General features: G+C 71.1%; 101 protein-coding genes, 5 tRNA genes, 1 pseudogene and 1 riboswitch (1 of these 108 running past the window's edge). Of the genes and pseudogenes, 82 read left to right on the plus strand and 25 right to left on the minus strand.

The genetic code is table 11. The annotated features are described in order from the left end of the window. Positions 1-176 precede the first annotated feature (176 nt). The 8 genes from ASC99_RS31270 (at position 177) to ASC99_RS31305 (ending at position 7,837) form a co-directional block, all read left to right on the plus strand. A complete protein-coding gene (locus tag ASC99_RS31270; protein WP_063857248.1) occupies positions 177-896 on the plus strand; it encodes a SigE family RNA polymerase sigma factor in 720 nt (239 codons plus the stop codon). After that, on the plus strand, positions 889-1,824 hold the full coding sequence (locus ASC99_RS31275) for a hypothetical protein (RefSeq protein ID WP_057238414.1): 936 nt from the start codon (positions 889-891) through the stop codon (positions 1,822-1,824). Before ASC99_RS31270 ends, ASC99_RS31275 begins: the two co-directional genes overlap by 8 nt. 497 nt (positions 1,825-2,321) lie before the next feature. Then, positions 2,322-3,338 (plus strand): ABC transporter substrate-binding protein, encoded by a 1,017-nt coding sequence (locus tag ASC99_RS31280; protein WP_057238416.1) that lies wholly within the window; start codon positions 2,322-2,324, stop codon positions 3,336-3,338. A gap of 4 nt (positions 3,339-3,342) precedes the next feature. Then, positions 3,343-4,149, plus strand: a complete 807-nt coding sequence (locus ASC99_RS31285) for an ABC transporter ATP-binding protein (RefSeq protein WP_057238419.1) — start codon at positions 3,343-3,345, stop codon at positions 4,147-4,149. Then, positions 4,146-5,018: an ABC transporter permease gene (locus ASC99_RS31290; RefSeq protein WP_057238421.1), complete on the plus strand. Its 873-nt coding sequence runs from the start codon at positions 4,146-4,148 to the stop codon at positions 5,016-5,018. Before ASC99_RS31285 ends, ASC99_RS31290 begins: the two co-directional genes overlap by 4 nt. Before the next feature lie 10 nt (positions 5,019-5,028). Then, a complete protein-coding gene (locus tag ASC99_RS31295; RefSeq protein ID WP_057238423.1) occupies positions 5,029-6,594 on the plus strand; it encodes an FAD-dependent oxidoreductase in 1,566 nt (521 codons plus the stop codon). Next, positions 6,591-6,926 carry a ferredoxin family protein gene (locus tag ASC99_RS31300; RefSeq protein ID WP_057238426.1) on the plus strand — a complete coding sequence of 112 codons (336 nt, stop codon included), beginning with the start codon at positions 6,591-6,593 and terminating at the stop codon, positions 6,924-6,926. The genes ASC99_RS31295 and ASC99_RS31300 overlap by 4 nt, the downstream gene beginning before the upstream one ends. 26 nt (positions 6,927-6,952) lie before the next feature. Then, positions 6,953-7,837, plus strand: a complete 885-nt coding sequence (locus tag ASC99_RS31305) for a TauD/TfdA family dioxygenase (protein ID WP_057238427.1) — start codon at positions 6,953-6,955, stop codon at positions 7,835-7,837. Between the two features lie 58 nt (positions 7,838-7,895). On the opposite strand, the gene ASC99_RS31310 is transcribed toward ASC99_RS31305, so the two are convergent. Together ASC99_RS31310 and ASC99_RS31315 are read right to left on the minus strand one after the other, a co-directional pair. After that, positions 7,896-9,218 (minus strand): LLM class flavin-dependent oxidoreductase, encoded by a 1,323-nt coding sequence (locus ASC99_RS31310; protein ID WP_057238428.1) that lies wholly within the window; start codon positions 9,216-9,218, stop codon positions 7,896-7,898. Positions 9,219-9,323: 105 nt separating this feature from the next. After that, entirely contained in the window at positions 9,324-10,526 is a 1,203-nt protein-coding gene (locus ASC99_RS31315) for an ROK family transcriptional regulator (RefSeq protein WP_057238431.1), read from the minus strand. Positions 10,527-10,721: 195 nt separating this feature from the next. Between ASC99_RS31315 and ASC99_RS31320 the strand changes: the two genes are divergently transcribed. From ASC99_RS31320 to ASC99_RS31335, 4 genes are read left to right on the plus strand one after another with little or no spacing between them, the layout of a single operon-like run. Then, on the plus strand, positions 10,722-13,295 hold the full coding sequence (locus ASC99_RS31320) for a sensor histidine kinase KdpD (RefSeq protein WP_057238433.1): 2,574 nt from the start codon (positions 10,722-10,724) through the stop codon (positions 13,293-13,295). Then, entirely contained in the window at positions 13,292-13,972 is a 681-nt protein-coding gene (locus ASC99_RS31325; protein ID WP_057238434.1) for a response regulator, read from the plus strand. Before ASC99_RS31320 ends, ASC99_RS31325 begins: the two co-directional genes overlap by 4 nt. Positions 13,973-14,023: 51 nt before the next feature. Next, positions 14,024-14,428 (plus strand): OB-fold nucleic acid binding domain-containing protein, encoded by a 405-nt coding sequence (locus ASC99_RS31330; RefSeq protein ID WP_057238435.1) that lies wholly within the window; start codon positions 14,024-14,026, stop codon positions 14,426-14,428. 2 nt (positions 14,429-14,430) lie between these two features. After that, positions 14,431-15,186: a DUF3159 domain-containing protein gene (locus tag ASC99_RS31335; protein WP_235502860.1), complete on the plus strand. Its 756-nt coding sequence runs from the start codon at positions 14,431-14,433 to the stop codon at positions 15,184-15,186. Positions 15,187-15,235: 49 nt separating this feature from the next. Here ASC99_RS31335 and ASC99_RS31340 read toward each other — a convergent pair whose 3' ends face one another. Further along, positions 15,236-15,907, minus strand: a complete 672-nt coding sequence (locus tag ASC99_RS31340; RefSeq protein ID WP_057238437.1) for a TrkA family potassium uptake protein — start codon at positions 15,905-15,907, stop codon at positions 15,236-15,238. After that, positions 15,907-16,575 (minus strand): TrkA family potassium uptake protein, encoded by a 669-nt coding sequence (locus tag ASC99_RS31345; protein WP_057238439.1) that lies wholly within the window; start codon positions 16,573-16,575, stop codon positions 15,907-15,909. Before ASC99_RS31345 ends, ASC99_RS31340 begins: the two co-directional genes overlap by 1 nt. A 244-nt stretch (positions 16,576-16,819) precedes the next feature. Here ASC99_RS31345 and ASC99_RS31350 point away from each other — a divergent pair, with 244 nt between their 5' ends. The 10 genes from ASC99_RS31350 to ASC99_RS31395 all read left to right on the plus strand — a co-directional run bounded on the left by ASC99_RS31350 (position 16,820) and on the right by ASC99_RS31395 (position 26,034). Beyond that, entirely contained in the window at positions 16,820-18,877 is a 2,058-nt protein-coding gene (locus tag ASC99_RS31350; protein ID WP_057238443.1) for an APC family permease, read from the plus strand. A 299-nt stretch (positions 18,878-19,176) separates the two neighbouring features. Next, positions 19,177-20,538, plus strand: coding sequence for a class I SAM-dependent RNA methyltransferase (locus ASC99_RS31355; RefSeq protein ID WP_057239131.1), 1,362 nt, complete (start codon positions 19,177-19,179; stop codon positions 20,536-20,538). 167 nt (positions 20,539-20,705) lie between these two features. Continuing rightward, positions 20,706-20,957, plus strand: a complete 252-nt coding sequence (locus tag ASC99_RS31360; RefSeq protein ID WP_057238445.1) for a hypothetical protein — start codon at positions 20,706-20,708, stop codon at positions 20,955-20,957. Between the two features lie 27 nt (positions 20,958-20,984). Next, positions 20,985-21,491 carry a hypothetical protein gene (locus ASC99_RS31365; RefSeq protein ID WP_057238446.1) on the plus strand — a complete coding sequence of 169 codons (507 nt, stop codon included), beginning with the start codon at positions 20,985-20,987 and terminating at the stop codon, positions 21,489-21,491. Between the two features lie 140 nt (positions 21,492-21,631). Beyond that, positions 21,632-21,868, plus strand: a complete 237-nt coding sequence (locus tag ASC99_RS31370; RefSeq protein ID WP_057238448.1) for a toxin-antitoxin system HicB family antitoxin — start codon at positions 21,632-21,634, stop codon at positions 21,866-21,868. Next, entirely contained in the window at positions 21,865-22,296 is a 432-nt protein-coding gene (locus tag ASC99_RS31375) for a hypothetical protein (protein ID WP_057238449.1), read from the plus strand. Before ASC99_RS31370 ends, ASC99_RS31375 begins: the two co-directional genes overlap by 4 nt. A 43-nt stretch (positions 22,297-22,339) precedes the next feature. Further along, complete coding sequence (locus tag ASC99_RS31380) at positions 22,340-23,188, plus strand: putative RNA methyltransferase (RefSeq protein ID WP_057238452.1); 849 nt, start codon at positions 22,340-22,342, stop codon at positions 23,186-23,188. 132 nt (positions 23,189-23,320) lie between these two features. Beyond that, entirely contained in the window at positions 23,321-24,601 is a 1,281-nt protein-coding gene (locus ASC99_RS31385) for an AAA family ATPase (protein ID WP_157531882.1), read from the plus strand. A gap of 2 nt (positions 24,602-24,603) precedes the next feature. Further along, positions 24,604-24,924 carry a nucleotide pyrophosphohydrolase gene (locus ASC99_RS31390; protein ID WP_057238455.1) on the plus strand — a complete coding sequence of 107 codons (321 nt, stop codon included), beginning with the start codon at positions 24,604-24,606 and terminating at the stop codon, positions 24,922-24,924. Between the two features lie 180 nt (positions 24,925-25,104). Beyond that, entirely contained in the window at positions 25,105-26,034 is a 930-nt protein-coding gene (locus tag ASC99_RS31395) for a DUF6099 family protein (RefSeq protein ID WP_057238457.1), read from the plus strand. A 347-nt stretch (positions 26,035-26,381) separates the two neighbouring features. Here ASC99_RS31395 and dapD read toward each other — a convergent pair whose 3' ends face one another. Further along, positions 26,382-27,371, minus strand: coding sequence for a 2,3,4,5-tetrahydropyridine-2,6-dicarboxylate N-succinyltransferase (dapD, locus tag ASC99_RS31400; RefSeq protein ID WP_369824354.1), 990 nt, complete (start codon positions 27,369-27,371; stop codon positions 26,382-26,384). Between the two features lie 149 nt (positions 27,372-27,520). Here dapD and ASC99_RS31405 point away from each other — a divergent pair, with 149 nt between their 5' ends. The 3 genes from ASC99_RS31405 to argF all read left to right on the plus strand — a co-directional run bounded on the left by ASC99_RS31405 (position 27,521) and on the right by argF (position 32,908). After that, positions 27,521-29,152, plus strand: coding sequence for a 3' terminal RNA ribose 2'-O-methyltransferase Hen1 (locus ASC99_RS31405; protein WP_057238460.1), 1,632 nt, complete (start codon positions 27,521-27,523; stop codon positions 29,150-29,152). Further along, complete coding sequence (locus tag ASC99_RS31410) at positions 29,149-31,755, plus strand: polynucleotide kinase-phosphatase (protein ID WP_057238462.1); 2,607 nt, start codon at positions 29,149-29,151, stop codon at positions 31,753-31,755. Before ASC99_RS31405 ends, ASC99_RS31410 begins: the two co-directional genes overlap by 4 nt. Positions 31,756-31,906: 151 nt before the next feature. After that, positions 31,907-32,908: an ornithine carbamoyltransferase gene (gene argF, locus ASC99_RS31415; RefSeq protein WP_057238463.1), complete on the plus strand. Its 1,002-nt coding sequence runs from the start codon at positions 31,907-31,909 to the stop codon at positions 32,906-32,908. A gap of 19 nt (positions 32,909-32,927) precedes the next feature. On the opposite strand, the gene ASC99_RS31420 is transcribed toward argF, so the two are convergent. Together ASC99_RS31420 and ASC99_RS31425 are read right to left on the minus strand one after the other, a co-directional pair. After that, positions 32,928-33,449, minus strand: coding sequence for a superoxide dismutase family protein (locus ASC99_RS31420; protein ID WP_057238464.1), 522 nt, complete (start codon positions 33,447-33,449; stop codon positions 32,928-32,930). Positions 33,450-33,525: 76 nt separating this feature from the next. Continuing rightward, positions 33,526-34,005: a type II toxin-antitoxin system VapC family toxin gene (locus tag ASC99_RS31425; RefSeq protein WP_063857249.1), complete on the minus strand. Its 480-nt coding sequence runs from the start codon at positions 34,003-34,005 to the stop codon at positions 33,526-33,528. 348 nt (positions 34,006-34,353) lie between these two features. Between ASC99_RS31425 and acnA the strand changes: the two genes are divergently transcribed. The 5 genes from acnA to ASC99_RS31450 all read left to right on the plus strand — a co-directional run bounded on the left by acnA (position 34,354) and on the right by ASC99_RS31450 (position 42,195). Then, positions 34,354-36,999, plus strand: coding sequence for an aconitate hydratase AcnA (acnA, locus tag ASC99_RS31430; RefSeq protein WP_057238466.1), 2,646 nt, complete (start codon positions 34,354-34,356; stop codon positions 36,997-36,999). A 131-nt stretch (positions 37,000-37,130) separates the two neighbouring features. Next, positions 37,131-38,429 carry a glycoside hydrolase family 18 protein gene (locus tag ASC99_RS31435; RefSeq protein WP_057238468.1) on the plus strand — a complete coding sequence of 433 codons (1,299 nt, stop codon included), beginning with the start codon at positions 37,131-37,133 and terminating at the stop codon, positions 38,427-38,429. Positions 38,430-38,822: 393 nt separating this feature from the next. Beyond that, complete coding sequence (gene ngcE / locus ASC99_RS31440) at positions 38,823-40,223, plus strand: N-acetylglucosamine/diacetylchitobiose ABC transporter substrate-binding protein (RefSeq protein WP_057238470.1); 1,401 nt, start codon at positions 38,823-38,825, stop codon at positions 40,221-40,223. Positions 40,224-40,305: 82 nt separating this feature from the next. After that, positions 40,306-41,238 carry a carbohydrate ABC transporter permease gene (locus ASC99_RS31445; RefSeq protein ID WP_057238472.1) on the plus strand — a complete coding sequence of 311 codons (933 nt, stop codon included), beginning with the start codon at positions 40,306-40,308 and terminating at the stop codon, positions 41,236-41,238. A 12-nt stretch (positions 41,239-41,250) separates the two neighbouring features. Then, positions 41,251-42,195 carry a carbohydrate ABC transporter permease gene (locus ASC99_RS31450; RefSeq protein ID WP_057238476.1) on the plus strand — a complete coding sequence of 315 codons (945 nt, stop codon included), beginning with the start codon at positions 41,251-41,253 and terminating at the stop codon, positions 42,193-42,195. Between the two features lie 60 nt (positions 42,196-42,255). On the opposite strand, the gene pepN is transcribed toward ASC99_RS31450, so the two are convergent. After that, on the minus strand, positions 42,256-44,820 hold the full coding sequence (gene pepN, locus ASC99_RS31455) for an aminopeptidase N (RefSeq protein ID WP_057238481.1): 2,565 nt from the start codon (positions 44,818-44,820) through the stop codon (positions 42,256-42,258). A gap of 235 nt (positions 44,821-45,055) precedes the next feature. Between pepN and ASC99_RS31460 the strand changes: the two genes are divergently transcribed. Further along, a complete protein-coding gene (locus ASC99_RS31460; protein WP_235502890.1) occupies positions 45,056-45,625 on the plus strand; it encodes a disulfide bond formation protein DsbA in 570 nt (189 codons plus the stop codon). A 54-nt stretch (positions 45,626-45,679) separates the two neighbouring features. Here the strand turns inward: ASC99_RS31460 and ASC99_RS31465 are convergent, their stop codons facing one another. Beyond that, positions 45,680-47,083 (minus strand): amino acid permease, encoded by a 1,404-nt coding sequence (locus tag ASC99_RS31465; RefSeq protein ID WP_057238484.1) that lies wholly within the window; start codon positions 47,081-47,083, stop codon positions 45,680-45,682. A 268-nt stretch (positions 47,084-47,351) separates the two neighbouring features. Between ASC99_RS31465 and ASC99_RS31470 the strand changes: the two genes are divergently transcribed. Together ASC99_RS31470 and ASC99_RS31475 are read left to right on the plus strand one after the other, a co-directional pair. After that, on the plus strand, positions 47,352-47,951 hold the full coding sequence (locus ASC99_RS31470; protein ID WP_057238488.1) for a biotin transporter BioY: 600 nt from the start codon (positions 47,352-47,354) through the stop codon (positions 47,949-47,951). A 51-nt stretch (positions 47,952-48,002) separates the two neighbouring features. Further along, positions 48,003-48,488: a ribose-5-phosphate isomerase gene (locus ASC99_RS31475; protein ID WP_057238497.1), complete on the plus strand. Its 486-nt coding sequence runs from the start codon at positions 48,003-48,005 to the stop codon at positions 48,486-48,488. A 72-nt stretch (positions 48,489-48,560) separates the two neighbouring features. Here the strand turns inward: ASC99_RS31475 and ASC99_RS31480 are convergent, their stop codons facing one another. Then, positions 48,561-49,841 carry a GNAT family N-acetyltransferase gene (locus ASC99_RS31480; protein ID WP_082598795.1) on the minus strand — a complete coding sequence of 427 codons (1,281 nt, stop codon included), beginning with the start codon at positions 49,839-49,841 and terminating at the stop codon, positions 48,561-48,563. Between the two features lie 270 nt (positions 49,842-50,111). Between ASC99_RS31480 and ASC99_RS31485 the strand changes: the two genes are divergently transcribed. Both ASC99_RS31485 and ASC99_RS31490 read left to right on the plus strand, forming a co-directional pair. Beyond that, the gene (locus ASC99_RS31485; protein WP_057239135.1) at positions 50,112-51,260 is read left to right on the plus strand and encodes a PP2C family protein-serine/threonine phosphatase; all 1,149 of its coding nucleotides are present in this window, start codon (positions 50,112-50,114) and stop codon (positions 51,258-51,260) included. A 344-nt stretch (positions 51,261-51,604) separates the two neighbouring features. After that, positions 51,605-51,799, plus strand: coding sequence for a hypothetical protein (locus tag ASC99_RS31490; RefSeq protein ID WP_057238501.1), 195 nt, complete (start codon positions 51,605-51,607; stop codon positions 51,797-51,799). Positions 51,800-51,855: 56 nt separating this feature from the next. Here the strand turns inward: ASC99_RS31490 and ASC99_RS31495 are convergent, their stop codons facing one another. Beyond that, complete coding sequence (locus tag ASC99_RS31495; RefSeq protein ID WP_057238504.1) at positions 51,856-52,593, minus strand: DUF6348 family protein; 738 nt, start codon at positions 52,591-52,593, stop codon at positions 51,856-51,858. A gap of 323 nt (positions 52,594-52,916) precedes the next feature. Next, positions 52,917-53,105: riboswitch (cyclic di-AMP (ydaO/yuaA leader) on the plus strand. Positions 53,106-53,110: 5 nt separating this feature from the next. Here ASC99_RS31495 and ASC99_RS31500 point away from each other — a divergent pair. After that, a complete protein-coding gene (locus ASC99_RS31500) occupies positions 53,111-54,133 on the plus strand; it encodes a peptidoglycan DD-metalloendopeptidase family protein (protein WP_057238506.1) in 1,023 nt (340 codons plus the stop codon). Positions 54,134-54,195: 62 nt separating this feature from the next. On the opposite strand, the gene ASC99_RS31505 is transcribed toward ASC99_RS31500, so the two are convergent. Continuing rightward, positions 54,196-54,269: transfer RNA gene (locus ASC99_RS31505), tRNA-Gly, on the minus strand. 176 nt (positions 54,270-54,445) lie between these two features. On the opposite strand from ASC99_RS31505, the gene ASC99_RS31510 reads away from it, so the two are divergent. The 5 genes from ASC99_RS31510 (at position 54,446) to clpX (ending at position 59,399) form a co-directional block, all read left to right on the plus strand. Beyond that, positions 54,446-54,519, plus strand: a tRNA-Pro gene (locus ASC99_RS31510). A gap of 383 nt (positions 54,520-54,902) precedes the next feature. Continuing rightward, a complete protein-coding gene (tig, locus tag ASC99_RS31515; RefSeq protein ID WP_057238508.1) occupies positions 54,903-56,294 on the plus strand; it encodes a trigger factor in 1,392 nt (463 codons plus the stop codon). Between the two features lie 261 nt (positions 56,295-56,555). Next, positions 56,556-57,173, plus strand: a complete 618-nt coding sequence (locus ASC99_RS31520) for an ATP-dependent Clp protease proteolytic subunit (protein WP_369824370.1) — start codon at positions 56,556-56,558, stop codon at positions 57,171-57,173. A 54-nt stretch (positions 57,174-57,227) separates the two neighbouring features. Next, positions 57,228-57,875, plus strand: a complete 648-nt coding sequence (locus tag ASC99_RS31525) for an ATP-dependent Clp protease proteolytic subunit (protein ID WP_057238513.1) — start codon at positions 57,228-57,230, stop codon at positions 57,873-57,875. Between the two features lie 234 nt (positions 57,876-58,109). Then, the gene (clpX, locus tag ASC99_RS31530) at positions 58,110-59,399 is read left to right on the plus strand and encodes an ATP-dependent Clp protease ATP-binding subunit ClpX (protein WP_057238515.1); all 1,290 of its coding nucleotides are present in this window, start codon (positions 58,110-58,112) and stop codon (positions 59,397-59,399) included. A 63-nt stretch (positions 59,400-59,462) separates the two neighbouring features. On the opposite strand, the gene ASC99_RS31535 is transcribed toward clpX, so the two are convergent. After that, positions 59,463-60,452, minus strand: coding sequence for a hypothetical protein (locus ASC99_RS31535; RefSeq protein ID WP_057238516.1), 990 nt, complete (start codon positions 60,450-60,452; stop codon positions 59,463-59,465). Between the two features lie 159 nt (positions 60,453-60,611). Between ASC99_RS31535 and ASC99_RS31540 the strand changes: the two genes are divergently transcribed. Then, positions 60,612-63,251: a valine--tRNA ligase gene (locus tag ASC99_RS31540; RefSeq protein ID WP_057238518.1), complete on the plus strand. Its 2,640-nt coding sequence runs from the start codon at positions 60,612-60,614 to the stop codon at positions 63,249-63,251. A 499-nt stretch (positions 63,252-63,750) separates the two neighbouring features. After that, positions 63,751-64,263, plus strand: coding sequence for a hypothetical protein (locus ASC99_RS31545; RefSeq protein ID WP_057238520.1), 513 nt, complete (start codon positions 63,751-63,753; stop codon positions 64,261-64,263). Positions 64,264-64,294: 31 nt separating this feature from the next. Here the strand turns inward: ASC99_RS31545 and ASC99_RS31550 are convergent, their stop codons facing one another. The 6 genes from ASC99_RS31550 to ASC99_RS41825 all read right to left on the minus strand — a co-directional run bounded on the left by ASC99_RS31550 (position 64,295) and on the right by ASC99_RS41825 (position 67,902). Continuing rightward, on the minus strand, positions 64,295-65,836 hold the full coding sequence (locus tag ASC99_RS31550) for a chitinase (RefSeq protein ID WP_057238522.1): 1,542 nt from the start codon (positions 65,834-65,836) through the stop codon (positions 64,295-64,297). A 100-nt stretch (positions 65,837-65,936) separates the two neighbouring features. Then, on the minus strand, positions 65,937-66,860 hold the full coding sequence (locus ASC99_RS31555; RefSeq protein WP_057238527.1) for a UDP-N-acetyl glucosamine 2-epimerase: 924 nt from the start codon (positions 66,858-66,860) through the stop codon (positions 65,937-65,939). Between the two features lie 13 nt (positions 66,861-66,873). Beyond that, positions 66,874-67,020 (minus strand): hypothetical protein, encoded by a 147-nt coding sequence (locus ASC99_RS41505; RefSeq protein WP_235502864.1) that lies wholly within the window; start codon positions 67,018-67,020, stop codon positions 66,874-66,876. 64 nt (positions 67,021-67,084) lie between these two features. Further along, entirely contained in the window at positions 67,085-67,528 is a 444-nt protein-coding gene (locus ASC99_RS41510) for a glycosyltransferase family 2 protein (protein ID WP_057238532.1), read from the minus strand. Then, positions 67,426-67,704 (minus strand): glycosyltransferase, encoded by a 279-nt coding sequence (locus ASC99_RS41515; protein WP_255359299.1) that lies wholly within the window; start codon positions 67,702-67,704, stop codon positions 67,426-67,428. The genes ASC99_RS41510 and ASC99_RS41515 overlap by 103 nt, the downstream gene beginning before the upstream one ends. 75 nt (positions 67,705-67,779) lie before the next feature. Next, entirely contained in the window at positions 67,780-67,902 is a 123-nt protein-coding gene (locus tag ASC99_RS41825; protein ID WP_255359300.1) for a hypothetical protein, read from the minus strand. Positions 67,903-68,073: 171 nt separating this feature from the next. Here ASC99_RS41825 and ASC99_RS31565 point away from each other — a divergent pair, with 171 nt between their 5' ends. The 20 genes and pseudogenes from ASC99_RS31565 (at position 68,074) to ASC99_RS31660 (ending at position 91,503) form a co-directional block, all read left to right on the plus strand. Further along, positions 68,074-69,471, plus strand: coding sequence for a folylpolyglutamate synthase/dihydrofolate synthase family protein (locus tag ASC99_RS31565; RefSeq protein WP_057238534.1), 1,398 nt, complete (start codon positions 68,074-68,076; stop codon positions 69,469-69,471). 1 nt (position 69,472) lies between these two features. Then, positions 69,473-69,808 (plus strand): DUF4233 domain-containing protein, encoded by a 336-nt coding sequence (locus tag ASC99_RS31570; RefSeq protein WP_057238536.1) that lies wholly within the window; start codon positions 69,473-69,475, stop codon positions 69,806-69,808. Positions 69,809-69,891: 83 nt separating this feature from the next. Beyond that, entirely contained in the window at positions 69,892-70,305 is a 414-nt protein-coding gene (ndk, locus tag ASC99_RS31575) for a nucleoside-diphosphate kinase (RefSeq protein WP_057238538.1), read from the plus strand. 307 nt (positions 70,306-70,612) lie between these two features. Then, the gene (locus ASC99_RS31580) at positions 70,613-71,638 is read left to right on the plus strand and encodes a rod shape-determining protein (RefSeq protein WP_057239138.1); all 1,026 of its coding nucleotides are present in this window, start codon (positions 70,613-70,615) and stop codon (positions 71,636-71,638) included. 86 nt (positions 71,639-71,724) lie between these two features. Beyond that, on the plus strand, positions 71,725-72,618 hold the full coding sequence (gene mreC / locus ASC99_RS31585; protein WP_057238540.1) for a rod shape-determining protein MreC: 894 nt from the start codon (positions 71,725-71,727) through the stop codon (positions 72,616-72,618). 2 nt (positions 72,619-72,620) lie between these two features. Next, positions 72,621-73,262, plus strand: a complete 642-nt coding sequence (mreD, locus tag ASC99_RS31590; RefSeq protein WP_057238542.1) for a rod shape-determining protein MreD — start codon at positions 72,621-72,623, stop codon at positions 73,260-73,262. A 13-nt stretch (positions 73,263-73,275) separates the two neighbouring features. Then, positions 73,276-75,486 carry a penicillin-binding protein 2 gene (mrdA, locus tag ASC99_RS31595; protein WP_057238544.1) on the plus strand — a complete coding sequence of 737 codons (2,211 nt, stop codon included), beginning with the start codon at positions 73,276-73,278 and terminating at the stop codon, positions 75,484-75,486. Continuing rightward, a complete protein-coding gene (gene rodA, locus ASC99_RS31600) occupies positions 75,483-76,676 on the plus strand; it encodes a rod shape-determining protein RodA (RefSeq protein ID WP_057238546.1) in 1,194 nt (397 codons plus the stop codon). The genes mrdA and rodA overlap by 4 nt, the downstream gene beginning before the upstream one ends. Before the next feature lie 61 nt (positions 76,677-76,737). Further along, complete coding sequence (locus ASC99_RS31605; RefSeq protein ID WP_057238548.1) at positions 76,738-78,666, plus strand: TIGR03960 family B12-binding radical SAM protein; 1,929 nt, start codon at positions 76,738-76,740, stop codon at positions 78,664-78,666. Positions 78,667-78,735: 69 nt separating this feature from the next. Then, on the plus strand, positions 78,736-79,329 hold the full coding sequence (locus ASC99_RS31610) for a hypothetical protein (protein ID WP_057238550.1): 594 nt from the start codon (positions 78,736-78,738) through the stop codon (positions 79,327-79,329). Between the two features lie 132 nt (positions 79,330-79,461). Beyond that, a pseudogene (locus tag ASC99_RS31615) lies at positions 79,462-80,192 on the plus strand (TIGR03936 family radical SAM-associated protein). A 433-nt stretch (positions 80,193-80,625) separates the two neighbouring features. Then, a complete protein-coding gene (locus ASC99_RS31620; RefSeq protein ID WP_057238551.1) occupies positions 80,626-84,177 on the plus strand; it encodes an Rne/Rng family ribonuclease in 3,552 nt (1,183 codons plus the stop codon). Positions 84,178-84,326: 149 nt separating this feature from the next. Then, positions 84,327-84,644 (plus strand): 50S ribosomal protein L21, encoded by a 318-nt coding sequence (rplU, locus tag ASC99_RS31625; RefSeq protein ID WP_057238553.1) that lies wholly within the window; start codon positions 84,327-84,329, stop codon positions 84,642-84,644. 12 nt (positions 84,645-84,656) lie between these two features. Continuing rightward, a complete protein-coding gene (gene rpmA / locus ASC99_RS31630) occupies positions 84,657-84,914 on the plus strand; it encodes a 50S ribosomal protein L27 (RefSeq protein WP_057238555.1) in 258 nt (85 codons plus the stop codon). A 113-nt stretch (positions 84,915-85,027) separates the two neighbouring features. Continuing rightward, complete coding sequence (gene obgE / locus ASC99_RS31635) at positions 85,028-86,521, plus strand: GTPase ObgE (protein ID WP_057238557.1); 1,494 nt, start codon at positions 85,028-85,030, stop codon at positions 86,519-86,521. A gap of 142 nt (positions 86,522-86,663) precedes the next feature. Then, complete coding sequence (proB, locus tag ASC99_RS31640) at positions 86,664-87,800, plus strand: glutamate 5-kinase (protein ID WP_057238559.1); 1,137 nt, start codon at positions 86,664-86,666, stop codon at positions 87,798-87,800. A gap of 64 nt (positions 87,801-87,864) precedes the next feature. Continuing rightward, positions 87,865-88,317, plus strand: coding sequence for a hypothetical protein (locus tag ASC99_RS31645; protein ID WP_157531883.1), 453 nt, complete (start codon positions 87,865-87,867; stop codon positions 88,315-88,317). 63 nt (positions 88,318-88,380) lie between these two features. Then, complete coding sequence (locus ASC99_RS31650) at positions 88,381-89,694, plus strand: glutamate-5-semialdehyde dehydrogenase (RefSeq protein ID WP_057238566.1); 1,314 nt, start codon at positions 88,381-88,383, stop codon at positions 89,692-89,694. Between the two features lie 95 nt (positions 89,695-89,789). Beyond that, entirely contained in the window at positions 89,790-90,374 is a 585-nt protein-coding gene (locus ASC99_RS31655; RefSeq protein ID WP_063857250.1) for a hypothetical protein, read from the plus strand. Between the two features lie 97 nt (positions 90,375-90,471). Then, on the plus strand, positions 90,472-91,503 hold the full coding sequence (locus ASC99_RS31660; protein WP_057238572.1) for a hypothetical protein: 1,032 nt from the start codon (positions 90,472-90,474) through the stop codon (positions 91,501-91,503). Positions 91,504-91,678: 175 nt separating this feature from the next. Here ASC99_RS31660 and ASC99_RS31665 read toward each other — a convergent pair whose 3' ends face one another. Beyond that, entirely contained in the window at positions 91,679-92,719 is a 1,041-nt protein-coding gene (locus ASC99_RS31665; RefSeq protein WP_057238573.1) for a M48 family metallopeptidase, read from the minus strand. A 184-nt stretch (positions 92,720-92,903) separates the two neighbouring features. Here ASC99_RS31665 and ASC99_RS39155 point away from each other — a divergent pair, with 184 nt between their 5' ends. The 8 genes from ASC99_RS39155 (at position 92,904) to ASC99_RS31695 (ending at position 97,143) form a co-directional block, all read left to right on the plus strand. Beyond that, entirely contained in the window at positions 92,904-93,050 is a 147-nt protein-coding gene (locus tag ASC99_RS39155) for a hypothetical protein (protein WP_157531884.1), read from the plus strand. A gap of 133 nt (positions 93,051-93,183) precedes the next feature. Further along, positions 93,184-93,342, plus strand: coding sequence for a hypothetical protein (locus ASC99_RS39935; protein ID WP_184919542.1), 159 nt, complete (start codon positions 93,184-93,186; stop codon positions 93,340-93,342). 67 nt (positions 93,343-93,409) lie between these two features. Further along, positions 93,410-94,039 carry a nicotinate-nucleotide adenylyltransferase gene (nadD, locus tag ASC99_RS31670; protein WP_057238574.1) on the plus strand — a complete coding sequence of 210 codons (630 nt, stop codon included), beginning with the start codon at positions 93,410-93,412 and terminating at the stop codon, positions 94,037-94,039. Beyond that, on the plus strand, positions 94,036-95,655 hold the full coding sequence (locus tag ASC99_RS31675; RefSeq protein WP_057238575.1) for a LytR C-terminal domain-containing protein: 1,620 nt from the start codon (positions 94,036-94,038) through the stop codon (positions 95,653-95,655). Before nadD ends, ASC99_RS31675 begins: the two co-directional genes overlap by 4 nt. A 102-nt stretch (positions 95,656-95,757) precedes the next feature. Next, positions 95,758-96,213: a ribosome silencing factor gene (gene rsfS, locus ASC99_RS31680; protein ID WP_057238576.1), complete on the plus strand. Its 456-nt coding sequence runs from the start codon at positions 95,758-95,760 to the stop codon at positions 96,211-96,213. Beyond that, positions 96,210-96,857, plus strand: a complete 648-nt coding sequence (locus ASC99_RS31685; RefSeq protein WP_057239140.1) for a histidine phosphatase family protein — start codon at positions 96,210-96,212, stop codon at positions 96,855-96,857. Before rsfS ends, ASC99_RS31685 begins: the two co-directional genes overlap by 4 nt. 103 nt (positions 96,858-96,960) lie before the next feature. Continuing rightward, positions 96,961-97,033: transfer RNA gene (locus ASC99_RS31690), tRNA-Ala, on the plus strand. A 37-nt stretch (positions 97,034-97,070) separates the two neighbouring features. Next, positions 97,071-97,143: transfer RNA gene (locus tag ASC99_RS31695), tRNA-Ala, on the plus strand. Between the two features lie 58 nt (positions 97,144-97,201). Here ASC99_RS31695 and ASC99_RS31700 read toward each other — a convergent pair. Further along, positions 97,202-98,089: a helix-turn-helix transcriptional regulator gene (locus ASC99_RS31700; RefSeq protein ID WP_057238577.1), complete on the minus strand. Its 888-nt coding sequence runs from the start codon at positions 98,087-98,089 to the stop codon at positions 97,202-97,204. 96 nt (positions 98,090-98,185) lie between these two features. Here ASC99_RS31700 and ASC99_RS31705 point away from each other — a divergent pair, with 96 nt between their 5' ends. The 9 genes from ASC99_RS31705 (at position 98,186) to ASC99_RS31745 (ending at position 110,273) form a co-directional block, all read left to right on the plus strand. Then, a complete protein-coding gene (locus tag ASC99_RS31705) occupies positions 98,186-99,628 on the plus strand; it encodes an MFS transporter (RefSeq protein WP_082598796.1) in 1,443 nt (480 codons plus the stop codon). Positions 99,629-99,689: 61 nt separating this feature from the next. Then, a tRNA-Ala gene (locus ASC99_RS31710) sits at positions 99,690-99,762 on the plus strand. 100 nt (positions 99,763-99,862) lie between these two features. Beyond that, on the plus strand, positions 99,863-101,146 hold the full coding sequence (locus tag ASC99_RS31715) for a hypothetical protein (protein WP_057238578.1): 1,284 nt from the start codon (positions 99,863-99,865) through the stop codon (positions 101,144-101,146). 337 nt (positions 101,147-101,483) lie between these two features. After that, positions 101,484-104,375 (plus strand): leucine--tRNA ligase, encoded by a 2,892-nt coding sequence (gene leuS / locus ASC99_RS31720; protein WP_057238580.1) that lies wholly within the window; start codon positions 101,484-101,486, stop codon positions 104,373-104,375. Between the two features lie 231 nt (positions 104,376-104,606). Further along, positions 104,607-105,311, plus strand: a complete 705-nt coding sequence (locus ASC99_RS31725) for a hypothetical protein (RefSeq protein ID WP_057238582.1) — start codon at positions 104,607-104,609, stop codon at positions 105,309-105,311. 74 nt (positions 105,312-105,385) lie between these two features. Beyond that, positions 105,386-106,231: a DegV family protein gene (locus tag ASC99_RS31730; protein ID WP_057238584.1), complete on the plus strand. Its 846-nt coding sequence runs from the start codon at positions 105,386-105,388 to the stop codon at positions 106,229-106,231. Positions 106,232-106,334: 103 nt separating this feature from the next. Next, positions 106,335-107,135 carry a ComEA family DNA-binding protein gene (locus ASC99_RS31735; protein WP_157531885.1) on the plus strand — a complete coding sequence of 267 codons (801 nt, stop codon included), beginning with the start codon at positions 106,335-106,337 and terminating at the stop codon, positions 107,133-107,135. Next, a complete protein-coding gene (locus ASC99_RS31740) occupies positions 107,132-109,606 on the plus strand; it encodes a ComEC/Rec2 family competence protein (protein WP_304440758.1) in 2,475 nt (824 codons plus the stop codon). Before ASC99_RS31735 ends, ASC99_RS31740 begins: the two co-directional genes overlap by 4 nt. A gap of 46 nt (positions 109,607-109,652) precedes the next feature. After that, positions 109,653-110,273, plus strand: coding sequence for a hypothetical protein (locus ASC99_RS31745; RefSeq protein ID WP_057238586.1), 621 nt, complete (start codon positions 109,653-109,655; stop codon positions 110,271-110,273). Between the two features lie 50 nt (positions 110,274-110,323). Here the strand turns inward: ASC99_RS31745 and ASC99_RS31750 are convergent, their stop codons facing one another. Further along, positions 110,324-110,581, minus strand: a complete 258-nt coding sequence (locus ASC99_RS31750) for a hypothetical protein (RefSeq protein WP_057239148.1) — start codon at positions 110,579-110,581, stop codon at positions 110,324-110,326. 89 nt (positions 110,582-110,670) lie between these two features. Here ASC99_RS31750 and holA point away from each other — a divergent pair, with 89 nt between their 5' ends. Further along, on the plus strand, positions 110,671-111,666 hold the full coding sequence (holA, locus tag ASC99_RS31755; protein WP_057238587.1) for a DNA polymerase III subunit delta: 996 nt from the start codon (positions 110,671-110,673) through the stop codon (positions 111,664-111,666). Positions 111,667-111,752: 86 nt separating this feature from the next. Here holA and ASC99_RS31760 read toward each other — a convergent pair whose 3' ends face one another. The 3 genes from ASC99_RS31760 to ASC99_RS31770 are packed head-to-tail and all read right to left on the minus strand — an operon-like array spanning position 111,753 to position 114,847. Further along, positions 111,753-112,949, minus strand: coding sequence for an MFS transporter (locus ASC99_RS31760; RefSeq protein ID WP_057238588.1), 1,197 nt, complete (start codon positions 112,947-112,949; stop codon positions 111,753-111,755). Positions 112,950-113,006: 57 nt separating this feature from the next. Continuing rightward, entirely contained in the window at positions 113,007-113,504 is a 498-nt protein-coding gene (locus ASC99_RS31765) for a GNAT family N-acetyltransferase (RefSeq protein ID WP_057238589.1), read from the minus strand. Next, positions 113,501-114,847 carry a DUF6271 family protein gene (locus ASC99_RS31770; RefSeq protein ID WP_057238591.1) on the minus strand — a complete coding sequence of 449 codons (1,347 nt, stop codon included), beginning with the start codon at positions 114,845-114,847 and terminating at the stop codon, positions 113,501-113,503. The genes ASC99_RS31765 and ASC99_RS31770 overlap by 4 nt, the downstream gene beginning before the upstream one ends. A 294-nt stretch (positions 114,848-115,141) precedes the next feature. On the opposite strand from ASC99_RS31770, the gene ASC99_RS31775 reads away from it, so the two are divergent. Continuing rightward, positions 115,142-115,343 carry the 5' end (the start) of an ATP-binding protein gene (locus ASC99_RS31775; protein ID WP_057238593.1) on the plus strand. The gene runs 863 nt beyond the window's last position, so the window shows 202 of its 1,065 coding nt (coding positions 1-202); its start codon is at positions 115,142-115,144; its stop codon lies beyond the right edge, outside the window.

A 115,343-nucleotide genomic window follows, 5' to 3' on the forward strand; every position in this document is an offset into this window, starting at 1 on the left:
GCTAAGCCTCATAGCGCCGATGGTACTGCAGGGGGGACCCTGTGGGAGAGTAGGACGCCGCCGAACAATCTTTAGTCAGAAAGCCCCGCCGGGTAACCGGTGGGGCTTTCTGCATTTCCGGACCAAGGCACCTGTCCAGTTGCCTCGGCGTTCCGTCCACGGCACACTGGCCCGTCATGGGCGGTGACCGAGAGCACGAGGCGGAGAGCGACTTCCGGGCGTTCTACGAGGGTGCCTACGGTCAGTTGGTGGCTCACCTCTATGCCCTGACCGGGGATCTCGGCGATGCGCAGGACGCTGCACAGGAAGCGTTCGTGCGGGCCTGGAGTCACTGGGGCCGGCTCAGTGCGTACGAGAATCCGGTGGCCTGGGTGCGGTTGACCGGTCAGCGGATCGCGATCAGTCGGTGGCGGCGGGCCAGGACAGCGTTGCGGAGCTGGGTACGGCACGGCGAGGGGAGTCCGCTGCCCGGGCCCGGGCCGGAGTCGGTGGCGTTGGTGGAGGCGTTGCGGAGGTTGCCCGAGGCGCAGCGGTCCGCGTTGGTGCTGCATCACATGGGAGGCCGGGCGGTGGCCGAGATCGCGGCCGAGGAGGGTGTCCCGGTCGGGACGGTGAAGGCGCGGCTGCACCGTGGGCGGCAGGCGTTGGCCGAGCTGCTGGGGGAGGAGGAGGGCGAGGGCGGTCTGTCGCTCCGTCAGCCGGATGTGCCGTCAGGCCCGATGGCCACGCCGCCGCCGTCGCCGGAGACGAGACAGCCGAAACAGACGAAACAGCCGACCGAGCAGCCACTACAGCCGCAGTCCGAGCAGGGGAAGCAGGGCGCCGCCCCTGCAGTGCCGGAGCAACGGGGCGGCGGGGAGCGTAACTTGAAGAGGACGCTGAGCGCTCGTGGCTGAGAGGGGGGCGATCACCATGGACGACCAGGATCGTCCGGCCATCACCACCGCGCGGTTGGACGGCCTGTTCGACGGCCTGCGGGGGGAGTTGAGCGGGCTGCGGATGCCCGAGCCCGATCAGTTGGTGGTCCGGGCGCTACGCCGTCGCCGTCGGCGGCGGGTCGAACTGACCTTTGTCGCTGGGGTGTTGGTCTCGGCCGGGGTGTGCGGTCTGGCCGGGGTGCCGGGCGGCGGTGGCGGGATAGCCGCCGAGCTGGTGGGGCCGCCGTCGTTGCGGACCATCACGCCGACCCTGGTGCTGCCGGGGCCGGGCGATTCGGTCGGACCGGTGGAGACGGTGATGCCGGTGGGGGCGACGGGTGGCGGGCTGCTGTTCGGCCGGGAGCAGCTACCGGTGAGCCAGGGGCGCTACGGTCCTTGGGGGTCACAGCTGTTGGCGGCTTCGGCGTTCGCGATGCCCACCATGCAGGGGTGTGTACCGGAGCTGGTGGACTCGTTGGGTGCCCTGCACCGCTGGGAGTTGGTGCACGGGGATGTCGGCCGGCCGAATGTGACGGCGGTGCAGTACCTGCTGGAGTTCCCCGCGGAGTCGCAGGCGGCGCAGGCGGCGGCCCGGCTGCTCGGGCCGGTGGAGTGCGCGGGGCTGGGCTGGCCGGCGGGGGAGCGGACCGACCGGGCGGTGGCGGTCGGTTCGACCAGGGTGCCGGGCCGGGTGGAGGAGTTCACCACCCGGGTGAGTGGCCGTCAGCTGGGGGTGCTGATGGTGCAGTACCAGGCCGACCGGTTCGCCGAAGCCGCAGTGCTGGACCCGGAGTTCCGGGCGGCGGCGGAACAGTTCGGTGCGGTCGGAACAGCTGCGGCCGGGACGAGTACGGGCGGTACCGGCGTGGCCGGGACGGCGTCGAGGGGTCTGACCGGTCCGGGCTGACCGGTGGCAGGAAAACCCCAAAAGTTTTCCGGTTTTCGACGCAACCTTCCTCCGTCGAGGGGCGTGTCCTGTACGTGCCGACGACGGGGCAGCGATCGCCCGGTCCAGGCCTCGTGGGTGCTGTGGAGAACAGGGGACTCCACAGCACCCACGCCGCACGTCCCCGGCCAGGGTTTCTTCCATCGGGGGAACATTCGTTGACCTGGCTCCGCAGCGCTGGAACGCTGAGGGACGTGAGCCGAGCCGTGAGCCTTGTGGGCCGCCTGCACGTCGATCTCCGACGGCATGCGAGCGCGATCTGTGCCGTCTGTCGCTGACGACGACGCACCGCCCGCCCCTGCCCGGCCGCCGTTCTCCCGGCGCTCCGTGACACCGCATCGCTGACCGCGTACCCACGTCCGCCCCGTCTCCCGGGCGGGCTGTTCGACGATCCCGAAGCCCCATCGACCGTCTCGGCGGTCGGGCGCTCCCTGCTGCCCGTAAAGGACCACATCCCCATGGCCTCCACCACCTCCAGGCGCACCTTCCTCGCACTGGCCGCCGTCGGCGCGGCGTCCGCCGCCTGCGGCCGGGCCACCGCCACCGGGGGCGGCGGGGGGAGCGAGACCAAGAAGCTTCGCTACCAGGGCTGGGCCGGGCAGGTCACGCTGCCCGAACTGGCCGAGGATCTCGGCTACTTCGGCGATGTGAAGCTGGAGTGGGTCGGCAACACGATCAGCGGCCCGCAGGACATCCAGTCGGCGGCCACCGGCCAGACCGACTTCGGCGGCGCGTTCAACGGCGCGGTGGTGAAGCTGATCGCGGCGGGCGCCCCGGTGAAGGCGGTGATCAGCTACTACGGCGTGGACGAGTTCACCTTCAGCGGTTACTACGTGCTGGAGGACAGCCCGATCCGGTCGGCCCGGGACCTGCAGGGCAAGAAGGTCGGGATGAACACCCTGGGCGCGCACAGCGAGGCGATGCTCGACATCTACCTGCAGCGCAACGGGCTCTCGGCCGGCGAGATCGGCAAGGTCGAGCCGATCGTGATCCCACCGGTGAACAGCGAGCAGACGCTGCGTCAGAAGCAGATCGAGGTCGCGGTCCTGAGCAGCATCCTGCGTGACAAGGCGCTGGCGACGGGCGGGATCCGGTCGCTGTTCAGCGACTACGAGCTGCTCGGCAAGTTCAGCGCGGGCACCTTCGTGCTGACCAGCCGCTTCCTGAAGCAGAATCCGGAGACCTCCCGGGTCTTCGTCACCGGTGTGGCCAAGGCGATCGAGTGGGCCAGGACCACGCCGCGCGAGGAGGTGATCGCCCGCAGCACCGAGATCATCCGGAAGCGGGGACGGAACGAGGACACCGCCACTCTCAAGTACTGGCGCTCGACCGGTGTCGCGGAGACCGGCGGGCGGATCAACGACCAGGAGTTCCAGCTCTGGATCGACTGGCTGGTCTCGCACGGCGACATCAAGGCGGGCCAGGTCAAGCCTGCCGACCTCTACACCAACGAGTTCAACAAGTACGGGGGTTGAGAGCATGACTGCCCACATCAGTTTCCACCAGGTGACCAAGACCTTCCCGATCAAGGACGGGACCGAGTTCACCGCCCTGGACCGGGTCGATCTGGACGTCGCCGCAGGTGAGTTCGTGGTGATCGTCGGACCGAGCGGCTGCGGGAAGTCGACTCTGCTGGATCTGGCAGGTGGGCTGACGAAGCCCACCGAGGGCCGGATCCTGCTGGACGGCCGCCCGGTCACCGGGCCCGGCCTGGACCGCAGCGTGGTGTTCCAGCAGTACGCGCTGCTGCCGTGGCGGACCGCGCAGGGCAACGTCGAGTTCGGGCTGGAGGCGGTCGGGGTCCCTCGTCGTCAACGGGCGGCGCTGGCCCGGGAGTACCTCGATCTGGTCGGTCTGACCGGTTTTGAGGACCGGCATCCGCACGAGCTGTCCGGTGGGATGAAGCAGCGGGTGGCGATCGCCCGCAGCCTGGCGTACGACCCGGGGGTGCTGCTGATGGACGAGCCGTTCGCGGCGTTGGACGCGCAGACCAGGGAGCTGCTCCAGGACGAGCTGCTGCGGATCTGGGAGCGCACGGGCAAGACGGTCGTGTTCATCACGCATGGCATCGAGGAGGCGGTCTACCTCGGCCAGCGGGTGGCGGTGCTGACCTCCCGTCCGGGCCGGGTGAAGGAGGTGGTCCCGATCGACCTGGGCGAGCGGACCAAGGCACAGGACCTGCGCTCCGCACCGGAGTTCGCCCGGTACCGGCACGAGATCTGGAGCCTCCTGCACGACGAGGTCAGCCGGGCGCAGCAGTTGGAGCGAGAGGTGGCCCACGTATGAGCACCGACCTGAGCACTGACCTCAGCACCGACCTGAGGACTGCACCGTCGATCAGCCTGCCGACCCCGAAGACGCTCGCTCCGGCGCGCCGCCCGTCCCGGTTGCCCGGGCTACTGTTCACCGCCGTCACCAAGTCGGTGGCGATCGCGCTGCTGCTGGTGATCTGGGAGCTGGCGCCGCGCTTCGACCTGGTGGACCGGACCTTCCTGCCCCCGGCCAGCGAGGTGCTGGACGCCTGGATCGGCCTGTTGAACAGTGGTCAGCTGGCGGTCAACACCTGGGCCAGCCTGGCCCGTTCGCTCAGTGGTTTCGGCCTGGCGGTGGCGATCGGCGTGCCGCTCGGCCTGCTGATCGGCTGGTACCGACCGGTGGCCAATCTGCTCAGCCCGTTGCTCGAACTGTTCCGCAACACCGCCGCGTTGGCACTGCTGCCGGTTTTCGTGCTGATCCTCGGGATCGGGGAGACTTCCAAGATCTCGATCGTGCTGTACGCCTGCCTGTGGCCGATCCTGCTGAACACCATCAGCGCCGTACGCAGCGTCGACCCCACTCTGCTGCGGCTGGCCCGTTCGCTGGACCTGTCGCCGGTGCGGCTGTTCCAGAAGGTGATCCTGCCCGCCTCGGTGCCGGTGGTGTTCACCGGCATCCGGCTGGCGGGGGCGGTGTCGATCCTGGTGCTGGTCGCGGCCGAGATGGTCGGTGCGAAGGCCGGCCTGGGCTATCTGATCAACGCTTCGCAGTACAACTTCGCGATCCCGCAGATGTACGCGGGCATCGTCACCATCTCCGTCATCGGGGTGGCCTTCAACCAGCTGCTGGTCTGGCTCGAACGCCGGTTCACCGCCTGGCGCGCCCCGCTCAACAGTTGAGGAGAGAGCCGTGCAGGAGCTGAGTACGGACGTGCTGGTGGTCGGGGGCGGCCCGGCCGCCACCTGGGCCGCGCTGGATGCGGCACGAGCGGGCGTGGACGTGGTCCTCGCCGACAAAGGGTACTGCGGTACCAGCGGAGCAACTGCCGCCGGGGGGACGGGAGTCTGGTACGTCGAGCCCGAACCGGCGGCGCGGGAGGCCGCGATGGCGAGCCGGGAGGCGCTGGGCGGCTACCTGGCCGGCCGCCGCTGGATGGGCCGGGTACTGGAGCGCACCTACGACATCATGAACGAGCTGGCTGACAGCGGGAGTTACCCCTTCCCGACCGGTCCGGACGGGCGGCAGCTGCGCAACGGCCTGCAGGGGCCCGAGTACATGCGCCGGATGCGGATCAGGATCAGGCGGGCCGGGGTGCGGGTGCTCGACCACAGCCCGGTGACCGAACTGCTCACCGCCGCCGACGGATCGGTGGCGGGAGCGGCGGGGTACCGGCGCCAGGAGGGCCACGGCTACCGGGTCAGGGCAGGGGCGGTGGTGCTGGCCACCGGGGGCTGTGCCTTCCTCAGCAAGGCGCTCGGCACCGACACCAACACCGGGGACGGGGCGCTGTACGCGGCCGAGGTCGGTGCGGAGATGTCGGGGATGGAGTTCTCCAACGCGTACGGCATCGCGCCCGAGCACACCTCGGTGACCAAGACCGCGTTCTACTCCTTCGCCACCTTCTACCAGGAGGACGGCGCGGTGTTGGAGGGCGCGGCCAGCCAGGGCGGGCGCTCGGTGATCGCCCGTGCGCTGCTGGAGGGCAAGGTGTACTGCCGTCTGGACCGGGCGGACGAGGCGGCCAGGGCGGCGATGCGGCTGGCCCAGCCGAACTTCTTCCTCACCTTCGACCGGTTGGGTGTCGACCCCTTCACCGAGCGCTTCGCGGTCACCCTGCTCGCCGAGGGGACGGTACGCGGCACCGGTGGCATCCGGATCACCGGGGACGACTGCCGCACCACCGTGCCGGGTCTGTACGCGGCGGGCGACGCGGCCACCCGGGAGGAGATCTGCGGTGGCTTCACCGGCGGCGGCAGCCACAACGCCGCCTGGGCGATGTCCTCCGGCAGTTGGGCGGGTCGGGGCGCGGCCGGGTACGCGCTGGCGCTGGGGGCCGGCGCGGTCGGCCGCGCCGTCAGCCCGGCCGGTGGCGCGGGGCTGCGGCCCCTCGGCAACCGGGACGCCGACGCGCGGGAGGTGATCCGGGCGGTGCAGGGAGAGGTGCTCCCGTACGACAAGAACTACCTGCGGCACGGCGAGGTGCTGACCGGGGCGCTCGATGTGCTGGACGAGACCTGGGCACGGCTGCGCAGCGGGTTGCACGGCACCGGCCGGGAGGTCGTGGCGGCCAGGCAGGCCGCCGCGCTGACGGCCAACGCCCGCTGGATGTACCGGTCCGCGCTGGCCAGGACCGAGAGCCGGGGGATGGCCAGGCGGCTGGACTTCCCCGAGCAGGATGCGGACCAGCACCACCGGATCGCCTCCGGCGGCCTCGACCGGGTCTGGACCCGGCCGCTGACGGCGGTGGCGGCGTGATCGAACTCGTCTCGCCCGAGCGCTGCATCAGCTGCGACAAGTGCATCAAGGTCTGCCCGACGGACGTCTTCGACCGGGGCGCGGACGGTATCCCGGTGATCGCCCGGCAGAGCGACTGCCAGACCTGCTTCCAGTGCGAGGCCAACTGCCCGACGGACGCCCTGTTCGTCGCCCCGCAGACCCATCCGCAGCCGCCGTTCGACGAGCTCGCGCTCGCCGAGTCCGGCCTGCTGGGCAGCTACCGGGCCCAGATCGGCTGGGGCCGGGGCCGTACCCCGGGCTCGTTGCGCGCGGTCGGCCCGGCCTTGGGCACCGCACCGATCACCTCCTGAACACCCGTCACGAAAGGACACGAGTCATGAGTCTGGAGATTCACAAGGTCGGTGGCCGGATCGGCGCCGAGATCACCGGGGTGGACACCTCGCGGCCGCTGGACGCGGGCACCGTGAGCCGGCTGAACGAGGCGCTGGTGGCGCACAAGGCGCTGTTCTTCCGGGAGCAGCACCTGGACGACGAAGGCCAGCTCCGGTTCGCCGCCAACTTCGGTGCGCTGACCACCGCCCACCCCACCGTCCCGTCGCTGGCCGGGCAGCCGAGCGTGCTGCCGGTGGACAGTGAGGACGGTGGCCGGGCCAACCACTGGCACACCGACGTCACCTTCGTCCGTACCCCGCCGAAGGCCAGTACGCTGCGGGCGCTGGTGGTGCCGCCTTACGGTGGCAACACGCTGATCGCCGACTCCCAGGCCGCGTACCGGGATCTGCCCGAAGCGCTGCGAGAGCTGGCCGACCGGCTGTGGGCGGTGCACACCAACGACTACGACTACGCACAGGGCAAGGAGCTGGACGAGGCGGACGCCGAGCGCCGCCGGGTCTTCACGGCCGTCAAGTACCGGACCGCCCACCCCGTGGTGCGGGTGCACCCGGAGAGCGGTGAACGCGGGCTGTTCGTCGGCGGGTTCGCGCAACGCATTCTCGGTCTGCCGTCCGCCGAGTCGCACGACCTGCTGCGCAGCCTGCAGGCGTACGTCACCCGGCCGGAGAACGTGGTGCGCTGGCGCTGGTCGGTCGGCGACCTGGTGCTGTTCGACAACCGCTCGACCCAGCACTACGCGCCGGACGACTACGACGACCTGCCGCGCCGGCTGCACCGGGTGACGGTGGCGGGGGACGTTCCGGTCGGGGTGAGCGGGGAGTCCAGCTACCTGATCGAGGGGGACGAGGCTCCGCACTACACCTCCTAGTCAACGCCGAAGGGGCGCCCACCAACCGGTGGGCGCCCCTTCGGCGTTGGTCAGGAGGTCAGGAGAACCGGCCGGCCGGGCGGGGCAGGCCGTAGTGCTCGCGCAGGGTGCGGCCGGTGTAGCCCTCGCGGAACAGGCCGCGCTTGCGCAGGATCGGCAGCACCTGCTCGACGAAGTCGGTCAGGCCGTCGGGGAGGATCGGCGGCATGATGTTGAAGCCGTCGGCGGCGCCCTGGGTGAACCAGGTCTCGATGTGGTCGGCGAGCTGCTCGGGGGTGCCGACGACCACCTGGTGGCCGCGTCCGCCGCCGAGCCGGCCGACCAGCTGACGCAGGGTCAGCCGGTCGCGTTCGGCCAGGTCGCGGATCAGTTCGAACCGGCTCTTGGCGCCGTTGATCTCGGTCACCGGCGGCAGCGGCGGCAGCGGTTCGTCCAGCGGGTGGTCGGTCAGGTCGATGCCGAGCACGGTGGAGAGCACGCCCACCGAGCGGGCGGGGTTGATGAGGTCGTCCAGCTCGCGGTCCAGGCGGTGGGCCTCCTCCTCGGTGGAGCCGAGCACCGGCACCACCCCGGGCAGCACCACGACCTGTTCGGGGGCCCGGCCGAAGCCGGCGGCCTGCCGCTTGAGGTCGGCGTAGAAGGACTGCCCTTCGGCCAGCGTCTGCTGCGCGGTGAACACCGCCTCGGCCCAACGGGCGGCGAAGGCCCGGCCGTTGTCGGAGGAGCCGGCCTGCACCAGCAGCGGGTGGCCCTGCGGCGGGCGGGGGATGTTCAGCGGGCCGCGGACCTGGAAGTGCTCGCCGACGTGGTCGATCTCGTGCACCCGGCCGGCGTCGGCGAAGGCGCCGGTGGCCCGGTCCAGGGTGAGTGCGCCGTCCTCCCAGCTGTCCCAGAGCGCGGTGACCACGTCGAGGAACTCGGCGGCCCGCTGGTAGCGGACGGCGTGCTCCTGGTTGGCGGAGCGGCTGAAGTTCTGCGCGGACCGCTCCCCGGCCGAGGTGACGATGTTCCAGCCCGCCCGGCCGTGGCTGATGTGGTCCAGCGAGGCGAACTGCCGGGCCAGGTTGTAAGGCTCGCTGAAGCCGGTGGAGACGGTGCCGATCAGGCCGATCCGCTCGGTCACCACGGCCAGCGCGGTGAGCAGGGTGAACGGTTCGAAGTGGCTGATCAGGCCCCAGCCGCCGTCCGAGCGGGCCTCCACGCCGTCGGCCAGGAAGACCGAGTCGAAGGAGGCCGCCTCGGCGGTCTGCGCCAGCCGCTGGAAGTGCGCGATGTCGGCGGCCTGGTGCGGGTCGGTGCGCGGGTGACGCCAGGCCGCCTCGTGGTGGCCGACGCCCATCAGGAAGAGGTTGAAGTGCAGTTGCCGGTCGTCAGTGGGCATGGTGAAGTGCTCCGGTTCCGGAGGAGATCGGGGATTGTCCCCAATTCTCGTTCCGGACACGGGAGTCGGACAGTGATTCGCCCACCGACGGAATTAATCCGCCCGTCACGAGCTGCGCGCGGTGCGCAGCTCCATCGGCCGCTGGTACGCGCTGTCCAGTACGCCCGCGCAGGCCGCCACGGCCAGCACGTCCGGCCCGAACGAGGCGGCCGTCACCAGCTGCCCGGGCTCCACCGCGCCGTGCCGGCCGACCTGTTCGTACAGGTAGCCGGCCAGCTCCGGACGGACCGTCAACCCGGCCTCGCTGACCACCAGGACCTCGGGGTTGAGCACGTTGAGCAGCAGCGCGGCGGCCGGTGCGGCCAGCCGGAGCCGTTCCTTGATCAGTGCCACGGCCCGCTCGTCGCCGGTCCGGGTCAGGGCCAGCAGCAGTTCGAAGTCCGGTGCGGGGATGAGGCCTTGGGCGTGCGCGCGGCGGGCGACGGTGCGTTCGGAGACGGTGGCCTGGAGGCAGCCGGTCCGGCCGCAGATGCAGGGCTCGGTGGAGCCGGGTACGGGCAGGTGGCCGACGTTGCCGGCCCGGGAGCGGCGGCCGCGCAGCACGGCGCCGCCGGTGGCGAAGGCGGCGTCGACGACGTTGCCGACGAAGAGCTGGACGAGTTCGGTCGAGCCGCGGCCGGCGCCGAACAGCAGCTCGGCCACGGCCAGCGCCCGGGCGTGGCTGTCGACGTGTACGGGTAGCCGGGTGGCGCGGGCGAGTTCGGCCCGGACGGGGACGTCCCGCCAGCCGAGCGGGCCGTGCTCGACCACGGTGCCGCGTTCGGAGTCGACCCAGCCGCCGGTGACCACCCCGAGGCCGAGCAGCGAGCGTCCGGCGGCCCGGCGGGCCAGGAAGCCCGGCAGGTGGTCGCGGACGGTGGCGAGCACGGTGGTGGCGTCGCCCCGGCGGGGCAGCCGCTCGTGCGCGACCACCCGGCCGCGCAGATCGAGCAGCGCGAAGGTGAGGTACGGGACGCCGATGTGCACGCCGCAGGCGAGGTGGTGGCGATTGTCCACGTCGAGCGGCAGCTGGGGGCGGCCGGCCCGGGGCGGTCCGTCCGGCGCGGGCAGTTCGCGGACCAGGCCGAGGCCGATCAGGTCGGCGGTGTGCCGGGAGACCGCCGCCGGGCTGAGACCGGTGGCCCGTCCGACGGCGCCCCGGGCCAGCGGCCCGGCGGCCAGTACGGCGCGCAGTACCGCCCCGGCGCCGCCGCCCTCGGCGGGCTGTGGCGCCCGGGCCGGCGCGGGGGGAGCGACCAGAGAGAGCATGCGGTCGATGCTCCCAGTGGGGTGTTGCACGGGCGTGGCGGCGGCATGACGGGGCCCCGGCGCCGTCAAGAGCTCGCTAAGACTGGCCGTACGCCTCACCTGATCAGCGGATTCCCGGCCGGACGGCCGTAGGCTCGGGGCAGGCGAACAGGTGTCCGGGGGCGTGGCCCGCCGGGCTGACCAAGAATGGTGCGCATGGCACGCGGCAGGCTGCGGATCTACCTCGGGGCGGCACCCGGCGTCGGCAAGACGTACGCCATGCTGGCCGAGGCGCACCGCCGCGCGCTGCGCGGCACCGACGTGGTGGCCGGCTTCGTGGAGCACCACGGGCGGGACCGGACCGCCGAGCTGATCGAGGGTCTGGAGCTGCTGCCGCGCCGGGAACTGACGTACCGGGGGGTGACCCTCGGCGAGCTGGACCTGGACGCGGTGCTGCGCCGGCGGCCCGCCGTCGCCCTGGTGGACGAGCTGGCCCACACCAATGTGCCGGGCAGCCGGAACGCCAAACGCTGGCAGGACGTCGAGGAGCTGCTGGCGGCCGGGATCGACGTGGTGTCGACCGTCAACATCCAGCATCTGGAGTCGCTCGGCGACGTGGTCGAGGGCATCACCGGGGTCCGCCAGCGCGAGACGGTGCCGGACGAGGTGGTCCGGCGGGCCGACCAGATCGAGCTGGTCGACATGTCGCCCCAGGCACTGCGCCGCCGCCTGGCCCACGGCAACGTCTATCCGCCGGACCGGATCGACGCCTCGCTGGCCAACTACTTCCGGCCGGGGAACCTCACCGCACTGCGCGAGCTGGCGCTGCTCTGGACCGCCGACCGGGTGGACGAGTACCTGCAGCGGTACCGGGCCGAGCACGGCATCGAGGGCACCTGGCAGGCCCGCGAGCGGATCGTGGTCGGCCTGACCGGCGGCCCCGAGGGCGCCACCCTGATCCGGCGCGCGGCCCGGATCGCCGACCGGGCCTCCGGCGGCGAGCTGCTCGCCGTGCACATCGCCCGCTCCGACGGGCTGGCCGGGGAGAGCGGCTCCCCGCAGATCCTGATCGAGCAGCGGGCCCTCACCGAGAGCCTCGGCGGGAGCTTCCACACCGTGCTCGGTGACGATCCGGCCGGCGCCCTGCTGGACTTCGCCCGCGGGGTGAACGCCACCCAGATCGTGCTGGGCAGCAGCCGCCGCCGGGCCTGGCAGTACCTGTACGGTCCTGGGGTCGGCGCCACCGTGACCCGCGAGAGCGGTGACATCGACGTGCACACCGTCACCCACGAGCAGGCGGCCCGGGGGCGCGGCCGGGTGCCGGTGCGCAAGGTCACCGACCTGGGCCGGACCAGGACCGTGCTCGGCTGGCTGATCGGCGTCGGCGGTCCGCCGCTGCTGACCCTGCTGCTCACCCAGGTGAACGGCCTCGGGCTCTCCACCGACATGCTGCTCTTCCTCAGCCTGACCGTCTGCGCGGCGCTGGTCGGCGGGCTCTTCCCGGCGATCGCCTCGGCGCTGGTCAGCTCCTCGGCGCTGAACTACTACTTCGCGCCGCCGATCCACACCTTCACCATCTCCGAGCCGCAGAACATCCTGGCGGTGGCGATCTTCACGGCGGTCGGCATCGCGGTCGCCTCGGTGGTCGACCTGGCCGCCAGACGCACCCAGCAGGCCGCCCGGGGCCAGACCGAGGCGCAGTCGCTGAGCGCGCTGGCCGGCACCGTACTGCGCGGCGCCCCCGGCGGGGACGGGCTGCTGACCGCCCTGCTCGACCAGGTCAGGGAGACCTTCCAGCAGGACTCCGCCGCCCTGCTGGAGCGCGCTGACGACCACTCACCCTGGCAGGCCGCCGCCGCCCGAGGCCCGCACCCGCCGACCCGCCCCGAGGACGGCGACGTGGACGTCCCCGTCGGCGAGCACCTCGCCCTGGTGCTGCGCGGCCGGGTGCTGCCCGCCGCCGACCGCCGCCTGCTCGGCGCGTACGCCGCCCAGGGCGCGGCCCTGCTGGAACGCCGCCGGCTGGCCGGGGAGGCCGCGGCCGCCCGCCGGGAGGCCGAGGGCAACCGGATCAGGACCGCTCTGCTGGCCGCCGTCTCGCACGACCTGCGCACCCCGCTGGCCGGGATCAAGGCGGCGGTCAGCTCGCTGCGCGCGGAGGACGTCGAGTGGAGCCCGGAGGACGAGGCCGAACTGCTGGCGGGCATCGAGACCGGTGCCGACCGGCTCGACCATCTGATCAACAACCTGCTGGACATGAGCCGCCTGCAGACCGGCACGGTGGCCCCGCTGATCCGCGACACCGACCTGGACGAGGTGGTCCCGTACGCGCTCGGCGGGGTGCCGCCGGGATCGGTCCGCCTCGACGTACCCGAGACGCTGGCCATGGTCCGGGCCGACGGCGGGCTGCTGGAGCGGGCGCTGGCCAACCTGGTGGAGAACGCCGTCAAGTACAGCTCCGACGTGCTGGTGCGGGCCGCCGCGATCGACCGTCCGGGCGCCGCCCGGCAGGTCGAGGTGCGGATAGTGGACCGCGGCCCCGGTGTGCCCGAGGACGCCAAGGAGCGGATCTTCGCGCCGTTCCAGCGCCACGGCGACGCCCCGCGCGGCGCCGGTGTCGGGCTCGGCCTGGCGGTGGCCCGGGGCTTCGTCGAGGCGATGGGCGGCACGCTGGCCGCCGAGGACACCCCCGGCGGCGGGCTGACCATGGTGGTCGTGCTGCCCGCCGCAGTACCCGAGCCCCTACCCGAGCCCGATCCCTCACCGAACCGAAAGGCGGAGCCCGTATGACCCGGGTCCTCGTCGTGGACGACGAACCGCAGATCGTCCGCGCCCTGGTGATCAACCTCAAGGCCCGGAAGTACGAGGTGGACGCCGCCCATGACGGTGCGTCAGCCCTGGAACTGGCCGCCGCCCGGCACCCCGACGTGGTGCTGCTCGACCTCGGCCTGCCGGATCTGGACGGCGTCGAGGTGATCCGCGGCCTGCGCGGCTGGACCAGGGTGCCGATCATCGTGCTGTCCGCCCGGCACAGCTCGGACGAGAAGGTCGAGGCACTGGACGCAGGGGCGGACGACTACGTCACCAAGCCGTTCGGCATGGACGAGCTGCTGGCCCGGATGCGGGCCGCGATCCGCCGGGCCGAACCGGTGGTCGGCGAGGACGAGTCGACCGTGGTCACCGAGGGCTTCACGGTCGACCTGGCCGCGAAGAAGGTCAACCGGGACGGCGCCGACGTCCGCCTCACCCCGACCGAGTGGCACCTGCTGGAGGTGCTGGTCCGCAACGCCGGCCGGCTGGTCAGCCAGACCCAGCTGCTCCAGGAGGTCTGGGGCCCGGCCTACCGCACCGAGACCAACTACCTGCGGGTCTACCTGGCCCAGCTGCGCCGGAAGCTGGAGGCGGACCCGAGCCGGCCGCGGCACTTCATCACCGAACCCGGCATGGGCTACCGCTTCGAACCCTGACCGGACCCCCGGCCCTGCCGTTCGAACAGCTGAAACCGGTACCCTTCCGACATGAGTGGTGACAACAGCAGCGAGCAGCCGCAGGGCCGGTTCCGCCGCATGATCAGCCGCCTCACCTCCTCCTCCGAGGAGCTGGACGCGGAAGAGCTGCGGCAGGACACGGCGGAGTCGGGCTGCACTCCGATCGCCAGCTGCGGGGACCGTGAGGTGGTCACCGTGGCCGGGACCCTGCGCACCGTTACCCTCCGCCCCCGGGCCGGGGTCCCCGCCCTGGAGGCCGAGCTCTTCGACGGCAGTGACGCGCTGGACGTGGTCTGGCTCGGCCGCCGTTCGATCATCGGTATAGAGCCGGGCCGTCGGCTCATCGCCACCGGCCGGATCAGTCACGCACGCGGGCGCCGCGTGCTGTTCAACCCCCGCTACGAACTGCGTCCGGCCGGACACGGGAGCGAGTGAGTGTGACCAACCTGCCCGGCGGCGATCCCGCCGCCCAGCTCGACCTGGCCAAGCCCGTCCCCGCCGCCCTGACGGCGGAGGAGGAGCAGGCCGGTCGCGAGGCTGCCTCCAAGGAGGCGGCCGAGACGGTGCTGAAGGCCTTCGGCGGTGTCCGGGGCATGATCGACATGACCCTGCCCGGTCTGGTCTTCATCATCACCTTCAACATCACCCACGAGGTGGCCCCGGCCGCCTGGGCCGCGCTCGGGCTGAGCCTGCTGTTCGTGGTGGTCCGGCTGTTCCGCCGGGAGACCGTCCAGCACGCCTTCAGCGGCGTGTTCGGGGTCGCGCTTGGTGCCTGGATCTCGATGAAGACCGGCAAGGCGGAGAACTTCTACCTGCCAGGCCTGCTCTGGAACGTGGGCTACTGCGTGGGCCTGGCGGTCTCCGCCCTGGTCCGCTGGCCGCTGATCGGCGTGATGCTCGGCCCGATCACCGGTGAGATGTTCACCTGGCGGACCCAGAACCCGGGCCGGCTGGCCGCGTACACCAAGGCCACCTGGGCCTGGGTGGTGGTGATGGGCATCAAGCCGGTGATCCTCTTCCCGCTCTACTTCACCGGGAACGTCAACCTGCTCGGCTGGCTCAAGGTCGCGCTGGGCATTCCGCCGCTGCTGCTGGCGATGTACCTGACCTGGCAGATCCTGCTCAAGGCGCCGCCGCCCATCAAGGCGGAGATCGAAGAGCACACCGAAGAGCACGGCGAAGAGCCGAAGTAACGCCGAAGGGCCCCACCGGAGTGGGGCCCTTCGTCCGTTCCGGGTGCCGCTACTGGGCGCCGGAGCCCGCCGACAGGAGCTCCTCGAGCTCCTCCTCGCGCTCCTGGGCCGCCACGAAGAGCAGCTCGTCGCCGCCCTCCAGGGTGTCGTCCTTGCCCGGCACCAGCACCCGGCCCTCGCGGATGATGGTCACCAGCGCGGTGTCGGTCGGCCAGGCGACATCGCCCACCCGGGTGCCGACCAGCTCGGTGTCGGCCGCCAGCGTCAGCTCGACCAGGTTGGCGTTGCCCTGGCTGAACCGCATCAGCCGGACCAGGTCGCCGACGCTCACGGCCTCCTCGACCAGCGCCGACATCAGGCGCGGGGTGGAGACGGCGACGTCCACGCCCCAGGACTCGTTGAACAGCCACTCGTTCTTCGGGTTGTTCACCCGGGCGACCACCCGGGGCACCCCGTACTCGGTCTTGGCCAGCAGCGAGACGACCATGTTGACCTTGTCGTCACCGGTGGCGGCGATCACCACGTGGCAGCGCTGCAGCGCGGCCTCGTCCAGCGAGGTGATCTCGCAGGCGTCGGCCAGCAGCCACTCGGCCATCGGCACCCGCTCCACCGAGATGGAGTTCGGGTTCTTGTCGATCAGCAGGACGTCGTGGCCGTTCTCCAGCAGCTCGCCCGCGATCGAGCGGCCGACCGCGCCGGCTCCGGCAATGGCGACTCTCATCAGTGCTCATCCTCCTGCGGGCCCTGCGCGAACGCGGCCTCGACGGTGTCCAGGTCGGCCCGGCGCAGCATCACGTGCACCAGGTCGCCCTCCTGGACGACGAGTTGAGGGGTCGGCAGGACGCCCTCGCCCAGCCGGGTGAGGAACGCGATCCGGGCCCCGGACGCCTCCTCCAGCGCGGTCAGCTTGTGGCCGACCCAGGACGGCGCGTACGCGACCTCGGCCAGCTGCACGCCGCCGCTCGGGTCCTGCCAGAGCGGCTCGCCGCCGCTGGGCAGCAGCCGGCGCAGCATCTGGTCGGCGGTCCACCGGACGGTGGCCACGGTCGGGATGCCCAGGCGCTGGTACACCTCGGCCCGGCGGGGATCGTAGATCCGGGCCGCGACGTTCTCCACACCGAAGTTCTCCCGGGCGACCCGGGCGGCGATGATGTTGGAGTTGTCACCGCTGGAGACCGCGGCGAACGCCCCGGCCTCCTCGATCCCGGCCTCGCGCAGGGTGTCCTGGTCGAAGCCGATCCCGGTCACCCGTCGGCCGTTGAAGTGCGAGCCGAGTCTGCGGAAGGCGGTCGGGTCCTGATCGACCACGGCGACCGAGTGACCCTGTTTCTCGAGCGCGCGCGCGAGGGCGGAACCCACCCGGCCGCAGCCCATGATGACGATGTGCACGGGACTACCTCACCCGGTCCGTTGGGATCATGACCTGCGCAGACACCGATCGTCATCCTTCCGCCCCCGACTCCGGGGGGACAGTTCGCCGAGTCCTCGGCACCGTGTGGCGCGGGATGTTCCTGATGGTTCCCGCGCACTCATCATCCGACACGCTAGCCCCTCCACCGAACACAGTCCCGACAAAGGGGCCACCGGGGGGCGTCGATCCGGAGGCGACCCCCTACGATTCCTTAACGTGCCTATGCCTGCTGACCTACCGAAACGCATTCTGATCGGCCGCGCGCTGCGCAGCGACAAGCTCGGGGAGACTCTGCTTCCCAAGCGGATCGCTCTGCCGGTGTTCGCCTCCGACGCCCTCTCCTCCGTGGCGTACGCGCCCGAGGAGATCCTGCTCACCCTCTCGGTGGCGGGCGTCTCGGCGATCCACTTCTCCTGGCAGATCGGCATCGTGGTCGCCGTCGTGATGCTCGCGGTGGTGGCCTCGTACCGGCAGAACGTGCACGCGTACCCGAGCGGTGGCGGCGACTACGAGGTCGCCACCGTCAACCACGGGCCGAACTCCGGCCTGGTGGTGGCCAGCGCGCTGATGGTCGACTACGTGCTCACCGTGGCGGTGTCGACCACCTCGGGCGTGGCCAACGTGGTGTCCGCGGTGCCGTCGTTGCGCGGGCACGAGATGGGGATCTCGATCACCCTGGTGATCGTGCTGATGGGGATCAACCTGCGCGGCGTACGGGAGTCCGGCAGCGCCTTCGCGATCCCGACCTACGCCTTCATGTTCGGCATCGTGGGCATGATCGTCTGGGGCATGGTCCGGGACCTGGTCTTCGGGTCCGAGATGGCCGCGGAGAGTTCCGGTTTCCAGCTGGAGGCGCTGCCCGGCAACGACAATCTGGCCGGGTTCGCGCTGGTCTTCCTGCTGCTCAAGGCGTTCTCCTCGGGCTGTGCCGCGCTGACCGGCGTCGAGGCGATCAGCAACGGGGTGCCCGCCTTCCGCAAGCCGAAGAGCAAGAACGCCGCGAACACGCTGCTGATGATGGCGGTCTTCGCGGTCGTGATGTTCATGGGCATCATCTACCTGGCCCGGCTGACCGGTACTCAGATGGCCGAGGAGCCGCACCAGCTGGTCGGCGCTCCGGCGGACTACCACCAGAAGACCGCGCTGTCGCAGATCAGCGAGGCGGTGTTCTCCAACTTCACCCCGGGCTTCTACTTCATCGCCGCCGTCACCGGGCTGATCCTGGTGCTGGCCGCCAACACCGCCTTCAACGGCTTCCCGGTGCTCGGCTCGATCCTGGCCCAGGACCGCTACCTGCCCCGGCAGCTGCACACCCGCGGCGACCGGCTCGCCTTCTCCAACGGCATCATCCTGCTGGCGGGCGCGGCGATCCTGTTCATCGTGGCGTTCAACGCCGACCCGACCCGGCTGATCCAGCTGTACATCGTCGGCGTCTTCGTCTCCTTCAACATGAGCCAGTCCGGCATGATCCGGCACTGGACCAGGCTGCTGCGTACGGAGCAGGACCCGAAGAAGCGCGCCCACATGCAGCGCAGCCGGGCGATCAACGCCTTCGGCCTGGTGATGACCATGGCGGTGCTGATCGTGGTGCTGGCCACCAAGATCGGCCACGCCTGGATCGCGATCGCCGCGATGGTGGTGCTGTTCGTGATGATGAAGGCGATCCGCAGGCACTACGACCGGGTCTCCCGCGAGCTGGTCGCCGCCGAGGAGCCGGACGACGTGGTGCTGCCCACCCGGGTGCACGCCATCGTGCTGGTGTCCAAGCTGCACAAGCCCGCCCTGCGCGCGCTGGCGTACGCCCGGCTGACCCGGGCGCACACCCTGGAGGCGGTCACCGTCAACGTGGACCCCTCGGACACCGAGGCGCTCCGCCGGGACTGGGACGAGCGCGGCATCGAGGTGCCGCTCAAGGTGCTCGACTCGCCGTTCCGCGAGGTCACCGGGCCGGTGCTGGAGTACGTGAAGAACCTGCGCCGCAGCAGCCCGCGCGACGTGGTCGCGGTCTACATCCCCGAGTACGTGGTCGGGCACTGGTACGAGCACCTGCTGCACAACCAGAGCGCGCTGCGGCTCAAGGGACGGCTGCTGTTCAAGCCCGGAGTGATGGTGACGTCCGTACCCTGGCAGTTGGAGTCCTCCGAACGGCGCAAGCCGCAGAAGGCCTGGTCCGCTCCCGGCGCCGTCCGGCGCGGTGAGCCCCGGCCGCAGCGCGTAGAGTCGAGGACTTCCGCATCCGCCAGTACCGCCAGCAACCCCAGCAAGGACGCCGACTCGTGACCCCCAACAACCCGCCCCGCTCCTCCGGCTCCGGCTCCGGCCGTACCGGCAAGGGCAAGGGCAAGTCCGGCAGCAGCAAGCCGGGCCAGGTCGCCCGGCCCCGCTGGGGCGCCCGCCCGGCCCGCCCGGAGGCGACCGACCGTGACGGCTTCACGGCGCAGACCGCGCCGCTCGCGCCGGGTGAGCCCGAGGTGCGTCCCGAGTCCAAGCGGGCGGCCGGCAACAGCGCGAAGAAGCAGACCGTACGCCCCCCGAAGGCCGCTGGCACCGGCGCGCCCGCTGCCCGCGCAGCCCGTCCGATGAAGACCGAGCGGTCCACCAAGGCGTCCACCCCCCGGGTGCCCGCCGGTGACCCGCTGGTCGGCGAGCGCTACGAGGTCGAGGTCGGCGCGGTCGCGCACGGCGGCGGCCACTGCGTGGCCCGGCACGAGGGCCGGGTGCTCTTCGTCCGGCACGCGCTGCCCGGCGAGAAGGTGATCGCCCAGGTCACCGAGGGCACCACCAAGTCCCGTTTCCTGCGCGCCGACGCGGTGGAGATCCTGGAGCCCGCCAAGGACCGGATCCCGGCCCCCTGCCCGTTCTCAGGACCCGGCAAGTGCGGCGGCTGCGACTGGCAGCACGTCACTTCCGGCGGCCAGCGCAAGCTCAAGGTCGCGGTGCTCACCGAGCAGCTCGCCAAGCTGGGCGGCCTGACCCCCGCCGAGGCCGGCTGGGACGGCACCGTCGAGCCGGTCGGCGGCAAGCTCCCGGCGGGCGAGGTCCCGGCCTGGCGCACCCGGATCCAGTACGCGGTGGACCCGGCGACCGGCAAGGTCGGCCTGCGCCGCCACCGCTCGCACGAGCTGGAGCCGGTCGACCGCTGCCTGATCGCCGCCGAGGGCATCACCGAGCTCGGCGTCGAGGCCCGCAGCTGGCCCGGCATCAGCTCGATCGACGTGATCGCCGCGGCCGGCTCCTCCGACCGCCAGGTGATCCTCACCCCGACCCCCGGTTCCCAGCTCCCGCTGGTCGAGCTCGACAAGCCGGTCTCGATCTCCCGGGTCGACGAGCAGGACCTGATCCACAAGGTGCACGGCCGTTCCTTCGTCCGTGAGCGGGCGGCCGGCCGCACCTGGCGGGTCTCCAACGGCGGCTTCTGGCAGATCCACCCGGCGGCCCCCGACACCCTGGTCGGCGCCGTCCTGGACGGCCTCGACCCGCAGTGGGGCGAGAGCGCCCTCGACCTCTACTGCGGCGTGGGCCTGTTCGCCGGCGCCCTGGCCGACCGGGTCGGCGAGGAGGGCGCCGTCCTCGGCATCGAGTCCAGCAAGCAGGCCGTCGTCGACGCCCGCCACAACCTGGCCACCCTCGACAACGTCCGGATCGAGCACGACCGGGTGGAGACCCTGCTGCCCCGCACCGGCATCACCTCCACCGACCTGATCGTCCTCGACCCGCCCCGCGCGGGCGCCGGCCGCGAGACCGTCGCCCACCTGGCCGGCCTCTCCGCCCGCCGGATCGCCTACGTCGCCTGCGACCCCGCCGCCCTCGCCCGCGACCTCGCCTTCTTCCGCGAGGGCGGCTACCGGCCGGTCTCGCTGCGCGCGTTCGACCTCTTCCCGATGACCCACCACTTCGAGTGCGTGGCCATCCTGGAACCGATCGCCGAGCTGGCGGTCTGACGGTCTGCCACTGATGGGCGTCGAGGCTTCTGCCCCGGCGCCCATCAGTCATCTCCACGGGTGCTGCTACATCGCTGGTGCCAGGCGGCATCTCGAGTCGGGCGCGGAGCAGTAGCCCATCCAGCTCGGGCAGGCAGCGGCCCGGCGTTGCCGAGCGGTTCGGGCTCGTGGGACTGCGGGAGTACCGGCGGATCGACGTGGCGTTCCTCGGGGTCGCAGCCCTGCTCGCGTTCGTGATGCCGCTGACCAGGGAGATCTCCTGGGTGCCGGCGGTGGTGCTGATCGCCTGCCTGCCGCTGGGCTACGTCTACCTCGCGCTCGCCCTGCTCAGCCGGTGCCGGCGCGAACTCGGCCCGACGGCAAGGGCATTGGGTGGCCGGATCGAGGGCGACCCACACCGATGCCGGCTGCTAGGTTGACCGGGACTCCGGCTCCGAGGAATCCCGATGCCCACCACCTCCGAACGCCCGCATTTCGCCGCCTGGTTGGCGGACACGGCACGGGATCCGGAGATCGGATTCGAAGTCGAAGAGCTCTCGGCAGAGGCTCGGGGCTGGTACGCGAGCGTCTTCGACTCGCACGGTGAGGTGCCCCCGCCCTATCTGGTCGGCTTTCTGCTCGAGCGTCGGGTTTCGGTCGCGACGACGGCACTCGACCTGCTGCGCATGGCAGCCGAGCGCGATCTCGGCTACCCACTCGCACTGGAGGTGTGGACCGAGCCGCAGGCGTCGGACGAGACCTGGGTCGGAGTGCACGGTGATCGGGTCCGTGCTCTGGGGGTGCAGGAGGCCATGGCCACGGTGGCGAGTGCAGTGCAGGACCTCGTGGCAGGCGCGCACCGGGCGGTTTGGCCCACCTGCGCCGTCCACCGCCTCGGTCTGCATCCGGTGCTGGCGGACGGCCGCGCGGTCTGGCACTGCCGTACCCGCGGGCACCAGTTGCCGATGCCGTAGCACCGGGCAGCCCTGTGAGGCCGGTCGTACCGCCGATGCCGTTGCGTTCACGGGGTGCCAAGCACCCCGTGCGCGGGTAAGGGAGTGCGGAGGCCGGAATGCGCCCTTGTTGTGCTAGCACATCAGCGCTAGCGTGAAGCATGGCCAAAAAGCAGCTGAACGTCAGGGTGGATGCCACGACCGCCGAGATCGCCCGGGAGCGGGCCGAGCAGCAGGGGATCAGCATGAACCAGTACATCGAACGGCTCGTGCAGCAGGACATGGGCGAGGCAGGGCGACTGTTCGTCGACACCGCCGCGCAGTTCATGAAGGAGTACGAGACCGCCTTCCTCGCCGAGTTCGAGCGCGGCGCCGAGCTGCAGGACGTGCGCCGTTGAAACTTGAGGTAGACCTGTCCTGGCTGCTCATGACAGCCGAGCAGTACACCCCGGGCGACCCGCAGGTGACCGACTACGGTTCGCTGCTCGCCTCGGTTGCCCGGCACCAGGCCGAGATCTTCGACATCGCCGTCTACCCCGAGCCGCAGGACCGTGCTGCGGCCCTGATGCACCAACTGATCCGCGTTCCTGCCCTGGAGCGGACCAACGAGCTGTTCGCCACCGCCGTCGCCTACTCCTACCTGGTGGCAAGCGGTTGCACCGTCGCCACCACCGCCCGTGAGGTACGCAGCCTGGCCCGGGCCATCCGGGAGGGCAAGCTCAGCGTCAGTGGGGTCGCCGAGCGGCTGGCCGGCTGGATCGTCGACGACCCCGAGGACGAGGAGGTCAGCGGCGAGGACGACGGCGAAGAGGGCGAAGCTGATTGAGTAGCCTGGTGGTCCACCCCCACACCGGCGAGGACCATCCACGTTGTTGCAGGACATCGAGCGCTATCTGGCCTGCCCGCACTGCGCCCGACCGTTGAACCTGGACGGCCGGACCCTGCGCTGTGCGGCGGGCCACAGCTTCGACCAGGCGAAGCAGGGCTACGTCAGCCTGCTCGCCGGTGACGCCCACACCGGCACCGGCGACACCGCCGAGATGGTGGCCGCCCGGGGGGACTTCCTGGCCGCCGGGCACTACCGTCCGATCGCTGACGCACTGGCGAAGGCGGCCGAGGTGGCAGCGGCAGCCGGCCAGGGCGGCGACGGGCCGACGGGCCTGGTCGCCGACCTGGGGGCGGGCACCGGCTACTACCTGGCGCACGTACTCGACCGGACAGGCGGGGCCGGCGCCGCGCTCGACATCTCCAAGTTCGCACTCCGGCGCGCAGCCAGGGCGCACCCCAGGATCGGCGCGCTGGTCTGCGATGCCTGGCGCCCGCTGCCGCTTCTGGACGGCTCCGCCGATCTGCTGCTCAACGTCTTCGCGCCGCGCAACGGCCCCGAGATCCGTCGGGTGCTCCGCCCCGGCGGCCGGATGCTGCTGGTCTCGCCGACGTCCCGTCACCTCCGGGAGCTGGTGGACGCGTTGGGACTGCTCTCGGTCGACGAGGACAAGGAGCGCCGTACGGACGAGAAGCTCAGCCCGTGGCTGACCCGCACCGACCGCACCGAGGTCGAGTTCCGGCTGCGGCTCTCGCACGCGGAGGCCAACGAGGTGGTCGCGATGGGCCCGAACGCCTGGCACACCGACCCGGCCCGGTTGGCCGCCGCGCTCGCCGAGCTGCCCGACCCGGTCGAGGTGACCGGCTCGGTGCACCTCACCACCTACCGCTGAGCGACCGAGCCCCCGCGTCGAGCCCGAGCCCGGGTCGGGCCGGGTCGGGCCAGGCAGGGCCGGGGACTCGTTGGGATGAAGATGCGCCGCAGGCACGTTTCGGCACCTCCGACGGCGGCTAACGTCCCATCAGTGACCAGCGAAGTCGTCCGTCCCGCAGCCGTCCGCCCCGTGCTCCGCCCCACCGTGGAGGAGCTGCGCCTCACCTCCTTCAAGTCCTACCGGCGGACCACCCTGCCGCTCTCCCCGCTGACCGTCCTGTACGGCCCTTCGGGGGTCGGCAAGTCGAACGCGCTCGACGCACTGGCCACCCTCTCCCGGCTCTCTCTCGGCGAGCCCATCGGTCTTTCGCTGGACGGCATCGGCGGCAGTTCGGGCCCGCTCGCGCTGCCGATCCGCGGCGGCATGCTCGGCTGCGTCCCGCACGGTCGGAACGCGATCATCCTCGGCTGCACCGTCCGCTCGGCCGCCGGGCCGATCCGGCTCGAACTGGTGGTCCGCACCGACGGCCCGGTCCGGGTCGCCCGGGAGTGGCTGACCTGCGCCGGGCAGACCCTGGTGGAGACCGGTGAGCAGGACGTCGCCCACGGCAGGGTCAACGTCACCTGGCACAACGACAGCAGGCAGGGCGACATCCGGGCGCCGTTCCCCAACGACAGTCTGATCACCGCTCAGATCCCGCTCCGGGTGGCGGGCTCCTCCAACGGTGAGCGCCAGGTGCTGGCCGCCGCCGAGCAGTTGCTCACCGCCCTGCGTGAGGTCTTCCCGCTGCACCCGGTGCCCGCACTCATGCGCGACTGGGCCGAGCCCGAGCAGGAGGCCAGGCTGCTCGCCTCGGCCGCCAACATCTCGCCCGTGCTGGCCCGGGTGAAACAGCAGTGCACCCGCCGGTACGGCCGGCTGCTCAAGGCCGTCCAGCAGGCGGCCCCGCACCCGTTGCTCGGCCTGGACGTGGCCCGGCGTGGCCCGGAGGCCCGTGAGCAGCTGCTCGCCGTCTTCGACGAGGGAGTGCTCGGCCGGACGGGCGCGGACCAGGCCTCGGACGGGATGCTGCGACTGCTCGCCTTCGCCACCGTCCTGCTCACCGGCGCGGGGGTGCTGGACGTCGATCCGGCCGTCGAGGTCCCGGCGGCGCACCGTCAGCTGACCGTGCTGGCCGAGGACTTGGCGGCCGGCCTCGGGGCGGAGCAGGTCTCGGCGCTGCTCCGGCTGGCCCGGGAGGTGTGCGAGAAGGAGGACATCCGCCTGCTGGGAGCGGTGCAGGACGTGGCTCCGGCCCGCGAACCCGGCCTGGGCGTCGAGCTGATCGAGTGCCGGCGCGATCCGGCCAGCGGCCACAGCGTGCTGCGGCCGGAGTCGGCCCGGGTGCCGCTGCAGGGCGCCCGGGGCGGCGTCGATGGGGTAGACCTGTAGTCGTGACCGACAAGACCCTCGACGAACTCCAGCAGCGGCTCACCGACTTCGCGGCCGCCCGGGGCTGGGAGCCCTTCCACACGCCGAAGAACCTGGCGGCCGCGCTCAGCGTGGAGGCGGGCGAACTTCTGGAGATCTTCCAGTGGTTGACTCCCGAGCAGGCGGCGACGGTGATGGCCGACCCGGACAGTGCGCACCGGGTCAGGGACGAGGTCGCCGACGTGCTGGCGTACCTGCTCCAGTTCTGTACGGCGGTCGGCGTGGACCCGGCGGCCGCGTTGGCGGCCAAGATCGAACGCAACGAGATCCGCTTCCCGATCTGAGACCGGTCCCCCTGTCCGGTCCCTCGTGTGGGTGACGGAAGTTGTCCACAGGGGGTGGGTTGTCCACAGCTTCCCGGCTGTTTCGCCCGCACTGCCCGGGCCCGCCGCACTCTTGCCGCGTGACACACCGTCGACGACGACGGTCGGACGGTCGTACGCGAGCGAGGGGAGCGGCGAGGTATGGACGCGCTGCGATTGATCAAGACGGCCCGGCACGCCCTGGCGGAGGCCCGGAGTGCGCCGGACGCACTGGTGGAGGCCTGGCAGGCGGGCTTGCTCACCGAGGCCGTCGGGGCCGGGATCGCCGGGCGCGAGAGCGGGGAGCTGGCCGCCCTCGGGCAGCTGCTCTGCGATGCGGGTGCGCACGCGGTCAGCTGTCTGGAGGAGCCGGGGCCGGCCGAGAGCGCGCAGGAGACGGCGGAGGCGGAGTGGCACCGGGCAGACTGGGGCGGCAACGGCCGGGCCGCCCGGCTGGACGAGCTCGGCGAGCTGGAGCCGGTGCTGACCGAACTCGGCCTGCTGCTGTACGACATGGCCGAGGCCCTGGTGGTGCTGGCCTGCGGGGCGGACGGGGAGAGCTTGTACTGGCGCTGCATCGACGGCGTGGACGCGGGCTCCGAGTGCAAGGACGTGGTGGTCGAGCTGCTTCGGACGCTCCGCCGGGAGGCGGCGGAGGCGGAGCCGGCCGATTCGGCCGAGCCGACGGAGGCGGGGACAGGGACAGGGACGGATGCTGGGGCGGAGGTGGAACGGGCGGCGACCGCCAGGGGAGCGGTGGCCGGGGCCGGACCGGCGGAGAGCCAGGGGGTGCCGACCTTGGTCGTCCCGCTGGGGCCGCCGGTCACGGCGCGAGGCGGTCAGCCCCGGGTGGCGGACCCGGCGGAGCGGTCGTCCGCGTCCCGCTGCTCGCCGGTCCGCCCGGCCGAGGACTGCAGATCGGCGTCCAGTCCCGCGAGGTTGGCGTTCAGGTCGGCGAGCATGCGCTGCATCTGCTCCAGCAGGGTGCCGGGGGAGGCCGCCGGGGCGGGCGCGTCCTGCTGCGGTGTAACGGGTGCCTCGGACCAGGGCTCGGACATGAGCGGACCCCTCCAGCTCGGTAGTGCGGTGTGAACCGACGGGCGTCGGTGGCAGAGCCGCCGCTCGGGCAAGCGGCCCCGCCGGTCCAACGACCTCTGCTGACGCCCGGTCACCCCGGACCACTCGTAGAGGTCCAACACCCGCCCCCGGTCAGCCTCAGGGGTGATCCCGGTTTGCGGCTCGCCCGGCCACTGGGCTACGCGGCTCGGCCTTGGCCGCCACCCACGGGGCGACCGGAGACGCCGGAGGCGCGGCCGCCGGTTGCCCGGCCCCGCGCCTCCATTGCCCTACCAGCTCAGCCCTACCAGCTCAGTCCTGCCGGCTCAGCCCCGCCGGTTCGGCTCCTGCCGGTCCGCAGACCGACCGACCCTGACGGGAGATCAGTTGTGAGCGTGCAGCTCCGCGTTGAGACCGCCCCACGAGCCGGACCGCGCGATGACCTCGACGGCGCCGCTCTGCGAGTTGCGGCGGAACAGCAGGTTGTCCTGGCCGGAGAGCTCGACCGCCTTGGCGATCTTCCCGTCCGGGGTGGTGACCCGGGTGCCGGCCGTCACGTACAGACCGGCCTCCACCACGCAGTCGCTGCCCAGCGAGATGCCGATGCCCGCGTTGGCGCCGAGCAGGCAGCGCTCGCCGACCGAGACGACCTGCTTGCCGCCGCCCGAGAGGGTGCCCATGATCGAGGCGCCGCCACCGATGTCGCTGTTGTCGCCGACCACGACGCCCGCGCTGATCCGGCCCTCGACCATCGAGGTGCCCAGGGTGCCCGCGTTGAAGTTGACGAAGCCCTCGTGCATCACGGTGGTGCCGACGGCCAGGTGCGCCCCGAGCCGGACGCGGTCCGCGTGCGCGATCCGGACACCGCTCGGCGCGACGTAGTCGGTCATCCGGGGGAACTTGTCGATCCCGTACACGGCCAGCTGCCCGCCCTGCGCACGGACGGCGAGCCGGGCCCGCTCGACCTGGTCCACCGGCACCGGGCCGATGGAGGTCCAGGCGACGTTGGCGAGCAGGCCGAAGAGGCCGTCCAGGTTCTGGCCGTGCGGCTGGACCAGACGGTGGCTCAGCAGGTGCAGACGCAGGTAGGCGTCGTGCGCGTCGATCGGCTTCTCGTCCAGCGAGGCGATCGTGGTCCGCACCGCGACGACCTCGACGCCCCGGCGGGCGTCGGCGCGCAGCGCCTCGGCAGCGCCCGCGCCGAGCGCGGCGTCGGCCTCCTCGGCGGTCAGCCGGACGGTGCCGGCCGGGCCGGGGGCAGCGGCCAGCTCCGGGGCGGGGTACCAGGTGTCGAGGATGGTGCCGTCGGCGGCGATGGTCGCCAGGCCGACGGCCACGGCACCACTTGCGAGGGAGGAGGTTTCAGCAGTCACATCGAGCACGTTAACGAATCACCGCCCGGGCTGACGAACACGCTCACCGTGCGGACATCGGACCACCCCTCCGAACAGCGGTCGCGTGGCCCCTCACCTCGGGGAAAACCCGATGCCGCAGTTATCCGCCGTCAGCAATACTCGGACAGGTGTTCATCTCGATCTCCACCACAGGCACGGCCGAACGCCCGGCTTCCGACCTGGGCTTTCTGCTCCACAAGCACCCCGACAAGGTGCAGCGCTTCTCCACCTCGCACGGTGAGGCCCACGTCTTCTACCCGGAGACCGGCACCGAGTCGTGCACGGCGGCGATGCTGCTGGACATCGACCCGATCGCACTGGTCCGCAAGGGCCGGGGCAAGGGTCGCGGGGGCTCACCCGACTTCGCCCTGGCGCAGTACGTCAACGACCGCCCCTACGCAGCCTCCTCGCTGCTCGCGGTCGCGTTGCGGACGGTGTTCCGTACGGCGATGAAGGGTGTCTGCGAGCAGCGTCCCGGCCTGGCCGAGCAGCCGCGCCCGTTTCGGATCGCGCTGCCCGCCGTGCCGGCCAACGGCGCGGGGGAGGAGGGCGGCCCGGCCATGGTGCGGCGGCTGTTCGAGCCGCTGGGCTGGCAGGTCGAGGCCACCGCGATCCCGCTGGACGAGACCTTCCCGGAGTGGGGCAACTCCCGCTACGCCCGGGTGGAGCTGTCCGCCGAGATCCGGCTGGCCGACGCGCTGCAGCAGCTCTACGTGCTGCTGCCGGTGCTGGACGGTGCCAAGCACTACTGGGTCGCGCCCGACGAGGTGGACAAGCTGCTGGCTGCGGGAGAGGGCTGGCTCGGGACGCACCCGGAGCTGGCACTGATCACCCGTCGGTACCTGGCCCGCCGCTGGTCGCTGACCAGGACGGCGCTGGAGCGGCTGGAGCTGGCTCGGCTGGCGGAGGCCGACGACCGGGAGGCGGAGGAGGTGGACAACGCCGTCGACGACACCCTCGAACCCAACGACACCACCGAGCCCAACGGCGCCACCGAGCCCGACGGCACGCCGGAGTCCAACAGCGGACCCGGGCAGCGACCCGACCCGACGGTGGCTCAGGAGTCCAAGCCGGTCAGCCTCGGGGTCCTCCGCAGGGAGGCGATCCTGGCCGCGCTGGCCGAGGTCGGCGCCGTCCGGGTGCTCGATCTCGGGTGCGGGCAGGGCGAGTTGGTGGAGGCGCTGCTGAAGGACATTCGGGTCACCGAGGTGCTCGGCGTGGACGTGTCCTCCCGTGCCCTCACCGCCGCCGCCCGCAAGCTGCGGCTGGACCGGATGTCGGAGCGTCAGGCGGCCCGGGTCCGGCTGGTCCAGGGCGCGCTCACCTACACCGACGACCGGCTCAAGGGCTACGACGCCGCGGTGCTCTCCGAGGTGATCGAGCACCTCGACCTGCCCCGGCTGCCCGCGCTGGAGTACGTGGTGTTCGGCTCGGCACGCCCTGGTGCCGTGGTCGTGACCACCCCCAACGTCGAGTACAACGTCCGCTGGGAGACCCTCCCGGCCGGCCACGTCCGGCACAGTGACCACCGCTTCGAGTGGACCAGGGCGGAGTTCCTGGCCTGGGCCGAGCGGATCGCGGCCGACTACGGCTACTCCGTCACCGTCCGCCCGGTCGGTCCGCTGGACGAGCAGGTCGGTGCGCCGACCCAGCTCGCCCTGTTCCGCCGCACCTCCGAAGCCGGATCCGAAGCCGGATCCACAGCCGCCGCCACAGCCACCGCAACGACCGTCACCACCGAAGGGAGCGCAGCCCGATGACCAACGACACCGACACCGACACCGGAACCCCGGCCGAGCGCCCGTCCACCCGCTCCCTTCCCGTCACCGACGTCTCGCTGGTGGTCCTGGTCGGCACCAGCGGCTCCGGCAAGTCCACCTTCGCCCGTCGTCACTTCCGCCCGACCGAGGTGGTCTCCTCGGACTTCTGCCGTGGCCTGGTGGCCGACGACGAGAACGACCAGTCGGCCTCGGCCGACGCCTTCGACGTGCTGCACTACATCGTCGGCAAGCGGCTGGCGGCCGGCCGCCGCACCGTGGTGGACGCCACCAACGTCCAGCCGGAGAGCCGCAAGCAGCTCATCAAGCTGGCCCGCGACCACGACGTGCTGCCGATCGCCATCGTGCTCGACCTCCCGCAGGAGGTCTGCGCCGAGCGGAACAAGGCCCGCCCGGACCGCCAGTTCGCGGCGCACGTGATCCCCCGTCAGCAGCGCGAGCTGCGCCGCTCGCTGCGCGGCCTGGAGCGCGAGGGCTTCCGCAAGGTGCACATCCTGCGCGGTGAGGCCGAGGTGACCGCCGCCGAGGTGGTCACCGAGAAGCGGTACAACGACCTGCGCGAGCTCACCGGCCCGTTCGACATCGTCGGTGACATCCACGGCTGCCGGTCCGAGCTGGAGACCCTGCTCACCACCCTCGGCTACACCCTGGCCAGGGACGAGCAGGGCCGCCCGGTGGACGCGGTCCATCCCGAGGGCCGTACCCCGGTCTTCGTCGGTGACCTGGTCGACCGCGGCCCGGACAGCCCGGGCGTGCTGCGCCTGGTGATGGGCATGGTCGAGGCGGGTCACGCGATCTGCGTGCCCGGCAACCACGAGAACAAGCTCGGCCGCTGGATGGACGGCCGCAAGGTCACCGTCTCGCACGGCCTCCAGGAGAGCATCGACCAGCTGGCCGAGGAGAGCGAGGAGTTCCGGGCCCGGGTCCGGGCGTTCATGCGTGGTCTGGTCAGCCACTACCTGCTGGACGGCGGCAACCTGGTGGTCTGTCACGCCGGTCTGCCGGAGAAGTACCACGGCCGCAACTCCGGCCGGGTCCGCTCGCACGCGCTGTACGGCGACACCACCGGTGAGACCGACGAGTACGGTCTGCCGGTCCGTTACCCGTGGGCGGAGGAGTACCGGGGCCGGGCCCTGGTGGTCTACGGCCACACCCCGGTGCCGACCGCGAGCTTCGTCAACAACACCATCTGCCTGGACACCGGCTGCGTCTTCGGCGGCAGCATGACCGCGCTGCGGTACCCGGAGCGTGAGCTGGTCACGGTCGAGGCCGAGCGGGAGTGGTACGCCCCGGTCCGGCCGCTGCACACCGATGCGCCGGGTGGCAGGGAGGGCCGTCCGCTCGACCTCCAGGACGTCGCGGGCCGTCGGATCGTGGAGACCACCCAGCACGGCCGGGTCTCGATCCGGGAGGAGAACGCGGCTGCCGCGCTCGAGGTGATGAGCCGGTTCGCGCTCGACCCGCGGCTGCTCGCCTACCTGCCGCCGACCATGGCACCGGTCGCCACCTCGCGCCGGGACGGGTTCCTGGAACACCCGGAGGAGGCCTTCCTCGGCTACCGCAACGACGGCGTCCAGCAGGTGATCTGCGAGGAGAAGCACATGGGCTCCCGCGCGGTCGTGCTGGTCGCGCGAGACGAGGCGGCGCTGGAGCGCCGGTTCGGTCTGGCCGGTTCGGGCGCGATCTGGACCAGGACGGGCCGGGCCTTCCTGAACGACGGTGAGCTCACCGACGCGGTGCTGGAGCGACTCCGGGCGGCGGCCGAGCGGGCCGGGCTGTTCGAGGAGCTGGGCACCGACTGGCTGTTGCTGGACGCGGAGCTGATGCCCTGGTCGCTGAAGGCGGTCGAGCTGCTGCGCCGTCAGTACGCGGCGGTCGGTGCGGCGGCCGGTGCCGCACTGCCGGAGGCGCTCGCCGCGCTGCGGCTCGGCGCCGCCCGTGGCCTGCCGCTGGACGAGCTGATCGGGCGTCAGCAGCAGCGCTCGGCGGACGCGGCGGCGTTCACCGTCGCCTACCGGCGCTACTGCTGGCCCACCGAGGGCCTGACGGGTCTTCGGCTGGCCCCGTTCCAGGTGCTGGCGGCCGAGGGGACGAATCTCGCGGTCCGTTCGCACGACGAGCACCTCGGCTGGATCGACCGGCTGGTGGCGGCGGACGACCCGGCCGCGCCGATCCTGCACCGGACGGGGCGGCTGCTGGTCGACACCTCCGACGCGGCCTCGGTCGCGGCCGGTGTCGCCTGGTGGGAGGAGCTGACCGGGGCGGGCGGCGAGGGCATGGTGGTCAAGCCGCTGGCCTCGCTGGTCCGCGGCGGGGCCGGCGGCCGGGGCGGCCTGGTCCAGCCCGGTGTGAAGGTCCGTGGCCGGGAGTACCTGCGGATCATCTACGGTCCGGACTACACCGAGCACCTCGGCGAGCTGCGTCAGCGTTCGCTCGGCCACAAGCGTTCGCTCGCTCTGCGGGAGTACGCCCTCGGCCTGGAGGCGCTGGACCGGCTGGCCGGGGCCGAACCGCTCTGGCGGGTGCACGAGGCGGTCTTCGCCGTCCTCGCACTGGAGTCGGAGCCGGTCGACCCGCGGCTCTGACCCCCCGGTTCTGACCCACGGCTCTGACCCCGGACTCAGGCGGGCCACCCACGCGGGCGGGTGGCCCGCCACGCCCACCTCCTGTTGCATAAGAATTCTGGAAGTCGTATACACTTCCCGTCTCATTGTCCCCGCAACCCAGGAGCCCGGCATGGCCTTCAACCTCCGGAACCGGCACTTCCTCAAGGAGCTGGACTTCACCGCGCAGGAGTTCCGCTTCCTGCTCGAGCTGTCCGCCCAGCTCAAGGCCGCGAAGTACGCGGGGACCGAGCAGCCCCGACTGACCGGCAAGAACATCGCGCTGGTCTTCGAGAAGACCTCCACCCGGACCCGATGCGCCTTCGAGGTGGCCGCCCACGACCAGGGTGCCAGCACCACCTACCTGGACCCGTCCGGCTCGCAGCTCGGCCACAAGGAGTCCATCAAGGACACCGCCCGGGTGCTCGGCCGGATGTTCGACGGCATCCAGTACCGGGGCCACGGCCAGGTGCTGGTGGAGGAGTTGGCCACCCACGCGGGCGTCCCGGTCTGGAACGGGCTGACCGACGAGTGGCACCCCACCCAGTCGCTGGCCGACATCCTGACCGTCGTCGAGCACAGCACCAAGCCGCTGGAGCAGACCACGCTGGTCTACCTCGGTGACGCCCGCTACAACATGGGCAACTCACTGCTCGTCACCGGAGCACTGCTCGGGATGGACATCCGGATCGTCGCCCCGCAGCAGCTCTGGCCCGCCCCGGAGGTGCAGAAGGCGGCCCAGGCGCTGGCCGAGACCAGCGGCGCCCGGATCACCCTCACCGAGGACGTCGCCGAGGGCGTGGCCGACGCCGACTTCCTCTACACCGACGTCTGGGTCTCGATGGGCGAGCCCAAGGAGGTCTGGGCGGAGCGGATCGCGCTGCTGAAGCCGTACCAGGTCTCGATGGAGACGATCCGGGCCACCGGCAACCCGGCAGTGAAGTTCCTGCACTGTCTGCCGGCCTTCCACGACCTGGGCACGGAGGTCGGCCGGCAGCTCTTCGAGGTCAGCGGCCTCAGCGAGCTCGAGGTCACGGACGAGGTCTTCGAGTCCGCCCACTCGGTGGTCTTCGACCAGTCCGAGAACCGCCTGCACACCATCAAGGCGATCCTGGTGGCGACGCTGGGCTCCTGACCGGCCCGCTGACCGGTCCTCAGAAGTCCACGTTGACGCAGCCCACCCGCTGCGCCGGCGCGTGCTCGTGCCCGTCCGCTCCGGCGTGCAGCACCACCGAGCCGGCCTCGCCGTCCCGGAACTCCCACTCCACGGTGGTGCTGGCGGTGGCGTGGCCGGTCCCGTCGGTGTGCAGGGTCAGCCGGAGCTCGTTCCGGTCGTTGGCGTAGGCGGGGTCGGTGGAGGGCTGCACCGGGTCCCGCCGGTCCTGGTAGTGCGGGCCGGAGTCGGCCGGCACGGTGCCGCAGCCACCGGTGTGCGCGTGCACCGGGTAGACGTGACCGGGCGTCAGTCCGTCCACCGTCATTGAGACGGTGGTGTGTCCCGCCGCCCGGTGCACCATGATCCGGGCGCCGGCGCCGTAGGGGACGGCGTCCGGGGCGAAGCTGACGGCGGTGGCGGGCACGATGCCGTCCGGCCGGTCGAAGGTGGCCTCCACCGTGTGGGCGGGCGGGAGAAGCGGCTGCAGCAGGGCGAGCGCCAGGACGGGGGCGGCGTACATGAGCGGGCCTTTCCGGAGGGGTTCAGCCCCAAGCTGCCAGCTCCGGCCGCGCCGGGGTGCACCCCGCCCCCGGAAGTCACCCGTACGGGGCGTCCGCCACGAGGCCGCCCGAGTAGCCCATCCCGGCGGGCCGGGTCGCCACCCCGGGGGTGTCACGGACCGGGCCGATGCCCCGGATCTCGCAGCGCGGCCCGCTGGCCCGCATCAGCCGCAGATCCGCCGTCACCAGCGGCACCCCGAGCTGCTCCGCGACCGCGACGTACGCCGCGTCGTCCGGCGTCAGGTTGTCCTTGAGCTCCCAGACCCGCCCGAGCAGCGGGGCGACCGAGATCTTGCGGATGGTCAGCCCGGGCAGTTCGGCGGCCAGTTCGGCCACCCGCTCGGCCGGTACCTCGCGGGCCAGGTAGAGCCCGCGCAGGGACTGCATCACCTCGATGAGCACGTGCTCAGGTGCGGCCCACTCCTGGTCCGCCGCCAGCTCGGCCCGGGCGGTCTCACCCCGGGGGCCCTGGTCGGCCAAGGCCAGCACCAGCGCGGAAGCATCGACGACGATCACGGGAAACACCCTCCGACACGCAGACGGACACGGACGACAGAACGGCAGGAACACGCGCGCACGCACGCGCGCGATCACCATGGATCCGCCCCACCGTAGCCTGACGGCGCGACGGCAGCGGGCGCGGAACTTTGGAGAAGTATCGCGGCCGGACCGTCGAACAGGGGCCTGCCTGACGCGGTGCTCACCCGGGCATGCACTATGGTTTATCTCGACATCGAGATAACTCCGCGCTATGGTTTATCTTGACGTCAAGATACTTGCCGAGAGGCGTACGCCTCCACCGGAGGCCGGGCGGGCCCAAGTTAGGGTCACCTTACCACCGGGTGGATCCAAAAGGAGTCAGTCGTGTCCGCGAACAGCTTCGACGCCCGCAGCTCGCTGCAGGTGGGCGACGAGTCGTACGAGATCTTCAAGCTCTCCGCCGTCGAGGGTTCCGAGCGGCTGCCGTACAGCCTCAAGGTGCTGCTGGAGAACCTGCTCCGCACCGAGGACGGCGCGAACATCACCGCCGACCACATCCGGGCGCTGGGCAACTGGGACGAGAACGCCCAGCCCAGCCAGGAGATCCAGTTCACGCCCGCCCGCGTGATCATGCAGGACTTCACCGGTGTCCCCTGTGTGGTCGACCTGGCCACCATGCGTGAGGCCGTGAAGGAGCTGGGCGGCGACCCGGCGAAGATCAACCCGCTGGCGCCGGCCGAGCTGGTCATCGACCACTCCGTCATCGCCGACAAGTTCGGCACCCCGGACGCCTTCGTCCAGAACGTCGAGATCGAGTACGGCCGCAACAAGGAGCGCTACCAGTTCCTGCGCTGGGGCCAGACCGCGTTCGACGAGTTCAAGGTCGTCCCCCCGGGCACCGGCATCGTGCACCAGGTCAACATCGAGCACCTGGCCCGCACCGTCATGGTCCGCAACGGCCAGGCGTACCCCGACACCTGCGTCGGCACCGACTCGCACACCACCATGGTCAACGGCCTGGGCGTGCTGGGCTGGGGCGTCGGTGGCATCGAGGCCGAGGCCGCGATGCTCGGCCAGCCGGTCTCCATGCTGATCCCGCGCGTGGTCGGCTTCAAGCTGAGCGGCGAGCTGCCGGCCGGCACCACCGCCACCGACCTGGTGCTCACCATCACCGAGATGCTGCGCAAGCACGGTGTGGTCGGCAAGTTCGTCGAGTTCTACGGCGCCGGCGTCACCGCCATCCCGCTGGCGAACCGCGCCACCATCGGCAACATGTCGCCGGAGTTCGGCTCGACCTGCGCGATCTTCCCGATCGACACCGAGACGATCAACTACCTGAAGCTCACCGGCCGTTCGGCCCAGCAGCTCGCGCTGGTCGAGGCGTACGCCAAGGAGCAGGGCCTCTGGCACGACCCGTCGGTCGAGCCGGTCTACTCCGAGTACCTCGAGCTGGACGTCTCCACCGTCGTCCCGTCGATCTCCGGCCCGAAGCGTCCGCAGGACCGGGTGATCCTGGCCGAGGCGGCCGAGAAGTTCGCCGAGGTGCTGCCCGCGTACTCCGCCGAGGCCAGCAAGCCGACCGCCGTCACCGCTCCCGACGGCAGCAGCTACCAGATCGACAACGGCGCGGTCGTGATCGCCTCGATCACCTCCTGCACCAACACCTCCAACCCCTCCGTCATGCTGGGCGCCGCCCTGCTGGCGAAGAAGGCCGTGGAGAAGGGCCTGCACGTCAAGCCCTGGGTCAAGACCACCCTGGCCCCCGGGTCCAAGGTCGTCATGGACTACTACGAGAAGGCCGGCCTCATCCCCTACATGGAGAAGCTCGGCTTCAACCTGGTGGGCTACGGCTGCGTCACCTGCATCGGCAACTCGGGCCCGCTGCCCGAGGAGGTCTCGGCCGCCGTCAACGAGGCCGACCTCGCGGTCGTCTCGGTGCTCTCCGGCAACCGTAACTTCGAGGGCCGGATCAACCCCGACGTCAAGATGAACTACCTGGCCTCCCCGCCGCTGGTGGTCGCCTACGCGCTCGCGGGCAACATGAACATCGACATCACCCGGGACGCGCTCGGCCAGGACCAGGACGGCAACGACGTCTTCCTCGCCGACATCTGGCCCTCCGAGAAGGAGGTCTCCGACACCGTCGCGAGCTCCATCGACGAGGCGATGTTCAACAAGGGCTACCAGGACGTCTTCGCCGGTGACCACCGCTGGCAGTCGCTCCCGATCCCGACCGGCAACACCTTCGAGTGGGACGCCGAGTCCACCTACGTCCGGAAGCCCCCGTACTTCGAGGGCATGGCCAAGACCCCGAGCCCGGTGAACGACATCGCCGGTGCCCGCGTGCTGGCCAAGCTGGGCGACTCGGTCACCACCGACCACATCTCCCCGGCCGGCAACATCAAGCCGGGCACCCCGGCCGCGCAGTACCTCACCGAGAACGGCGTGGAGAAGCGCGACTTCAACTCGTACGGCTCGCGCCGTGGCAACCACGAGGTGATGATCCGCGGCACCTTCGCCAACATCCGGCTGCGGAACCAGATCGCCGAGGGCACCGAGGGTGGCTACACCCGCGACTTCACCCAGCCCGACGCGCCGGTGTCGTTCATCTACGACGCCTCGCAGAACTACCAGGCCGCCGGCATCCCGCTGGTCGTCCTGGCGGGCAAGGAGTACGGCTCTGGCTCGTCCCGTGACTGGGCCGCCAAGGGCACCGCGCTGCTCGGCGTCAAGGCCGTCATCGCCGAGTCCTACGAGCGCATCCACCGCTCGAACCTGATCGGCATGGGCGTCCTGCCGCTGCAGTTCCCGGAGGGCCAGACCGCCGAGTCGCTGGGTCTGACCGGCGAGGAGACCTTCTCCTTCACCGGCGTGACCGAGCTCAACGAGGGCCGCACCCCGAAGACCGTCAAGGTCACGGCGGGCGACCTCAGCTTCGACGCGGTGGTCCGGATCGACACCCCCGGCGAGGCGGACTACTACCGCAACGGCGGCATCCTGCAGTACGTGCTGCGTAGCCTGATCGGTTAAGGCGCAGGACAGGAGGCCCGGACCGCATCGAAGCGGTCCGGGCCTCTTGTGCGTTCGCGCGCAATGGACTAAACCTCTCAATCAGCACATGGTCCAGACCAATTGACGCTGATTCAGAGAACGGGTCCCGCATGCCCAGAAGAACCTCTGCACTGCTCGCGGCCGTCACCATCGCCGCCGTACTGGCCCCCACCACGGCTCAGGCCCACACCACCCCGCGCCTGAACGGCGAGCGGGTCGGTTACTTCACCCAGTGGGGCGTCTACAGCGGCTTCTCATTCAAGAACGTCCAGACCTCCGGCCAGGCCGCGAAGCTCACGGTGATCAACTACGCCTTCGGCAACGTCAACGCCGAGGGCAGGTGCTTCGAGGCCAACAAGGCCGGGGTGGGCGACGCCTGGGCCGACTACCAGCGCCCGGTCGGCGCCGAGGAGTCGGTGGACGGCCAGGCCGACACCGCCGAGCAGCCGCTGAAGGGCAGCTTCAACCAGCTGCGCAAGCTCAAGGCGAAGAACCCCCAGCTCAAGGCCGTGATCTCGCTGGGTGGTTGGACCTGGTCGAAGTACTTCTCGGACGCCGCGCTGACCGATGCCTCCAGGAAGGCCTTCGTCTCCTCCTGTCTGGACCTGTACGTCCGGGGCAACCTGCCGCAGCTCGGATCGGCCGAGGGCGGCACCGGGGCCGGCGCCGGTGTCTTCGACGGCATCGACCTGGACTGGGAGTACCCGGGCGGCGGCGGCGACGCGGGCAACGTGGTCCGCCCGGAGGACGGTCGCAACTTCACCCTGCTGGTGCAGGAGTTCCGCCGTCAGCTGGACGAGTTGGGGAAGAAGTCGCGGCAGCACTACCTGCTGACCGCCGCCGTGGCCGCCAACGAGACCGTGGCGGACCGGCTGGAGCTCCCCAGGGTCGCCAGGTCGGTCGACTGGCTCAACCTGATGACCTACGACCTGCACGGCCCCTGGGAGGGCACCGGGCCGACCGCCCACCAGGCCAACCTGTTCGCGGACAGCGCAGACCCCTCGCCGACGCAGCGCAGCGGTGACAAGGTGGTCAGGCACTACATCGAGCGTGGCCTGCCGGCCCGTCAGGCCGTGCTCGGGGTGCCGTTCTACGCCCACGGCTGGACCGGGGTGCAGCCGGGCCCGAGGAAGAACGGCCTGTACCAGCCCGCCACCGCGGCGGTGCCGGACCTGCCGTACAAGGAAGTGAAGAACCTGCCGGGCACGGTGCACACGGACTGGCTGCGCGGAGCCAGCTGGAAGTACGACGGAACGACGCTGTACACCTTCGACACCCCCGAGGTGCTCAGCTACAAGGCCGCCTACTCGCGCTTGAACGGCCTTGGTGGTGTGATGCTCTGGGCCCTGGACAACGACGACAGCAATGGCACCCTGGTGAAGGCGCTGGACAAGGGTCTGAGGTTCTGACGGCGGTCCAACCCGTGATCTGAGCCGGGCCCGACCCCGCTCGACCCCACGCGCAGTTTCGTGCGTCACTGTTCTGTGATGCGCGAAGCTGCGCGTTTCTATGTTCAAACGAACACAAGCGCGCTAGATTCTCCTGCATCGACGGGCCGGATGGGCAAATATGCAGGCCCCCTGCACATTGCACATGCTGCATCGCCGACAACGCTTTGGCCCCCAGGGGCCGCATCGGGCGGTTCGGCTATTGCTGCCAGATGAACAGTGGACTATACCTTTGCCCATCACAGAAACCGCCTCTGACCGGCCCCTTGGCCGCTGGGCGCGCCTCACTGGCAGGAATTGACGATCCGTCAGTACCTGTACGCATCTTCTGGACACCGAGGGGTTAGGGCACTCATGGGCTCTGCAACCGAGTACAACCGCCGTGACATCTTCAAGCGGGCCGCGGCCATCACCGTGCTCGCGGCCGGCAGCGGTTCGCTGCTCGCCGCCTGTGCCGGTGGCACCAGCAGCAACGACAGCAAGAAGGCCGGCGAGTACAACCTGAAGGACGCCAAGAACCCGTTCGGCGTGGACGCCAAGAAGGGTCTTGAGGTCTTCATCTTCGACGGTGGCTACGGCAAGGACTACCTGGCCGCGTTCGCCGCGATCTACGCCAAGACCTACCCGGACGCCAAGATCGACCAGCAGGCCGACAAGGACATCACGGGCAAGCTGCAGCCGCGCTTCAACGCCGGCTCCCCGCCGGACGTCATCGACGACTCGGGCAACAAGCAGATCAAGCTCGACGTGCTGGCCAAGGACAAGAGCCTGGTCGACCTGGCCCCGCTGCTGGACGCGCCGTACATCGACGACCCGTCGAAGAAGGTCCGCGACGTCCTGATGCCCGGGACCATCGAGTCCGGCACGATCGACGGCAAGGTCTACAACCTGTCGTACGCGTACACCATGTGGGGCCTGTGGTTCTCCGGCAAGCTCTTCAAGGACAACGGCTGGACCGTGCCGAAGACCTGGGCCGACTTCATCACCATCTGTGAGCAGGCCAAGGCCAAGGGCATCGCCCCGCTCGCCCACCAGGGCAAGTACCCGTACTACATCAACGTCGCCATCCTGGACATGATCGCCAAGCAGGGCGGCCTCGACCTGATGGCCCGGATCGACAAGCTCGACCCGACCGCGTGGGACGACCCGGCCGTGAAGACCGCCGTCGAGGCGTTCTTCCAGGTGGTGGAGAAGGACTTCCTGCTCCCCGGCACCAACGGCATGACCCACACCGAGTCGCAGACCGCGTGGAACCAGTACAAGGCGGTCTTCATCCCGTCCGGTTCCTGGCTGGAGAACGAGCAGCTCGCCTCCACCCCGGCCGACTTCGAGATGACCTTCCTGCCGATGCCGTCGCTGCCCGGCGACAAGCTCCCGTTCGAGGCCATCCGGGCCGGCTCCGGCGAGCCGTTCGTGGTGCCGACCAAGGCCAAGAACGTGGCCGGCGGCCTGGAGTTCCTCCGGATGATGCTGACCAAGGAGGCGTCGGGCAAGTTCGCCCAGGCCGCCAACAGCCTCACCTGCCTCAAGGACGGTGTCGGCCCGGACGTCCAGCTGAAGCCGGGCACCAAGTCCACCGTCGTGGCGCTGAAGGCGGCGGGCGACAAGGTCTTCAACTTCCAGTACCCGAACACCGCGAGCAAGTTCGACGAGGACCTGCAGAACGCGTCCGGTGAGCTCCTGGCCAAGCGCATCACTCCGGCGGAGTGGATCAAGCGCGCCAAGGAGTCGGCCACCAAGAACAAGAGCGCCTGACCGGCGATGTGTTCTGGCGCACCGGGGGCCTCCCGCACCAGGCCCCCGGTGCGCTCACGCCTGACGGACAGGAGATGTGACCATGCGTCACGGCAAGTACCCCTTCATCGTGGGGTTCCTCTTTCTTCCGATCCTGCTGTACGTGGGCCTGGTGCTCTGGCCCTACGCGCAGACGTTCGGATACTCCCTGACCGACTGGTCGGGGCAGAGCCAGGAGATGAACTTCGTCGGCCTGGACAACTACACCAAGCTCCTCGGTGACGAGGTCTTCCTCGGCGCGCTCTGGCACAACCTGCTCCTGCTCGCCGTGCTTCCGGTCGCCACCATCCTGATCGCGCTGTTCTTCGCCTTCATGCTCAACGTGGGCGGCAAGGGCGGCACCGGCGGTGTCCAGGGTGTCGCGGGTGCCGCCTTCTACAAGGTGGTCTTCTTCTTCCCGCAGGTCCTGTCGATCGCCATCCTGGCGGTGCTCTGGCAGGCGGTGTACCGCAGCGACGGCGCGGGTCTGGCCAACGGCGCGCTGATCGAGCTCGGCCTTGGCGACCCGCAGCACCCGGTCGAGTGGCTGAACGACCCGAACCTGGTGCTCTGGTGCATCATGGGCGTCCTGATCTGGGGCGGCGTCGGGTTCTACCTGGTGCTGTTCTCGGCGGCCATGCAGTCGATCCCGAAGGACATCTACGAGGCGGCGCTGCTGGACGGCGCCAAGCGTGGCCAGACCTTCTTCAAGATCACCCTGCCGCTGCTCTGGGAGACCATCCAGACCGCCTGGGTCTACCTCGCCATCGTGGCGATGGACGCCTTCGCGCTGGTGGCCAGCATGACCCCGGGCCGCACCTACGGCGGTGGCCCGGACCACCACAGCGAGTTGATGTCGACGTACCTGATGCGCAACTTCCTCGCCTTCGGTGAGGCGGGCTACGCCTGCGCGATGGGTGTTGTGATCTTCTTCTTCACCCTCATCCTGTCCGTCGTCTCGCTGCGGGTCACCCGGCGCGAGCGCATCGAGTACTGAGCGGGGCATGGCATGAGTACCAGCATCGACAAGACCACGACCGTTCCCGCCCAACGCTCCGTCAAGCCCCGGCCGCCGGCCAAGGAGGCGCGCTTCGCCGACGGTGGCGGGGTGCTGAACGTGTTCTCGCACGGCTTCCTGGCCATCTGGGCCCTGCTGATCCTGTTCCCGCTGGCCTGGGTGGTGCTCGGCTCGTTCAAGACCGACACCCAGATCAACACCAGCGCCTGGAGCTGGCCGACCTCCTGGAGCTTCAAGAACTTCGGCAGCGCCTGGGAGAAGGGCATCGGCGGCTTCTTCGCCAACACCCTGATCGTGCTGGCGGGTTCGCTGACCCTGACCATGCTGCTCGGCGCGATGGCGGCTTACGTGCTGGCCCGCTACGAGTTCAAGGGCAACCGGTCGATCTACTTCCTGTTCGTCGCGGGCGCGATGTTCCCCGTCTACCTCGCGCTCGTCCCGCTGTTCTTCATGGTCCGCAACCTCGGCGAGATCAGCCCGTACCTCGGTCTGAACAGCTACGGCGGCCTGATCCTGGTGTACACGGCGTACTCGCTGCCGTTCACCGTGTTCTTCCTGCACTCGTTCTTCCGCACGCTGCCCACCGCGATCCACGAGGCGGCCATGCTGGACGGCTGCTCGCACGCGCGGGCGTTCTTCCAGGTGATGGTGCCGATGGCCAAGCCCGGCCTGATCAGCGTCGGCATCTTCAACGTGCTGGGGCAGTGGAACCAGTACATCCTGCCGGTCACCCTGATGCAGCCGACCTCGGCCGGCGAGGCCGACCACTCGATGCTGGCCCAGGGCCTGGTCAACCTCGCCCTGCAGTCCGGCTACAAGAGCGACGCCCCGGCGCTGTTCGCGGGTATGACCATCGCGATGCTGCCGGTGCTGGTGGTGTACCTGTCCTTCCAGCGGCAGGTGCAGTCGGGTCTCACCTCGGCCACCCTGAAGTAGTCGCCCGGAGACGCAGAAGGGGCCGCCCACTTATCCAAGTGGGCGGCCCCTTCAGTGCGTTCAGCCCTGGTCGACCGCCTGCGCGCGCAGCGCGCGGGCCAGGTCGTCCCGGCACTCCAGCACCAGGCGGCGCAGCGCGGGAGCGGCGCCCTGGTGTCCCGCCAGCCAGGCGTCGGCGGCGGCCAGCGTCGCCTGGTCGGTCTGGAACCGCGGGAAGAAGCCGCCGACGATCCGCATCGCGATCTCGATCGAGCGCTGGGCCCAGACCGACTCGATCACCTCGAAGTAGGCGTCGGTGTACCCGGCGGTCAGCTCGCGCTGGCCAGGCTGGGCGAAGCCCGCGATCTGGGCCTCCACCAGTGCGTTCGGCAGCTCGTCGGAGTCCACCACGGAGGCCCAGGCGGTGGCCTTGGCGCCGGGGGTGGGCAGGGCGGCCAGACCGTGCGTCAGGTGCTGGCGCCCGCTCGCGGTGTTGTCCAGCTCCAGCTCGCCGCGCAGCTGCTCGGGGGTCGCCCGCCCGGCCGAGGCGAGGGACAGCCAGAGCTCCCAGCGCAGTTCCTGGTCCACCGCCAGACCGTCGATCCGGGCGGTGCCGGCCAGCAGGCCCTCGACCAGCTGGAGCTGCTCGGCCTCGTCGGCGGTCAGCGCCAGGAACCGGGCCCAGGCCAGCTGGTGGTCGCTGCCGGGTTCGGCGGCGCGCAGCTCGCGCAGCGCGCAGGCCGCCAACTGCCGTGCGCCCGCTGCCCGGTGGTCCGGCGCGGCGTACAGGTCGAGGGCGCTCTTGGCCTGCTGGTGCAGCGACTGCAGCACCCCGATGTCCGACTCGGGGCCGGCGAACCGGTCGACCAGGTCGAGGTAGTCCCGGGTGGGCATCAGCCCGTCCCGGGTCAGGTTCCACGCGGCGGACCAGGCCAGCGCGCGGGACAGCGGGTCGGCGATCTCGCCGAGGCCCTCGCGCAGGGTCTCCAACGAGTGGTCGTCGAACCGGATCTTGCAGTACGTCAGGTCGTCGTCGTTCAGCAGCACCAGCGCCGGGCGCGGCTTGCCGGCCAGCTCGGGCACCACGGTGCGGGCGCCGTCCACGTCCAGCTCGACCCGCTCGGTGCGCACCAGCGCGCCGTCGGTGTCCCGCTCGTAGAAGCCGATCGCGATCCGGTGCGGGCGCAACGTGTCGCCGTCCTGGAGCACGGCCAGCTCGGTGATCCGGCCCTCGGCGTCCACGGTGAGCTGCGGGGTGAGCGAGTTGACCCCGGAGGTCTGCAGCCAGGCGGCGGCCCAGGAGGTGAGGTCCCGTCCGCTGGTCGCCTCCAGCGCGCCGAGCAGGTCGCCGAGCACGGTGTTGCCGAAGGCGTGCCGCTTGAAGTACTGCCGGGAGCCCTCGAAGAACGCCTCGGCGCCGACGTACGCCACCAGCTGCTTGAGCACCGAGGCGCCCTTGGCGTAGGTGATGCCGTCGAAGTTGAGCTTGGCGTCCTCCAGGTCACGGATGTCGGCCGTGATCGGGTGGGTGGTGGGGAACTGGTCCTGCCGGTACGCCCAGGCCTTGCGCCGGTTGGCGAAGGTGATCCAGGCCGCCTTGTACTTGGTGCCCGCGCCGATCAGGGCGTACGAGCCCATGAAGTCGGCGAAGGACTCCTTCAGCCAGAGGTCGTCCCACCACCTCATGGTGACCAGGTCGCCGAACCACATGTGCGCCATCTCGTGCAGGATGACGTTGGCCCGGCCCTCGTACGCGGCCTCGGTGACCTTCGAGCGGAAGACGAACTCCTCCCGGAAGGTGACGCAGCCCGGGTTCTCCATCGCGCCGATGTTGTACTCCGGGACGAAGCACTGGTCGTACTTGCCGAACGGGTACGGGTAGTCGAAGGTGTCGTGGAAGAAGTCCAGGCCCTGCTTGGTGACGGTGAAGATCTCGTCCGCGTCGAAGTACTTCGACAGCGACTTGCGGCAGGTGGCCGCGAGCGGGATCTCCAGCGTCGAGCCGTCGGCCGACTCGCGGCTGTAGTGGTCGCGTTCGACGTGGTACGGGCCGGCCACCACGGCGGTCAGGTAGGTGGAGATCGGCTGGGTGGGGGCGAACTCCCAGACCCGGGCGCTGCCGTCCTCGGTGACCGTGGTGTGCACCGCGTTGGCGTACACGTCCCAGGCGGCCGGGGCGGTCACCGTGAAGGTGAACGGGGCCTTCAGGTCGGGCTGCTCGAAGTTGGCGAACACCCGCCGGGAGTCGGCCGGTTCGAAGTGCGTGTAGAGGTAGGTCTCGCCGTCCACCGGGTCGACGAAGCGGTGCAGGCCCTCGCCGGTCCGGCTGTAGGCACAGTCCGCCTCGACCACCAGCAGGTTCTGCTCGGCCAGGCCGGCCAGCGTTACCCGGGTGCCGTCGAAGACCTCGGCCGGGTCCAGGGAGCGGCCGTTCAGGGTCACCGCCCGCACCTTCGGGGCCAGCAGGTCGGCGAAGCTCGCCGCCCCGGCCTCGGCGGAGCGGAAGGCGATGGTGGTGGTCGACCGGAAGGTGGCGGCCGTCGGATCGACGGCCGAGGTCAGGTCGAGGTGGACGCGGTAGCTGTCCACCGAGAGGATGGCGGCCCGCTGCTGGGCTTCCTCGCGGCTCAGGTTCTTGCCCGGCACGGTGGTTTACTCCTCTGTCCGGCTCGCACGGTCTCTGTCGGGAGGTCGTCCCAGGCGCATCCTTTCACGGGGGCCGCGTGGTGCCATTGCACAGGTCCGACGGAATCAGCGGCGGCCGGCCGCTGTTGCTGACCCGTGGAACCGCCCGTACCGAGCGAAGGACGCGTCAGTGACGACCGCAGACTCCAAGAAGATCGCCGACTTCTGGTTCGACCCGACCTGCCCGTGGGCGTGGATGACGTCCCGTTGGATGCTGGAGGTGGAGCAGCTCCGCCCGGTGCAGACCCGCTGGCACGTGATGAGCCTGTCGGTGCTGAACGAGCACCGCGAGGACCTGCCGCAGCAGTACAAGGACTTCGTCGCCAAGGGCTGGGGCCCGGTCCGGGTGCTGATCGCCGCCGCCCAGGCGCACGGTGACAAGGTGCTCGGCCCGCTCTACACCGAGCTCGGCACCCGCTTCCACAACCAGGGCCTGCCCAACGAGCGCGCCACCATCGAGGCCGCCCTGCTCGCGGCCGGCCTGCCGGTCGAGCTGGCCGACGCCGCCGACTCCACCGAGTACGACGAGGCGCTGCGTGCCTCGCACGCCGAGGGCATCGGCCTGGTCGGCGAGGACGTCGGCACCCCGGTGATCGCGGTGGACGGCCCGGACGGCGGCCGGGTCGCCTTCTTCGGCCCGGTGGTCACCCCGACCCCGCGCGGCGAGGCCGCCGCCCGGCTGTGGGACGGCACCCTGCTGGTGGCCGGTACCCCCGGCTTCTACGAGATCAAGCGCACCCGCACCGCAGGCCCGTCCTTCGAGTGACGGCACACCGAGGGGCCCGTACACGCATCGTGTACGGGCCCCTCGGCATGTGGTTCAGGCGGTCCGGCGTTGCTTCCAGTAACCCGCCGCGGCCAGCGCGGCGACCAGCACCCCGGCGGCGTAGAGCTGGTCGCGGTTGCCCTCGGTGGTGGTCATCAGGGCCAGGATGCCGACGTTCGCGACCAGCGCGGCCCAGGTCAGGTACGGGTAGCCCCACATCCGGACGGTGAGCAGCTCGGGCGACTCGCGCTCCAGCCGGCGGCGCATCCGGAGCTGGGCGACGCAGATGAAGATCCAGACCACCAGGATCGCCACACCGGTGGTGTTCATCAGCCAGGTGAACACCGTGTCCGGCCAGACCTTGCCCGCCAGCACCGCGCCGAAGCCGAAGGCGCAGGAGACCAGCACGGCCAGGCGCGGCACGCCGCCGCTGACCTTGGCCAGCACCCTCGGCCCCTCGCCCCGGCCGACCAGCGAGTAGGCCATCCGCGAGGCGCCGTAGATGTTGGCGTTCATCGCGGACAGCAGCGCGATCAGCACCACGGCTTGCATGATGGCGCCCGCGCCGGGGACGTCCAGGTGCCGAAGCACCGTCACATACGGGCCCTCCGAGGCGACCTGCGGGTCGTTCCAGGGGACCAGGGTGACCACCAGCGCCATCGAGCCGATGTAGAAGACGGCGATCCGCCAGACCGCGGTGCGCACCGCGTTCGCCACGTTGCGCTGGGGGTTGTCCGACTCGGCGGCGGCGATGGTCACCGTCTCCAGGCCGCCGTACGCGAAGACGGAGGCCAGCAGCCCGACGATCAGGCCGTCCATCCCGTTCGGCAGAAAGCCGCCGTGACCGGTGAGGTTGGCGGTGCCGGGCGCCCCGTCGCCCAGGACGCCGGCCACACCGAGCACGCCGAGGGCCAGGAAGGCCACGATCGCGGTGATCTTGACGGCGGCGAACCAGAACTCGAACTCGCCGAAGTTCTTCACGCCGGTGAGGTTGCTGGCGCAGAAGAACGCCATGAAGACGGCGACCCAGGCCCAGCCGGGTACGTCCGGGATCCAGCCGTTCATGATCGTCCCGGCGGCGGTCGCCTCGGCCGCGACGCCGCAGCAGAGCATCACCCAGAACATCCAGCCCGCCGTCACCCCGGCCCAGGGCCCGATCTCCCGCTCGGCGTGTACCGAGAAGGAGCCGGAGGACGGCCGGGCGGCGGACATCTCGCCGAGCATCCGCATCACCAGCATGACCAGCAGGCCGGAGAGCGTGAACGCCAGGATGATGGCCGGGCCCGCGGCGGCGATGCCCTTGCCCGTGCCGACGAAGAGACCGGCACCGATCACGCCGCCGAGCGCGATCATCGACAGGTGACGCTGCTTCAGGCCGTGGGACAGCTGCCCGGACGGGGCAGGCCCGGCCGACTGCTCGGTCTGCTCCAGCGTCGGCTGGGGAGTGGGGGACGTCATCAGGCGGGTCCAGACTCTGTACGGATAGCGGGAGGACCCGTTCACTATTCGGTACGAACGGTGGGCATGCCAATATCCAGGCCCCGACGACCGCCATCCGGACGGTTATCTGACGGAAAGTGATCGCTTCCTCACCCGTACTGGCTGGAACAGGTCGGACACGACAAGTCGGTGCACCGCCTGTTGGCCGGATCCGATGCCCTCACCGGCCCGGGCGACGACGTAGGTTCACAAGTGATCACCCAACGAGTCGTCAGGAGACCCGCCCATGGCCACCGCCACGTCCGCCGCCACCACCCCGGTCCTCGCCGACCTGCTCCCGCAGGCCGGCTCCCGGTTCGGCGTCCAGGCCCGCGAACTGGCCCTGGTCGCCGGGGGAGCGGCGGTCACCGGTCTGGCCGCCCAGCTCTCGGTGCCCGTACTCGGCTCGCCCGTCCCGGTCACCGGTCAGACCTTCGCCGCCCTGCTGGTCGGCACCGCGCTCGGCACCCGGCGCGGCGTCGCCGCCCTCAGCCTCTACCTGCTGGCCGGGATGGCGGGCCTGCCCTGGTTCGCCGGCGGCAGCTCCGGCTTCGCGATGCCCAGCCTCGGCTACGTGGTCGGCTTCGTGCTGGCGGCCGGCCTGGTCGGCGCGCTGGCCCGGCGCGGCGCGGACCGCAGCCCGCTGCGGACGGCCGGCGCGATGCTGCTCGGCACCCTGGTCATCTACGCCGTCGGTGTCCCGTACCTGGCCGCCTCGCTGCACGTGCCGCTGGCCCGCGCGGCCGAACTGGGGCTCTACCCCTACCTGGTGGGCGACGCGCTGAAGCTGGTGCTGGCGATGGGCGCGCTGCCGCTGGCCTGGAAGCTGGTCCGGCGCGCCTCCTGATCCGACCTGCCGACGGCGGTCCCGGGGACCCGCGCGTGCCACAATCTGCGCATGCGCGTGTACCTGGGTTCCGACCATGCCGGATATGACCTCAAGAACCACCTCGTCCAGTGGCTGAAGGAGAACGGCCATGAGCCGGTCGACTGTGGCCCGCACATCTACGACGCGGTGGACGACTACCCGCCGTTCTGCCTCCGGGCGGCCGAGCGCACCGCCGCGGACCCGGAGTCGCTGGGCGTCGTGATCGGCGGGTCCGGCAACGGCGAGGCGATCGCCGCCAACAAGGTCAAGGGCGTCCGGGCGGCGCTGGCCTGGAGCGAGCAGACCGCCTCGCTCGGCCGCGAGCACAACAACGCCAACGTGATCAGCGTCGGCGGTCGGATGCACACCGAGGCCGAGGCCACCCGCTTCGTCGAGATCTTCCTCAACACCCCGTACAGCGGCGAGGAGCGGCACACCCGCCGGATCGAGATGCTCTCCGAGTACGAGACCACCGGCGAGCTCCCCCCGATCCCCGCCCACCACCCGCAGGTCTGACCTTCCCGACCCTCCGGGGCCCGGGGGTGTGCGCCGAGCACGCGCCCCGGGCCCCGTCGGCTTGACGGGCGGTCAGAAGCCGTGCGGCAGCCACGGGGCGAGGTCCGAGGCGAAGGCCCGGTCGGCCTCGGCCAGCGCACCGTCGCCCAGCTCCCGCACCAGCCCGGCCCGGCCGAGTGCCGCGAGCCTGACCCCGCCGAGGTAGGCCGCCCCCAACTCCCTTACGTCCAGCGCGATCCCGGCCGGGTCCTCGGTACGGACGCAGCTCGCCGCCTTGCCCGGCCCGGCACTGCGCAGCCGCCAGCGTCCGGCGTTCCACGGACAGAAGCGGTCGGTCACCTCCAGCACCACGTCCAGCGCCGTCGCGTACTCGCGCAGCTCCAGCGCCTCGCCGAGCCTGACCAGCCGGACGTGCAGCGCGTCGCCCAGCCGGGGCTCCAGCCGACGGGGGTCGTCGACCAGGTGCAGCACCGGGTCGTCCACCGGGCGGTTGGCGACGGTCACCCGGTCGACCAGGTCCAGACTCAGCAGGTAGTCCCAGAGCGCCGCGTACACCCCGGGGGTCAGCGCCTCGACGTCCCGGACCCGGACGGTGCCGTCCGGGATGTCCTCGGTGCCCCAGGCGACCGAGGCCGAGTACCGGGCGTAGCCGAGCAGCCGGCCGCTCTCCCGGTCCTCGGCGAGGACGCACTGCTGCGGGGAGGCGCCGTCCCGTCCGGCGGGCGGGTCGAGCAGCGGAAGCCGCTCCCAGCCGGGGCGGCGCTCCAGCATCCCCGGCCGCCCGGGCACCAGCCGGGCGTACAGCTCCTCGCAGGCCGGGCCGCTCCCGGCCGGGTCGGCCAGCCGGAGCCGGACGCCGCGATCCACCGGCGCCTGCACCCTGACCTTGCGGGTCGGTACGGTCAGCGCCATCCGCCAGCTGCCGAGTCCGTACCCGAACCGGCCGTAGATGCCGGACTCCGAGGCGGTCAGCACCGCGAGTGCCTCGCCACCATCCCGGAGCCCGGTCAGTTGACGGCGCATCAGCCCGGTGAGGATGCCGCGCCGCCGGTGGGTCGGCAGCACGCCGACCATGGTGACCGCCGCGACCGGGACCACCGCGCCGCCCGGCACGGTCATCCGCAGCGAGAACGCCCCGGCGCAGGCCACCGGGTCGGTACCGTCCCAGACGCCCAGCGAGCGGTCCGGCTCGGTCAGTTCGCGCCAGAGCGCGCGCTCCTCGGGATGCTCCTCCTGGCCGCCGAAGGCGACCTCCAGGGTCCGGTACCAGCCGTCCCATTCCTCGTCCGTCAGGGTACGTACCGTCAGGTCGTCAACGGTCGGGCGGTCAAATGTCTCGGTATCAGCGGTCATATGCCAACAGCTATCACCGAGTTGCATCGTGCGCGACCGGCTTTCGGCGGCTTGACCTCCCGGGTTCCAGCGGCGGGTGGGCGGCTCCGGCGGCCGAAATCCGTTGAACCAGAGCGGAACGGTGCGCCCGGCGGCGCCCCAACCGTCGACGGCGGGCTCCGCCGGTGGATAAGGTCATAGCCCATGGCTGGCAGCACGCCGGGCTTCACGCCCCGGCCGACTGAGACGGGCCCGGTCGCACAGGCGGCCGACACCCCGTGGACGGCCCGGTTGCGCAGCAGGCTCTACCGGGTCCGCCGAGTGCTGCGCCGGACCGGGGTGGACTACTTCCGCGGCGACGCCTCCGACTGGCTCGCCTTCGCGGTGCTGTTCGCGGCCGTCCCACTGCTGGTGGTGCTCAACATCCTGATCCCGGCCTGGGCCCCGCCCACCGCGCTGGTACTGCCGATCCTGGCCGGGGCGCTGCTGCTGCGCCCGGGCACCCTGGTGGTGCTCTACGCGGCCGCCGCGCTCGGGCTCTCGGTCGAGTCGCTGATCCACACCGGCGAGCGGGTGGCCAGCGACCGCCCCGACATGTACGTCTTCGGTGTCACCCCCGGCGCCGCCCTGGTGGTCGGCGCGGTCGGGGTGGCCGGGCTGCTGCTGGCCCAGTTCCGCAGCCGGGTCGGCGTGCCCTGGCGGGGCGGCGGCTCGATGCTGTTCGACCTGCGCGAGCGGCTGCGGGTGCAGAGCCGGGTGCCCGCGCTGCCCGAGGGCTGGTCCGCCGACATGGCGCTCCGCCCGGCCGGCGGCCAGTCCTTCTCCGGCGACTTCGTGGTGGCCACCAGGACCGGTCCCGGCCGGCGGACCCTGGAGGTGGTGCTCGCCGACGTCTCGGGCAAGGGCATGGACGCGGGTTCCCGGGCCCTGCTGCTCTCCGGCGCGTTCGGCGGGCTGCTCGGCTCGCTGCCGGCCCATCAGTTCCTGCCCGCCGCCAACGGCTACCTGCTCCGCCAGGACTGGGACGAGGGCTTCGCGACCGCCGTGCACCTGGTGCTGGACCTGGAGACCGGCGAGTACGAGCTGCTGTCGGCCGGGCACCTGCCCGGGATGCAGCGGCACGCGGGCAGCGGTCGATGGGAGGTCAAGGAGTCCGTCGAGGGCGCGCTGCTCGGGGTCTACGACGGCGCGGTGTTCGAGGCGGTGCGCGGCCGGCTGGACCAGGGCGACGTGCTGATGCTCTGCACCGACGGCATGGTGGAGATCCCCGGCCGCGACCTGACCGAGGGGATGGACCGGCTGATGGGAGAGGCCGACCGGTTGGTCGGCGGCGCCCCGTTCTCCCAACACGGCGGCCGGGGCTCGGCGGTGAAGCTGATCGAGTCGGTGGCCAAGGACGTCAACGACGACCGGGCGGTCCTGCTGCTCTGGCGCGGGTGACCGACCGATGGCCGAACTGTGTCAAGTCGGTGCACCGGTCTTCGGCCATTCCTGACGGCGGCCCGGCGGAGTGGATCTAGGTCCGGCCTCACCAGCACGGGAACCCTCAACTTCCGCTTCGGGGTACCCGTTCGACGCCCCGTCAGGTCGGCTGGGCTATCGTCTCGGTCGGCGGAAATTCGTCTCACATCGCAGGATCTTCGCGGCTGCGTTCCGGCAAGTCCTTTACGCAGTCGGCACGAACGACCACACTGAGTTCGGGTGGGACGGTCGGTTCTCGGGGGGTCTCGGGGGATTGGGCCCGCCACGAAGCTCGCTACGAAAGAATGAGGAAGTGAGTCCTGGTGGCCTTCTCCGTCTCAGCGCTGGTCCTGTTCGGGATCATCGTGGTCATCTTCATCCGCAACAAGCAGCTGAAGACCAGTCATGCGGTCATGGCCGCGCTCTTCGGCTTCATGCTGAGCCAGTCCACGGCGGCCAAGCCGATCCAGGACTTCCTCACCCAGCTCGCGCAGACCATCTCCTCGGTCGCCAGCTGACCAGGCGCGGCTGACCCGGGTCGGGCCGGCCGCGGCCGGTCTCGGACCGGCCGGTCTCAGCGACGGCTCCGCCACCAGCGGCCCAACCAGTGGCGCTGCGGCGGGGGTTCGGCCTGCCCGGAGGTCTCCGACCGAGGATGCTCGGCGACCAGCAGCAGGAACAGCCGGGCCCAGCAGAGCCGTTCGCCCCGGGGCCAGTCCAGCGCACGCAGCGCGGCAGAAGCCTGCTCGCAGACCGTCCCGTTGATCCGGACCTCGGCGACGTCGTCGCCCGCCTTGCCGCCGAAGAACAGCTTCACGCCGTTGACCTGACGCTCGGTCAGCTTCGGCAGTACGGCGGCGGCCAGCACCGGGCCGAGGTCCCGCTCGGTGACCCAGTCGAATAGCGGGTCGGTGTCGGCGCCGAACACCGCGGCCGGGCCCTGCACGACGTGCCAGCCGGGGAACTCGGGGGCGTCGTAGTGGTCGCCGTTGCCGGTCAGCAGGCTCACCACGGCGGACGCCGTGGTGCCCGCCCACATCCGTACCGCGCTGTCCAGCTGCTCCACCTCGGTGCCGCCCACGCCGGCCGCGCAGTCCCAGATCACCGGCGCGTCGCCCTGGCCGAGCCGCAGAACGTACCCCAGGTCGACATGGCCGCCGCCGGTGCCGTGCTCGTCGTGGTCGCGGAAGGCCACCGCCGTGGTGCCGGGCCCGCGGACCAGCGGGCCGTCGACGGTGAAGTCCTGACCGAGCCCGGCCATCTCGCGGATCACCGCGCGCTGGATGACGGCCAGCCGTTCCTGGGGGCGCACAGGCGGGCTCCTTGCTCAGCGGGTGCTTCGAACACCGGCGTTCGAGCTCGACCGTGGGCGAGCGTATCGGCCCGGCGTGACCGGTGTCACGGCGCATGCTGGCGGAGCGGGTCCAGGTGGGTACGGACGGCGATATCGGCCACCCTCCGTGAACAGATCGGGGACGAAGCGTCGCCGATTCGGGCCGTCCGGGTCGCAAGTCCCGGCCGGGACGTGACCTACGTCCCTGATCATCCTTGTTCACCGTTCAACCGGGGCTTGCCACGAAGCGGTCGATCGGCTTTGCTTCGAGGCCTGTCCGGTGAACGACCGGACGGGCTCAACCGGGCGGAACGCCGAGTCCTGCCGCCGCCCGGCGCCTCGAACAAGGCACGCATGGCAGGAGCGGGGGACCCAAGGTAAGTCGCCGAACCGGTGTGAACCGGGACGGCTTGGGGTGAAGCCGCATTCCTGCGGCCGGGCATCTCCCGCCCGAACCCGACAGCTCACCTCGTAGGCGTCGGAGAGGACTACCCCCATGTCCGCACAGGGCAAGCACCGTCGCGTCCAGCTGTCCCACCTGACCCGGATCGCCGTCGCGACCGGCGTACTCGGCGCCACCTTCGCACTCCCGGTGGCCGCCGCCAGCGCTCACCAGGGCCACGCCGCCGCCTCGGTGCCCCAGGCCGCCCCGGCTGCCGTCACCACCATCGCCACCGAGACCGCCGCGCCCGCCGTGGTGCCGGTCGCCGCCGCCACTCCGGCCGCGAGCAGCTACCAGGTCGTCAGCGGCGACACCCTCTCGAAGATCGCCAACGCCAAGCAGGTGGACGGCGGTTGGCAGAAGCTCTACCAGGACAACCGCACCGTGGTGGGCGGCAACCCGAACCTGATCTACCCGGGCCAGCAGCTCTCGCTCGCCGGTCAGGCCGTGGCCGCCGCGCCGCAGCCCGCCGCGGAGGCCCCGAAGGCCGCCGTCGAGGCGCCGAAGACCGAGACCAAGTCCTCCTCGTCTTCCTCCGCGAGCACCACGGACTCCACCAAGGCGTCCCGCTCCAAGTCGACCACCGCAGCCCCGAAGGCCAGCACCCCGAAGGCCAGCACGGCCCCGAAGGCTGCTGCGGCTCCGAAGGCCCAGTCGACCACCGTGGCGGCCGGCGGTTACGTCGCCCCGGTCAGCGGTGGCACCTCCACCGCGTACCACGCCTCCGGTTCCTCCTGGTCCAGCGGCTACCACACCGGTGTCGACTTCCGTGCCTCGACCGGCACCGTCGTCAAGGCCATCACCACCGGCACCGTGGTCTCGGCCGGCAACGGCGGGTCCTACGGCAACGAGGTCGTCGTCAAGCACGCCGACGGCAAGTACTCCGAGTACGCCCACCTCTCCTCGATCTCCGTCAAGGTCGGCCAGTCCGTCTCGGCCGGCCAGCAGCTCGGCCTCTCGGGTGCCACCGGCAACGTGACCGGCCCGCACCTGCACTTCGAGGTCCGCACCGGCCCGTCCTACGGCTCCGACATCGACCCGGTCGCGTACCTCCGCGCGCACGGCGTCAACGTCTGATCCGTCTGACCCCGCCTCAGACGACTTCGGCCCCCCGGTCATTGACCGGGGGGCCGAAGCGTTGGAGCGGGTGACGAGAATCGAACTCGCGTGACCAGTTTGGAAGACTGGGGCTCTACCATTGAGCTACACCCGCATGTGGTGCCGGAGCACACAGTGACCTCGGGGCCGTTGCCGGTCGCGAGGACAGGGCCAGCGTACCTGGTCGGGTCGGTTGCTCGCACACCGCTTTGGCGGTTCGGCCCGTTCGGCGGGTCTCCGATATGACCAATGGGGCGGCTTGGGTGGCGTGTACGCTTCCTCTCGGCACCACGGGGTGTGGCGCAGCTTGGTAGCGCGTCCGCTTTGGGAGCGGAAGGCCGTCGGTTCGAATCCGGCCACCCCGACAGTGCGGCAGGGTCTCGTCAACGGGCGGGGCCCTGTTGGCGTTTGGGGATGCCGGGTGGGTGCGGGGCGGGTGCGAGGAGGGTGAATTCCGGGCTCGCGCAGCGGCCGTCACAGCGGCCATCAGGGGGCCACTGTCACTCGAAGCGCGGCGCCCTGGCGTCCGCCTTTCGTGGTACCGGTAGGATGGGCCGCTGGCGGTCGTCCCTGTGGCATGTGCACAGGTCAGACCGCCCGAGGGCGAGGAGTCACGCTCACCGTCCACCCCCGTACGGGAGATGCAGCTCCAACCGCCCATCGCCCGTCTCGCCCGAACCCGATCGGCCCACGGCCGGTCGTCGGACGGCGTAGACAACCTGACCGCAAGCCCCTAGGAGACCCAACCGTGAAGAGCGCCGTCGAGACTCTGAACCCGACCCGGGTTCGACTCACCGTCGAGGTGCCCTTCGAGGAGCTCAAGCCGAGCCTCGACGCGGCTTACAAGAAGATCAACTCGCAGGTCTCGGTCCCGGGCTTCCGTAAGGGCAAGATCCCGAACCGCGTCATCGACCAGCGCTTCGGCCGTGCCGCCGTGCTGGAAGAGGCGGTCAACGACGCCCTGCCGCGCTTCTACACGCAGGCCGTCGACGAGGGCAAGATCGAGGTCCTCGGACAGCCCGACATCACCGACATCCAGGGTGTCGAGAACCTCGCCGACGGCGGTGACCTCAGCTTCGTCGCCGAGGTCGACGTGCGTCCCGAGATCACCCTCCCGGACTTCGCCGGCATCGAGGTCGTCGTCGACCCGATCGTGGTCGAGGACGAGGACGTCGAGAAGTCGCTGGAGCAGCTGCGCGAGCGCTTCTCCTCGGTCAAGGACGTCGAGCGCGCCGCCGCCGAGGGCGATGTCGTGGTCGTCGACCTCGAGGCCAAGGTCGACGGTGAGGTGCCGGACGACGGCACCGCCACCGGCGTGAGCTACGAGATCGGCTCCGGCCGCCTGCTGGACGGCATCGACGAGGCCGTCATCGGCCTGTCCGCCGGCGAGACCAAGACCTTCACCACCGAGCTCAAGGGCGGCACCCAGGCCGGCCAGAGCTCCGAGGTCACCGTCACCGTGACCGCCGTCCAGGAGAAGGAACTCCCCGAGCTGGACGACGAGTTCGCCCAGATGGCGAGCGAGTTCGACAGCCTGGAGGAGCTGAAGGACGACTCCCGCAAGCGCCTCGAGCGGATGCGCGAGTTCGACCAGGCCACCCAGGCCCAGGAGCGGGTGCTCGACGAGCTGCTGAAGCTGGTCGAGATGGACTACCCGGAGAAGCTCCTCAAGGACGAGGTCGAGACCCGCAAGCACAACCTCGAGCACCACCAGCTCGAGCCCATGGGCCTGACCCTCGAGACCTACCTCGCCACCCAGGACAAGTCCGTCGAGGACTTCGCCAAGGAGACCGAGGACCAGGCCAAGAAGGGCATCAAGACCCAGTTCGTGCTCGACGAGATCGTCGACAAGGAGAAGCTGGGCGTCAACCAGGAGGAGCTCACCGAGCACCTCATCCGCCGTGCGGCGGGCTCCGGCATGACGCCGGACCAGTTCGCCCAGCAGGTCGTCCAGGGCAACCAGGTGCCGCTGCTGGTCGGCGAGGTCGCCCGTGGCAAGGCGCTGGCGCTGGTGGTCGAGGCCGCCAAGGTCACCGACACCAACGGTGACGTCGTCTCCTTCGAGGACGACGAGGACGAGGACGCCGCCGAGGCGTCGACCGAGGCTGTCGAGGCTTCGGCCGAGACCACCGAGGCCTGATTCCCCCGGTAGTACCGAGCTGTTCCGGACGGCCCGGACACCCCGTCAGCGGGGTGTCCGGGCCGTCCGTTGTTCCCGCTCCGACCCTGCGCTCACAGCGAACAGTTCTGCGTGGGGGATTCTGCGGCCGGGCCTGCGCGTTAGGGTCCTTAGACAGTGACATTCACGCAGTGATATCTAGCTGTGCGACAGAGCGGCGGCTGTAGCGCGGCCGTCCAATTCGACTGAGCAGGTGGCTAAGTGACGTTCCCGCAGATGCAGATGCCTGGCCTGATGGCGCCGCACGCCGCCGGTGGTGACGTGCTCGGCGGCCTGGGAGACCAGGTCTACAACCGGCTGCTCAACGAGCGGATCATCTTCCTCGGCCAGCAGGTCGACGACGATATCGCCAACAAGATCACGGCCCAGCTGCTTCTCCTTGCCGCAGACCCGGACAAGGACATCTACCTGTACATCAACTCGCCCGGCGGCTCGATCACCGCGGGCATGGCGATCTACGACACCATGCAGTACATCAAGAACGACGTGGTCACCATCGCGATGGGCATGGCGGCCTCGATGGGTCAGTTCCTGCTGACCGCGGGTGCGAAGGGCAAGCGCTTCTCGCTGCCGAACGCCAACATCCTGATGCACCAGCCCTCCGCCGGTCTCGGCGGTTCGGCCACCGACATCCGGATCCAGGCCGAGCAGCTGCTCCGTACCAAGAAGCGGATGTCCGAGCTGATCGCCGCGCACAGCGGCCAGTCGTTCGACCGGGTCACCGCGGACTCCGACCGGGACCGCTGGTTCACCCCGGAGCAGGCCAAGGAGTACGGCCTGATCGACTCGATCATGCACAGCGCCGCGGACGTTCCCGGCGGCGGCGGCACCGGCGCCTGACAGCACCGGCAGCAGACCCAACCGACCGTCACGCTTCGGAGGACCGAACACCCCATGAACACCGTGCGCACCGAGTTCACCGCCCCGAGGGCCGAGGGCCGCTACATCGTCCCGCGCTTCGTCGAGCGCACCTCGCAGGGCATCCGCGAGTACGACCCGTACGCCAAGCTGTTCGAGGAGCGCATCATCTTCCTCGGCTCCCAGGTGGACGACATCTCGGCCAACGACATCATGGCGCAGCTGCTCTGCCTGGAGTCGATGGACCCGGACCGCGAGATCCAGATGTACATCAACTCGCCCGGCGGCTCCTTCACGGCGCTGACCGCGATCTACGACACCATGCAGTACGTCAAGCCCGACATCACCACCGTCTGCATGGGCCAGGCGGCCTCCGCGGCGGCCGTGCTGCTGGCGGCGGGCACCCCCGGCAAGCGGATGGCGCTGCCGAACGCCCGGATCCTGATCCACCAGCCGTACACCGAGACCGGCCGGGGCCAGGTCTCCGACCTGGAGATCCAGGCCCGGGAGATCTTCCGGATGCGCGAGCAGCTGGAGGAGATGCTGTCCAAGCACTCCAACAAGCCGGTCGAGCAGGTCCGCGACGACATCGAGCGGGACAAGATCCTGACGGCCGAGGAGGCCCTGGAGTACGGGCTGATCGACCAGATCATCTCCACCCGGAAGTCCTCCATGACCTCCTGAACCCCGCTGGGTTCACCGGGCGGGGCATGGCACTGAGCCATGCTCCGCCTGTCTCTTCGACGGCATCTGTTCGGTATCAATTCGCCCTGGGCGTACCGCAGAGCTGTCGAAGACGGCGGAATTGGCGGCTCGGCAGAGTACCGTCGGATAGCGAGACCGATCGCTCGACGGCGACCGGTCCACAGCACCAGGCCCCGGACCCCCGCGGGGCCCCTGGCGAAGGGGAAGCACCTCGTGGCACGCATCGGAGACGGTGGCGACCTGCTCAAGTGCTCGTTCTGTGGCAAGTCCCAGAAGCAGGTGAAGAAGCTGATCGCCGGGCCTGGCGTGTACATCTGCGACGAGTGCATCGACCTGTGCAACGAGATCATCGAGGAGGAGCTCGCCGAGACCTCCGAGGTGCGTTTCGAGGAGCTCCCGAAGCCCCGTGAGATCTACGAGTTCCTGGATCAGTACGTGGTCGGCCAGGACACCGCCAAGAAGTCGCTGTCGGTCGCGGTCTACAACCACTACAAGCGCGTCCAGGCCGGCGAGGCCGGGCGCAGTGGTGGCAACGGCCGCGAGGACGCGATCGAGCTGGCGAAGTCCAACATCCTGCTGCTCGGCCCGACCGGCTCCGGCAAGACGCTGCTCGCGCAGACCCTGGCCCGGATGCTGAACGTGCCGTTCGCGATCGCCGACGCCACCGCCCTCACCGAGGCGGGTTACGTCGGCGAGGACGTCGAGAACATCCTGCTCAAGCTGATCCAGGCCGCTGACTACGACGTCAAGAAGGCCGAGACCGGGATCATCTACATCGACGAGATCGACAAGGTCGCCCGCAAGAGCGAGAACCCGTCGATCACCCGCGATGTCTCCGGCGAGGGTGTCCAGCAGGCGCTGCTGAAGATCCTGGAGGGCACCACCGCGAGTGTGCCGCCGCAGGGCGGCCGCAAGCACCCGCACCAGGAGTTCATCCAGATCGACACCACCAACGTGCTGTTCATCGTCGGCGGCGCGTTCGCCGGCCTGGAGCGGATCGTCGAGGGCCGCGCGGGTGGCAAGGGCATCGGCTTCGGTGCCAACATCCGCTCGAAGCGCGAGTCGGACAGCAGCGACCACTTCCGTTCGGTGATGCCGGAGGACCTGGTGAAGTTCGGGATGATCCCCGAGTTCATCGGGCGGCTCCCGGTGATCACCAGCGTGCACAACCTGGACCGCGAGGCGCTGCTGCAGATCCTCACCGAGCCGAAGAACGCGCTGGTCAAGCAGTACCGCAAGCTCTTCGAACTGGACGGCGTGGAGCTGGAGTTCAGCCGCGACGCGCTGGAGGCGATCGCCGACCAGGCGATCCTGCGCGGCACCGGTGCCCGTGGCCTGCGGGCCATCATGGAGGAGGTGCTGATGTCCGTGATGTACGAGGTGCCGTCCCGGCAGGACGTGGCCCGCGTGGTGGTCACCGGCGACGTGGTCTCCAAGCACGCGATCCCGACCCTGGTCCCGCGCGACATGATCAAGCGTGAGCGGCGCGACAAGAGCGCCTGACCCGCAGTCAGCAGAACGGCCCCGCACCCTGTGAAGGGTGCGGGGCCTTCTCGTTGTCACGGACTACTTGGCGACCACCACGAGATCCCGGATCGCCCGGGCCTGGTCGGCGGCCTGGGTCAGGGAGACCGGGGTGGTCTTGCCGGTCAGGGAGACCTTGATGAAGGCGACCGTGCCGACGGTGGAGTGGTTGGCCCAGACACAGAGCGGGACGTCCATGGTCCCCATCGACGCGACGCCGCAGGAGAGCTTGCCGCCCGGGTCCTTCTCGTCCTTGGCGTCGACCGAGGCCAGCGGGGTCTTCCAGGTCACCTTCTCGTCGGCGCCGGCGTTGGCGCCGGTGGCGAACCTCTCGGTGCCTGCCTTGATGACGGCAGCCGGATCGCTGAACTTGCCCCACGAACCGCCGATGGCGATCGTGTCCGTCGCGTCCTTGCCCTTGAGGTAGCTCGCGGAGATGCCACCGTCGTACGCGATGCCCCCCGTGCCGAGTGCACCGGCCGACTCGGGCTTGGTCGACTTCTGGGTGTAGCCGCCGGGCAGCGTGGCCGGGGCGGCCAGCTTGTACTTGCCCAGAGTGGAGTTACCGGCGCTGCTGCTGCCGCCGCCGGGCGAGTCGGAGCTGGTCAGCGCCCAGACGCCGATGCCGCCACCGACCAGCACCAGCGCACCGATCACCAGGCCGATCACCAGCCCGGCGCTGCTCTTCTTCGGCTCGCCCGGCCCGCCGAACTGCTGGCCGTACGGCTGCTGCCCGTACGGGGGCTGCGGCGCGCCGTACTGCGGGGCCTGCCCGTACGGCGGCGGGGTGCCGAACTGGGGTGCGGGGGACTGCTGTTGGGGCTGGCCGAACTGCGGCGGGCCCGGCTGCTGCGGCGGCGCGCCGTACGGTCCGGCGGGCGGCTGGGCCTGGGGCGGGTAGCCGTACTGCTGGGGCGGCTGGCCGTACGGGGGCTGCGGCGCGCCGTAGGGCTGCTGCGGCGGCTGGCCGTACGGCTGCTGCGGCTGTTGCGGCGGCTGGCCCTGCGGATACTGCTGCCCCGGCCCGTTCATCGGTCTCCCCCACGTCGGTTGTGACTGTTCGTCAGTGCGCGCCAGACGGGCGTGCGAGTATCGGGGCACGGTATCGCACGCGTCAAGACCGGCCCCGTCCGGGTGGTCGCCGGGGAAGGCGGTCGAAGCCGGTCCCCAGGTTTACGTAAACTGTGTGTCGTGACCGACACGACGAACCAGCGCCCCGGAACCTTCGACGGGGACAACGCAGCCACCCTCCCGACGACCTACGCCCCGGCGGAGGTAGAGGGCGTGCTGTACGAGCGCTGGGAGGAACGCGGTTACTTCACCGCCGACGCCAAGAGCGACAAGCCCGCGTACACCATCGTCATCCCGCCGCCGAACGTCACCGGTGCGCTGCACCTCGGCCATGCCTTCCAGCACACCCTGATGGACGCCCTGACGCGCCGGAAGCGGATGCAGGGTTTCGAGACGCTCTGGCTGCCCGGCATGGACCACGCCGGTATCGCCACCCAGAACAAGGTGGAGCAGCAGCTCGCCGAGTCCGGCCTGTCCCGGCACGACCTGGGCCGGGAGGCCTTCGTCGAGAAGGTCTGGGAGTGGAAGGAGAACTACGGCGGCCGGATCCTCGGCCAGATGCGCCGCCTCGGCGACGGCGTGGACTGGTCGCGCGAGCGCTTCACCATGGACGAGGGCCTGTCCAAGGCCGTCCAGACCATCTTCAAGAAGCTCTTCGACGACGGCCTGATCTACCGCGCCGAGCGCATCATCAACTGGTGCCCGCGCTGCCTGACCGCGCTCTCCGACATCGAGGTGGAGCACAAGGACGTCCCCGGCGAGCTGGTCTCGATCCGCTACGGCGAGGGCGAGGACTCGCTGGTCGTCGCCACCACCCGGGCCGAGACGATGCTCGGTGACACCGCGGTCGCCGTCCACCCCGACGACGAGCGCTACCGGCACCTGGTCGGCCGCACCATCAAGCTGCCGCTGACGGACCGTGAGATCCCGGTCGTCGCCGACGAGCACGTCGACCCGGAGTTCGGCACCGGCGCCGTCAAGGTGACCCCGGCGCACGACCCGAACGACTTCGCCATCGGCCAGCGCCACGGCCTGCCGAACCTGACCGTGATGGACGAGCACGGCGCGATCACCGTGCACGGCCCCTTCCTCGGCCTGGACCGCCTGGAGGCCCGCTCGGCCGTGGTCGGCGCACTGCGCGAGCAGGGCCGGATCGTCGCCGAGAAGCGTCCGTACGACCACTCCGTTGGTCACTGCTCGCGCTGCCACACCATCGTCGAGCCGCGGCTGTCGCTGCAGTGGTGGGTCAAGGTCGAACCGCTGGCGCAGGCCGCCGGCGACGCGGTCCGCGACGGCCGGGTGGACATCCACCCGAAGGAGCTGGAGCGCCGGTACTTCGACTGGGTCGACAACATGTACGACTGGTGCATCTCGCGCCAGCTCTGGTGGGGCCACCGGATCCCGGTCTGGTACGGCCCCGAGGGCCAGGTCGTCTGCGTCGGCCCGGACGAGCAGCCGCCGGCCGGCGAGGGCTGGCACCAGGACCCGGACGTGCTGGACACCTGGTTCTCCTCCGGCCTGTGGCCGTTCTCGACCCTCGGCTGGCCGGAGCAGACCCCGGACCTGGAGAAGTTCTACGCCACCGACGTGCTGGTCACCGGCCACGACATCATCTTCTTCTGGGTCGCCCGGATGATGATGTTCGGCCTGTACGCGATGGACGGTCAGGCGCCGTTCCGCACGGTCGCGTTGACCGGCCTGGTCCGCGACCAGTTCGGCAAGAAGATGTCCAAGTCCTCCGGCACCGCGGTCGACCCGCTGGACTGGATGGACGAGTACGGCGCGGACGCAGTCCGGTTCACCCTGGCCAGCGGTGCCAACCCCGGTGCGGACGTGCCGGTCGGCGAGGACTGGGTCAAGGGCTCGGGCAAGTTCTGCAACAAGATCTGGAACGCCACCCGGTTCGCGCTGATGAACGGCGCCACGGTCGAGGGCCCGCTGCCCGCGCCCGAGGAGCTCACCGCGGTCGACCGCTGGATCCTGTCCCGGCTGAACGCGACCATCGCCGAGGTGGACGCGTTCTACGAGGACTACGAGTTCGCCAAGGTCTCGGACACCCTGTACCACTTCGCCTGGGACGAGGTGTTCGACTGGTACGTCGAGCTCTCCAAGACCACGCTGTTCGCGGGCGGCCCGCAGGCCGACGCGGCCCGCCGGGTGCTCGGTGAGGTGCTGGACAAGACCCTGCGCCTGCTGCACCCGATCGTCCCGTTCGTCACCGAGACGCTGTGGACCACGCTGACCGGCGGGGAGTCGCTGGTGATCGCCGAGTGGCCGAAGGCCGACGCCAGCCGGATCGACGCCGCCGCCGAGGCCGAGGTCGCCACCGTCCAGCAGGTGGTCACCGAGGTCCGCCGGTTCCGCTCCGACCAGGATCTGAACCCGGGTCAGCGGGTGCCCGCCCGGCTCGAGCTGGCCGGCACCGCGCTGGCCGTGCACGAGGCTGCGATCCGTTCGCTGGCGCGGCTGACCGAGCCCGAGGAGGGCTTCACCGCCACCGCCTCGCTGCCGGTCGCCGGTGTCACCGTGGCGCTCGACCTGTCCGGCACCATCGACGTGCCGGCCGAGCGCAAGCGCCTGGCCAAGGACCTGGCCGCCGCCGAGAAGGAGAAGGTGCAGGCCACCGCCAAGCTCGGCAACGAGGCCTTCCTGGCCAAGGCCCCGGACGAGGTGGTGGCCAAGATCAAGGGCCGCCTGACCGCCGCCGAGGCCGACATCGTCCGGATCACCGCCCAGCTGGCGTCGCTGCCACAGGGCTGACCGTCCACTGAGGGCCGTACCTCCGCGCATCGTTACGCGGAGGTACGGCCCTCAGTGTTTGGCGGCGCAAAGGAAGTTGATTACCCGTTGGCTATTTCCTGAACCCGGCCGAGTTCCGGATAGCCCGTTCGGCCGAATTGCATCACGTACGCCGGCCGACGGCGGATGTGCACGAAGAGTTCGAAAGCGGAGAAGGCGGACGGCGGCGCGGGCAGGACATCGGCATACCGGGGTCGAACGCCGGGCCGTGATCGAGTCGATGGGCGGCATGGTGGCGGCGCGTTCGGTCCGGGTCGCCGGCAGACCCTGGACGCGGTGCCGCCGGAGCCCGCAGGCGACGTGATGGGCCAGGGCATCGTGAATCAGTGAATTCCTGAATTGGCGTTCGGCCGATCGGGTCTGGTTCTTTTGCGCGCGGGTTAAGGGGCGTTTGCAGTTCGACTGTGTACGGTAAGTGGGAGTTCTGGGCAGCGGATGTCGACTGACGGGAGGGCACGGCGTGGTGGTGACCAAGGAGTTGGCCGACGAACTGCCTGCGGAGGCGGTGGACGTGGCCAAGGCCAGGGCGGCGGCGCTGCTGATCGCCTTCCGACACGGCAACCAACTCGCCTTCGACCGCGAGCTGGAGCGCCTGCTGGCCGACCAGGCCGAGCAGGAGGTGACCACCCTGCTGGTGTGGATCGCCGCCGAGGCGGTCCGCAAGGCGTACGCGCCCGAGGTCGCCGACCGGGTGCTGCGCGGCCTGGCCAGGATCGCTCCGGCGGACACCTCCGGGGTCGCGGTGGACGAGGAACTCGTGGACGTGGCCGAGCTGGTGGAGGCCGTCGACGCCGGTGACGTGGGCACCGTCCGCTCGCTGGTCGCCTCGACCCCGGACACCACCTTCCTGGTCGGCGGACTGCTCCAGGCGGTGGCGATGATGCTCCCCTTCCTCCCCGACGGGGAGTTGGGGGAGATCACCGCCGAACTCCGGCACCGGCACGGCGCCCGGAGCATCCCGCGCCAGGCCTAGGCCTAGGCCGATGCCGAGAGCCCGGTGCCGGTTACGGCATGCCGTGCAGGTGGCCGCCGACGGTGGAGGCGATGCCGCCGCCCGCCTTGGCGTCCCAGTTGGTCGACCAGGTCATCGCGCCGCCGATGCCGGGCCACTTGGTGTCCGGCTTGAAGGTGCCGCAGTTGGTGCCCTGGGCCAGGCAGTCCAGCGCCGCGTTGACCACGCCCGGGCTGACGTAGCCGCCGCCGGCCGCGCTGGTGGAGGCCGGGACGCCGAGGCCGACCTGCCGGGGCTCCAGGCCGTTCTTGAGCTGGATGCAGGCCAGCGCGGTAAGGAAGTTGACCGTCCCCTGGGCGTAGACGTTGCCGTCGCAGCCGAGCATGGTGCCGGAGTTGTAGTACTGCATGTTGACGATCGTGAGGATGTCCTTCACGTTCAGCGCCAGCTTGAAGTACTCCGCCCCGGCCGACTGCATGTCGATGGTCTGCGGCGCCATGGTGAGCACGAAGCCGCTGCCGACCCTGCTCGCCAGCGAGTGCAGGGCCTGGCCCATGTAGGTGGCGCTGACGCCGTTCTCCAGGTCGATGTCGATCCCGTTGAAGCCGTACTCCTGGATCACCGCGTACGCGGTGTCGGCGAAGTTGCCGGCGGAGGCCGAACTGTTCACCGAGACGGTGCCGTTCTGGCCGCCGACCGAGACGACCACCTTCTTGCCGGCCGCCTTCTTGGCCGCGATGTCGGCCTTGAACTGCGCGACGGTGTAACCACCGAGGCGGCTGGAGAGCGTGCTGTCCAGGGTGAAGCTGATCCCGCCCGCGCTGCCGGTGGCGTCGGCGAAGGAGACCGCGATGATGTCGTAGGCGGCCGGGACGTCGCTGATCTTCTGCACCGTGGCGCCGTTGTCGAAGTTCTGCCAGTAGCCGGTCAGCAGGTGCTTGTTGGTCGGCGGCGGGGTGGTCGGGCTGCCGCTCGGGCTGGGACTGGGGCTCGGGCTGGGACTCGGGCTGGGTGACGGAGTGGCCGTCACGCTGGTGCTGGGCTTGGGGGTGGTCACGCTGGTGGAGGGCTTGGGGTCACCCGGCCCGAACAGTGAGATGTCGTCCATCAGGAAGGAGCCCTGGCCGTACCAGCCGTGCAGGTAGACCGTGACGTTGGAGGCGCTCGCCCCGGTGGTGAAGGTGGTCGTCAGCTTGGTCCAACTGGTGCCGTTGGTCCAGGTGCTGGGGTCGCTGCCGCCGGTGCCGGTGGCGCCCAGGTAGACGTACGGGCCGAGCACCCAGGCGCTCAGCGTGTAGGTGGACGAGGGCTTGACCGGAGCGGTGGTGGTGCACTGGCCGTTGTCACTGGCGGTGGGGGTGACCTTCAGGACGAAGCCGTGGGTGGGGTCGGTGGCGGGCTGGCCGGAGCTGTTGGAGCACGTCCAGGGGAAGACGTGGTTGCCGTTGTCCAGGCCGCCGTTCTCGATCAACTCCACGTTGGTGGCGGCGGCCTGGGCACCTGGGGTGGCCAGCAGCAGGCCGACCAGGGCCAGCGCCGTCGAGACCAGGCCGATGAGCAGGAGGCTGAGCTTGCCGTGCGGTCTTGCGCGCATGCCATCTCCATGTGGGGGAGTGAGGATGGTGCGGTGCAGGGTCAAGTCCTGGTCTGTACCAGTGACTTGTGTCACAAGGTGGAGTAGACCAATCCCGCTGTCAAGACCGTCGCCGGAATGCGTCAGACAGCCGGCCGTCCCGGTTCGGCCACTGCCAGGGTGAGCCGGGCGATCCGGGCGGAGGCCGAACCACCAGCAGCGGGCGGCCGAGCACGGTGCACTCCTCCTGCACGCCGCCGGAGTCGGAGACCAGCAGCGCGGCGTGCCTGGCCAGCCCGAGGAAGTCGCCGTAGCCGACCGGCTCGGTGACCGTCAGGCGGGCCAACAGCGGCTGCAGGCCGTGCCGTTCGACGGCGGCCCGGGTCCGCGGGTGGATCGGGAAGAGCACCGCGGTGCCCGCCGCGGCGAGCGCGTCCAGCTCGCCGAGCACCGCGCCGAGCGCCTCGGCGGTGTCGGTGTTCTCCGGCCGGTGCACGGTGGCCAGCACGTAGTCGTCGACGCGCAGCCCGTACCGGGTCAGCAGCGCGGCCCGGGCCCCGGCGTCCGGGAGCTGACGGTGCACCACCTCGACCACGGTGTTGCCGGTCAGTGCGATGGCCCGCTCGGTCAGCGCCTCGGTGCGCAGGTTGGCGGCGTTCTCCTCGGTGGTGGCGCAGAGCAGGTCGGCGATGTGGTCGACCACGGCCAGGGCGGCGTTGGTGTCGCCCTGCACCACCACGGCGCCGGGGCGCTCGGCGGTGAAGGCGGCGTCCAGCTGCTCCAGCGAGGCGGCGATCTGCCCGGCGCGCGGCCTGCCGCCCACGCCGGAGAGCAACTCCGGTCCGGGCAGGTCGAGTTCACGCAGGAAGCGGCCGGACATCGCCTCGTCCCAGTGCTGGCCGGTGTGCACCAGTCGTGCGGCGGGCCCGAGTTCGTGGATCAGCGGGGCGAGCTTGACCAGCTCGGGGCGGGTGCCCAGCACCACGGCGATCCGGCTGCCGGTGAAGTTCGGGAGGGAGCGGTCGGGGAGACAGGGCAAGGTCATCGGACGGTTCCGTTCAGGCTTCGAGCGCGGTCGGGGCACCGGCGGCGATCCGCTCGGTGTTGCGGCGGGTCTTCGCCCAGCCGTTGCGGCCGAGCAGCAGCCGGACGGCGGCCCGGGTGGCCACCAGGAAGACGTAGTACGCGTACAGCCAGAGCGCCAAACCCCAGAGCAGGCCCAGCAGTCGGCTCCGGTCGGGGTACCCGGTGCGGCGGTAGGCCCAAGCCTCAGCCGACCAGCGGCAGCGCGGCGAGCACGAAGGCGAGCAGCATCAGCGGGCCGTACGTGGCCTCGAAGGCGGCCGCGTCCGCACTGAAGAAGATCCGGGTGGCCAGCGAGATGCCGAGCGAGACCGGAAGGAGCAGTACGAGCAGGACCGCGACCACGGGCTGCAGGAAGGTGTACATCACCTCGGCCTTGCCGGCCAGGGAGTAGTGCTTCGACCCCAGCACCCGCCGGGTGTACCGCAGGCACCGCATGTTGCCCTGCGCCCAGCGGGTCCGCTGGGCCAGGAAGCGGCGGCCCGAGACCAGGCCCTCCTGCGCCACCCCGGCCTCCTGCACATGCGTCAACCGGTAACCGGCGAGCCGGAGTTCGAGGCCGGACTCGCAGTCCTCCAGCAGCGCCCGCTCGGGCCAGGGGCGCTGCCCGTCGCCCGCTGACCAGGGCAAGGGTGTCGGGGCCGAGCTCGCCGTCGGCGTCGATCACGCCGAGCACCACCCATCAGCTCGCGGGTGCGGTCCTGGCTGTCGTCGTCCACCACCCAGAGGTGGGCCTCGGGGGAGGACCGGCGCAGCCCGGCGAGGGTCTGCCCGACCACCGCCTCCTCGTCCCGGCAGGGGATCACCGGATGCCACCGGAAGGCGGCCGGATCGCTCGGTTCGGCGGGTCGGTCGTGCCGGAAGGCGTGGGCCGAGCCGGCTCAGTAGAGCAGGAACCGGCCGAACATCAGGACCATGTACGCCGGCAGGGCCAGGGAGAGCAGCTGGGCCGTCCACAGCACCTGGGTCTGGTGGCTGAGGAAGGAGGCGTGAACGGCATCCATTGCAAGGCTCCATCGGCGAAATGATCTTCGATTTGATGGTGATTTGCTTCATTTATCATCTATTCACATGGTAAATCTCTGTCTTGGCCAATCCTTTGCCAGGTGATGGCGCTCACGCGAGTCGTGGACCACCCGGACGGGAGCGCGGCAGCGGCTCCGTAGACTGGGCGCGTGAGCGACAAGGCCCCGCAGAACCCGTACACGATCCGCCCCAACGACCCGGACTCCGCCGACCCGGCCGGTGAGTTGCGCGAGATCGAGACCGCCCTCTCCACCCGCTGGCCGGAGAACAAGCTGGAGCCGTCACTCGACCGGATGGCCGCGCTGATGGACATCCTCGGCCAGCCCCAGCGGGCGTACCCGTCGATCCACATCACCGGCACCAACGGCAAGACCTCGACGGCCCGGATGATCGAGCAGCTGCTGCTCGCCTTCGAGCTGCGCACCGGGCGCTACACCAGCCCGCACGTCGAGTCGGTGACCGAGCGGATCAGTCTGGACGGCGCGCCGATCAGCGTCGCTAAGTTCATCGAGACCTACCGCGACATCGAGCCCTACGTGCAGATGGTCGACGCCCAGCAGCCGATCCCGATGTCCTTCTTCGAGGTGCTCACCGGCATGGCGTACGCCGTCTTCGCCGACACCCCGGTGGACGTCGCGGTGATCGAGGTCGGCATGGGCGGCTCCTGGGACGCCACCAACGTGATCGACGCCGCCGTCGCGGTGATCACCCCGGTCGGCCTGGACCACACCGACCGGCTCGGCGACACCACCGGCAAGATCGCCACCGAGAAGGCCGGCGTGATCAAGGCGGACGCGCTCGCGGTGGTCTCCCAGCAGCCGCTGGACGCCGCCGAGGCGATCCTGCGGCGCGCGGTCGAGGTGGAAGCCACCGTCGCCCGCGAGGGCATGGAGTTCGGGGTGATCCACCGTGAGGTCGCGGTCGGCGGACAGCTGGTGACGATCCGTGGACTCGGCGGCGCCGAGTACGAGGACATCTTCCTCCCGCTGCACGGCGCCCACCAGGCGCACAACGCGGCGCTCGCGCTCACCGCGGTCGAGGCCTTCTTCGGCGTCGGCGGCGCCCGGGGCGGCTCGCTGGACGCGGAGAAGATCCGGGCCGCGTTCGCCGGCGTCAGCTCGCCCGGCCGGCTGGAGGTGGTCCGCCGCAGCCCCACCGTGATCCTGGACGCCGCGCACAACCCGCACGGGGCCGAGGCCAGCGTCGCGGCGATCGCCGAGTCGTTCGCCTTCAACAAGCTGGTCGGCGTGGTCGCCACCAGCGGCGACAAGGACGCCTCGGGCTTCCTGGCAGCCTTCGAGCCGATCCTGGCCGAGGTGGTCATCACCGAGAACTCCACCCACCGGGCCACGCCGGTGGACCAGCTGGCCGCGATCGCGGTGGAGATCTTCGGCGAGGACCGGGTCCGGATCGAACCCCGGCTGGACGACGCCATCGACGCCGCCGTCACGATGGCCGAGGACGAGGACCTGGGCGGTGCCGGGGTCCTCATCACCGGCTCCGTGATCACCGTCGGCGAGGCCCGCATCCTGCTCGGGAGGAAGTGACATGCGCGTTCTCTGTTCCTCGACGCTGATCGGCGAGGCCCTGCTGATCATGTTCGCGGCGCTGGTCGCGATGCAGCTCTCGGACGTCTCCACCGCGACGGTCTGGATCGTCAGCGGGATCGCGATGCTGCTCTGTGTGCTGCTCTGCGGCGCGATCACCCGGCCGGGAGCGGTGGCAGTCGGCTGGGCGCTCCAGATCGGACTGATCGTCAGCGGCTTCGTGCTGCCCACCATGTTCGGGCTCGGTCTGGTCTTCGCCGCACTCTGGTGGTGCTCGGTCCACTACGGCCGCCGCATCGACGAGATCAAGGCCGCCCGGGAGGCCGCCACCGCATAGACCCTCCGGTCCCGAAGATCGGGGCGCGCTCACGCAAGGTAGCCTTTCGGGTGACCGACCCCTAGTCCCCAGGAGCCGTTACCGTGTCGCAGCGCACTCTCGTCCTGCTCAAGCCCGACGCCGTCAAGCGCGGCCTGGCCGGCGAGATCATCAGCCGGATCGAGCGCAAGGCCGGCTGGCAGCTCGCCGCTGTCGAGCTGCGCACCTTCGACCGGGAGACGCTGGAGCAGCACTACGCCGAGCACGTCGGCCGCCCGTTCTACGAGCCGCTGCTCGAGTTCATGACCTCGGGCCCGTCGATGGCGCTGATCGTCGAGGGCGAGAACGTCGTCCCCGGCATCCGCGCGCTGGCCGGTGCCACCGACCCGCTGCAGGCGGGCCCCGGCACCATCCGCGGTGACTTCGCCACCATCACCCGGGAGAACCTGATCCACGCCTCCGACTCCGAGGCGTCGGCCGAGCGCGAGATCAAGATCTTCTTCCCGGCCCAGGCCTGACGGTCCGGGCCTGACGGGCCCTCACCTGGTCGGACCACGCACCACCAGGCCCGACCAGGTGAATCCAGGCGTTTCATCCTCAAATACGGAACTCGAAGCCCCGACACGGCGTCCCAATCCTCGGAGATGCCGAGCAGCCGCCGGAGAATGGGCAGCACGCCGTACCTCGCAGTCCGAGACGACCGGCGTGGCTACGATGGAGCACAACTCACGGGCTCGGTACGGCTGGTCAGCCGTCGTCCGCCCCCATCTCCCCGCCATCTGATTCCGAGCTCGGGAAGGCACCACACACCCCATGGCCAACAATCTGTCGTTCATCGGCCGTGACATGGCGATCGACCTGGGCACTGCCAACACGCTGGTGTACGTCAGGGGCAAGGGGATCGTCCTCAACGAGCCCTCCGTGGTCGCGGTGAACACCAACACCGGTGGCATCCTGGCGGTCGGGTCCGAGGCGAAGAAGATGATCGGGCGCACGCCCGGCAACATCGTCGCCATCCGCCCGCTCAAGGACGGCGTGATCGCCGACTTCGAGATCACCGAGCGGATGCTGCGGTACTTCATCCTCAAGATCCACAAGCGTCGCTACCTGGCCCGCCCCCGAGTGGTGGTCTGCGTGCCCAGCGGCATCACCGGAGTCGAGCGCCGCGCCGTGATCGAGGCCAGCTCGCAGGCCGGCGCGCGCCAGGTGCACATCATCGAGGAGCCGATGGCGGCCGCGATCGGCGCCGGGCTTCCGGTGCACGAGGCCACCGGCAACATGGTGGTGGACATCGGCGGCGGCACCACCGAGGTCGCGGTGATCTCGCTCGGCGGGATCGTCACCGCGCAGTCCATCCGGGTGGCCGGCGACGAGCTGGACAACGCGATCGTGCAGCACATCAAGAAGGAGTACAGCCTCCTGCTCGGTGAGCGCAGCGCGGAGCAGATCAAGATGAGCATCGGCTCGGCCTTCGCCCTGGAGGGCGAGAAGGACGAGCACGCCGAGATCCGTGGCCGTGACCTGGTCAGCGGTCTGCCGAAGACCGTGGTGATCTCCGCGGCCGAGGTCCGCGAGGCGATCGACGAGCCGGTCAACTCCATCATCGACGCGGTGAAGACCACCCTGGACCAGTGCCCGCCGGAGCTGGCGGGCGATGTGATGGACCGTGGGATCGTGCTCACCGGCGGCGGCGCCCTGCTGCGCGGCCTGGACGAGCGGCTGCGCCGGGAGACCGGGATGCCGATCCACATCGCGGAGAACCCGCTCGACTCGGTCGCGCTCGGCTCCGGCAAGTGCGTCGAGGAGTTCGAGGCGCTCCAGCAGGTACTGGACGCCCAGCCCCGTCGTTGATCAGCACAACAGAAAAGTCAACCGAAGGGCCCTCAGTCGTCCACAGCGGGTGGGGGCCCCGGCACCGAAGGGGCAGCTCCAGCATCGTGAGGGACACCCGAGAGAGCCGACTGCTGCTCGTCCTGCTGGTCGCAGTCGCTTTCGCCCTGATCACCGTGGACATCAAGGGCGGCGAGAGCTCTCCGCTCAGCGGTGCCCGACGTGCCGCCGCGAGCGTGCTCGGCCCGGTCGAGCGCGGCGCGGCCGGAGTGGTCGACCCGGTGGCCGGCACCGTCCGGGCAGTCCGGGACGCGGGCACCCACCAGGCCCGGCTGGACCAGATCACCCGGGAGAACACCGACCTGCGCCAGCGGGTCGCCTCCTCCGACACCGCGTCAGGCCGCACCAAGCAGCTGGACGAGCTGCTGCGCACCGCCGGGAACGGCGGATACACCGTCAAGGCCGCCCAGGTGATCGCGATCGGCGCCGCCCAGGGCTTCTCCTGGACCATCACCATCGACGCCGGCAGCGACGACGGCCTGACCCGGGACATGACCGTGATCAACGGTCAGGGCCTGGTCGGCCGGATCACCACCATCGCGCCCACCACCGCCACCGTGCTGCTCGCCTCCGACCCCGGCTTCAGCGTCGGGACCAGGATGGAGGGCAGCGGCGAGATCGGTTTCGCCAACGGCCAGGGCACCGGCCCGATGAAGGTCTCGCTGCTCAACGGCAAGGCCCAGGTCAAGACCGGGGACCGGCTGGTCACCTTCGGCTCGCAGAGCGGCCGCCCGTTCGTCCCCGGCGTCCCGGTCGGCACGGTGGTCGAGGTGGAGGCGACGCCGGGTCAACTCACCAAGACCGTGCTGGTCGAGCCGTACGTCCAGTTCACCCGGCTGGACCTGGTCGGCGTGGTGGTGGTCCCGCCGCGGACCGACCCGCGTGACGCCGTGCTGCCGCCCGCCCAGCCGCCCGCCTCGACACCCGCAGGGGGGAACTGACCATGCGGATCAACCGCATCCTGCTCTCCGCCGTCCTGATCCTGCTCGGCCTGGTGATCCAGGTCAGTGTGCTCGGGCGGCTCCAACTCCCGGGCGCCACGCCCGATCTACTGCTGCTCGTGGTGGTCGGTCTGGCCCTGGTCTACGGGCCCACCGGCGGCTGCCTGGTCGGCTTCTCGGCCGGCCTGCTGGCCGACCTGGCCCCGCCCTCCGACCACGCCATCGGCCGCTACGCCCTGGTGCTCTGCCTGCTCGGCTACGTCGCCGGGCTGCTCCGCCCGGACGGCGCCCGGCAGCGCTCGGCGGTCAGCGCCCTGCTGATCGTCGCGATCGCCGCAGTCGCCTCCACCCTGCTCTACGCGACGGTCGGCGCCCTGGTCGGCGACACCGCCGCCCGGCACGTCGGCCTGACCGGGCTGGTGTTCAGCGCCCTGCTGTACGACGTGCTGCTGGCCCCCTTCGTGGTGCCCGCCGTGATGATGCTGGCCCGCCGCTTCGACGGCGGCAGCGTGGTCACCGAGTCCGAGGACTCCGGCGGTTCGGGCCTGGGCACACTGGCCCGCTACCGCACCACCCGCGAGGCGTCCCCGCTGCCCGGCTACGGCCGGAAGCGGCGGATTCCCGGCCTGGCCAAGCGCCCCTGAGGAGCGAGCACCGTTGAGCAACATCCCGGAGACCGGCCGCACCCAGCGAGTGACGATCCGTCTGATCGTCCTGCAGGTCCTGGTGCTGTCGCTGCTCGCCACCCTGGGCGGGCGGCTCTGGTACCTGCAGATCCGCACCGGCCACGAGTACGTGGAGAAGGCGGCGGGCAACCACGTCCGCGAGGTGGTCGAGCCGACCGTACGCGGCGAGATCCTGGACGCCTCGGGGCGGATCCTGGCCGGGAACGAGGCCAAGCTGGTGGTCTCGGTCAGCCGGACCTCGCTGCTCCAGCAGAAGGACCGCGGCAAGGCGGTACTGGCCCGGCTCGCCGACGTGCTCGGGATGCCCGCCAAGGACGTCCAGGACAAGGTCAGGCTCTGTGACGCCAAGACCGCGCAGCCCTGTTGGAACGGCTCGCCCTACCAGCCGATCCCGGTGACCAAGGCGGCCACCACCCAGCAGGCGATGCAGATAATGGAACGTCACGAGGACTTCCCCGGCGTCACCGCCCAGCCCACCTCGCTGCGCCGCTACACCGGCGTCGAGGGCGCCAACCTGGCCCAGGTGCTCGGCTACCTCTCACCGGTCACCGACGACGAGGTCACCAAGTCCAAGGACAAGGAGGGCCGGGAGCGCCGGCTGCCGGTCGACCAGATCGGCCGGGCCGGCCTGGAGTCGGTGTACGACAACGACCTGCGCGGCACCACCGGCATCGACCGGCTGGAGGTGGACAACCTCGGCCGGGTGATCGGCAGCGCGGGCAAGACCCCGGCGGTGCCCGGCAACAACCTGGTCACCAGCATCGACGCCCGGGTGCAGAAGGCCGTCGAGGACAACCTCGCGCAGGCCATGGTGGACGCCCGCAAGGCCTTCGACAAGGACACCAAGCGCAACTACGAGGCCGACTCCGGCGCGGCCGTGGTGATGGACGTGCACACAGGTCGGATCGTCGCGATGGCCAGCGCCCCGACCTACGACCCCAACCTCTGGGTCGGCGGTATCGCGGGCAAGGACTACGAGAGCCTGACCAGCAAGGATTCCAACTACCCGCTGCTGAACCGGGCCATACAGGGTCAGTCCGCCCCCGGCTCCACCTTCAAGGTGGTCTCCGCCGCCGCGGCCGCGCAGGCCGGCTACTCGCTGAACGGCAACTACAACTGCCCGAGCAGCATGACCATCGGCGGCCGCGAGTTCAAGAACTTCGAGAGCAAGGGCTACGGCTCGATCAGCCTGGCCCGCGCGCTGGAGGTCTCCTGCGACACCGTCTTCTACGGCCTGGCCTACGACCAGTGGATGGCCGACGGCGGCATCAAGCCCAAGAAGGAGCCGGCGGACTGGTTCTTCAAGACCGCCAAGCAGTTCGGCCTCGGCGCCAAGACCGGCATCGACCTGCCCAGCGAGGCCACCGGCCGGATCCCGGACCGGCAGTGGAAGCAGGAGTACTACGACGCCAACAAGGACGCCTGGTGCAAGCAGGCGCAGTCCGGCGGCAACGACTACGGCACCCTGGTGGCCAAGGAGAACTGCGCCGACGGCAACCAGATGCGCGCCGGTGACGCCGTCAACTACTCCATCGGTCAGGGCGACACCCTGGTGACCCCGCTCCAGATGGCCCGGATCTACTCCGCGCTCTCCAACGGCGGCACGCTCTACCGCCCGACCATCGCCAAGGCCGTGGTCAGCCCGGACGGCAAGCTGGTCCGCGAGATCGCCCCGCACGAGGACGGGAAGATCCCCGCCGACCAGCGCACTCTGCAGTACATCGACGAGGCCACCAAGGGCGTCATCGAACAGGGCTCCGCCGCCTGGAAGTTCACCGGCGCGGGCTGGCCGCAGGGCAAGATCGAGCTGCACGCGAAGACCGGCACCGCCGAGGTCTTCGGCAAGCAGACCACCTCGTACCTGACCACCTACAGCCGCGACTACGCAGTGGTCATGACGATGAGTCAGGCCGGTACCGGCTCCGGCGCCTCCGGTGACGCCGTCCGCCGGATCTACCAGGCCATCTACGGCGTGGACGACAAGGGCAACGTGGACAACGGCAAGGCCCTGCTCAGCAAGCCGCAGGCCGAGCTGCCGAAGTTCAACCCGGACGGCACCGCCGTCCACCCTGTGTCGTTCTTTCTCGACCCGCAGCAGCCGACCGCCCCCGGCGCGCCGGGCACCCTGACCCTGGCCGCCCTCGAACCCACCACCCGCACCGCCGGAAGGGGCCGGGCATGACCTCCTCGTACAGCCAGTACCGGCTCGCGCCGCAGCGCGGCACGGTGGGCCGGGTGCTGGCCAAGGGCTCCCCGTTCCGCCGGCTGGACTGGATCATGGTGCTGTCCGCCCTCGGCCTCTCGCTCGGCAGCTCGCTGCTGGTCTGGTCGGCCACCCGGGGCCGGGACTCGCTGACCCACGGGGACCCGCAGTACTTCCTGCTCCGGCACCTCACCAACCTGGCGATCGGTCTGGTGCTGTGCGGGATCGTGGTCCTGATAGGGAGTCGGCGCCTGCGCACCGCCGTGCCGGTGGTGTACGTACTGGTGGTGCTGATGCTGCTCGCGGTGCTCACCCCGCTGGGCTCGACCATCAACGGCGCCAAGGCCTGGATCCAGTTCGGCGGCGGATTCTCGATCCAGCCCGCCGAGTTCGCCAAGTTCGCCATCATCCTGACCATGGCCGTGGTGCTGTCCGCCCGGGTGGACGCGGGGGAGCGGGAGTACCCGCCCACCCGCAGCGTGCTCCAGGCGCTCGGGCTGGCCGCGCTGCCGATGGCCGTGATCATGCTGATGCCCGACCTCGGCTCGGTCATGGTGATGGGCGTCATCATCCTCGGCATCCTGCTCGCCTCAGGCGCCGCCAACCGCTGGGTCTTCGGCCTGATCGGCGCCGGTGCGCTCGGCGCGGGCGCGATCTGGCAGCTCGGGGTGCTGAGCAAGTACCAGATCGACCGGTTCGCCGCCTTCGCCAACCCCGCGCTCGACCCGGCCGGGGTCGGCTACAACACCGCCCAGGCCCGGATCGCCATCGGCTCCGGCGGCCTGACCGGGATGGGGCTCTTCAAGGGCACCCAGACCACCGGACAGTTCGTCCCCGAGCAGCAGACCGACTTCGTCTTCACGGTGGCCGGCGAGGAGCTCGGCTTCGTCGGCGCGCTCGGCCTGATCCTGCTGCTCGGGGTCATGCTCTGGCGGGCCTGCAAGATCGCCCGGCAGGCCACCGACCTGTTCGGCACCATCGTGGCGGCCGGGGTGGTCAGCTGGTTCGCCTTCCAGGCCTTCGAGAACATCGGGATGAACCTCGGCATCATGCCGGTCGCCGGTATCCCGCTGCCGTTCGTCAGCTACGGCGGTTCCTCGATGTTCGCGGTCTGGATCGGCGTCGGCCTGCTCCAGTGCGTCCGCACCCAGCGGCCGATAGGGATTTGACGCCCACGCGGTTCGGCTACCCTTGAGGGTCACCTTGTCTCCACCGAAAAGGGCTCACCGCATGCCAGTCGAATCGGTCTTCCCACGCCTGGAGGCCCTCCTCCCGCACGTCCAGAAGCCGATCCAGTACGTCGGCGGCGAGCTCAACTCGACCGTCAAGGACTGGGACAGCGCCGACGTCCGGTGGGCCCTGATGTACCCCGACGCCTACGAGGTCGGGCTGCCCAACCAGGGCGTCATGATCCTGTACGAGGTGCTCAACGAGCGCGAGGGCGTGCTCGCCGAGCGCACCTACAGCGTCTGGCCGGACCTCGAAGCGCTGATGCGCGAGCACGGCGTCCCGCAGTTCACCGTCGACGCGCACCGGCCGGTCAAGGCCTTCGACGTGTTCGGGCTCTCCTTCTCCACCGAGCTCGGCTACACCAACATGCTGACCGCGCTCGACCTGGCCGGCATCCCGCTGAACGCCGCCGACCGGGGTCTGGACGACCCGATCGTGCTGGCCGGCGGCCACGCCGCGTTCAACCCCGAGCCGATCGCGGACTTCATCGACTGCGCGGTGATCGGTGACGGCGAGCAGGCCGTGCTCGACATGACCGAGATCATCCGGGCCTGGAAGGCCGAGGGCCGCCCCGGCGGCCGCGACGAGGTGCTGCTCCGGCTGGCTCGTACGGGTGGTGTCTACGTCCCGCGCTTCTACGACGTGGACTACCTGGAGGACGGCCGGATCGCCCGCGTGGTGGCCAACCGCGAGGGCGTGCCGTGGCGGGTCAGCAAGCACACCGTGATGGACCTGGACGAGTGGCCCTACCCCAAGCAGCCGCTGGTCCCGCTCGCCGAGACCGTGCACGAGCGGATGTCCGTGGAGATCTTCCGTGGCTGCACCCGCGGCTGCCGTTTCTGCCAGGCCGGCATGATCACGCGCCCCGTGCGGGAGCGAAGCATCACCGGCATCGGCGAGATGGTCGAGCGCGGGCTGAAGGCCACCGGCTTCGAGGAGGTCGGCCTGCTCTCGCTGTCGAGCGCCGACCACACCGAGATCGGTGAGATCGCCAAGGGCCTGGCGGACCGTTACACCGAGGACAAGATCGGCCTCTCGCTGCCGTCCACCCGGGTCGACGCCTTCAACATCGACCTGGCCAACGAGCTGACCAGGAACGGCCGCCGCTCCGGTCTCACCTTCGCCCCCGAGGGCGGCTCGGAGCGCATCCGCAAGGTGATCAACAAGATGGTGTCGGAGGAGGACCTGATCCGCACCGTCGCCGCCGCCTACGGCAACGGCTGGCGCCAGGTGAAGCTGTACTTCATGGTCGGCCTCCCCACCGAGACCGACGAGGACGTCCTGCAGATCGCCACCATGGCGAAGAACGTCATCCAGAAGGGCCGCGAGGTCACCGGCCAGAACGACATCCGCTGCACGGTCTCGATCGGCGGGTTCGTCCCCAAGCCGCACACCCCGTTCCAGTGGGCGCCGCAGCTCTCCGCCGAGGAGACCGACGCGCGGCTCGGCAAGCTCCGCGACGCGATCCGGAACGACCGCAAGTACGGCAAGAACATCGGTTTCCGCTACCACGACGGCAAGCCCGGCATCATCGAGGGCCTGCTCTCCCGCGGCGACCGCCGGATCGGCGCCGTCATCCGCGCCGTCTACGAGGACGGCGGCCGCTTCGACGGCTGGCGCGAGCACTTCTCCTACGACCGCTGGATCGCGGCCGCCGAGAAGGGCCTGGCCGGCACCGGCGTCGACGTCGCCTGGTACACCACCCGTGAGCGCACCTACGAGGAGGTGCTGCCCTGGGACCACCTGGACAGCGGTCTCGACAAGGACTGGCTCTGGGAGGACTGGCAGGACTCGCTCGAAGAGGTCGAGGTCGAGGACTGCCGCTGGACCCCGTGCTTCGACTGCGGTGTCTGCCCGCAGATGCAGACGGAGATCCAGATCGGCCCGACCGGCGTGAAGCTGCTCCCGCTCACGGTCGTGAACTCGTAGTATCCAGCGCGTACCTGACGGCCCTTCCCGTTCCGGGAGGGGCCGTCTCCGCATGTGAGGGGACATCAGATGGAGCAGCAGGACGGATCGACCGGGTGCCTGACCGGAGTGGCCCGGGCGATCGCGCTGGTGGTCGTGGTGCCGGTGCGCTTCCTCTGGGAAATGCTGGCGCTTCTCCTGCGCGGGGTCGGCTGGCTGCTCTACTGGGTGCTCGGCTGGCCGCTGGTGCAGCTCTGGAAGTACCTGCTGGAGCCGCTGCTGCGGTACCTGGTGGTGATCCCGCTGAGCTGGCTCTGGCAGCAGGTGCTGGCACCGGCCGGCCGGTGGCTCTGGGCGTGGGTGCTGGCCCCGCTGGGGCGGGCGCTGGCGGCGGTGGTCCGCTGGCTGGTGACCTACCTCGTGGTGGTGCCGCTGCGCTTCCTCTGGGAGTGGGTGCTGGAGCCGCTACTGCGCTACCTGGTGGTGATTCCGCTGACCTGGCTGTGGCGCTGGGTGCTGGCGCCGGTCTTCCGGGTACTGGGCTGGGCCTGGGGGATCGCGGGCCGGATCTGGCGGTTCCTGGTGGTCCGTCCGTGCCGTTGGGTGCGGCGGCAGGTCTGGTGGCCGGTCAAGGCGGAGATCGCCCGGGTGCTGCGCGAGGTACGGCGGGCGCTGGTGGGCTGACGCAGGCCGTACCCTTGAGCCTGACAGAGTCCGGCCAGAGCCCATCATGTGAGCGGCCGGACCGGCCCACTGACTAAGGACTGAGCGACCCTGGCACGCCGCACGCCTGACGGTCCGCCGCCCGCTCCGACGGTGCAGCGCATCCGTCTCCGCTACACGAAGCGCGGCCGTCTGCGCTTCACCAGCCACCGTGACTTCCAGCGGGCGTTCGAGCGCGCGCTCCGCCGTTCGGCCGTCCCGATGGCGTACTCGGCGGGTTTCACCCCGCACCCGAAGGTCTCGTACGCCAATGCCGCCCCGACCGGGGTGGCCAGCGAGGCCGAGTACCTGGAGATCGGCCTGGCCGAGGTCCGCGACCCGGAGGTGCTGCGCGCGCTGCTCGACGGGTCGCTGCCGGACGGTCTGGACATCACCGACGCCGTCGAGGTCCGCACCCCGAACTTCGTGGAGCGGCTGGAGGCCTCCGAGTGGCAGGTCCGACTGGACCAGGTCACGCCCGAGGAGGCGGGGTCGAGGTCGAACGCCGCACCAAGAACGGCGTCCGGGTCTTCGACTCGCGCGGTGCTGTCGCGGCACTCGAGCTGCTTTCGCCGCAGGTCGGCGACGGTAACGAGAACGGTACGGACGGTACCGCCGATGTTCGTACCACCAATCCCTGTGCGATACTGCGGCTGGTAGTACGACACGCCACACCCGCCGTACGACCCGACGACGTTTTGTCCGGTCTCCGTGTGACGGCCGACCTGGCGCCGCCGGTCCCCGCTGAGGTGACCAGGCTGGCGCAGGGGCCGCTCGACGAGGAGACCGGCACGGTGACCGACCCGCTGGCGCTCGACCGCGCCGCGGCCCCGGCCGGCCTGTAGGCCGCCGGGCCGCGCGCACCTGCGTCCGCCTAGCGGGAGGAGGTCCGGCCCGGCAGCCTTTCGAGGCGAGTCGGGCCGGGTCCCTCCGGCCGCCGCGGCTCCCCAGGGGAGCGAGCGCCGTCGAACGCAGGCCAGCCCCTTGTGGCCCGCCGCCCCGGATGGGCGGTAGGTCCGAGGACCCCTCCGGCAGCCATCCGGGACGGGGGACGGCACCGGCCCGGAAAAAACTTGAAGACTGGTCAGAACCAGAAGACTTTCGACACCCCGCACTGTGCGGGGCGCCGAGCGAGACTACGAGCCCCTGTGCGGCATCGGCGTCCCGCACGGCGACGCCGTGGAGGTCGGCCCGCGAATCTCGCGACCGACCGGAACCAGCGGCGTCGTGCCGTGCCCGGATCGCGGAGCCCGGGGGCCTGACGGGAGATCCACCCGCATGCTCGAGAACGAGAACAACGAACCGCAGCAGTCCGCGGCCGACGACAGCGCGGCCCCGCCGCGTCGCCGCCGCCGCGCGGTGTCCCGCCCGGCGGGTACCCCGCAGGGCGCCGCCACCGAGACCGCCGAGACGGTCCTGCCGGCCGAGACGCACGAGACCCCGGCCGAGGTCGTCGCTGGCGAGGAGCCCGCGCCGGAGAAGCCCGTCCGGGCCCGCCGCACCCCCCGTAAGCGCGTCGAGTCCCCGGCCGGTGCGCCGGAGGCGGTCGAGATCGTCACCGAGACCGTTGTCCCGGTCGAGGTCGCCGCTGCCGAGGAGCCCGCGCCGGAGAAGCCCGTCCGGGCCCGCCGCACCCCCCGTAAGCGGGCCGAGGCCGCCCCGGTCGCCGTCGAGGAGGCCCCCGCGGTCGAGGCCGTGGCCGTGGCCGAGGAGCCCGCCCCCGTGGTCGAGGACGCCGCCCCGCCGCGCCGCGCCCGTCGCCGCCGGGTGGTCGAGGCCGCCCCGGTGGTGGCCGAGGAGCCGGTCGCCGAGGAGGAGCCCGAGGCTCCCGTCGAGGAGCCGGTGGCCGAGGCCCCGGTCGCCGAGCCCGCCCCCGTGGTCGAGGACGCCGCCCCGCCGCGGGCCCGCCGTCGCGCGGTCCGCCCGTCCACCGCGATCTTCCAGGCCCCGGTCTTCCAGGAGCCCGCGCCCTTCACCGCCCCGGCCGCGCCCGCTGCCCCGGTGAGCGCCCCGGCCGCCGCTTCGGCGCCTGCGCCCGCTCGCGCCGCCGCACCTGCCCGTGCCGCCGCTCCCGCCCGTGCCGCCACCCCGGTCGCGGCTCCGGCTGCGGCCCAGGAGGAGGACGAGTTCGAGTACAGCGGTGTCGGCCGTCGTCGCCGCACCAGCCGCCAGGTCCGGGTGCAGACCCAGCCGCGCCAGACCCGCCAGGAAGCTCGGCACGAGGCGCGTCAGGAGGCCCGCCAGGAGGCTCGTCAGGAGCCGAAGGCGACTGCGCCGCGCCAGGAGCAGCCGGCCCGCGAGGTGGCCAAGGCCGAGGCCCCGGCCCCGGCCCCGGCCCCGGTCGAGGTTGAGGTCGAGGTCGAGGAGGCGCCCGCCGAGGTGACCGCAGGACCGGAGGCCGAGAGCGAGTGGGAGGACGACCGTCCGTCCCGCCGTCGTCGCCGTGGTGGCCGTCGCCGCCGTCGTGGTGAGGCCGAGGAGTTCGAGGCCGAGCAGGGCACCGAGCCGGCCGTCGCGGCCGCCTCCGTCGAGGAGCCCGAGGACGAGGCCGAGGAGGACGACGAGGACGACCTGGCCGGTGGACTGGCCTCGTCCCGCCGTCGCCGTCGTCGTCGCCGTCGCAGTGGTGACAGCGGTGGTGGCGTCGAGCTGGCCGCCGAGACCACCGAGGACGGCGTCCGAACCGTCGTCAAGGTCCGGGAGCCGCGCCGCCGTTCGACCGAGCCGGCCTTCGACCCGGACGAGGTGCAGTCCATCAAGGGCTCCACCCGCCTGGAGGCCAAGAAGCAGCGCCGCCGCGAGGGCCGCGAGCTGGGCCGCCGCCGGGTGCCGATCATCACCGAGGCCGAGTTCCTGGCCCGCCGTGAGTCGGTCGAGCGGGTCATGGTGGTCCGTCAGAACGGCCTGCGCACCCAGATCGGTGTCCTCGAGGACAACGTCCTGGTCGAGCACTACGTGAACAAGGAGCAGGCCACCTCGTACGTCGGCAACGTCTACCTGGGCAAGGTCCAGAACGTGCTGCCGTCGATGGAGGCCGCCTTCGTCGACATCGGCAAGGGCCGCAACGCGGTGCTGTACGCCGGTGAGGTCAACTTCGGTGCGCTGGGCGGCCACGGCGGCCCGCGTCGGATCGAGTCGGTGCTCAAGTCCGGCCAGTCCGTGCTGGTCCAGGTCTCCAAGGACCCGATCGGTCACAAGGGCGCCCGCCTGACCAGCCAGATCTCGCTGCCCGGCCGCTACCTGGTCTACGTGCCCGAGGGCTCGATGACCGGCATCAGCCGCAAGCTCCCGGAGAACGAGCGGGCGCGTCTCAAGCAGATCCTCAAGAAGATCGTCCCGGACGACGCGGGCGTGATCGTGCGCACCGCCGCCGAGGGCGCCAGCGAGGACGAGCTGACCCGCGATGTGCAGCGCCTGCAGCAGCAGTGGGAGGAGATCCAGAAGAAGGCCGCCACCGGCAACGCCCCGGCGCTGCTGTACGGCGAGCCGGACATGACCGTCCGGGTCGTCCGCGACATCTTCAACGAGGACTTCACCAAGGTCATCGTCTCCGGCTCCGAGGCCTGGAGCACCATCCACGAGTACGTCACCAACGTGGCGCCGGATCTGACCGAGCGTCTGCAGCGGTGGACCTCGGACGTGGACGTGTTCGCGACCTACCGGATCGACGAGCAGCTGATGAAGGCGCTGGACCGCAAGGTCTGGCTGCCGAGCGGCGGTTCGCTGGTGATCGACCGGACCGAGGCCATGATCGTGGTCGACGTCAACACCGGTAAGTTCGTCGGCCAGGGTGGCAACCTCGAGGAGACCGTCACCCGGAACAACATCGAGGCGGCCGAGGAGATTGTCCGTCAGCTGAGGCTCCGTGACCTCGGCGGCATCATCGTGATCGACTTCATCGACATGGTGCTGGAGTCCAACCGGGACCTGGTGCTGCGTCGACTGCTGGAGTGCCTGGGCCGGGACCGGACCAAGCACCAGGTGGCCGAGGTCACCTCGCTCGGCCTGGTGCAGATGACCCGCAAGCGGGTCGGCCAGGGCCTGCTGGAGTCCTTCTCGGAGTCCTGCGTGCACTGCAACGGCCGCGGCGTGATCGTCCACATGGAGCAGCCCACCTCGGTGGGCGGCGGCGGTGGCCCGGTCGGCACCTCGGGCGAGGCGGCTGCGGCCGGCAGCTCGAAGCGTCGTCGCCGGGGCAAGGGCGGCACCTCGCAGGAGGAGTCGCAGCAGGTCACCGAGACCGTCGAGGACGAGCACGACGAGGACCACGACCACGAGGAGTTCGAGGTCATCCCGAACGGCGGCGAGCCGCTGGAGATCGCCGTTCCGGAGCCGGTCGTCGAGGCCGTGGTCGAGGCGCCGGTCGCCGAGCAGCCCGCTCCGCAGGTCGACCTGGTCGAGATCGAGGCGGCCCCGGCCGCTCCGGCCGGCCGGACCCGCCGTCGGGCGGTCCGCAAGGCGACGGCTCCGGCCGGTGCGCCGGGCGAGGCCGAGATCGTGGTGCTGCAGGCTCGCGCCGAGGCCGCGATGGAGGCCGCGCTGACGGCTGCTGCCACCCCGGTGGTCGAGGAGCCGGTGGCGGAGGTCGTCGAGGCGGCCGAGGCCGTCGTCGAGGAGCCCGTCGTGGAGGAGCCCGCAGCCGAGGTTCCGGCCGAGGAGGAGCCCGCGCCGAAGAAGCGCGCGGCCCGCAAGACCGTGGCCAAGAAGGCCGTCGCAGCCAAGAAGACCACGGCTGCGAAGAAGACCACCGCCCGCAAGACCGCTACCAAGCGGACCAGCGCGGCGGCCAAGAAGGCCGCGGCCGCCGAGGGTGATTCGGCGGCTGAGTAAGCCCTTGGGCCGGGGGCGGTTTGGCGTGTCTAGCGCCGCGCTCCCGAGCACATCACCTCTCGAAACTCGTTTCGGGGGAGGCCGCCTGTGTCCGTACCCAGGTGGCTGGCATCGAGAGTTCCGATCGAGTTAGAGAAAGCAGGTACCGCATGTACGCGATCGTTCGCGCAGGCGGCCGCCAGCACAAGGTCGCCGTCGGCGACGTGCTGGAGATTGACCGTGTTGACGTCAAGCCGGGTGACTCGGTGGAGCTCTCGACCATCCTGGTCGTCGACGGTGACGATGTCACCTCCGACCCGTGGGTCCTCGCCGGCGTGAAGGCTCACGCCGAGGTGGTCGACCACACCAAGGGTGAGAAGATCGTCATCCTGCGCTACAAGAACAAGACCGGTTACCGTCGCCGCCAGGGCCACCGCCAGCGCCACACCGCTGTCCGGATCACCAGCATCGACTCCGTCAGCAAGTAAGGGGATAGCGAGATGGCACACAAGAAGGGCGCAAGCTCTACCCGGAACGGCCGTGACTCGAACGCCCAGCGCCTCGGCGTCAAGCGTTTCGGTGGTCAGGTCGTCAGCGCCGGCGAGATCCTGGTCCGCCAGCGTGGCACCCACTTCCACCCGGGTGCGGGCGTCGGTCGCGGTGGCGACGACACCCTGTTCGCGCTGAACGCCGGTGCGGTGCAGTTCGGCACCCACCGCGGTCGCCGCGTTGTGAACATCGTGGCCGTCGAGGCCTGATTTCTGGCCTAGCGTCGGAACTCACATGGAGGGTGGGCCGGAATTTTCCGGTCCACCCTCCATGCTTTGAAGTACGAATACCTGTTTTTTCCTTGTATCTGGAGGCACACCCCATGACCACCTTCGTGGACCGCGTCGAACTGCATGTCGCCGCGGGTAACGGGGGCCACGGCTGCGCCTCCGTTCACCGGGAGAAGTTCAAGCCGCTCGGCGGGCCCGACGGCGGTAACGGCGGTGAGGGCGGCAGCGTCATCCTCATGGTCGACGCCCAGGTCACCACCCTGCTCGAGTACCACCACTCGCCCAAGCGCAAGGCCACCAACGGCAAGCCGGGCGCCGGCGCTCACCGCACCGGCTCGACCGGTGGGGACCTGGTGCTGCCGGTGCCGGACGGCACCGTGGTGATGGACAAGCAGGGCAACGTGCTGGCCGACCTGGTCGGCCACGGCACCAGCTTCATCGCTGCGGCCGGTGGCCGTGGCGGTCTCGGCAACTCGGCGCTCTCCTCGGCCCGCCGCAAGGCCCCCGGCTTCGCCCTGCTCGGCGAGCCCGGCGAGGCCCGCGACATCGTGATGGAGCTCAAGTCCGTCGCCGACGTCGCCCTGGTGGGCTACCCGAGCGCCGGCAAGTCCTCGCTCATCTCGGTGATCTCGGCCGCCAAGCCGAAGATCGCCGACTACCCGTTCACCACCCTGATCCCCAACCTCGGTGTGGTCACCGCGGGCGAGACGGTCTACACCGTCGCCGACGTCCCCGGCCTGATCCCCGGCGCCAGCCAGGGCCGCGGTCTGGGCCTGGAGTTCCTGCGCCACGTCGAGCGCTGCACCGTCCTGGTGCACGTGCTGGACTGCGCCACGCTGGACCCGGGCCGTGACCCGCTCACCGACCTGGAGACCATCGAGGCCGAGCTCGCCCAGTACGGCGGTCTGGACGACCGCCCGCGCCTGGTCGCGCTCAACAAGATCGACGTGCCGGACGGCCAGGACATCGCCGACCTGACCCGGGCTTCGCTGGAGGAGCGCGGCTACCGCGTCTTCGAGGTCTCCGCCGCCTCCCGCGCGGGCCTGCGCGAGCTCAACTACGCGATGGCCCAGATCGTCGCCGAGGCGCGGGCCGCCAAGCCGCTCCAGGAGGCCACCCGGATCGTGCTGCGGCCGACCGCCGTGGACGACGCCGGCTTCACCGTCACCGAGGAGGACGGCGCCTTCCGGGTGCGCGGCCTCAAGCCCGAGCGCTGGGTCCGGCAGACCGACTTCTCCAACGACGAGGCGGTCGGTTACCTGGCCGACCGGCTGGCCCGGCTCGGCGTCGAGGACCAGCTCTGGAAGGTCGGTGCCACCGAGGGCGACACCGTCATCATCGGCCCGGACGAGAACGCCGTGGTCTTCGACTGGGAGCCGACCCTGGCCGCCGGCGCCGAGATGCTCGGCCGCCGTGGCGAGGACCACCGCCTGGACACCCAGCGCCCCGCGCTGGACCGCCGTCGCGACAAGCAGAAGCTGCGCGACTCGGCCGAGGACGAGTTCCTCGCCTTCGAGGCGCTCTCCAGCAAGCGCCCGGCGGCGCTGGACATGGACGACTCGGGCGACTCGGGCGACGACGAGTAACTCGCCTGCCGCCACAGGGGCGTGGGAAGCCGACCGGCTGCCCACGCCCCTGTGGCGTGTCCACGGGCTGAAAGGCCGTCGGGGGCGGAGGCCCGGATCGCGTAGATTACGACCCGTCGATTCTCCTGTGGAGGCAAGCCCGATGACGGACCAGACCCTGCGTCAGGAGGTCCTGACCGCACGCCGCATCGTGGTCAAGGTCGGCTCCTCCTCGCTCACCACCGCTGCTGGCGGACTCGACGCGGACCGGGTGGACGCGCTGGTCGACGCCCTGGCCAAAGCCCGCAGCCAGCCGTCGGCCCCCGAGATCGTGCTGGTCTCCTCCGGTGCGATCGCGGCCGGCCTGGCCCCGCTCGGGCTGGACCGCCGCCCGCCGGACCTGGCCCGCCAGCAGGCCGCCGCCAGCGTCGGCCAGGGCCTGCTGGTCGCCCGGTACACCGCCTCGTTCGCCCGGTACGGCGTCCGGGTCGGCCAGGTGCTGCTGACCGCCGAGGACGCCAGCCGCCGGGCGCACTACCGGAACGCGTACCGGACCCTGGACCAGCTGCTGGCGATGGGCGCGATGCCGATCGTCAACGAGAACGACACCGTCGCCACCGCCGAGATCAAGTTCGGTGACAACGACCGGCTGGCCGCACTGGTCGCCCACCTGGTCCGGGCCGACCTGCTGGTGCTGCTCTCCGACGTGGACGGCCTGTACGACGGTGACCCGAGCAAGCCCGGCACCAGCCGGATCGACCAGGTCAGCGGCCCGCACGACCTGGACGGCATCGAGATCGGCAGCACCGGCAAGGCCGGGGTCGGCACCGGCGGCATGGTCACCAAGGTGGAGGCCGCCCGGATCGCCACCGGCGCCGGAATCCCGGTGGTGCTGACCGCCGCCAGCCAGGCCGGCGACGCGCTGGCGGGCCGTCAGACCGGCACCCTGTTCCTGCGCACCGGCAGCCGCTCCGCCGACCGGCTGCTCTGGCTGGAGCACGCCAGCAGCCCGCGCGGCGCCCTCCAGCTGGACCCGGGCGCGGTCGAGGCGGTGGTGACCGGCGGGAAGTCGCTGCTGCCCGCCGGGGTGACCCGGGTGGACGGGGAGTTCTCCGCCGGTGATCCGGTGGACCTTCTTGGCGAAAACGGCCACATCGTCGCCCGTGGACTGGTCAACTTTGATGCGAGGGAGTTGCCCCGTCTGCTCGGCCGGTCCACCAGAGAGCTGGCCCAGGAGCTCGGTGCCGCGTACGAGCGCGAGGTCATCCACCGCGACGACCTGGTCATCCTGCGCGGCTGACGGGCCGGACCCCTAGGCCGTCCGCAGCGGCCACGACACGACGTCGCCGAACAGGAGGCCGCCGGTGGGACGAAGATTGACCAGCATCGACGGCGGCCGGGGCGAACAGGCACCCGAAGAACCCCGGGCCACCGTACGCCAGTTGCACGACCGGGCCGAGCTCCCCGAGGAGGAGCAGCCCAGACTGTGGCACGTCGTGCTGAGCGTGGCGGGCAAGGTCACCCCGCTGGCCGAGCTCCGGTCCGGGCTCGAACAGCTGGCCCACGACCACTCGTTCTTCCTGACGGCCCGTTACGCGTCCGACCACGCCGAGATCCGGTACTGGGAGCAGGCCCGGGACCTGCACGACGCCGCCGCGATTGCGCTCCGGCTCTGGGGCGAGCACAAGAGCTCGGCGAACTTACCGCCGTGGGAGATCGTCGGCCTCGAGGTGGTGGACCGTCCGACCTATCACAAGCGGATCGCCGAGGGCTTCGGCGATCCGCCGCCGCACCTGGGAGGGGTGCACCCCTACTAGGGCCTGTCTCAGCGGTCGATCAGCGGCTCCGGGCGGTCGGGCGCAGTCGCTACCCTTGGCCGCATGACCAGCGACCAGACCACCGACAGCCCCGTCCTCGCCGTCGCGCGCCGTGCCCGTGAGGCGGCCGCCGTGCTCGCCCCGCTGCCGCGTTCGGTGAAGGACGCCGCGCTGCTGGCGATCGCCGACGCGCTGCTCGCCCGGACCGGGGAGATCACCGCCGCCAACGCCGAGGATGTGGCGAAGGCCCGCGCGGCGGAGACCCCGGAGTCGGTGATCGACCGGCTCACGCTCACCGAGGAGCGGATCGCGGCGATCGCCGCCGACGTCCGATCGGTGGTCGGCCTGCCCGACCCGGTCGGCGAGGTGATCCGGGGCTACACGCTGCCGAACGGTCTGGACGTCCGTCAGATCCGGGTCCCGCTGGGCGTGGTGGGCATCATCTACGAGGCCCGCCCCAACGTCACGGTGGACGCCGCCGCGCTCTGCCTGAAGTCCGGCAACGCGGTGCTGCTGCGCGGCTCGGCCTCCGCGTACCGCTCCAACACCGCGTTGGTCGGGGTGCTCCGGGACGCGGTGGCCGGGGCCGGCCTACCTGCCGACGTGATCCAGCTGGTGCCCGGTGAGAGCCGGGACTCGGTGCAGGAGCTGATGCGGGCCCGGGGCCTGGTGGACGTGCTGATCCCGCGCGGTGGCGCCTCGCTGATCAAGACCGTGGTCGAGGGCTCCACCGTGCCGGTGATCGAGACCGGCACCGGCAACTGCCACGTCTACGTGGACGCCGAGACCGATCTGGCGATGGCGGTCGGCATCCTGCTGAACTCCAAGGCCCAGCGGGTCAGCGTCTGCAACACCGCCGAGACCCTGCTGGTCCACCAGGACGTCGCGGACGCCTTCCTGCCGCTCGCGCTGGCCGCGCTGGCCGAGGCCGGGGTGACCGTGCACGGCGACGACGCGGTACTCAAGGCCGCCGAGGGCTCGGCCGCCACCGTGCTGCCCGCCACCGAGGAGGACTGGGAGACCGAGTACCTCAGTTACGACATCGCGGCCGCCGTGGTGCCCTCGCTGGACGCCGCCGTCGCGCACATCCGGCGCTGGTCCTCGGGCCACACCGAGGCGATCGTGACCACCTCGCAGGCCGCCGCCCGCCGCTTCACCCAGCTGGTCGACTCCACCACCGTGGCGGTCAACGCCTCGACCCGGTTCACCGACGGGGGTGAGTTCGGTTTCGGCGCCGAGATCGGGATCTCCACCCAGAAGCTGCACGCGCGCGGGCCGATGGGCCTGCCGGAGCTGACCTCGACCAAGTACATCGTCACCGGTGACGGGCATGTCCGGGGCGGCGCTACGCCTACCGTGGGTGGTACGAACGGCTGACGCAGACTCAGCGGTGGGCGCGGTTCCGGCTCGCGTCCCCGGATGAACTACCGGGACCCACAGACAAAACCCCCGCCCGGTAATACATTGAATCCGTGGCTGAGGACGTGGGGGGCTCGCCGTACTCCGACGGCGCCGACCACGGTGGAGCGGACGACGAGTTCGCCACCGTGGTCCTTGACGAGGCATTCATCCGGTCCGCCGCCGTGCACGAGCCGAGCGCCGAGGAGCGGCAGCTGGCCGCCGCCGAGGCGAGGTTCGAGCCCGACACGGCGGCACTCGGCCGGGTCCCGGAGTTCACCGCGACGGACGGGCTGCCGCTGGAGCTGCGCCCGCACCCGAGCGGCCTGGACGACGACCGGCACTACACCGACCCCTGGTCCGGCGGCGGCCGGGCCGCCCGGCGGCTGCGCCGGAGCCGCGCGGACGGCTTCGATCCGAGCCGGGTGAACGGCGGCCGGCAGGTCGCCCAGCAGCGCTGGCACCGTCCGGTCGCCTGGGTGCTCGCGGTGGTGATGGGCGTCAGCGTGGTGGCCGTCGCGGTGGCCGCGATCTACCGCGGTACGGGCGGCGGGGAGCAGCCGGCCAGCCGCCCGGAGACCGGCACCAGCACCAGTGGGGCGCCGCCACGTGGCGAAACCTCGCAGGTGCCACCGGTGACGGTTTCGACCAGCCACTGAGGCCCCACCGGCAGTGCGACCGGCAGCTCACCGGCAGGCACGAAGAAGTTACGCACAGCCTCTCGTGGCGCGTCGGCACCGGCTCTACCCTTGAGTCATGGGTGACCCGGTCGAGCCTCCGGAGGGTACGCCCGACGGTGGTTCCGGTAACGAGGACGAGTACCGATCCGTCGTCTTCGACGAGTCGTTCGTCCGGGCTGCCCGGATCCAGGAGCTCTCGGCCCGGGAGCGACTGGGTGGCAACTACTCTCGTGCGGTTCGCCGGCGCGGTCTGTTCGGCTCGCTGTCCCGGCAGGCGCTGGCACTGCTGCTGTTGGTGGTGCTGGCCTTTGCGGCGGCGGTGTACTTCGGGATTTCCGCCCCCCAACCGCAGTCCGGTCGGCCGAGCGGTAGCCAACTGACCGTCAGCCTGGTGGCGTTGGCCCCGAGTTCGGCCGTCGCACCGGTGGCCGACCCGAACGCCCCGTTCGCCGGCCTGCCCGCGAGCTACCGGGACGGCGTCGTCGGCCTCGGCACCCCGGGCGGCTCGGCCACCGTGCACTTCACCCGGACCGAGGTGGTCCGGGCGCTCGACACCGTCCAGCGCTACCTGAGCATCTCCTCGCTGGCCCCGGGCACGCTGGTGCACGGCGACGCGGCGGAGGCCCGCCGCCTGGTCACCCCCGGGCAGCAGACCCAGTACGACCAGAGCATGGCCACTCCCAGCGACGACCAGCACCACGCGGCCACCGGCTGGCTGGTCCGCTTCGACCCCGGCCAGGTCGCGCTCGCGGTGGACACCGTCAAGGCGGTCGGCGCGATGAAGATCGACGAGGTGAACGCGGGCGTGCTGGCGATCGACACCGACCACACCTTCGTCTACGCGCTCCGGCCCGCCGACGCACCGAGCGGGCCGGTCACGCTGCACACCGTGCGGCGGGCGCTGCGGTTCGAGTTCGACCGGGCCGACCTGTCGGCGGGGCGGCTCCGCCTGGTCGACTCGGTCGTCCAGACGGGGCCGACCCCGTGCAACAGCCGGCTGTCGGCCTACCTGCAGCCGATGCTCGGCGGCACCACCTCGGCCGCGGTCACCGACCCGGGTGACCATGCGCGGTCGGCCTGGGCGGTGTGTGCGGTGCTCAAGCCTTAGGCAGGCGCCCAGGCATCTACGGTCCAGGGGCTCGGGGAACTGCGAGGAGATCTGGCGCCGGGGTCACTGCGAAAGTGCCTGACCATTTATGTACGGGTGACCTTTTTTCGAGGTTGGCGTCGCCCCGCGGCGGAGCCGCCCATCAGCAGGGCCCCGAGCCCCTGGTGGTGCATGGTTATTCGCCGTTGGTGTTGCGGGGTCCCGTGAAGGTGTCGCGGAGTTTGCCGCCTACGGTGGCGGCGCCGCCGGCGACGTCGCGGATGAGGCCCATCAGGGGGTCCTTGGTCTCCTTCATGGACTTGGAGTAGGAGTCGGCCGCCGCCTTCCACTGCTCGCCGACCGAGGCGTTCGGGTCGTCCGTGCGGCGGGGGTAGGCGCCGGCCAGGATGGAGCGGTAGTCGTCGCTGTCGGCCCACTTCTTCAGCTTGGCGACCCGGACCACCGCGAAGGGGTGGGTCTGCGGGAGGACCTGGAGCAGCTTGAGCACGCCGTCCCGCAGGTCGCCGGCCTTGTCGTACTCCTCGGCCTGCTCCAGGAAGGCGTCGACGTTCATCTCGGCCAGGTTGTGGCCGCCGGCCAGCTTCATCAGGCCGCGCATCGAGGCCTGCAGGTCCTGACCGGCCAGCAGACCGGCCCGGTCGCAGGAGAGTTCGGCCTTGCGGAACCACTCCTTGAGGGCGGTGATCACGGCGGTGATGGCGAGGGTGCCGAGCGGGATCCAGGCGATCCGGGTGGCGATGTTGGTGAGGATCAGCAGCATCGTCCGGTAGACCGCGTGGCCGGACATCGCGTGGCCGACCTCGTGGCCGATCACCGCACGGAGCTCCTCCTCGTCCAACAGGTCGACCAGTCCGCTGGTGACCACGATGATCGGGGCGTCCATCCCGATGCACATCGCGTTCACCGTCGGGTCCTGGGTGACGTACAGGTCGGGGACCTTCTCCAGGTCCAGGATGTAGGCGGCGTCCCGCACCATGGCGTGCAGCTCGGGGAACTGACGCTCCGACGTGCGGACGGCGGTGGCCAGGAACATCAGGCGCACGCTGCGCTCGGAGACCAGCCCGGCCAGCTTCTTCAGGACGTCGTCGAAGCCGGACAGCTTCCGCAGGGCGACCAGCGCCGAGCGGTCGGCCGGGTGCTCCCAGGCCCGGGTGGAGATCCCGGGGAAACGCTCACGGCGGCGGCTCGGCGTGCTGTCCTTGGTCATGTCCGTCATGTGCTGAGTACCTCCTGCTCGACGCCGGCACCGGCTCTGCCCGGCCCCCGCTGCTGTTCGCTACAACGTCTGTTCGCGTGTACTCGTCCCCGCCGGCCACAGTACGCCCGGGGGTCCGGTCCGATGTCCGGTACGTCCGGGTCTACGCTGGGGCCGAGCCGAACGGACCGAGGAGAGACCGCTGATGAACCCCGCCACCTTCGCCCAGCTGGCCGGACCGGTCTCCACCGAGCCGGGCCCCGGGCTGTTCCTGCGGATCATCCTGATCAGCTCCGTGGTCGGCATCGGCCTGCTGGTCTGGGCGCTGGCCCGCGCCGGGCGCGACAACTGACGCCACGTCCGAGAGGCCCACGCCGAGTCAGACGCGGTGGGGCGCCGCGCGGTTGCGCGTACCACCCCCGTACGATGAGCGCGCAGACAAGCCTGGCCCCACCCCTCACCGAGTCGAGAAGGTCCTGCCGACCATGAGCACTTCCGCACTGCCCCTCCTGACCCAGCTGGCCGAAGGCGCCTCCGAGGGCGGCAACCACGAGAGCCTCAGCCCGTACCTGACCGGCGGCGCCGGCCTGGGCATCCTGCTGCTGCTGCTCTGGATCACCACTCGCTTCAACCGCGACCGCTGAGCCGGTCCGTTCCGGCGGCCGGGCGGGCTTGCCCGGCCGCGATGCGGGTCGCGTAAGGTGTGGCGGCATGGGACAGCAGGCCGAGACCCCCGGAGTGCGGGCACGTAAGCGCCTCGGCGTGATGGGTGGCACTTTCGACCCGATCCACCACGGACACCTGGTCGCCGCCAGTGAGGTGGCGAGCGCGTTCCACCTCGATGAGGTGATCTTCGTGCCGACCGGGCAGCCGTGGCAGAAGAGCGACCGCGTGGTCACGCCGGCGGAGGACCGTTACCTGATGACGGTGATCGCCACGGCGGAGAACCCGCAGTTCTCGGTCAGTCGGATCGACATCGACCGCCAGGGCCCGACCTACACCGTGGACACCCTGCGCGACCTGCGCGCGCTGCACCCGGACGCGGACCTGTTCTTCATCACCGGCGCCGACGCGCTGGCCCAGATCCTGTCCTGGCGGGACTCCGAGGAGCTGTTCTCGCTGGCCCACTTCATCGGCTGCACCCGCCCCGGCCACGTGCTGTCCGACGCCGGTCTGCCGGTCGGCGGGGTCTCGCTGGTCGAGGTGCCCGCGCTGGCGATCTCCTCGACCGACTGCCGGGCCCGGGTCGCCAAGGGCGATCCGGTCTGGTATCTCGTCCCGGACGGTGTGGTCCGGTACATCCACAAGCGGGCGCTGTACGCGCGGGGAGGTACGGCGTGACGGGTCCCGAGGAGCGCGGCAACCAGGAGTGGTATCCGCAGGAGCCCTACCAGGAGTACCAGCCGCAGCAGCAGCAGCCCCAGGTGTACTACGACGCCTACGGCCAGCCGCAGCAGTACGTCCAGGACCCGTACCAGCAGCAGCAGCAGCAGCAGTACTACCAGCAGCCGCAGGTGTACTACGACGCCTACGGTCAGCCGCAGCAGTACGTCCAGGACCCGTACCAGCAGCAGCCCGAGTACCAGCAGCCGCAGCAGCCGGTCGCCCCGGTGCAGCCGGTGCAGCCGGTCCGGCCCCCTGTGGTCGAGCAGCCGGTGACCGCCGTACCGCCGCAGGCCCGGAAGGCCGCCGCCCCGGAACCGGACTACCCGACCGACGAGTTCACCTTCGTGGACGAGGAGGCGGAGCAGTCCGAGGACGTCATCGACTGGCTGAAGTTCGCCGAGTCCAGGACCGAGCGCCGGGACGAGCGCCGGCGCAAGCTGCGCAACCGGTTGCTCGGTGCGGTGATCGCGCTGGTGCTGGTCGCGGGCGGCACCGCCGGCTACCTCTGGTGGCAGGGTGATCTCGGCGGGCCCGGTTCGGCGGCCAAGGCGGCCGGCGGCCGGACGGTGAACGTGGTGCACCTGAGGGACCTTCAGGGCAAGGTCACCAGTGCGCTGCTGGTCAACGACCTGTCCGGCCAGCGGGCCTCGGTGCTGCTGCTGCCCGACACCCTCAAGCTGCCCGGCTCCGGGGTCTCGGCCACCGAGCCGCTCGGCAAGTCGCTGGACGCCGTCGGCGCCTCCGGTACCAGGGAGGGTCTGACCACCGTGCTCGGCGCCCCGGTCGCCGGGACCTGGCGGCTGGACACCCCGTACCTGCTGCTGCTGGTGGCCCACCTCGGCGGGATCAAGGTGGACACCAACGCGGCGGTGCGGGAGGGCAACCAGCCCGGCGGCAAGGAGTTGGCCCCGGCCGGCAAGGCCGTCTCGCTGAGCGCGCAGGCCGCCGTGGCGTACGCCACGTACCAGGCGCCGGGGGAGAGCACCGACGCCCAGCTGGCCCGGTTCGGGCAGGTGCTGGACGGGGTGCTCCGGGTGATGCCGACGGACCTCAAGGAGGCGCAGGATCTGGTGCACCGGGTCGGCGCGGTGCCCGACCCCTCGCTGCCGGAGCAGGCGTTGGCCGGGGTGCTGGTGCAGCTGGCCCAGTTCACGAAGGAGAGCCACCTCACCACCAGCGCCCTCTCGGTGCAGCCGGACGGCACGCTGGACGAGGCCACCGCAGGCAAGCAGGTCAAGGACGTGCTGGGCGGCACGGTGAAGAACGCCGCGGCCGCGAGCAAGACCACCCGGGTCTCGGTGCTGAACGCCTCCGGCATCGACGAGGCGGCCAACACGGCCGGCAGCCAGGTCACCAACTCGGGCCTGGAGCTGCTGCCCAGCGGTGCCAAGGCGCCGGTCCAGCCCGCCAGCGAGATCCGCTACACCGACGACGCGAAGCAGGCCGCCGCCCAGCAGCTGGCGATCAGCCTCGGGCTCAAGGAGACCGCCGTGAAGAAGGTCACCGCGGTGCAGAACGCGGACCTCGTGGTGGTGCTCGGCAAGGACTACTCGCCGCCCAAGGCGCAGTAGCGGACCCCGCACCGCACCCGGCCCCGGTCGACCCGACCGGGGCCCGGGCGGGTTCATGAGATCCTGGAAGGCGAATCTCATAGGACGAGCCGGAAGAACACCTTGACTGCCACCGAGTACAGCCAGGACCTCATCAACGTCGCCGCCCTCGCGGCGGCCGACAAGCTGGCCCACGACATCATCGCCTTCGACGTCAGCGACGTGCTGTCGATCACCGACGCCTTCCTGATCGCCTCGGCCAGCAACGACCGCCAGGTGAAGGCGATCGCCGAGGAGATCGAGGAGCAGCTCCGCGAGAAGCTGGACGTCAAGCCGGTCCGCCGCGAGGGCGAGCGCGAGGGCCGCTGGATCCTGCTGGACTACCTGGACATCGTGGTGCACGTCCAGCACTCCGAGGAGCGCTCCTTCTACTCCCTCGACCGTCTGTGGAAGGACTGCCCCGAGCTGCCCGTCCCGGCCGAGGCGCTGGCCACCCGGAACCGCCCGGACAGCGTCCTCACCGACGCCTTGGGCAACGCGGTCTCCGAGGACGACGCGATCATCGAGGACGAGAGCTGAGCGGCAAGGCGCGGGGTCCGCGCATCGTCTTCTGGCGGCACGGCCAGACCTCCTGGAACCTCGAGTCGCGGTTCCAGGGCAGCACCGACATCGAGCTGACCGACCAGGGCGTCTTCCAGGCGCAGCGGGCGGCCAGGCTGCTCGCCGGTCTCCGGCCCGACCTGCTGATCTCCTCCGACCTCAAGCGCGCCCGGCGGACCGCCGCCGAGCTGAGCAGGGTCACCGGCCTCGAGGCGGACCACCACGAGGGCCTGCGGGAGACCTACGCCGGTGACTGGCAGGGTTTGACCAACGCCGAGATCCGGGCCCGGTTCCCGGAGCAGTACGACGCCTGGGCGCTCGGCGAGCCGGTCCGGCGCGGCGGCGGCGAGCTGAGCACCGAGGTGGCGGACCGGTCTGTTCCGGTGGTGCTGGCCGCGGTGGAGAAGCTGCCGGAGGACGGCACCCTGGTCGTGGTCAGCCACGGCGGGACGATCCGCACCATGCTCGGCCGGCTGCTCGATCTGGAGCCGGCGCAGTGGGAGCGGTTCGGCGGCCTGTCCAACTGCTGCTGGTCGGTGCTCGGCCAGGGCGCGCGCGGCTGGCGGCTGCTGGAGCACAACGCGGGCACGCTGCCGCAGCCGGTGATCGGCGACGAGACCTGAGCGGGGCACGGATTTCGCAGTTCCGGCCCTGACCAGCTAGAGTCTTCCTCGTTCGCAGGAAAGAAACGCAGGCCGGAAGGTCGGCGGGAAGTCCTTCGAGTGCGGGGCTGTAGCTCAGTTGGTAGAGCGCTTGCATGGCATGCAAGAGGTCCGGAGTTCGATTCTCCGTAGCTCCACTCCGCTTCGGCGGTCCGTCAGGACCGTGCGGCACGCGGGGCTGTAGCTCAGTTGGTAGAGCGCTTGCATGGCATGCAAGAGGTCCGGAGTTCAATTCTCCGTAGCTCCACAACACACCGAAGGCCGTCTCCCTCAGGGAGGCGGCCTTCGGTCGTTCCCCGGCCTGCTCAGTCGTGCCGGTGGTCGGTCGGCGGGGTGTCCGGGTGGGCTGCCAGCCACTCGAGACTGGCCCGGTCGGCCGGGCCCTCCGGGGTGTAGACCACCAGGTAGACCTCGGGCGCGGTCGGCATGGTCAGGTAGGAGGCCTGGAACCGCAGGTCGCCGACGGCCGCGTGCCGGAACACCTTCAGCGAGGACCGCGGCGGCGCCACCTCCTGACGGGCCCACAGCTCGCGGAACTCCGGGCTGGCCGCCGCCAGATCCCGGATGTACTCCTCCCAGGCGGGTTCCCCGACGTGCCGCCCGTACGCGCCGCGCAGCACGCCGACCATCCGGGGCAGCTCGGTCTCCCGGTTCACGAACGGGTTGCAGCAGGACGGCACGGTGAACGCGCACCACATGCTGTTCCGCCGCCCGCTCGGTGGCGTCGGGCGGGTTGCGCCGGGGAACAGGGTGTCGTACGCGGCGTTGTGCGCCAGCAGGTCGTAGCGGCCGTTGCAGACGGCGGCCGGCAGCGGGTTCAGCTGATCCAGGATCAGCTGGGTGGCCGGGTCGAGCACCGAGAAGGTGTCGTCGGCCGCCCGGACCAGGTTGAGCCCGGCCAGCCGGAACAGGTGGTCGCGCTCGGTGCCGTCCAGTCGCAGCGTCCGGGCCACCGCCTCCAGCACCTGCTCGCTGGCGTTGATCGGGCGCCCCTGCTCCAGCCACGTGTACCAGGTGACCCCGACCCCGGCGAGCTGCGCCACCTCCTCGCGGCGCAGCCCCGGCGTCCGGCGGCGCGGCCCCGGCGGCAGCCCGACCGCCTCCGGGGTGATCCGGGCCCGGCAGGCGCGCAGGAAGCCGGCCAGCTCGGGCCGGCGCCGGTCGGTGGTGTTCCGTTCGTCGAGCACGGTCATGCCCCCATCCTGACGGACGGTCGGCTGACGGGTGCTCCCGGTACCAGGATCAGCAGGCTCTAACCACCGGTACCGGCCTGCCGCCAGGCTGGCGGCATGACGGACCTTCAGATCTCCACCGCCGCCGCTCCGGCCACGGCTCCGACCCGCTCGGGGCGGCTGCTCGCCGTCGTCCTGCTGGGCCAGTTCATGGCCCTGCTGGACGTCTCCATCGTGAACGTCGCCGTCCCCGGCATCCGGACCGACCTGGGCGCCTCCGGGGCCGCCCTGCAACTGGTGGTGGCGGGGTACACCATCGCGTACGCGGTGCTGCTGATCACCGGCGCCCGGCTCGGCGCCCGGTACGGGTACAGCAGGCTCTTCCTGCTCGGTCTGGCGGCCTTCACCGCCGCCTCGCTCGCCTGCGGGCTGGCCCCGGGTACCGGGTGGCTGATCGGCTTCCGGGTGTTCCAGGGGGCCGGGGCGGCGCTGATGGTGCCTCAGGTGATGAGCCTGGTCCAGCGGACCTTCAGCGGGGCGGCCCGGGTCAGGGCGCTCGGGCTGTACTCGGCGGTGCTGGCCGGCGGGATGGCCGTCGGGCAGGTGGTCGGCGGGATCCTGGTGAGCGCCGACCTGTTCGGCACCGGCTGGCGGCCGGTCTTCCTGGTCAACGTCCCGATCGGGCTGGTGCTGCTGATCGCCGGCCGCCGGCTGCTGCCGGTGCTGCCGGGGGACGGCAGCCGCCGCTTCGACGTGGTCGGGCTGGTGGTGCTGGCGGCCGCGCTCGGGCTGCTGGTGGTGCCGCTGGTGCTCGGGCACGAGCTGGGCTGGCCGGTCTGGGGCTGGGTGATGCTGGCCGGCAGCGCGGCGCTGTCCGGGGTGTTCGTCGTGGTGGAGCGCCGGATCGCGGCCCGGGGCGGGCAGCCGCTGGTGCCGGTCCGGGTGCTGCGGGCGCCGGGCCTGCTGCCCGCGGCCGGGGCGATCTTCCTGATCATGGTGGCCTTCGCCGGGCTCATGTTCGCGTTCGCCCTGCACCAGCAGGCCGCGCTCGGGTACAGCGCGCTGCGGGCCGGCCTGCTCTCCGCTCCGGTCGCGATCGGCTTCGGCGTCTCCAGCCTGCACTGGCACCGGCTGCCGCAGCGGCTGCACCGACGGCTGCCGTCGTTGGCGCTGGGCACCGCGGCCGGGGCGTACCTGCTCTTCGGAGTCCTGGTGAGCGGCGGCGCGGACATCGGCCTCGGCGCCGAACTGGTGCTCACGGTCGGCGGCCTGGCGGTCGGCTGCGCCTACAGCCCGCTGTTCGCCGCCGCCCTCGGCCGGGTCGACCCGGCGGACGCCGCGGACGGCAGCGGTGTCCTGGTGACGGTGATCCAGCTCGGCCAGGTGATCGGGGTCGCCCTGCTCGGCACCCTCTTCCTCGGCCGGGCCGCGCTGCCGGCCCCGCCCGCCGACTCGGGCCGGGCGCTGCTGGTGACGGTCTCGACGGTCGCCCTCGCGCTCGTGCTCGCCGCCTGCTTCGCGCTCCGTACCCGGCGGGCGACGGCCGCCGGAAGGGATTAGGGGAGTAGGCCGGGGACCGTGTAAAGTGAACGACGTCGCCGGGGGAAACGCCGGATGACGCGGGGCTGTAGCTCAGTTGGTAGAGCGCTTGCATGGCATGCAAGAGGTCCGGAGTTCAATTCTCCGTAGCTCCACAGTTCGAGAAGAGGGCCCCTCCCGGGTAACGGGAGGGGCCCTCTTCCGTTTCGGGGGTTCCCTGTCCGGTCGCCGGAGCGGCCCGATACGGTCGGTGCCATGGCCGACCTGGAGCGCAGACGGAACGAGGAACTGGCCCGCATCCTGCACCAGCTCGGCTGGAGTCCGGAGCGGCTGGCCCGCGAGCTCAACGCTGCGCTCCCGCCCGCGCTGGCGATCAGCTCCACCGCCCCGTACAAGTGGCGTGACCGGGGCATGGTGCCGCGCAGCCCGCACGACCAGACGGTCTGTGAGGTGCTCAGCCGCACCGTCGGCATCGCGGTGACGTACGAGCAGCTCTGGGGCCAGATGGGCAGCGGCCGCGGCGCCAAGATCCTCTCGCCCCGGCTGCTCACCGACCCGTGGACGGCCGACACCGCCCAGACCGCGCTGCGCGAGGCCGGTGCGGACGCCGCCCCGGTCCGGCTCACCGACCTGTTCCGCGGCGACGAACTCCAGCAGGCGGCCCGGCACTGGGCCTCCCCGGCCCCCGAACTGACCGGTGGCGAGGGCGCGCTGCGAATAGCCCCCGAGCAGCTCGCCGACCTCCGGCTCAGCTACGACAGCAAACAGCGGCTGGAGCGGGCGTACGGCGGTGGCCTGATCCTCGACCTGGCGAAGGCCGAGCTCGCCATGATCGGCAAGCTGCTCGAACTCGGCGCGTACGACGAGCCGCTCGGCCGCGAACTGTACGGCGCTGCCAGCAGGCTTGCCCGGCTGGTCGGTTGGGCCAACTACGACCTCGGCAACGACGCGGCGGCGCAGCGCGCCTTCGTCGCCGCGCTGCGGGCCGCACACGTCTCCGGCGATCCCCGGCTCGGGGTCAGCGTGGTCGGCTGCCTCGCCGTCCAGGCCACCCACAACTCCGGCGGGCGGGGGCTGGACGCGGTCGCCATGCTCTCCACCGCGCTGCGGGCGGCCGACGAGGTCCTGACGCCCCGTGAGCGGGCGCTCCAGCTGGGCCGGATCGCCCGGGCGCACGGCCGCAAGGGTGAACAGATCAGCGCCGAAGCGGTCGCGGAGCGAGCCTTCCAGGCGTTGGACGGCGACCAGGACCACAGTCAGGAACGGGCCGACCTGGAGGGCATGGTGGGGGAGGGCTACCTCTTCCTCGGCGACCACGAACGGGCCCAGCAGTTGCTCGCGGGCGCGATCGCCGCACTGTCTCCCGAACGGGCCCGGGCCAAGGCCCTGCTGATGGTCCGGCTGGCCGACTCCTACCTGCGGACCGGCGACCGCGAGGAGGCCGCCCGGGTCGCCGACCAGGCCCGCAGCCTGGCCGCAGGTATGCAGTCCGCCCGAGTCGCCCGGGCCCTGCGGGAGTTCGACGCAGCGGCCCGATAGGCAGGTGCTCAGCAGCTACGGTCAGGGGCTCGGGGAACTGCGACGCCGACCTGTGGAGCGTGATCGCTGTGTAAATGGTCAGGCACTTTCGCTTGAACCCGCACGCCAGGTGCCCGAGCCCCTGTTTTCCGGTGCGTGTGCCGATAAAGGTGCGCGGGGCGCTGAGGGTCGGTGCGGTACCCTGTGGCCATGCGAACTGTGCGCCTGCTTCTTAGCCGGCCGCGCTGACCAGGACCGGCCGAGGGCCGGAGTCGGCGTGGCGTCCCCTCCTGCGAGGGGCTTTTTTGTTTCTCCCGCCGCCGTTCGCGAACTGACATCAGATGGAGCCCGAAGGACCATGAGCGAGACGACCCCCGCCGCGGCCGAGGCCGCTGCCACCGAGCCCTTCCGCTACGGCGCGACGCTGGCCGCCGAGATCGAGTCCCGCTGGCAGGACATCTGGGAGAAGGAGGGGACGTTCAACGCCCCCAACCCGGCCGGTGCGCTGGCCGACCCGGCGGCCGGTGACGTCGTCTCGAAGCCGCACAGCTTCATCATGGACATGTTCCCGTACCCGTCCGGTGCCGGCCTGCACGTCGGCCACCCGCTGGGTTACATCGCGACCGACGTCTACGCCCGCTACCAGCGGATGACCGGTCACAACGTGCTGCACACCCTGGGCTACGACGCGTTCGGCCTGCCCGCCGAGCAGCACGCGGTGGCGACCGGCCAGCACCCCCGGATCACCACCGAGGCCGCGATGGCGAACATGCGGCAGCAGCTGCGCCGCCTGGGCCTGGGGCACGACCCGCGCCGGTCGATCGCCACCATCGACCCGGAGTACTACCGCTGGACTCAGTGGATCTTCCTGCAGATCTTCAACTCCTGGTACGACCAGGAGGCCGGCGAGGGCGGCAAGGCCCGCCCGATCGCCGAGCTGATCGCGCAGTTCGAGTCCGGTGAGCGTGAGGTGCCGGGCGGCGGTGTCTGGGCCGAGCTGTCCGCCGCCGAGCGCGAGGAGCTGCTGGGCGAGTACCGGCTGGCGTACTCCAAGGAGGTGCCGGTCAACTGGTGCCCCGGGCTGGGCACCGTGCTGGCGAACGAGGAGGTCACCGCGGACGGCCGCTCCGAGCGCGGCAACTTCCCGGTCTTCAAGTCGAACCTGCGCCAGTGGATGATGCGGATCACCGCGTACTCCGACCGCCTGATCGCCGACCTGGACCTGCTGGACTGGCCCGAGGCGATCAAGCTGCAGCAGCGCAACTGGATCGGCCGCTCCGAGGGTGCGCGCGTCGACTTCGCGGTCGGGTCCGGCTCAGCGATCACGGTGTTCACCACCCGTCCTGACACCCTGTTCGGCGCCACCTACATGGTGCTGGCGCCCGAGCACGCGCTGGTCGACTCGATCGTCCCCGCCGCCTGGCCGGCCGAGACCCACGAGGACTGGAAGGGCGGCGCAGCCACCCCCGCCGAGGCCGTCGCGGCCTACCGCGCTGAGGCCGCCGCCAAGTCGGACGTCGAGCGCCAGGTCGATGCCAAGGTGAAGACCGGCGTCTTCACCGGCGCGTACGCGACCAACCCGGTCAGCGGTGAGCCGGTGCCGGTCTTCGTCGCCGACTACGTGCTGATGGGTTACGGCACCGGCGCGATCATGGCCGTGCCCGCGCACGACCACCGCGACTTCGCCTTCGCCCGCGCCTTCGCGCTGCCGATGCGCTGCGTGGTGCAGCCGACCGACGGCCGCACCGACGACCCGTCGACCTGGGACGACGCGTTCGACACCTACGACTCGGTGATCGTGAACTCCGCCCATGACGACCTGTCACTGGACGGGCTGAGCGTGGTCGAGGCCAAGGCCGCCGCCACCGAGTGGCTGGCCGGGCAGGGCATCGGTGAGGGCACCGTCAACTACCGCCTGCGCGACTGGCTGTTCAGCCGTCAGCGGTACTGGGGCGAGCCGTTCCCGATCGTCTACGACGCCGACGGCGTGATGCACGCGCTGCCCGAGTCGATGCTGCCGGTCGAGGTCCCCGTGGTGGAGGACTACTCGCCGCACACCTACGACCCGTTCGACTCGACCTCCTCGCCGAAGACCCCGCTGTCCCGCAACGAGGACTGGGTCAACGTCGAGCTGGACCTGGGCGACGGCGTCCAGACGTACCGCCGCGAGACCAACACCATGCCCAACTGGGCCGGTTCCTGCTGGTACGAGCTGCGCTACATCGACCCGGCCAACGGCGAGAAGGTGGTCGACCCCGCCAACGAGCAGTACTGGCTGGGCCCGACCGCGCAGAAGCCCGGCGGCGGCGCCGACCTGTACGTCGGCGGGGCCGAGCACGCGGTGCTGCACCTGCTGTACGCGCGGTTCTGGCACAAGGTGCTGCACGACCTGGGGCACGTCTCCTCGGTCGAGCCGTTCCACAAGCTGTTCAACCAGGGCATGATCACCGCCGACGTCTACCGCGACGAGCGGGGCTTCCCGGTGCCCGCCGCCGAGGTCGAGGAGAGTGGCGACGGCCGGTACTTCTGGAACGGCGAGGCGGTCAAGCGCGAGGCCGGCAAGATGGGCAAGTCGCTGAAGAACGCGGTCGCGCCCGACGAGATCGCCGACGAGTACGGCGCCGACACGCTGCGCCTGTACGAGATGTCGATGGGCCCGCTGGACGTCTCCCGCCCGTGGGACACCCGCGCGGTGGTCGGCTCGTACCGCTTCCTGCAGCGGCTGTGGCGCAACATCGTCTCCGAGGCCACCGGCGAGCTGGTGGTGACGGAGGAGGAGCCCGACGAGGCGACCCTGCGCGCGCTGCACAAGGCGATCGACGGCATCCGCGGCGACATGGCCGGGCTGCGCTTCAACACGGCGGTGGCCAAGGCCATCGAGCTGAACAACTTCCTGGTCAAGCGCGGCTCCACGCCGCGTTCGGTCGCGGAGCAGATCGTGCTGATGGTGGCCCCGCTGGCCCCGCACATCGCCGAGGAGCTGTGGCGCCGACTGGGCCACGACGGGACGCTGACCTACACCGACTACCCCGTGGCCGACCCGGCCTACGCGGTCGCCGAGGCGGTCACCTGCGTGATCCAGATCAAGGGCAAGGTGAAGGCCCGACTGGAGGTCTCGCCGGCCATCACGGACGCGGAGCTGGAGGCGCTGGCGATGGCCGACCCGGCCGTGGTCGCCGCGATCGGCGACGCTCCGGTCCGCAAGGTGATCGCCCGGGCGCCGAAGCTGGTGAACATCGTCACCGGCTGACGAGCCGTCGCTGTTCACGCCGACCGTTCGGGGGCGGGTCTCGGGGACATCCCTGAGGCCCGCCCCCTATCTCTGCCTGATTCCTGCCGCCCGGGCGTTCCTGCGGGCCGTTCCGCCGATCGGTGCGGCTACCTTGGAACCCTGGGTGGTCGCACCGCCGTTCTCCGGGGGAGCGGTGGGCGTACGGCCGCGGTGGCCGACGTGGTGCGGTGTGGTGGAAGGCGGCTCGTGATGGACGTGCTCGGCGTGGTTCTCGGTCTGGCCCTGCTGTTCGGAGTGGGGTTGCTGGTCATGCTCGGGGTCGGTGCCGTCAAGGTGGGCAAGGCCGCCGCCGCCAAGATCTCCCAGGAGGAGGCCAAGGCCCGCCGCGCCTTCGAGAACACCGCGCTGAAGGCCAAGTCCTTCGCCAAACCGGGCGCCCACGGTCAGATCTCCACCGTCCGCCTCGCGCTGCGCTCCTCGCTCGACAGCACCCGCAAGGTGCTTGCCGCCGGGCTCGCCGAGGACTCCCAACTGGCCGAGTCGCTCCAACTGCTGACCCGCCTGGACACGCACGCCGCCGAACTGGACGGCGAGCTGAGGACCTTGGAACTGGAGCCGGAGGCCGGCCGGGTCGCCACCAAGCTCCCGGAGCTGCGCGAGCGGGCCGACCGGATCACGCACGCGGCCGAGTCGATGCGCTGGGCGGCGCAGGACCGGATGCAGCGCTTCGCGGACGACGAGCTCGCGCGGCTCGCGGAGGAGTGCGAGAGCGAGGCGGGGGCGCTCCGGCACTGGGACTCGGCCGCCCCGGCCGCTTCGGCCTCCGCCTCGGCCGCCCCGGCCGCCGCGTCACATACCGAGCGCACGGGCATCTCGGCCAAGCGTGGGGTGAGCGCCGAGGAGCTGCTCGGGCTGACCGACCTCGCCCAGCGGCTGCGCAAGCGGTCCGCTTAAGACCGACCGGCCTGGTCACCGCTGAACCGACCCGTGGTGTCCGCACCCGACGAGCGGGGAGTACCCTCCGGCTCATGTCCCACCGCCTCGCGCTCGTCACCGACTCCACGGCCTACCTGCCGCAGCAGGCCATCGACCGGCACCGGATCACGGTGGTCCCGCTCAGCGTGGTGGTCGGGGACACGGTCCTGACCGAGGGCGTCGAGATCTCCCCGAAGGACGTCGCCGAGGCGCTCCGCGCCAAGCAGCGGGTGACCACCTCCCGCCCCAGCCCGGAGACTTTCGCCGCCGCCTACCGGGCCGCCGCCGAGGCGGGCGCCACCGGCATCGTCTCGGTGCACATCTCCGCCGAGCTGTCCGGCACCGGGGAAGCCGCCAGGCTGGCCGCTGCCGAGGCCGGTCTCCCGGTCCGGGTGGTGGACAGTCATCTGGTCGGCATGGCGCTCGGCCACTGCGTCCTGACGGCGGCTCAGGCCATCGAGGACGGGCTCGACCTGGACGCGGTGGCCGCCGCCGCCACCGCCCGGGCGGAGCGGACCAGCGGCTTCTTCTACGTGGACACCCTGGAGTACCTGCGCCGGGGCGGCCGGATCGGCGCCGCCCGGGCCATGCTCGGCTCCGCACTCTCGGTGAAGCCGCTGCTGCACCTCTCCGGCGGCCGGATCGAACCGCTGGAGAAGGTCCGGACGGCCTCCCGGGCGATCGCCCGGCTGGAGGAGATCGCGGTCGAGAAGGCGGGCACCGACGAGGTGGACATCACCGTGCACCACCTGGCCGCCGAGGACCGGGCCGAGCTGCTGGCGGAGCGGCTGCGGGGGCGGGTGCCGGGGCTGCGGGAGCTGTCCGTGGTGGAGGTGGGCGCGGTGATCGGTGCGCATGTCGGTCCCGGGCTGCTGGCCGTGGTGGTCGCACCGCGCTGAAACTCCCTCCTTCGAGGGACCTCGGTTGTCCACAGCCCCCGGGTTTTCCACAGCTTTTGGCTGTCCGCCGGGGCCGTCGGCCGGGGCTCGTACCGTCCTCGGCATGAGAACGATGACCCCGGGCGCAGCCCGCCGCCAGGAGACCGCCGAGACCGTCCGCGGGCGGCTGACCTACCTCTTCCTGACACCTGCTCAGGCGGCTCCGGCAGCTCGGCTGACGGGAGCTCCCGAGCCGACCGGACCTGCTGAACCTGCCGGACCTGATGTGCCGGCCGAGGAGGCGGTGCTGCCGCCCGAGCCGCCTCCGCTGGTGCGCGGCCTGCTGTTCGACCGCCGGGCGGTGCTCGGCCTCTCGGTGCTGCTGCTACTCGCGGTCGGGTACGCCGTGCAGCACTTCTGGCTCGGCCGTCCCTCGGTGGTCGCCGTTCCGGCCACCGTGGCTGCGGTCTCCTCGGCATCGGCCGGGCCGCGTTCAGGGGCGGGGCCGCCGTCGGGGCCGACCGTGGTAGTCGACGTCGCGGGGAAGGTCCGGCACCCGGGCCTGCGGACGCTGCCGAGCGGTGCCCGGGTGGCGGACGCACTCGTGCTGGCGGGCGGCCCGCTGCCCGACACGGCCATGGACGGGCTGAACCTCGCCCGGGTGCTCACCGACGGTGAGCAGATCCTGGTCGGCGGGGGAGCCGTCCCCGGTGCTGCGCCGGGCGCCCGGGCCGGGCCGGTCAACCTCAACCTGGCGACCAGGGAGCAACTCGACGCCCTGCCCGGCGTGGGGCCCACGCTCGCCGAGCGGATTCTGCAGCACCGCCAGGAGCACGGCCCGTTCCGCTCCCTCGACCAGCTCCGCCAGATCAGCGGCATCGGTGACCGCAAGTACGCCGAGCTCCGGGCGCTGCTGACACTGTGACAGCCCATTCGCCGACAGCCCGTCCGCCGACACCTCATCTGACGACGCCTCACCCGGTCGAGCCGGCCGACCTCCGGCTGCTGGTGCCCACGGTCGTGGTCTGGGCGGTCACCGCCACCGTGCTCGGCCTCGGCGAGCAGCACCGGCCGCTGCTGCTGGGCGTGGCGGGCCTGCTCGTCGTCACCGCCCTGGTCCTGCTGCTGTACCGCTCCCGGCCGGCCGGTGCCCTGCTCGCCGCCACCCTGCTGGCCGCGGCCGCCGCGACGGCCGGCACCACCCTGCACGCCGCCGACCTGCACCGGGGCCCGATCCCCGCGCTCGCCCGGTCCGAGGCCCCGCCCGCGCTGACCGTCGAACTCACCGTCACCGGTGACCCCAAGCCCCGCACCTCGCAGGCCCGGGGCACCGCTCCCGGGCAGTCCATGCTCACCCTCGCCGCCACCGTCGACCGGGTCGGCAGGGACATGGACACCACGACTCCAGTCACCGTGGTGGTCCGCGCCCAGGACGTCGCCGCCTGGCGGGAGGTGATCCCGTCCACCCGACTGCGGGCGGACGTCCGAGTGCTGCCCGCCACCGAGGAGTACCGCAGCACCGCCGCCGCCCTGCTGGCGCAGGGCCCACCCCAACAGCTCGAAGCCCCGGGTCACACCCAGCAGTTGGCCGCCCGGCTGCGGTCCGGCCTGCGGGCTGCCACCGACCATCTGGCCACCGATCCCCGGGGCCTGCTCCCCGGTCTGGTGGTGGGCGACACCACCCGGCTGCCCGCCGATCTCGACCAGGCGTTCCGGGCGACCGACCTGGGGCACCTGACCGCTGTCTCCGGGGCCAATCTGGCCATCGTGCTGGCCGTCCTGCTCGGCACGCCCACCCGGGCGGGCGGCCAGGCCCGAGGCGGCCTGGCGGGCCTGCTCGGGCTGCCCCTGCGCACCACCGCCCTGGTCGGTGCCGTCCTCACGGTGGCCTTCGTGACGGTCTGCCGCCCGGAGCCCAGCGTGCTGCGAGCCGCCGCCACCGGGCTGGTCGGCCTGCTCGCGCTCGCCACCGGACGCCCTCGGCAGGCCCTGCCCGCGCTCTGTTCCGCCGTCCTGTTGCTGCTCCTGTTCGACCCGTACCTGGCCCGGTCCTTCGGCTTCCTGTTCTCCGTCCTCGCCACCACCGGTCTGCTCACGCTCGGCCCGCGCTGGTCCGCCGCGCTGCGGGCCCGGGGCTGGCCCGGGTACCTGGCAGCCGCGGCCGGCGCCACCGCAGCCGCCCAGGCGCTCTGCGCCCCGGCCACCATCCTGCTGGCGCCCCGGATCAGCCTGGTCGCCATTCCCTGTAACCTGCTCGCCGAGGCGGCCGTCGCCCCGGCCACGCTGCTCGGCTTCGCCACGCTGGCCGTCGATCCGCTCTCCCGCCCCGCCGCCCGGCTGCTGGCCGATCTGGCGGCCGTCCCCACGGGCTGGCTGGCCGCCGTCGCCCGGCACGGCGCGGCCCTCCCCGGTGCCCAACTCAACTGGCCCGGCGGGCTCTTCGGAGCCGCCCTGCTCGCGCTGGCCACCCTTGCGCTGGCCTGGTCCACCCGTCCGTTCCGAGCTGCGAGCCGACTGCGGCCGGTCCTCGCCGCCGTCCTCGCCCTGACCCTGTTGCTCGCCGTGCTCCGCCCGGCCCCGCTCGCCCGGCTCGCCACCGGCTGGCCGCCGCCCGGCTGGCGGTTCGTCATGTGCGACGTGGACCAGGGCGACATGTCCGTGCTCCCGATCGGTTCCCCCTCCGACAGCGCGATCGTGGTGGACACCGGCCCCGACCCGCTCGCCGCCGACCGCTGCCTGCGCGAACTGGGCATCACCATCGTCCCGTTGATCATCCTGAGCCACTATCACGCCGACCATGTCGAGGGCCTGCCCGGTGTCCTGCGTGGCCGTACGGTCGGTGCCGTCCAGGTCACCACCCTCGACTCGCCACCGGGTGAGCGGGCCCGGGTGCTGGCCTGGGCCGCCGCCTCGGGGGTCCCCGTTCTTCCGGCCCGGCAGGACGAACGGCGCAGCACCGGCCCCGAACTCTCCTGGCACCTGCTCTGGCCCACCGACCCGCTCAACCCGGCCGCCCCGGGCGCCAACAACGCCAGCATCGCGCTGATCGCCACCGTCGGCCGACCGCCCGACGCGCTCCGGATCGCCCTGCTCGGCGATCTCGAACCACCGGCCCAGGCTGCCCTGCGGGCCCGTCCGGCCCTACCCAGGGTCGACGTTCTCAAGGTCGCCCACCACGGCTCGGCCCACCAGGACCAGGAGCTCACCCGCACCCTCGACCCCCGCCTGGCGCTGATCTCCTGCGGCCTCGGAAACCCCTACGGTCACCCGTCCCCCGCCACCATCGACCGGCTCCGATCAATGGGGGTCACCGTCCTGCGCACCGACCACTCCGGAGCCATCGCCGTCCTCGGCACGTCCACCAGCCTGCACGCCGTTACCCAAGGGAGCCGGTGATCGTATCTAATGCCATGATCGTCACCTCAGCCCCAGGAGCCCCCCGATGAGCACGTTCACCGCCCCCGAGACGCCGGTCTTCCGGACCGCCACGCCACGGGAGAAGGCCGCGAAGGTGGTCACCGACGTGCTGGCCCCGGCCAATCTGGTGATCGGCCTCCTCCTGCTCGTCGGTTGGCACACCAGCCAGAGCTGGCGTGGTCTCGGCTGGGGCCTGCTGGCCGCGCTGTTCTGCGGCATCATCCCGCTCGGCATCATCCTGCTGGGAGTTCGGCGCGGGGCGCTGACGGACAAGCACATCCGGGTCCGCAGGCAGCGGATGATCCCGATGGGCGCCAGCCTGGTCTCCGTGGTGGCGGGCGTGACCGCGCTGCGCGTCCTGGGCGCTCCGGCCGAGGTGTTCGCGCTGGCCGTCGCGATGCTGGTCGGGCTGGCCACCTCGCTGCTGGTGACGGTCTGGTGGCAGATCTCCATCCACAACTCGGTGGCCGGCGGCGCGGCCCTGATCCTGCTGCTGGTCTTCGGGCCGCTGCTCGCGCTCTCCGCCGCAGCGGTCGCGGCCATCGGCTGGTCGCGCCTGGTCCTGAAGGCCCACACGCTGCCGCAGGTGCTGGCCGGCACAGCATTGGGCGGCGTGGCCGCGCTCACCTTCGCCCTGCTGCGCTGACGGCCGGTCACAGGACGAGCAGCCGCTGGTCCTCGGCCTGCCGGCCCAGGTCAGCCCTCCTCGCGCCAGCCGTCCTGTTCGGCGCTCAGCCGGTCCAGGGCGGCGAGCCGATCCGCCGTCCAGCCGCCCTCCTCGGGTGCCTCCAGCACCACCAGCCACTGCGCGTCCTCCGCGTCGTCCTCGCCGGCCAGGGCGTCCCGGACGAGTTCGATCCCGCCCAGGTCGGGCCAGCGGGCGGAGAGCTCCTCCGTCACCTCCTCGGCGGCGTCACGGTCGGGGAACACGAGCAGTTGGCGGGTGAGGTTCATGGTCACGGACACCATTCTCCACACCGCCCACGGGCTCCGGAGCACCGGTTGCGGAGCACCGTCGGTGGTACGTGCGATCCTGGTAGGCGATGGCCAGGAAGAGTGCACCCGACGACCTGCTCGCCCCGCTGACCCTGGTGGTCGGCCAGGAGGAGCTGCTGCTCGACCGCGCGGTCGCCGTCGTGGTCGCCGCCGCCAGGGCGGCCGATCCGGACACCGACGTACGCGACCTCGCCCCCGGTGCCCTGCAGCCCGGCAGCCTGGCCGAGTTGACCACACCCTCGCTCTTCGCCGAGCGCAAGGTGATCGTGGTCCGGGCCGCGCAGGATCTCGCGGCGGATTCGGTCAAGGAGCTCAGGGCCTACCTCGACGCGCCCGCCGAGGAGGTCATGATGGTGCTGGTCCATGCGGGCGGCGCCAAGGGCAAGGGCCTGCTGGATGCCGGGCGCAAGCTCGGCGGCCGTGAGGTGGCCTGCCCCAAGCTCACCAAGGCCGGGGAGAAACTGGCCTTCATCAAGGGCGAGTTCCGTACGCTCGGCCGCTCCGCCACCCCCGAGGCCTGCCAGGCCCTGTTCGATGCGCTCGGCAGTGACCTGCGCGAGCTGGCCGCCGCCTGCAGTCAGTTGACCGCCGACGTCGAGGGTGCGATCGACGAGACTGTGGTGGCCAGGTACTACGGCGGCCGGGCCGAGGCCACCGGCTTCGAGGTGGCCGACCTGGCTGTCACCGGCCGGACGGCCGAGGCGCTGGAGCGGCTGCGCTGGGCGCTGGCGGTCGGTCAGCCGCCGACCGGCATCACCTACGCGCTCGCCTCCGGCGTCCGCAGCATCGGCCGACTGGCCAGCGCGGGCCGGAACATGCGGCCGGGCGACCTGGCCCGGGAGTTGGGCATGCCGCCGTGGAAGGTGGACCGGGTTCGTCAGCAGATGCGCGGCTGGACGGGCGACGGGGTTGCCGCCGCCCTCACCGCGATCGCCCGGGCCGACGCCGACGTCAAGGGCGGCTCCGGTGACCCGGCCTATGCCCTTGAGCGCGCCGTGGTCGCGGTGGCCAGGGCCTCACGCGCGGGCGCCCGCCCGTACTGACCGGCACCCGGGCGGGACGTCAGTACGAGCGGGCGGGTCGGTGACCGGGAGGGGTAAGGCCCTCCGGCAGTCGGCGCCCGAGGGCCTTACACCTCGGCGAGTGCCTTCCAGCGGATCCGGGTGCTGCACAGCGAGACCAGCCCGGCCGACGCCGCGACGGCGGACATGCCCCAGACCAGGCTGCTGCCGTCCGCGATGAAGCCGATGATCGCCGGGCCGGCCAGCAGGCCGATGGTGCCCATGGCGGCGACCAGCGCCAGCGCGTCCGAGCCCTGGCGGGCGGCGGCCACGTAGACGCACGGGGTGATCGCCGCGGTGCCCAGGCCGACGCAGGCGAAGCCGATCAGCGCGGGGACGACCCCGCCGACCAGCAGGGCGGTGGCGAGTCCGGCGCCGGCCAGCGCGCTGCCCGCGACCACGATCCGGCCGTCACCCCAGCGGGCGCGCCAGCCGTCGGCGAAGATCCGGGCCAGCACCATCATCCCGGAGACCACGGCGATGCCCAGCGGTGCGACCTGGGCCGAGGCACTGACGACGTCCTTCATGTAGAGCGTCGACCAGTCGTTCATGGCACCTTCGGTGATGGTGCCGAAGACCATGGCCAGACCCATCCAGATGGTCACCCGGGTCGGCAGGGTCAGCCCGCGCTTGGCAGCCGGTTCGGGTTCGGGCTGCTCCGCAGCGTCCTGCGCTGCCGTTTCCTGGGTGGTCGGCTGATCGCTCGTCAGCAGTCCGGACCGGGTGAGCCCGACCACCAGGACCAGCAGCAGGGCGGCCACGCCGAAGTGCACAGTCAGCGCCGAGGTGAAGAGGTTGACGCCGGAGGCGACCAGCGCGGCGGCCAGCGAGCCGGCGCTGAAGGTGGCGTGGAACCTGGCCATCGCGGTGCGCTGGTACTCGACCTCGAGGGCGGCGCCCTGGGCGTTCATCGCGACGTTGAGGAAGCCCACCGCCACCCCGTCCAGGCAGATCACCACCAGGGTGACCGGGTAGTTCGGCGTCACGGCCAGCACCGGCAGGATCACGGCCAGCGCGAGGGCGGCCAGCAGCGACAGCCGCCGCGACCCCAGCCGTTTCATCGCGACCGCCACCAGCGGGTAGGAAGCCGCCGCACCCACGCCGCCGGCCATCAGCAGCAGTCCGAGCTGCGCCTCGGTGAGGTCCAGCTCCGTCTTCAGCGCGGGGAGCCGGGAGACCCAGGTGGCGTACTGGAACCCGAGAAAGAAGAACAGTGTGGCGATCGCCAACTGGGCTCTCCGGAAGGGGTCGTGAGCGCGGAGCATGTGTGAATCAGCCTTCTTCGTCTTCGGTGGTGGGGGGCGAGTTCCGGGCCGGGCCGGTCAGAGCGGCTTGGACATGTAGACCGCCGCCGTCCCGTAGCTCGCCGGGAGTTCGACCTCGCGGTGGGCGGCGTAGCCCAGCCGGGCCCAGAGGACGTGGCTGCGCTGGACGGCCACCATGGAGAGCCGCTCGAATCCGTGCGACCGCGCGGTGGCCTCGATCTGCCGGACGAAGTGCGGTGTCAGCCCCCGGCCGCGCAGCTCCTCGGTGATCACGAAGTCGTGCGCGTGCAGGTTCTCCGACGCGTATCCCGCCGTCTCCGTCAGGCCGAGGTCCGGGCACCGGCCCAACGGGTAGGGCAGCGCCAGCAGGTAGCCGCCGAACTCCCCGTCGTACTCCAGCGCGAAGCAGGTACCGGGCGAGACGGCAGCCCTGGACCGGAGCGCCTCGGACCCCTCGGACAGGCCGCTCTCGGCGTAGGCCCTGGCCTCCAGCGCCACCAGGTCGTCCCAGTCGCTCTCCACCAGTGGGCGGATGCGGATGCTCTCCTCGGTCACCGGCCCAGCGCCCCGTCGGAGTCGGAGTCGGCGCCGGGCGACAGCTCGAGGCCGACGGCCCGGCTCGCCGCGACCAGCGGGCCCCAGGCGTCGATCAGCAGCGCGAAGGACTCGATGTCGGCCTGCGCCTCGTCCAGCAGGCGGTCCCGGAGCGGCGCCAGGTGGTCGGCGAACTCGGCGTACTTTCCGCCCAGTCGGCGGTAGCAGCGGTCGACCACGTCCAGCCGCCGGACGTTCTCCGCCCGGTCCGCCCCGGCGGTCTGCCGGGCGAATCCGGCGATGGCCGCGGCACGCACGTGGTGCTCCTCGTCGAGCAGCGCCGGTCCGGCCGCCTCCAGGGCGAAGTAGACGGGGTGGAAGTAGAGCATCGACAGCAGGAACTTCACGAACCGCAGCTGGTACGCGAGGAACCCGGCGCCGGTCCGCCGTTCCGGGGTGTAGTAGTTGACGATGTGCCGGTTGTGCACGACCGCCGGCAGCGGGGCGTGCCGGACCACGTGCAGCAGGAAGTAGTCGCTGCCGATGGTGGCGGTCGCGGGCGGCAGCGGGACGCGTTCGTACAGCTCGCGGTCGAAGCCGATGTTGCACATGTCGATCCGCCAGATGTCCGGCACGTCCAGCACCGACACGTCGTGGATGAACGGATCGGTGCCGCCGCCGACGAAGGACTCCTCGACCAGCCCGTCGATCTCCTCCCGCGACCACTCGGGCGGGGCCCAGAGGCTGACCACCTCGTGGTAGATCGCGGGGTCCAGTTCGCGGATCTCGCCGACGTCCACGGAGAGTTCACCGATGAAGGAGCTGCCGACCATGGACACCGGCTTGGCTCCGTGCACCGGGTCGAGGGCGTTCTCGGTGACGCCGTCGGCCGCCTCGGCGCCCGACCTCCCGAGCGAGAGCAGCTCCTGGTGGATGGGGAACACCGGTATGCCGTCCAGGAGTTGGTAGCCACTGTCGGAGTCCCGGCGGTGGATCGAGGCGCAGCCGAGCGCACCGGCGATCAGGAACGCCCGGTTGGTGCAGGCGCCGTAGGAGACGGCGTCCGGCAGCATCAGCTCGAGCAGCGACTCCGGGTCGGCGGCACCGGACCGGTCGATCACCGCCCGCAGGAAGTCGCGCTGGGCGGCCTCGTCGAGGTGGTGCACGATCACGTTCGGCAGCACCGGAAGTTCGCCGACGGCCTTGGCGTGCTCGGTGAACGTCGACTGGTCCGAGGAGTCGAGGATCAGCAGCCGGACCTCGACGCCGAACTGCTCGGCCGCGTACGCCGCTTCGGCGCCGATGTCCGAAATCGTGCCGGTGCAGGCGCGGTTGGTGGGAAGGGTCAGGCAGATCCTGCGCAAGTCGGTGCTCCGGTTCAGGTGTCGGGCGTCGCGTCAGTGTGCCAGCAATTGGACTAGACCAACTGGAGTTGTTGCACATCGAAGCAGTCCGGCCCGCGCTGCTCAAGTCCCGGCCGGGTGCTCCGGGTGGTTTTCTGCGCAACAGTGCCCGGACGGCCACTCGATTCCGCTCGAAAGGGCAGCGGAAGAGGGCTGACGACTGCGCGCCCGGCCCCCGGAAAACAAGGTGCGGACCGTCGGACCGTCCCGCAGACTGGCGCGGAATCCCCCCGAACCTCCGAAGGAGTCCCCGCCTTGCAGGGTGCCGTAACCGTCTCGCCGTCCCAGGTCCCCGAGCTGTTGCTGGGCCTGGCCACCGTCAGGCCGGTGTTCCTGTGGGGCGCGCCCGGGATCGGGAAGTCCTCCCTGGTACGGGAGTTCGCCGACTCGCTGGGGCTGGAGTGCGTCAGCCTGATCGGTACCCAGCTCGCGCCGGAGGACCTGATCGGTGTCCCGC

The sequence above is a fragment of the Kitasatospora sp. Root107 genome (genome assembly GCF_001424875.1).
Taxonomy (GTDB): domain Bacteria; phylum Actinomycetota; class Actinomycetes; order Streptomycetales; family Streptomycetaceae; genus Kitasatospora.

What these genes read in the sequence shown, in the direction of transcription:
- ASC99_RS31270 (WP_063857248.1), top strand. Translation starts at nt 177, where the DNA reads ATGGGCGGTGACCGAGAGCACGAGGCGGAGAGCGACTTCCGGGCGTTC.
- ASC99_RS31280 (WP_057238416.1), top strand. Translation starts at nt 2,322, where the DNA reads ATGGCCTCCACCACCTCCAGGCGCACCTTCCTCGCACTGGCCGCCGTC.
- ASC99_RS31285 (WP_057238419.1), top strand. Translation starts at nt 3,343, where the DNA reads ATGACTGCCCACATCAGTTTCCACCAGGTGACCAAGACCTTCCCGATC.
- ASC99_RS31290 (WP_057238421.1), top strand. Translation starts at nt 4,146, where the DNA reads ATGAGCACCGACCTGAGCACTGACCTCAGCACCGACCTGAGGACTGCA.
- ASC99_RS31305 (WP_057238427.1), top strand. Translation starts at nt 6,953, where the DNA reads ATGAGTCTGGAGATTCACAAGGTCGGTGGCCGGATCGGCGCCGAGATC.
- ASC99_RS31310 (WP_057238428.1), bottom strand. Translation starts at nt 9,218, where the DNA reads ATGCCCACTGACGACCGGCAACTGCACTTCAACCTCTTCCTGATGGGC.
- ASC99_RS31315 (WP_057238431.1), bottom strand. Translation starts at nt 10,526, where the DNA reads ATGCTCTCTCTGGTCGCTCCCCCCGCGCCGGCCCGGGCGCCACAGCCC.
- ASC99_RS31320 (WP_057238433.1), top strand. Translation starts at nt 10,722, where the DNA reads ATGGCACGCGGCAGGCTGCGGATCTACCTCGGGGCGGCACCCGGCGTC.
- ASC99_RS31325 (WP_057238434.1), top strand. Translation starts at nt 13,292, where the DNA reads ATGACCCGGGTCCTCGTCGTGGACGACGAACCGCAGATCGTCCGCGCC.
- ASC99_RS31330 (WP_057238435.1), top strand. Translation starts at nt 14,024, where the DNA reads ATGAGTGGTGACAACAGCAGCGAGCAGCCGCAGGGCCGGTTCCGCCGC.
- ASC99_RS31340 (WP_057238437.1), bottom strand. Translation starts at nt 15,907, where the DNA reads ATGAGAGTCGCCATTGCCGGAGCCGGCGCGGTCGGCCGCTCGATCGCG.
- ASC99_RS31350 (WP_057238443.1), top strand. Translation starts at nt 16,820, where the DNA reads ATGCCTGCTGACCTACCGAAACGCATTCTGATCGGCCGCGCGCTGCGC.
- ASC99_RS31355 (WP_057239131.1), top strand. Translation starts at nt 19,177, where the DNA reads ATGAAGACCGAGCGGTCCACCAAGGCGTCCACCCCCCGGGTGCCCGCC.
- ASC99_RS31365 (WP_057238446.1), top strand. Translation starts at nt 20,985, where the DNA reads ATGCCCACCACCTCCGAACGCCCGCATTTCGCCGCCTGGTTGGCGGAC.
- ASC99_RS31370 (WP_057238448.1), top strand. Translation starts at nt 21,632, where the DNA reads ATGGCCAAAAAGCAGCTGAACGTCAGGGTGGATGCCACGACCGCCGAG.
- ASC99_RS31395 (WP_057238457.1), top strand. Translation starts at nt 25,105, where the DNA reads ATGGACGCGCTGCGATTGATCAAGACGGCCCGGCACGCCCTGGCGGAG.
- ASC99_RS31410 (WP_057238462.1), top strand. Translation starts at nt 29,149, where the DNA reads ATGACCAACGACACCGACACCGACACCGGAACCCCGGCCGAGCGCCCG.
- argF (WP_057238463.1), top strand. Translation starts at nt 31,907, where the DNA reads ATGGCCTTCAACCTCCGGAACCGGCACTTCCTCAAGGAGCTGGACTTC.
- ASC99_RS31420 (WP_057238464.1), bottom strand. Translation starts at nt 33,449, where the DNA reads ATGTACGCCGCCCCCGTCCTGGCGCTCGCCCTGCTGCAGCCGCTTCTC.
- ASC99_RS31435 (WP_057238468.1), top strand. Translation starts at nt 37,131, where the DNA reads ATGCCCAGAAGAACCTCTGCACTGCTCGCGGCCGTCACCATCGCCGCC.
- ngcE (WP_057238470.1), top strand. Translation starts at nt 38,823, where the DNA reads ATGGGCTCTGCAACCGAGTACAACCGCCGTGACATCTTCAAGCGGGCC.
- ASC99_RS31445 (WP_057238472.1), top strand. Translation starts at nt 40,306, where the DNA reads ATGCGTCACGGCAAGTACCCCTTCATCGTGGGGTTCCTCTTTCTTCCG.
- ASC99_RS31450 (WP_057238476.1), top strand. Translation starts at nt 41,251, where the DNA reads ATGAGTACCAGCATCGACAAGACCACGACCGTTCCCGCCCAACGCTCC.
- ASC99_RS31460 (WP_235502890.1), top strand. Translation starts at nt 45,056, where the DNA reads ATGACGTCCCGTTGGATGCTGGAGGTGGAGCAGCTCCGCCCGGTGCAG.
- ASC99_RS31465 (WP_057238484.1), bottom strand. Translation starts at nt 47,083, where the DNA reads ATGACGTCCCCCACTCCCCAGCCGACGCTGGAGCAGACCGAGCAGTCG.
- ASC99_RS31470 (WP_057238488.1), top strand. Translation starts at nt 47,352, where the DNA reads ATGGCCACCGCCACGTCCGCCGCCACCACCCCGGTCCTCGCCGACCTG.
- ASC99_RS31475 (WP_057238497.1), top strand. Translation starts at nt 48,003, where the DNA reads ATGCGCGTGTACCTGGGTTCCGACCATGCCGGATATGACCTCAAGAAC.
- ASC99_RS31480 (WP_082598795.1), bottom strand. Translation starts at nt 49,841, where the DNA reads ATGACCGCTGATACCGAGACATTTGACCGCCCGACCGTTGACGACCTG.
- ASC99_RS31500 (WP_057238506.1), top strand. Translation starts at nt 53,111, where the DNA reads ATGTCCGCACAGGGCAAGCACCGTCGCGTCCAGCTGTCCCACCTGACC.
- ASC99_RS31520 (WP_369824370.1), top strand. Translation starts at nt 56,556, where the DNA reads ATGCCTGGCCTGATGGCGCCGCACGCCGCCGGTGGTGACGTGCTCGGC.
- ASC99_RS31525 (WP_057238513.1), top strand. Translation starts at nt 57,228, where the DNA reads ATGAACACCGTGCGCACCGAGTTCACCGCCCCGAGGGCCGAGGGCCGC.
- ASC99_RS31535 (WP_057238516.1), bottom strand. Translation starts at nt 60,452, where the DNA reads ATGAACGGGCCGGGGCAGCAGTATCCGCAGGGCCAGCCGCCGCAACAG.
- ASC99_RS31550 (WP_057238522.1), bottom strand. Translation starts at nt 65,836, where the DNA reads ATGCGCGCAAGACCGCACGGCAAGCTCAGCCTCCTGCTCATCGGCCTG.
- ASC99_RS31555 (WP_057238527.1), bottom strand. Translation starts at nt 66,860, where the DNA reads ATGACCTTGCCCTGTCTCCCCGACCGCTCCCTCCCGAACTTCACCGGC.
- ASC99_RS41825 (WP_255359300.1), bottom strand. Translation starts at nt 67,902, where the DNA reads ATGGATGCCGTTCACGCCTCCTTCCTCAGCCACCAGACCCAGGTGCTG.
- ASC99_RS31570 (WP_057238536.1), top strand. Translation starts at nt 69,473, where the DNA reads ATGCGCGTTCTCTGTTCCTCGACGCTGATCGGCGAGGCCCTGCTGATC.
- mreD (WP_057238542.1), top strand. Translation starts at nt 72,621, where the DNA reads ATGCGGATCAACCGCATCCTGCTCTCCGCCGTCCTGATCCTGCTCGGC.
- rodA (WP_057238546.1), top strand. Translation starts at nt 75,483, where the DNA reads ATGACCTCCTCGTACAGCCAGTACCGGCTCGCGCCGCAGCGCGGCACG.
- ASC99_RS31605 (WP_057238548.1), top strand. Translation starts at nt 76,738, where the DNA reads ATGCCAGTCGAATCGGTCTTCCCACGCCTGGAGGCCCTCCTCCCGCAC.
- ASC99_RS31610 (WP_057238550.1), top strand. Translation starts at nt 78,736, where the DNA reads ATGGAGCAGCAGGACGGATCGACCGGGTGCCTGACCGGAGTGGCCCGG.
- ASC99_RS31620 (WP_057238551.1), top strand. Translation starts at nt 80,626, where the DNA reads ATGCTCGAGAACGAGAACAACGAACCGCAGCAGTCCGCGGCCGACGAC.
- rplU (WP_057238553.1), top strand. Translation starts at nt 84,327, where the DNA reads ATGTACGCGATCGTTCGCGCAGGCGGCCGCCAGCACAAGGTCGCCGTC.
- rpmA (WP_057238555.1), top strand. Translation starts at nt 84,657, where the DNA reads ATGGCACACAAGAAGGGCGCAAGCTCTACCCGGAACGGCCGTGACTCG.
- obgE (WP_057238557.1), top strand. Translation starts at nt 85,028, where the DNA reads ATGACCACCTTCGTGGACCGCGTCGAACTGCATGTCGCCGCGGGTAAC.
- proB (WP_057238559.1), top strand. Translation starts at nt 86,664, where the DNA reads ATGACGGACCAGACCCTGCGTCAGGAGGTCCTGACCGCACGCCGCATC.
- ASC99_RS31650 (WP_057238566.1), top strand. Translation starts at nt 88,381, where the DNA reads ATGACCAGCGACCAGACCACCGACAGCCCCGTCCTCGCCGTCGCGCGC.
- ASC99_RS31660 (WP_057238572.1), top strand. Translation starts at nt 90,472, where the DNA reads ATGGGTGACCCGGTCGAGCCTCCGGAGGGTACGCCCGACGGTGGTTCC.
- ASC99_RS31665 (WP_057238573.1), bottom strand. Translation starts at nt 92,719, where the DNA reads ATGACGGACATGACCAAGGACAGCACGCCGAGCCGCCGCCGTGAGCGT.
- ASC99_RS39155 (WP_157531884.1), top strand. Translation starts at nt 92,904, where the DNA reads ATGAACCCCGCCACCTTCGCCCAGCTGGCCGGACCGGTCTCCACCGAG.
- ASC99_RS39935 (WP_184919542.1), top strand. Translation starts at nt 93,184, where the DNA reads ATGAGCACTTCCGCACTGCCCCTCCTGACCCAGCTGGCCGAAGGCGCC.
- nadD (WP_057238574.1), top strand. Translation starts at nt 93,410, where the DNA reads ATGGGACAGCAGGCCGAGACCCCCGGAGTGCGGGCACGTAAGCGCCTC.
- ASC99_RS31700 (WP_057238577.1), bottom strand. Translation starts at nt 98,089, where the DNA reads ATGACCGTGCTCGACGAACGGAACACCACCGACCGGCGCCGGCCCGAG.
- ASC99_RS31705 (WP_082598796.1), top strand. Translation starts at nt 98,186, where the DNA reads ATGACGGACCTTCAGATCTCCACCGCCGCCGCTCCGGCCACGGCTCCG.
- ASC99_RS31715 (WP_057238578.1), top strand. Translation starts at nt 99,863, where the DNA reads ATGGCCGACCTGGAGCGCAGACGGAACGAGGAACTGGCCCGCATCCTG.
- leuS (WP_057238580.1), top strand. Translation starts at nt 101,484, where the DNA reads ATGAGCGAGACGACCCCCGCCGCGGCCGAGGCCGCTGCCACCGAGCCC.
- ASC99_RS31725 (WP_057238582.1), top strand. Translation starts at nt 104,607, where the DNA reads ATGGACGTGCTCGGCGTGGTTCTCGGTCTGGCCCTGCTGTTCGGAGTG.
- ASC99_RS31730 (WP_057238584.1), top strand. Translation starts at nt 105,386, where the DNA reads ATGTCCCACCGCCTCGCGCTCGTCACCGACTCCACGGCCTACCTGCCG.
- ASC99_RS31735 (WP_157531885.1), top strand. Translation starts at nt 106,335, where the DNA reads ATGAGAACGATGACCCCGGGCGCAGCCCGCCGCCAGGAGACCGCCGAG.
- ASC99_RS31745 (WP_057238586.1), top strand. Translation starts at nt 109,653, where the DNA reads ATGAGCACGTTCACCGCCCCCGAGACGCCGGTCTTCCGGACCGCCACG.
- ASC99_RS31750 (WP_057239148.1), bottom strand. Translation starts at nt 110,581, where the DNA reads ATGAACCTCACCCGCCAACTGCTCGTGTTCCCCGACCGTGACGCCGCC.
- holA (WP_057238587.1), top strand. Translation starts at nt 110,671, where the DNA reads ATGGCCAGGAAGAGTGCACCCGACGACCTGCTCGCCCCGCTGACCCTG.
- ASC99_RS31760 (WP_057238588.1), bottom strand. Translation starts at nt 112,949, where the DNA reads ATGCTCCGCGCTCACGACCCCTTCCGGAGAGCCCAGTTGGCGATCGCC.